Annotated in this window: 113 protein-coding genes, 2 tRNA genes and 2 pseudogenes (2 of these 117 cut by a window edge); 30 read left to right on the top strand and 87 right to left on the bottom strand. The window is 70.8% G+C overall.

The annotated features are described in order from the left end of the window. Window positions 1-327 carry the 3' end of a class I SAM-dependent methyltransferase gene (locus OG946_RS22735; protein ID WP_326797861.1) on the top strand. 882 nt of this gene lie to the left of the window's left edge, so the window shows 327 of its 1,209 coding nt (coding positions 883-1,209); its start codon lies beyond the left edge, outside the window; its stop codon occupies window positions 325-327. Here OG946_RS22735 and OG946_RS22730 read toward each other — a convergent pair. From OG946_RS22730 to tsaB, 4 genes are read right to left on the bottom strand one after another with little or no spacing between them, the layout of a single operon-like run. Beyond that, on the bottom strand, window positions 290-556 hold the full coding sequence (locus OG946_RS22730) for a hypothetical protein (protein WP_326800341.1): 267 nt from the start codon (window positions 554-556) through the stop codon (window positions 290-292). The genes OG946_RS22735 and OG946_RS22730 overlap by 38 nt on opposite strands. Window positions 557-570: 14 nt before the next feature. Continuing rightward, window positions 571-1,680, bottom strand: a complete 1,110-nt coding sequence (gene tsaD / locus OG946_RS22725) for a tRNA (adenosine(37)-N6)-threonylcarbamoyltransferase complex transferase subunit TsaD (protein WP_326797860.1) — start codon at window positions 1,678-1,680, stop codon at window positions 571-573. An 8-nt stretch (window positions 1,681-1,688) separates the two neighbouring features. Continuing rightward, window positions 1,689-2,159: a ribosomal protein S18-alanine N-acetyltransferase gene (gene rimI / locus OG946_RS22720; protein ID WP_326797859.1), complete on the bottom strand. Its 471-nt coding sequence runs from the start codon at window positions 2,157-2,159 to the stop codon at window positions 1,689-1,691. A gap of 31 nt (window positions 2,160-2,190) precedes the next feature. After that, window positions 2,191-2,862 carry a tRNA (adenosine(37)-N6)-threonylcarbamoyltransferase complex dimerization subunit type 1 TsaB gene (gene tsaB, locus OG946_RS22715; RefSeq protein WP_326800340.1) on the bottom strand — a complete coding sequence of 224 codons (672 nt, stop codon included), beginning with the start codon at window positions 2,860-2,862 and terminating at the stop codon, window positions 2,191-2,193. Between the two features lie 241 nt (window positions 2,863-3,103). On the opposite strand from tsaB, the gene OG946_RS22710 reads away from it, so the two are divergent. Continuing rightward, window positions 3,104-3,622, top strand: a complete 519-nt coding sequence (locus OG946_RS22710; RefSeq protein WP_326800339.1) for a hypothetical protein — start codon at window positions 3,104-3,106, stop codon at window positions 3,620-3,622. A 43-nt stretch (window positions 3,623-3,665) separates the two neighbouring features. Here the strand turns inward: OG946_RS22710 and OG946_RS22705 are convergent, their stop codons facing one another. The 7 genes from OG946_RS22705 to OG946_RS22675 form a co-directional block, all read right to left on the bottom strand. Beyond that, window positions 3,666-4,541, bottom strand: a complete 876-nt coding sequence (locus tag OG946_RS22705; RefSeq protein WP_326797858.1) for an LLM class flavin-dependent oxidoreductase — start codon at window positions 4,539-4,541, stop codon at window positions 3,666-3,668. Window positions 4,542-4,586: 45 nt separating this feature from the next. Then, window positions 4,587-4,769: a hypothetical protein gene (locus tag OG946_RS22700; protein WP_326797857.1), complete on the bottom strand. Its 183-nt coding sequence runs from the start codon at window positions 4,767-4,769 to the stop codon at window positions 4,587-4,589. A gap of 87 nt (window positions 4,770-4,856) precedes the next feature. Further along, window positions 4,857-5,414 carry a tRNA (adenosine(37)-N6)-threonylcarbamoyltransferase complex ATPase subunit type 1 TsaE gene (gene tsaE, locus OG946_RS22695; protein ID WP_326797856.1) on the bottom strand — a complete coding sequence of 186 codons (558 nt, stop codon included), beginning with the start codon at window positions 5,412-5,414 and terminating at the stop codon, window positions 4,857-4,859. Between the two features lie 11 nt (window positions 5,415-5,425). Further along, window positions 5,426-6,754, bottom strand: a complete 1,329-nt coding sequence (locus OG946_RS22690; protein WP_326797855.1) for an alpha/beta fold hydrolase — start codon at window positions 6,752-6,754, stop codon at window positions 5,426-5,428. After that, window positions 6,747-7,940 (bottom strand): alanine racemase, encoded by a 1,194-nt coding sequence (gene alr, locus OG946_RS22685; protein WP_326797854.1) that lies wholly within the window; start codon window positions 7,938-7,940, stop codon window positions 6,747-6,749. Before alr ends, OG946_RS22690 begins: the two co-directional genes overlap by 8 nt. A gap of 43 nt (window positions 7,941-7,983) precedes the next feature. After that, a complete protein-coding gene (locus OG946_RS22680; RefSeq protein WP_326797853.1) occupies window positions 7,984-9,468 on the bottom strand; it encodes an NAD(P)H-hydrate dehydratase in 1,485 nt (494 codons plus the stop codon). A 51-nt stretch (window positions 9,469-9,519) separates the two neighbouring features. Beyond that, window positions 9,520-9,705 (bottom strand): hypothetical protein, encoded by a 186-nt coding sequence (locus OG946_RS22675; RefSeq protein WP_326797852.1) that lies wholly within the window; start codon window positions 9,703-9,705, stop codon window positions 9,520-9,522. Between the two features lie 416 nt (window positions 9,706-10,121). On the opposite strand from OG946_RS22675, the gene OG946_RS22670 reads away from it, so the two are divergent. Beyond that, window positions 10,122-10,496: a holo-ACP synthase gene (locus OG946_RS22670; protein WP_326797851.1), complete on the top strand. Its 375-nt coding sequence runs from the start codon at window positions 10,122-10,124 to the stop codon at window positions 10,494-10,496. 18 nt (window positions 10,497-10,514) lie between these two features. On the opposite strand, the gene OG946_RS22665 is transcribed toward OG946_RS22670, so the two are convergent. Then, window positions 10,515-10,781: a hypothetical protein gene (locus tag OG946_RS22665; RefSeq protein ID WP_326797850.1), complete on the bottom strand. Its 267-nt coding sequence runs from the start codon at window positions 10,779-10,781 to the stop codon at window positions 10,515-10,517. Between the two features lie 116 nt (window positions 10,782-10,897). On the opposite strand from OG946_RS22665, the gene coaA reads away from it, so the two are divergent. Both coaA and OG946_RS22655 read left to right on the top strand, forming a co-directional pair. After that, window positions 10,898-11,872 (top strand): type I pantothenate kinase, encoded by a 975-nt coding sequence (coaA, locus tag OG946_RS22660; protein ID WP_326797849.1) that lies wholly within the window; start codon window positions 10,898-10,900, stop codon window positions 11,870-11,872. A 79-nt stretch (window positions 11,873-11,951) separates the two neighbouring features. Beyond that, window positions 11,952-12,938, top strand: a complete 987-nt coding sequence (locus OG946_RS22655) for a DUF389 domain-containing protein (protein ID WP_326797848.1) — start codon at window positions 11,952-11,954, stop codon at window positions 12,936-12,938. 99 nt (window positions 12,939-13,037) lie between these two features. Here the strand turns inward: OG946_RS22655 and glmM are convergent, their stop codons facing one another. The 4 genes from glmM to OG946_RS22635 all read right to left on the bottom strand — a co-directional run bounded on the left by glmM (window position 13,038) and on the right by OG946_RS22635 (window position 17,674). Beyond that, the gene (gene glmM, locus OG946_RS22650; RefSeq protein ID WP_326797847.1) at window positions 13,038-14,402 is read right to left on the bottom strand and encodes a phosphoglucosamine mutase; all 1,365 of its coding nucleotides are present in this window, start codon (window positions 14,400-14,402) and stop codon (window positions 13,038-13,040) included. A gap of 358 nt (window positions 14,403-14,760) precedes the next feature. Then, window positions 14,761-15,258 (bottom strand): 30S ribosomal protein S9, encoded by a 498-nt coding sequence (rpsI, locus tag OG946_RS22645; protein WP_326797846.1) that lies wholly within the window; start codon window positions 15,256-15,258, stop codon window positions 14,761-14,763. Between the two features lie 42 nt (window positions 15,259-15,300). After that, window positions 15,301-15,744: a 50S ribosomal protein L13 gene (gene rplM / locus OG946_RS22640; protein WP_027772201.1), complete on the bottom strand. Its 444-nt coding sequence runs from the start codon at window positions 15,742-15,744 to the stop codon at window positions 15,301-15,303. Between the two features lie 262 nt (window positions 15,745-16,006). After that, window positions 16,007-17,674: an ABC-F family ATP-binding cassette domain-containing protein gene (locus tag OG946_RS22635; protein WP_326797845.1), complete on the bottom strand. Its 1,668-nt coding sequence runs from the start codon at window positions 17,672-17,674 to the stop codon at window positions 16,007-16,009. 158 nt (window positions 17,675-17,832) lie between these two features. On the opposite strand from OG946_RS22635, the gene OG946_RS22630 reads away from it, so the two are divergent. Beyond that, window positions 17,833-18,702, top strand: coding sequence for a hypothetical protein (locus tag OG946_RS22630; RefSeq protein WP_326797844.1), 870 nt, complete (start codon window positions 17,833-17,835; stop codon window positions 18,700-18,702). An 85-nt stretch (window positions 18,703-18,787) separates the two neighbouring features. Next, complete coding sequence (locus OG946_RS22625) at window positions 18,788-19,750, top strand: NAD-dependent epimerase/dehydratase family protein (protein ID WP_326797843.1); 963 nt, start codon at window positions 18,788-18,790, stop codon at window positions 19,748-19,750. Between the two features lie 66 nt (window positions 19,751-19,816). Here OG946_RS22625 and OG946_RS22620 read toward each other — a convergent pair whose 3' ends face one another. From OG946_RS22620 to OG946_RS22455, 34 genes are all read right to left on the bottom strand, one after another. Further along, the gene (locus OG946_RS22620) at window positions 19,817-21,505 is read right to left on the bottom strand and encodes a glycoside hydrolase family 3 protein (protein ID WP_326797842.1); all 1,689 of its coding nucleotides are present in this window, start codon (window positions 21,503-21,505) and stop codon (window positions 19,817-19,819) included. Window positions 21,506-21,840: 335 nt separating this feature from the next. Next, window positions 21,841-22,695 carry a tRNA pseudouridine(38-40) synthase TruA gene (gene truA / locus OG946_RS22615; RefSeq protein ID WP_326797841.1) on the bottom strand — a complete coding sequence of 285 codons (855 nt, stop codon included), beginning with the start codon at window positions 22,693-22,695 and terminating at the stop codon, window positions 21,841-21,843. A 75-nt stretch (window positions 22,696-22,770) separates the two neighbouring features. Continuing rightward, a complete protein-coding gene (gene rplQ / locus OG946_RS22610) occupies window positions 22,771-23,331 on the bottom strand; it encodes a 50S ribosomal protein L17 (protein WP_326797840.1) in 561 nt (186 codons plus the stop codon). A 77-nt stretch (window positions 23,332-23,408) separates the two neighbouring features. Continuing rightward, window positions 23,409-24,431, bottom strand: coding sequence for a DNA-directed RNA polymerase subunit alpha (locus tag OG946_RS22605; protein WP_018834822.1), 1,023 nt, complete (start codon window positions 24,429-24,431; stop codon window positions 23,409-23,411). Between the two features lie 119 nt (window positions 24,432-24,550). Beyond that, window positions 24,551-25,177, bottom strand: a complete 627-nt coding sequence (gene rpsD, locus OG946_RS22600; protein WP_047017578.1) for a 30S ribosomal protein S4 — start codon at window positions 25,175-25,177, stop codon at window positions 24,551-24,553. Between the two features lie 27 nt (window positions 25,178-25,204). Then, window positions 25,205-25,609, bottom strand: a complete 405-nt coding sequence (gene rpsK, locus OG946_RS22595) for a 30S ribosomal protein S11 (protein ID WP_018834824.1) — start codon at window positions 25,607-25,609, stop codon at window positions 25,205-25,207. Between the two features lie 69 nt (window positions 25,610-25,678). Then, window positions 25,679-26,059, bottom strand: coding sequence for a 30S ribosomal protein S13 (gene rpsM, locus OG946_RS22590; RefSeq protein ID WP_027772208.1), 381 nt, complete (start codon window positions 26,057-26,059; stop codon window positions 25,679-25,681). A 196-nt stretch (window positions 26,060-26,255) separates the two neighbouring features. After that, window positions 26,256-26,369 carry a 50S ribosomal protein L36 gene (gene rpmJ, locus OG946_RS22585; RefSeq protein ID WP_009740505.1) on the bottom strand — a complete coding sequence of 38 codons (114 nt, stop codon included), beginning with the start codon at window positions 26,367-26,369 and terminating at the stop codon, window positions 26,256-26,258. Window positions 26,370-26,427: 58 nt separating this feature from the next. Continuing rightward, window positions 26,428-26,649 carry a translation initiation factor IF-1 gene (gene infA, locus OG946_RS22580; protein WP_003948620.1) on the bottom strand — a complete coding sequence of 74 codons (222 nt, stop codon included), beginning with the start codon at window positions 26,647-26,649 and terminating at the stop codon, window positions 26,428-26,430. A gap of 176 nt (window positions 26,650-26,825) precedes the next feature. Continuing rightward, window positions 26,826-27,662, bottom strand: a complete 837-nt coding sequence (gene map, locus OG946_RS22575; RefSeq protein WP_326797839.1) for a type I methionyl aminopeptidase — start codon at window positions 27,660-27,662, stop codon at window positions 26,826-26,828. 255 nt (window positions 27,663-27,917) lie between these two features. Further along, window positions 27,918-28,586: an adenylate kinase gene (locus tag OG946_RS22570; protein WP_326797838.1), complete on the bottom strand. Its 669-nt coding sequence runs from the start codon at window positions 28,584-28,586 to the stop codon at window positions 27,918-27,920. Then, the gene (gene secY / locus OG946_RS22565) at window positions 28,586-29,899 is read right to left on the bottom strand and encodes a preprotein translocase subunit SecY (protein WP_326797837.1); all 1,314 of its coding nucleotides are present in this window, start codon (window positions 29,897-29,899) and stop codon (window positions 28,586-28,588) included. Before secY ends, OG946_RS22570 begins: the two co-directional genes overlap by 1 nt. A gap of 196 nt (window positions 29,900-30,095) precedes the next feature. Then, window positions 30,096-30,566 (bottom strand): 50S ribosomal protein L15, encoded by a 471-nt coding sequence (rplO, locus tag OG946_RS22560; protein ID WP_018834829.1) that lies wholly within the window; start codon window positions 30,564-30,566, stop codon window positions 30,096-30,098. A gap of 1 nt (window position 30,567) precedes the next feature. Then, window positions 30,568-30,750, bottom strand: coding sequence for a 50S ribosomal protein L30 (gene rpmD / locus OG946_RS22555; protein ID WP_027746238.1), 183 nt, complete (start codon window positions 30,748-30,750; stop codon window positions 30,568-30,570). Beyond that, window positions 30,750-31,352, bottom strand: a complete 603-nt coding sequence (rpsE, locus tag OG946_RS22550) for a 30S ribosomal protein S5 (protein WP_018834831.1) — start codon at window positions 31,350-31,352, stop codon at window positions 30,750-30,752. The genes rpmD and rpsE overlap by 1 nt, the downstream gene beginning before the upstream one ends. A gap of 13 nt (window positions 31,353-31,365) precedes the next feature. Then, window positions 31,366-31,749: a 50S ribosomal protein L18 gene (gene rplR / locus OG946_RS22545; RefSeq protein ID WP_326797836.1), complete on the bottom strand. Its 384-nt coding sequence runs from the start codon at window positions 31,747-31,749 to the stop codon at window positions 31,366-31,368. 3 nt (window positions 31,750-31,752) lie between these two features. Further along, the gene (rplF, locus tag OG946_RS22540; protein WP_326797835.1) at window positions 31,753-32,292 is read right to left on the bottom strand and encodes a 50S ribosomal protein L6; all 540 of its coding nucleotides are present in this window, start codon (window positions 32,290-32,292) and stop codon (window positions 31,753-31,755) included. Between the two features lie 23 nt (window positions 32,293-32,315). After that, entirely contained in the window at window positions 32,316-32,714 is a 399-nt protein-coding gene (rpsH, locus tag OG946_RS22535; protein WP_018834834.1) for a 30S ribosomal protein S8, read from the bottom strand. Between the two features lie 129 nt (window positions 32,715-32,843). After that, on the bottom strand, window positions 32,844-33,029 hold the full coding sequence (locus OG946_RS22530) for a type Z 30S ribosomal protein S14 (protein WP_018834835.1): 186 nt from the start codon (window positions 33,027-33,029) through the stop codon (window positions 32,844-32,846). Window positions 33,030-33,032: 3 nt separating this feature from the next. Beyond that, window positions 33,033-33,593, bottom strand: a complete 561-nt coding sequence (gene rplE / locus OG946_RS22525; protein WP_018834836.1) for a 50S ribosomal protein L5 — start codon at window positions 33,591-33,593, stop codon at window positions 33,033-33,035. Continuing rightward, window positions 33,593-33,916, bottom strand: a complete 324-nt coding sequence (gene rplX / locus OG946_RS22520; RefSeq protein ID WP_027754750.1) for a 50S ribosomal protein L24 — start codon at window positions 33,914-33,916, stop codon at window positions 33,593-33,595. Before rplX ends, rplE begins: the two co-directional genes overlap by 1 nt. Window positions 33,917-33,919: 3 nt before the next feature. Continuing rightward, window positions 33,920-34,288 (bottom strand): 50S ribosomal protein L14, encoded by a 369-nt coding sequence (gene rplN / locus OG946_RS22515; RefSeq protein ID WP_018834838.1) that lies wholly within the window; start codon window positions 34,286-34,288, stop codon window positions 33,920-33,922. Window positions 34,289-34,387: 99 nt separating this feature from the next. Next, complete coding sequence (gene rpsQ, locus OG946_RS22510) at window positions 34,388-34,675, bottom strand: 30S ribosomal protein S17 (protein WP_101422272.1); 288 nt, start codon at window positions 34,673-34,675, stop codon at window positions 34,388-34,390. Continuing rightward, a complete protein-coding gene (gene rpmC / locus OG946_RS22505) occupies window positions 34,672-34,899 on the bottom strand; it encodes a 50S ribosomal protein L29 (protein WP_047017569.1) in 228 nt (75 codons plus the stop codon). The genes rpsQ and rpmC overlap by 4 nt, the downstream gene beginning before the upstream one ends. Further along, entirely contained in the window at window positions 34,899-35,318 is a 420-nt protein-coding gene (gene rplP, locus OG946_RS22500) for a 50S ribosomal protein L16 (protein ID WP_027754754.1), read from the bottom strand. The genes rpmC and rplP overlap by 1 nt, the downstream gene beginning before the upstream one ends. Window positions 35,319-35,322: 4 nt before the next feature. Then, entirely contained in the window at window positions 35,323-36,174 is an 852-nt protein-coding gene (gene rpsC, locus OG946_RS22495) for a 30S ribosomal protein S3 (RefSeq protein ID WP_326797834.1), read from the bottom strand. Further along, window positions 36,174-36,521, bottom strand: coding sequence for a 50S ribosomal protein L22 (gene rplV / locus OG946_RS22490; protein ID WP_326797833.1), 348 nt, complete (start codon window positions 36,519-36,521; stop codon window positions 36,174-36,176). The genes rpsC and rplV overlap by 1 nt, the downstream gene beginning before the upstream one ends. Window positions 36,522-36,564: 43 nt before the next feature. Beyond that, window positions 36,565-36,846, bottom strand: a complete 282-nt coding sequence (rpsS, locus tag OG946_RS22485; RefSeq protein ID WP_326797832.1) for a 30S ribosomal protein S19 — start codon at window positions 36,844-36,846, stop codon at window positions 36,565-36,567. 17 nt (window positions 36,847-36,863) lie between these two features. Continuing rightward, window positions 36,864-37,700, bottom strand: a complete 837-nt coding sequence (gene rplB / locus OG946_RS22480; RefSeq protein ID WP_326797831.1) for a 50S ribosomal protein L2 — start codon at window positions 37,698-37,700, stop codon at window positions 36,864-36,866. A gap of 43 nt (window positions 37,701-37,743) precedes the next feature. After that, window positions 37,744-38,112: a 50S ribosomal protein L23 gene (rplW, locus tag OG946_RS22475; protein ID WP_018834846.1), complete on the bottom strand. Its 369-nt coding sequence runs from the start codon at window positions 38,110-38,112 to the stop codon at window positions 37,744-37,746. Continuing rightward, the gene (rplD, locus tag OG946_RS22470) at window positions 38,112-38,804 is read right to left on the bottom strand and encodes a 50S ribosomal protein L4 (protein ID WP_326797830.1); all 693 of its coding nucleotides are present in this window, start codon (window positions 38,802-38,804) and stop codon (window positions 38,112-38,114) included. The genes rplW and rplD overlap by 1 nt, the downstream gene beginning before the upstream one ends. A 4-nt stretch (window positions 38,805-38,808) precedes the next feature. Further along, complete coding sequence (gene rplC / locus OG946_RS22465) at window positions 38,809-39,453, bottom strand: 50S ribosomal protein L3 (RefSeq protein WP_181785222.1); 645 nt, start codon at window positions 39,451-39,453, stop codon at window positions 38,809-38,811. 14 nt (window positions 39,454-39,467) lie between these two features. Then, window positions 39,468-39,776 (bottom strand): 30S ribosomal protein S10, encoded by a 309-nt coding sequence (gene rpsJ, locus OG946_RS22460; RefSeq protein ID WP_003948644.1) that lies wholly within the window; start codon window positions 39,774-39,776, stop codon window positions 39,468-39,470. Window positions 39,777-40,219: 443 nt separating this feature from the next. Next, window positions 40,220-40,645: a hypothetical protein gene (locus OG946_RS22455; RefSeq protein WP_326797829.1), complete on the bottom strand. Its 426-nt coding sequence runs from the start codon at window positions 40,643-40,645 to the stop codon at window positions 40,220-40,222. Between the two features lie 417 nt (window positions 40,646-41,062). Here OG946_RS22455 and OG946_RS22450 point away from each other — a divergent pair, with 417 nt between their 5' ends. Then, on the top strand, window positions 41,063-41,710 hold the full coding sequence (locus OG946_RS22450; protein WP_326797828.1) for a GAP family protein: 648 nt from the start codon (window positions 41,063-41,065) through the stop codon (window positions 41,708-41,710). A gap of 199 nt (window positions 41,711-41,909) precedes the next feature. On the opposite strand, the gene OG946_RS22445 is transcribed toward OG946_RS22450, so the two are convergent. Further along, window positions 41,910-42,794, bottom strand: coding sequence for an NAD-dependent epimerase/dehydratase family protein (locus OG946_RS22445; RefSeq protein ID WP_326797827.1), 885 nt, complete (start codon window positions 42,792-42,794; stop codon window positions 41,910-41,912). Here OG946_RS22445 and OG946_RS22440 point away from each other — a divergent pair. After that, window positions 42,787-43,158 (top strand): annotated as a pseudogene (locus OG946_RS22440) (helix-turn-helix domain-containing protein); the annotation flags it as partial. The gene OG946_RS22445 and the pseudogene OG946_RS22440 overlap by 8 nt on opposite strands. Before the next feature lie 54 nt (window positions 43,159-43,212). Here the strand turns inward: OG946_RS22440 and OG946_RS22435 are convergent. The 19 genes from OG946_RS22435 to OG946_RS22345 form a co-directional block, all read right to left on the bottom strand. Further along, the gene (locus OG946_RS22435) at window positions 43,213-43,935 is read right to left on the bottom strand and encodes an endonuclease V (protein ID WP_326797826.1); all 723 of its coding nucleotides are present in this window, start codon (window positions 43,933-43,935) and stop codon (window positions 43,213-43,215) included. A 624-nt stretch (window positions 43,936-44,559) separates the two neighbouring features. Then, a complete protein-coding gene (locus tag OG946_RS22430) occupies window positions 44,560-45,645 on the bottom strand; it encodes a hypothetical protein (protein ID WP_442814445.1) in 1,086 nt (361 codons plus the stop codon). Beyond that, entirely contained in the window at window positions 45,633-46,289 is a 657-nt protein-coding gene (locus OG946_RS22425; RefSeq protein WP_326797824.1) for a hypothetical protein, read from the bottom strand. Before OG946_RS22425 ends, OG946_RS22430 begins: the two co-directional genes overlap by 13 nt. Window positions 46,290-46,545: 256 nt before the next feature. Then, complete coding sequence (tuf, locus tag OG946_RS22420) at window positions 46,546-47,739, bottom strand: elongation factor Tu (RefSeq protein ID WP_018834867.1); 1,194 nt, start codon at window positions 47,737-47,739, stop codon at window positions 46,546-46,548. Window positions 47,740-47,937: 198 nt separating this feature from the next. Further along, a complete protein-coding gene (gene fusA / locus OG946_RS22415) occupies window positions 47,938-50,058 on the bottom strand; it encodes an elongation factor G (RefSeq protein WP_326797823.1) in 2,121 nt (706 codons plus the stop codon). Between the two features lie 39 nt (window positions 50,059-50,097). Continuing rightward, window positions 50,098-50,568 (bottom strand): 30S ribosomal protein S7, encoded by a 471-nt coding sequence (gene rpsG, locus OG946_RS22410; protein ID WP_027771073.1) that lies wholly within the window; start codon window positions 50,566-50,568, stop codon window positions 50,098-50,100. A 2-nt stretch (window positions 50,569-50,570) separates the two neighbouring features. After that, window positions 50,571-50,942 (bottom strand): 30S ribosomal protein S12, encoded by a 372-nt coding sequence (rpsL, locus tag OG946_RS22405; protein ID WP_003948652.1) that lies wholly within the window; start codon window positions 50,940-50,942, stop codon window positions 50,571-50,573. A gap of 290 nt (window positions 50,943-51,232) precedes the next feature. Next, window positions 51,233-51,706 (bottom strand): DUF1707 and DUF4190 domain-containing protein, encoded by a 474-nt coding sequence (locus OG946_RS22400; protein WP_326797822.1) that lies wholly within the window; start codon window positions 51,704-51,706, stop codon window positions 51,233-51,235. A gap of 340 nt (window positions 51,707-52,046) precedes the next feature. Next, window positions 52,047-55,955, bottom strand: coding sequence for a DNA-directed RNA polymerase subunit beta' (locus OG946_RS22395; protein ID WP_326797821.1), 3,909 nt, complete (start codon window positions 55,953-55,955; stop codon window positions 52,047-52,049). A gap of 127 nt (window positions 55,956-56,082) precedes the next feature. Next, window positions 56,083-59,568, bottom strand: coding sequence for a DNA-directed RNA polymerase subunit beta (rpoB, locus tag OG946_RS22390; protein ID WP_326797820.1), 3,486 nt, complete (start codon window positions 59,566-59,568; stop codon window positions 56,083-56,085). Window positions 59,569-60,181: 613 nt separating this feature from the next. Further along, on the bottom strand, window positions 60,182-60,568 hold the full coding sequence (rplL, locus tag OG946_RS22385; protein WP_047017548.1) for a 50S ribosomal protein L7/L12: 387 nt from the start codon (window positions 60,566-60,568) through the stop codon (window positions 60,182-60,184). A gap of 99 nt (window positions 60,569-60,667) precedes the next feature. Next, window positions 60,668-61,222 carry a 50S ribosomal protein L10 gene (gene rplJ, locus OG946_RS22380; protein ID WP_326797819.1) on the bottom strand — a complete coding sequence of 185 codons (555 nt, stop codon included), beginning with the start codon at window positions 61,220-61,222 and terminating at the stop codon, window positions 60,668-60,670. A 320-nt stretch (window positions 61,223-61,542) separates the two neighbouring features. Next, window positions 61,543-62,433, bottom strand: coding sequence for an LppX_LprAFG lipoprotein (locus OG946_RS22375; RefSeq protein WP_326797818.1), 891 nt, complete (start codon window positions 62,431-62,433; stop codon window positions 61,543-61,545). Window positions 62,434-62,508: 75 nt separating this feature from the next. Then, window positions 62,509-63,408 carry a hypothetical protein gene (locus OG946_RS22370; RefSeq protein ID WP_326797817.1) on the bottom strand — a complete coding sequence of 300 codons (900 nt, stop codon included), beginning with the start codon at window positions 63,406-63,408 and terminating at the stop codon, window positions 62,509-62,511. A gap of 170 nt (window positions 63,409-63,578) precedes the next feature. Beyond that, entirely contained in the window at window positions 63,579-64,295 is a 717-nt protein-coding gene (gene rplA / locus OG946_RS22365) for a 50S ribosomal protein L1 (protein ID WP_326797816.1), read from the bottom strand. 85 nt (window positions 64,296-64,380) lie between these two features. After that, a complete protein-coding gene (rplK, locus tag OG946_RS22360) occupies window positions 64,381-64,815 on the bottom strand; it encodes a 50S ribosomal protein L11 (RefSeq protein ID WP_018834878.1) in 435 nt (144 codons plus the stop codon). A 168-nt stretch (window positions 64,816-64,983) separates the two neighbouring features. After that, entirely contained in the window at window positions 64,984-65,916 is a 933-nt protein-coding gene (gene nusG / locus OG946_RS22355; protein WP_326797815.1) for a transcription termination/antitermination protein NusG, read from the bottom strand. Window positions 65,917-66,003: 87 nt separating this feature from the next. Beyond that, complete coding sequence (secE, locus tag OG946_RS22350) at window positions 66,004-66,276, bottom strand: preprotein translocase subunit SecE (RefSeq protein WP_027771083.1); 273 nt, start codon at window positions 66,274-66,276, stop codon at window positions 66,004-66,006. Window positions 66,277-66,382: 106 nt separating this feature from the next. Then, a tRNA-Trp gene (locus tag OG946_RS22345) sits at window positions 66,383-66,455 on the bottom strand. 190 nt (window positions 66,456-66,645) lie between these two features. On the opposite strand from OG946_RS22345, the gene OG946_RS22340 reads away from it, so the two are divergent. Both OG946_RS22340 and OG946_RS22335 read left to right on the top strand, forming a co-directional pair. Further along, window positions 66,646-67,881 (top strand): pyridoxal phosphate-dependent aminotransferase, encoded by a 1,236-nt coding sequence (locus OG946_RS22340; protein ID WP_326797814.1) that lies wholly within the window; start codon window positions 66,646-66,648, stop codon window positions 67,879-67,881. 104 nt (window positions 67,882-67,985) lie between these two features. Next, window positions 67,986-69,155 (top strand): adenosine deaminase, encoded by a 1,170-nt coding sequence (locus OG946_RS22335; RefSeq protein WP_326797813.1) that lies wholly within the window; start codon window positions 67,986-67,988, stop codon window positions 69,153-69,155. Window positions 69,156-69,544: 389 nt separating this feature from the next. Here OG946_RS22335 and OG946_RS36165 read toward each other — a convergent pair. Next, window positions 69,545-69,709 (bottom strand): annotated as a pseudogene (locus tag OG946_RS36165) (TetR/AcrR family transcriptional regulator); the annotation flags it as partial. Between the two features lie 49 nt (window positions 69,710-69,758). Here OG946_RS36165 and OG946_RS22325 point away from each other — a divergent pair. Further along, complete coding sequence (locus OG946_RS22325; protein WP_326797812.1) at window positions 69,759-70,496, top strand: NAD(P)-dependent oxidoreductase; 738 nt, start codon at window positions 69,759-69,761, stop codon at window positions 70,494-70,496. Window positions 70,497-70,592: 96 nt separating this feature from the next. Here the strand turns inward: OG946_RS22325 and OG946_RS22320 are convergent, their stop codons facing one another. Together OG946_RS22320 and OG946_RS22315 are read right to left on the bottom strand one after the other, a co-directional pair. After that, a complete protein-coding gene (locus tag OG946_RS22320) occupies window positions 70,593-71,648 on the bottom strand; it encodes a UDP-N-acetylmuramate dehydrogenase (RefSeq protein WP_326797811.1) in 1,056 nt (351 codons plus the stop codon). A gap of 10 nt (window positions 71,649-71,658) precedes the next feature. Next, window positions 71,659-72,627, bottom strand: a complete 969-nt coding sequence (locus tag OG946_RS22315; RefSeq protein WP_326797810.1) for a nitroreductase/quinone reductase family protein — start codon at window positions 72,625-72,627, stop codon at window positions 71,659-71,661. Between the two features lie 107 nt (window positions 72,628-72,734). Between OG946_RS22315 and OG946_RS22310 the strand changes: the two genes are divergently transcribed. Further along, complete coding sequence (locus OG946_RS22310; protein WP_326797809.1) at window positions 72,735-73,193, top strand: MarR family winged helix-turn-helix transcriptional regulator; 459 nt, start codon at window positions 72,735-72,737, stop codon at window positions 73,191-73,193. Between the two features lie 24 nt (window positions 73,194-73,217). Here OG946_RS22310 and OG946_RS22305 read toward each other — a convergent pair whose 3' ends face one another. Then, entirely contained in the window at window positions 73,218-73,820 is a 603-nt protein-coding gene (locus OG946_RS22305; RefSeq protein ID WP_326800338.1) for a DedA family protein, read from the bottom strand. A gap of 225 nt (window positions 73,821-74,045) precedes the next feature. On the opposite strand from OG946_RS22305, the gene OG946_RS22300 reads away from it, so the two are divergent. From OG946_RS22300 to OG946_RS22290, 3 genes are all read left to right on the top strand, one after another. After that, window positions 74,046-75,200 carry a sensor histidine kinase gene (locus tag OG946_RS22300; RefSeq protein WP_326797808.1) on the top strand — a complete coding sequence of 385 codons (1,155 nt, stop codon included), beginning with the start codon at window positions 74,046-74,048 and terminating at the stop codon, window positions 75,198-75,200. Further along, window positions 75,200-75,835 carry a response regulator transcription factor gene (locus OG946_RS22295; protein WP_326800337.1) on the top strand — a complete coding sequence of 212 codons (636 nt, stop codon included), beginning with the start codon at window positions 75,200-75,202 and terminating at the stop codon, window positions 75,833-75,835. The genes OG946_RS22300 and OG946_RS22295 overlap by 1 nt, the downstream gene beginning before the upstream one ends. Window positions 75,836-75,963: 128 nt before the next feature. Then, window positions 75,964-77,535, top strand: a complete 1,572-nt coding sequence (locus tag OG946_RS22290) for a N,N-dimethylformamidase beta subunit family domain-containing protein (protein ID WP_326797807.1) — start codon at window positions 75,964-75,966, stop codon at window positions 77,533-77,535. 61 nt (window positions 77,536-77,596) lie between these two features. Here OG946_RS22290 and OG946_RS22285 read toward each other — a convergent pair whose 3' ends face one another. Continuing rightward, complete coding sequence (locus OG946_RS22285) at window positions 77,597-77,779, bottom strand: hypothetical protein (RefSeq protein ID WP_326797806.1); 183 nt, start codon at window positions 77,777-77,779, stop codon at window positions 77,597-77,599. Window positions 77,780-78,047: 268 nt separating this feature from the next. Here OG946_RS22285 and OG946_RS22280 point away from each other — a divergent pair, with 268 nt between their 5' ends. Next, window positions 78,048-79,352, top strand: a complete 1,305-nt coding sequence (locus OG946_RS22280) for a hypothetical protein (RefSeq protein WP_326797805.1) — start codon at window positions 78,048-78,050, stop codon at window positions 79,350-79,352. 94 nt (window positions 79,353-79,446) lie between these two features. Here OG946_RS22280 and OG946_RS22275 read toward each other — a convergent pair whose 3' ends face one another. Together OG946_RS22275 and OG946_RS22270 are read right to left on the bottom strand one after the other, a co-directional pair. Further along, entirely contained in the window at window positions 79,447-80,439 is a 993-nt protein-coding gene (locus tag OG946_RS22275) for an IPT/TIG domain-containing protein (protein ID WP_326797804.1), read from the bottom strand. 102 nt (window positions 80,440-80,541) lie between these two features. Beyond that, entirely contained in the window at window positions 80,542-81,339 is a 798-nt protein-coding gene (locus OG946_RS22270; RefSeq protein WP_326797803.1) for an IPT/TIG domain-containing protein, read from the bottom strand. A gap of 527 nt (window positions 81,340-81,866) precedes the next feature. On the opposite strand from OG946_RS22270, the gene OG946_RS22265 reads away from it, so the two are divergent. Both OG946_RS22265 and OG946_RS22260 read left to right on the top strand, forming a co-directional pair. Then, window positions 81,867-82,349, top strand: a complete 483-nt coding sequence (locus OG946_RS22265) for an Ig-like domain-containing protein (RefSeq protein WP_326794252.1) — start codon at window positions 81,867-81,869, stop codon at window positions 82,347-82,349. A gap of 682 nt (window positions 82,350-83,031) precedes the next feature. Then, window positions 83,032-84,498 (top strand): transcriptional regulator, encoded by a 1,467-nt coding sequence (locus OG946_RS22260; RefSeq protein WP_326797802.1) that lies wholly within the window; start codon window positions 83,032-83,034, stop codon window positions 84,496-84,498. A gap of 191 nt (window positions 84,499-84,689) precedes the next feature. Here the strand turns inward: OG946_RS22260 and OG946_RS22255 are convergent, their stop codons facing one another. From OG946_RS22255 to OG946_RS22245, 3 genes are read right to left on the bottom strand one after another with little or no spacing between them, the layout of a single operon-like run. Continuing rightward, window positions 84,690-91,220 carry a type I polyketide synthase gene (locus OG946_RS22255; RefSeq protein WP_326797801.1) on the bottom strand — a complete coding sequence of 2,177 codons (6,531 nt, stop codon included), beginning with the start codon at window positions 91,218-91,220 and terminating at the stop codon, window positions 84,690-84,692. A 15-nt stretch (window positions 91,221-91,235) separates the two neighbouring features. Continuing rightward, window positions 91,236-92,549 (bottom strand): beta-ketoacyl synthase N-terminal-like domain-containing protein, encoded by a 1,314-nt coding sequence (locus OG946_RS22250; protein ID WP_326797800.1) that lies wholly within the window; start codon window positions 92,547-92,549, stop codon window positions 91,236-91,238. A 40-nt stretch (window positions 92,550-92,589) separates the two neighbouring features. After that, entirely contained in the window at window positions 92,590-92,799 is a 210-nt protein-coding gene (locus OG946_RS22245) for a DUF5988 family protein (RefSeq protein WP_326797799.1), read from the bottom strand. 919 nt (window positions 92,800-93,718) lie between these two features. Between OG946_RS22245 and OG946_RS22240 the strand changes: the two genes are divergently transcribed. After that, window positions 93,719-94,039, top strand: coding sequence for a hypothetical protein (locus OG946_RS22240; RefSeq protein WP_326797798.1), 321 nt, complete (start codon window positions 93,719-93,721; stop codon window positions 94,037-94,039). A gap of 610 nt (window positions 94,040-94,649) precedes the next feature. Further along, the gene (locus OG946_RS22235) at window positions 94,650-95,429 is read left to right on the top strand and encodes an aminotransferase class IV (protein ID WP_326797797.1); all 780 of its coding nucleotides are present in this window, start codon (window positions 94,650-94,652) and stop codon (window positions 95,427-95,429) included. Window positions 95,430-95,474: 45 nt separating this feature from the next. Here OG946_RS22235 and OG946_RS22230 read toward each other — a convergent pair whose 3' ends face one another. The 5 genes from OG946_RS22230 to OG946_RS22210 form a co-directional block, all read right to left on the bottom strand. Further along, complete coding sequence (locus OG946_RS22230) at window positions 95,475-96,443, bottom strand: UbiA family prenyltransferase (protein ID WP_326797796.1); 969 nt, start codon at window positions 96,441-96,443, stop codon at window positions 95,475-95,477. Then, window positions 96,428-97,654: a 4-hydroxybenzoate 3-monooxygenase gene (locus tag OG946_RS22225; RefSeq protein WP_326797795.1), complete on the bottom strand. Its 1,227-nt coding sequence runs from the start codon at window positions 97,652-97,654 to the stop codon at window positions 96,428-96,430. The genes OG946_RS22230 and OG946_RS22225 overlap by 16 nt, the downstream gene beginning before the upstream one ends. Window positions 97,655-97,858: 204 nt before the next feature. Beyond that, the gene (gene pabB, locus OG946_RS22220; protein WP_326797794.1) at window positions 97,859-99,988 is read right to left on the bottom strand and encodes an aminodeoxychorismate synthase component I; all 2,130 of its coding nucleotides are present in this window, start codon (window positions 99,986-99,988) and stop codon (window positions 97,859-97,861) included. Window positions 99,989-100,082: 94 nt separating this feature from the next. After that, entirely contained in the window at window positions 100,083-100,334 is a 252-nt protein-coding gene (locus tag OG946_RS22215) for a hypothetical protein (RefSeq protein WP_326800336.1), read from the bottom strand. 129 nt (window positions 100,335-100,463) lie between these two features. Beyond that, window positions 100,464-100,754, bottom strand: coding sequence for a hypothetical protein (locus OG946_RS22210; RefSeq protein ID WP_326797793.1), 291 nt, complete (start codon window positions 100,752-100,754; stop codon window positions 100,464-100,466). An 854-nt stretch (window positions 100,755-101,608) separates the two neighbouring features. Here OG946_RS22210 and OG946_RS22205 point away from each other — a divergent pair. The 3 genes from OG946_RS22205 (at window position 101,609) to OG946_RS22195 (ending at window position 106,492) form a co-directional block, all read left to right on the top strand. Then, window positions 101,609-103,186, top strand: coding sequence for a class I adenylate-forming enzyme family protein (locus tag OG946_RS22205; RefSeq protein WP_326797792.1), 1,578 nt, complete (start codon window positions 101,609-101,611; stop codon window positions 103,184-103,186). A gap of 91 nt (window positions 103,187-103,277) precedes the next feature. Then, window positions 103,278-103,976 carry an ABC transporter ATP-binding protein gene (locus OG946_RS22200; RefSeq protein ID WP_326797791.1) on the top strand — a complete coding sequence of 233 codons (699 nt, stop codon included), beginning with the start codon at window positions 103,278-103,280 and terminating at the stop codon, window positions 103,974-103,976. Then, window positions 103,976-106,492 carry an ABC transporter permease gene (locus OG946_RS22195; protein WP_326797790.1) on the top strand — a complete coding sequence of 839 codons (2,517 nt, stop codon included), beginning with the start codon at window positions 103,976-103,978 and terminating at the stop codon, window positions 106,490-106,492. Before OG946_RS22200 ends, OG946_RS22195 begins: the two co-directional genes overlap by 1 nt. 196 nt (window positions 106,493-106,688) lie before the next feature. Here the strand turns inward: OG946_RS22195 and OG946_RS22190 are convergent, their stop codons facing one another. Next, entirely contained in the window at window positions 106,689-106,850 is a 162-nt protein-coding gene (locus OG946_RS22190) for a hypothetical protein (RefSeq protein ID WP_326797789.1), read from the bottom strand. Between the two features lie 490 nt (window positions 106,851-107,340). On the opposite strand from OG946_RS22190, the gene OG946_RS22185 reads away from it, so the two are divergent. After that, complete coding sequence (locus OG946_RS22185; RefSeq protein WP_326797788.1) at window positions 107,341-107,478, top strand: hypothetical protein; 138 nt, start codon at window positions 107,341-107,343, stop codon at window positions 107,476-107,478. Window positions 107,479-107,608: 130 nt separating this feature from the next. Next, window positions 107,609-107,845 (top strand): tyrosine-type recombinase/integrase, encoded by a 237-nt coding sequence (locus OG946_RS22180; RefSeq protein ID WP_326797787.1) that lies wholly within the window; start codon window positions 107,609-107,611, stop codon window positions 107,843-107,845. A 1-nt stretch (window position 107,846) separates the two neighbouring features. On the opposite strand, the gene OG946_RS22175 is transcribed toward OG946_RS22180, so the two are convergent. Next, entirely contained in the window at window positions 107,847-108,335 is a 489-nt protein-coding gene (locus OG946_RS22175) for a YajQ family cyclic di-GMP-binding protein (protein WP_047017528.1), read from the bottom strand. Window positions 108,336-108,518: 183 nt separating this feature from the next. Between OG946_RS22175 and OG946_RS22170 the strand changes: the two genes are divergently transcribed. The 4 genes from OG946_RS22170 to OG946_RS22155 form a co-directional block, all read left to right on the top strand. Next, window positions 108,519-108,600, top strand: a tRNA-Tyr gene (locus OG946_RS22170). Between the two features lie 200 nt (window positions 108,601-108,800). Next, window positions 108,801-109,181 carry a DUF2255 family protein gene (locus tag OG946_RS22165; RefSeq protein WP_326797786.1) on the top strand — a complete coding sequence of 127 codons (381 nt, stop codon included), beginning with the start codon at window positions 108,801-108,803 and terminating at the stop codon, window positions 109,179-109,181. A gap of 54 nt (window positions 109,182-109,235) precedes the next feature. Next, entirely contained in the window at window positions 109,236-109,538 is a 303-nt protein-coding gene (locus OG946_RS22160) for an SAM-dependent methyltransferase (RefSeq protein WP_442814444.1), read from the top strand. Between the two features lie 93 nt (window positions 109,539-109,631). After that, window positions 109,632-112,474, top strand: the 5' portion of a protein-coding gene (locus OG946_RS22155; RefSeq protein WP_326797785.1) for an ATP-binding protein. It continues 391 nt past the right edge of the window; 2,843 of the gene's 3,234 nt are visible here — the first part of the coding sequence; the start codon lies at window positions 109,632-109,634; the stop codon falls past the right edge of the window.

Genomic DNA, 112,474 nt, shown 5'->3' with positions numbered 1-112,474 from the left:
GCCGAGGTGGCAGCGCAGGTCGGCGGGCGGCTGCTGGATCCCACCATCGCGTACGTCACGGCCGACGACCGGGTGCAGAGCCCGTACGCCACCGCGTACGAGATCACCGACACGCTCCCGTTCAACGTCAAGAAGCTCCGCGCCCTGCTGCGCGAACGCGGCGTCGGCAGCGTCACCGTCAAGAAGCGCGGCTCCGCCGTCGAGCCCGAGGAGCTGCGGCGCAAGCTGAAGCTCACCGGCCCGGCCGCGGTGTCCTGCACCGTTTTCCTTACCCGCGTCGCCGGCGCCCCTACGGTGCTTCTGGGCCGTCCGGCCCCAGCGACGTGAACCGCCAGCGGTGCACGGGCCGGGCCAGCAGGCCGGCGTCCGGGTCCCGGAGTTCCGGCATGTCGGCCTCGCGGTTGCCGCAGCCCGCGTCCCACCAGGTGATGACCAGCACCCGGTCCCCCGGCGCGCGGAACGTCTCGCGCCGCAGCGGCCGGGTGGGCAGCCGCTGCGCCCGCGCCCACGCCAGCAGCTCGTCGCCGCGTCCGGCCGCGGCCTTGGCCTCCCACATCAGCGCGATGACGGTCACGAGTACAGGTTGTCCTTCGCCAGTTCGTGCACGTGGTCGTGGCCGTGCCCGGGTGCGTGCTCGTGCCCCGGTACGTGCGTCTGGGTGACCGGCAGCGACGAGTCCGCCGACAGCTCCCAGTCCGACGCCGCCCGCCCGCGCGCCACCATCTCCGCGCCCAGCGCCGCGACCATCGCCCCGTTGTCCGTGCACAGCTTGGGCCGGGGTACCCGCAGCACGATCCCCGCGTCCTCGCAGCGCCGCTCGGCCATCGCCCGCAGCCGCGAGTTCGCCGCGACGCCGCCGCCGATCATCAGGTGCCCGACGCCGTTGTCCCGGCAGGCCCGTACCGCCTTGCGCGTCAGCACGTCCGCCACCGACTCCTGGAACGACGCCGCCACATCCGCCACCGGCACGTCCTCCCCCGCCGCGCGCCTGGCCTCCACCCAGCGGGCGACGGAGGTCTTCAGACCGGAGAAGGAGAAGTCGTACACCGGGTCGCGCGGGCCCGTCAGGCCGCGCGGGAAGCGGATCGCGGCCGCGTCACCCTCGCGCGCGGCCTTGTCGATGAACGGGCCGCCGGGGAAGCCGAGTCCGAGGACGCGGGCGACCTTGTCGAACGCCTCGCCCGCCGCGTCGTCGATGGTCGCGCCGAGGGGGCGGACGTCGGCGGTGATGTCGGCGGACATCAGCAGCGAGGAGTGCCCGCCGGAGACCAGCAGGGCCATCGTCGGCTCGGGCAGCGCGCCGTGTTCGAGCTGGTCGACGGCGATGTGCGAGGCGAGGTGGTTGACGCCGTAGAGCGGCTTGCCCAGCGCGTACGCGTACGCCTTGGCCGCCGACACCCCGACCAGCAGCGCCCCGGAGAGACCCGGGCCCGCCGTCACCGCGACCGCGTCCAGGTCGCGGGCCGCCACCCCGGCGTCGCGCAGCGCCCGCTCGATCGTCGGGACCATCGCCTCCAGGTGCGCCCGGCTCGCCACCTCGGGCACCACGCCGCCGAAGCGGGCGTGCGCGTCGACGCTGGAGGCGATGGCGTCGGCGAGCAGCGTGTGCCCGCGGACGATCCCGACACCGGTCTCGTCGCAGGACGTCTCGATGCCGAGCACCAGGGGTTCGTCTGCCATGGGGGGCGTCACTCTTTCTCGGTACGGCGCATGACGAGCGCGTCGACGTTTCCGGGCTGGTAGTAGCCGCGCCTGACGCCGATCACGGCGAAGCCGTGGCGCTCGTAGAGGCGCTGCGCGCGCTCGTTGTCGACGCGCACCTCCAGCAGCACCTCGCGGCAGCCGAAGCGGCGGGCGGCGGCGAGCAGCGCCTCCAGCAGGCGCGGGCCGAGGCCGGTGCCCCAGTGGCCGCGGGCGGCGGCGATGGTCTGGATGTCGCCGGTGCCGTCGAGCGCGGCGAGGCCGCCGTAGCCGACGACGCGGCCGGCCTCGTCCTCGGCGACGAGGTACGCGCGGGTGGCGCCGGGGCCGCGGGCGTGCGCCAGCTCGGACCAGAACATGGCGGGGGACCAGGCGTCCTCGGGGAAGGTGTCCCGTTCGAGGGCGAGCACGGGGTCGATGTCCCACCACCGCATCTCGCGCAAGGCGACGGCGGTCATGGGCTGCTCTCGTACGGGGCCTGGCACGCGGTCATCGCGGGGTGACCGCCTTGTACGCGGCGGGGACCTGCGCGTCGGGGCGGCGCAGGTACAGCGGGCGGGGCGGCAGCAGTTCGGCGCCCGCCGCGAGCCGCTCGGCGGCCAGCGCGGCGAGGGCGGCGGCATGCGGGTGCGCAGGGGGCCGGGCGTCGGGGAACGCCTCGGGGTACAGCTCGGCGCCCGCCCCGGCGGCGGGCAGGCCCGCGACCTGCTCGGCGAGGGCGGCGGGCCGGTCGACGGCGGGGTCCGTGACGCGGGTGCGGGCGTCGGCGTAGCGCGCCCAGTACACCTCTTTGCGCCGGGCGTCGGTGGCCACGACGAACGGGCCGTCGATGCCGCCGGCGACGCCGTCGTCGCGGCCGGCGGCGTAGGCGATGCCGTCCAGCGTGCAGACCCCGTACACGGGGATGCCGAGCGTCATGCCGAGGACCTCGGCGGTCACCAGCCCCACCCGCAGCCCGGTGTAAGGACCGGGGCCGACGCCGACGACGACGCCGGTCAGCTCCCCGGGCCCGCGGCCCGCCTCGGCGAGCACCCGGTCGACGGCGGGCAGCAGCAGCTCGCCGTGGCGCCGGGCGTCGACCTGGTGCGACGCGGCGAGCGCGGGCGACCCGGGGTCGCCGTCGTGGAGGGCGACGGTGACGGCGGGGGAGGCGGTATCCATGGCGAGCAGCACGCCCTTCAGGGTAGTCGCGCGGAAGGGGTGCCCGGAGCGCGTCCGCCGGGCCGGTGACTCCGGCTGCGGCCGCCCCGAGGAGCGCGGCGGCGGGTGCTACCGTCGGGCGGAGCAGGCGGGGGCGGACTGGCGCGTGAGAAGAGGGCGGGCCAGGGGCAGACTGCGGCAGAGCGGCCCTGCGGCCGCCGTACCGGAAGGGGCGTACCGCGTGGCAGGCAGCGGGAAATTCGTGGCCGGGCTGACGGCCGCCGCCCTGGGCGTGGTCGCCTTCCTCGCCTACCAGGCCAACGCCAACGCCCCCGACTCCCTGGCCCGCAGCCGCCCGGGCGTCGCCAGCCCCGAGCCGTCGAAGGCCAAGGAGAAGAAGCTCGAACTGCCCGCGCGCTCGGGCTCCGGGCTGCGGGTGGTGTACGCGCTGAAGGACAAGCGCGTGTGGCTCGTCGGCGAGGACAACTCGGTGCTGCGGACGTACAAGGTGACCCCGAGCACCGTCGACCCGCCGCCCGGCATGTACACCGTGACCTCGCGGTCGCGGCAGATCACGGGCTCGGACGGGGTGCTGGTGGAGCACGTGGTGCGGTTCGCGGAGGCGGAGGGCACGGTCATAGGCTTCAGCGCCGCCATAGACGGCTCCCGGCCGGACCCGGACGCGACGGAGAAGACGGGCGGCGTGCGCTCGTCGCGGGTGGACGGCAAGGCGCTGTGGCGCTTCGCGACCGTGGGCGTCCCGGTCGCGGTGGTGAAGTAGCGGGGACCCGCCGCCGGGCCCCCGCCCCTTCGTCCGTACGTCCCTACAGCCCGGCGGCCTCCGCGATCAGCGAGACCTGTGCCAGGTCCGGGTTGCAGGGGAACAGCACCAGCTCGCCGCAGCCCGCGTCCGCGAACGCCGCCTTCGCGGCGGCGACCGCCGCCGGCGAGGTCAGCGCCCCCTCGGCGACCTTCTCGGCGAACTCCCCCAGGAACCCGTAGTAGTCCAGCAGGTAGCGGCGGGCGTGCTCCTCGGCGTCCGGGCCGAGGCTCGCGTACGCCAGCGCCGCCACCCGCGGCTCGCCCTCCCGGCCCGCCTCGCGCCAGGCCGCCCTGGCCTTCTCGGCGCCTTGGGCCAGTTGCTCGGGGCTGCCGCCGCCGAGGATCCACCCGGCGCCGTACTCCGCGAGCCGCCGGAAGGCGGCGGGCGAGTTGCCGCCGAAGAGGATCGGCGGCCCGCCCGCCTGCACCGGCGCCGGGCCGACGGGGTGGGCGCGGCCGCGGGCGTCCTGCTGCCACACGGCGCGCATCTCGGCGAGCTGGTCGTCGAAGATCCGGCCGCGCTGGGTGAACGGCACGCCCGCCGCCTCGTAGTCGTCCTCCCGCCCGCCGACGGCGGCGCCGACGGTGAGCCGGCCGCCGGAGAGCACGTCGACGGAGGCGAGCTGCTTGGCGAGCAGGGCGCCGTTGCCGCGGAACGGGGCGATGAGGATGGTCGTCGTCAGGCCGATCCGCTCGGTGACGGCCGCGGCGGCGGCGAGGGTGGGGATCGTTTCGAGGTTGCCGTAGACGACGCGGTCGATGGTGCCCAGAGTCGAGAACCCCGCCCGCTCGGCCGCGGCGGCCCACTGGGGGATCAGCTTGCCGGGGATGCCGGAGATGGTGGAGATGGTGGAGGGAAGTCCGATGCCGATGTCCATGCAGCGCAGCCTAGATGTCCCGCAGTGGGGCAGGGCGCGCTCGGGCTACGCGGCGTGCTGCTCCGGCGCAGCAGGGCTCTCCGGGGCCCGCGGCCCGTCCGTCCCCGCCCTCTCGGCCGCCTCGGGTTCCGGCGCGGGCGGCGTCGAGATCGCCTCTGCCGCCGCGCAGGCGGCGAGCAGCTCGGCGACTCCCACGGCGGGGCGCTGCTCGTCTTGCTCAGGTGCCATACGCCCATGGGACCACGCCCGCCGACCTGGGGCAACGATTTACCGACAGCACGTCGGCATATTTGTCGGAACGTCCAGCACTGCTGTTCAGGTGCGGGCGAGCGCGGCCAGCGCGCCGTGCGCCCAGCGCTCGCCGACGCCGGTGACGGTCACGTGCCGTACGTCCGCCTCGCCGGCCCCTTCCGCGTCCGCCTCCCCGGCGTCCGCTGCCTGCTCGGGCGCACCGCCCCTGCTGCGCTCGATCACGACGTGCAGCCGGTCCTCGGCCAGCTCCTCGACCTTGCCCTCGCCCCACTCCACGACCACGACCGACTCCGGCAGCGACACGTCGAGGTCCAGGTCCTCCATCTCCTCCAGACCGCCGCCCAGCCGGTAGGCGTCGACGTGGACCAGCGGCGGCCCGCCCGAGACCGACGGGTGCACGCGCGCGATGACGAACGTCGGCGACGTCACCGCCCCCCGCACCCCGAGCCCCTCCCCCAGCCCCCGCGCGAGCGTCGTCTTGCCCGCGCCCAGCGCCCCGGTGAGCAGCACGAGGTCCCCGGCGCGCAGCACGGCGGCCAGCCGGCGGCCCAGTTCCTGCATCTGCTCGGGCGACTCGACGGTCAACTGGACGGCGGTGGTGGTGGTCGCGGCGGCGCTCATGGCACTGGATGTTAGAGGGTCCGGCGCGACGTGCCGCGCGGCCGCCGTACGGGTCCCGCTCCCGGCCTCGCCCCCGGCTGCGCCCCGGGCCCGGGGCGCAGCCGCACGCCCGCGCGGGCGAGCAGCGCGGCCAGCGCCTCGTTCACCCGCTCCGGGCGCTCCAGCAGGGCCAGGTGCCCGGCGTCCTCGATGACCTCGAACGCGGCGTCGGGCATCCGCGCGGCGATGCGCTCGCTGTGCTCCGGGGGCGTGACCATGTCGCGGTCGCCGACGAGGACGAGCCCGGGGAGGTCGCGGAAGGGCGCCAGCGCCTCGCCCTTCTCGTGCGCGGCGAACGCCGGGTAGAACTCGGCGACCACGTCTATCGGCGTGCTCTCCAGCAGCCGCTCGGCGAAGCGCGCGACGCCCGGGTCGACGCCCTCGGTGCCGAACGAGTAGTGCTTGATGATCCCGGCGAAGAGGTCGGCCGTCGCCTGCCGGCCGCGCTCGGCCAGCTCGGCGCGGCTGCCGAGGGCCCTCAGGACGCCGGGCACGAAGTGCCGTACGGCCCAGGCGCCGGCCGCGGGCAGGCCGAACGTCACCCGGCCGAGGTCGCCGGAGGAGGTGCCGAGGAACGCGGCGCCGGCCACCCGCTCCCGTACCGCGTCGGGGAACTGGTCGGCGAAGGCCATGATCGTCATGCCGCCCATCGAGTGCCCGACGAGCAGCAGCGGGCCCTCGCGGGCGGCGGCGTCGACGACGGCCTTGAGGTCGCGGCCGAGCTGCTCGATGGTGACCGGCTCGTCGGCGGCGAGCTGGGAGATGCCGCGGGCGGAGCGGCCGTGGCTGCGCTGGTCCCAGTAGACGGTGCGGACGCGGCCGCGGAGGGCGGCGCGCTGGAAGTGCCAGGAGTCCTGGGTGAGGCAGTAGCCGTGGCTGAAGACGACGGTGAGGGGCGCGGGGTCGCGGCGTCCCGCGAAGCGGCGGCGCCGGCGGCGGGGGGTGGTGGTGGTCTGCGGTTCTGGGAGTGTGCCGTCGGGGAGTGCGGCCGGGAAGTCGTCGGCCTCCTCTACCTCGTAGTACAGCTCGGTGCCGTCGTCCGCGACGGCCGTGCCGGGGGTGCCGCGGAGGGTGCCGTAAGGACCGGCCGCGTCGAGCGCCTGCCGGGCCCGGCGGCGTACGTCGCGGCCCATCGCCAGGCGCTCCACCGCCACACCCGCGGCCGCGCCGGCGGCGAGCACGCCGATGGCGACGCCGGCGATACCGGCGCGTCGGCCGGCCCTCGCCCAGCCGCCGGGGCCGAGGCCGAGGCCGGGGGCGGGGCCGAGGCCGGGGGCGGGGGTGGCGAGCGGGTCAGCCATGGCGGGGCCCGGGGCGGTCCGTGTCGGTGTCCATGGGGGTGGCATCCCCCGCCCCGCCCACGTACACGCGCGGTACGCGGGGTCCGATGCGGGTGACGATCTCGTACCCGATCGTGCCCGCCGCCCGCGCCCAGTCCTCCGCCGTCGGCTCGCCGTGGTCCCCGGCGCCGAAGAGCACCGCCTCGTCGCCCGCCGCCGCGGCGTCACCGCCCAGGTCCACGACGAACTGGTCCATCGCGACCCGCCCCGCGACCGTCCGCCACTTCCCTGCGACCAGCACGGGGCCCGTACCGGACGCGTGCCGCGGCACCCCGTCCGCGTAGCCGAGGGGCACGAGCGCGAGGGTGGTCCTGCCCGGGGTGACGTAGTGGTGCCCGTACGAGATGCCCAGGCCGGCCGGCGCCTCCTTGACCTGCGCCAGCGACGCCTTGACCGCCATCACGGGGCGCAGCCCGAAGTCCGCCGGACTGCCCACCTCGGGGCTCGGCGACAGCCCGTACGACGCGATCCCGGGCCGGACGAGGTCGAAGTGGGCCTCGGGGAGGGTGAGCATGGCGGGCGAGTTCGCCATGTGCCGCACCTCGGGGCGCAGTCCCGCGCGGTCGGCGACGGCGAGGGCGTCGTGGAAGGCGTCGAGCTGGCTGCGGACGGAGGGGTGTCCCGGCTCGTCGGCGCAGGCGAAGTGCGACCAGACGCCGGTGACCTCGATGGCGCCCTCGGCCTCGGCGGCGCGGGCGGCGGCGACGAGCTCCGGCCAGTCGGCGGCGAGGCAGCCGTTGCGGCCGAGGCCGGTGTCGGCCTTGAGCTGCACGCGCGCGGTGCGCCCGGCGGCGCGGGCGGCGGGCAGCAGTTCGCGCAGCGCCCACAGGCCGCTGACGGTGATGTCGAGGTCCGCCTCGACGGCCTCCCGCCACGGCCCGCCGGGCGTCCACAGCCAGCACAGGATCCGGCCCCGGTCGCCGGCGGCGCGCAGGCCGAGCGCCTCCTGCGGGGTGGCGGTCCCCACCCACTCGGCGCCCGCGGCGCGCGCGGCGCGGGCGCAGGGCAGCATCCCGTGGCCGTACGCGTCGGCCTTGACGACGGCCATGAGCTGCGCGCGCGGGGCGATGCCGCGGAGGGCGCGGATGTTCGCGCCGTACGCGGTGAGGTCGATCTCCGCGCGGGCGCGGAGGGGGGAGTCGGTCATCGGTAGCCAGTCTCGCATTCCGACTGATCAGGCTTCGCGTTCGTCACGGACGGTCACGGACGTCGCGGACGTCACGCCAGACGGCGGGGAGGGCGCCGGGGAGTTCGTGGGCGGTGATCGGGGCGCCGGCGGCGAGGGTGCGGGCGGCGAGGCCGTGGAGGTACGCGCCGGCGGAGCCGGCGTCGCGGGCGGCGAGGCCGGCGGCGAGGAGGGAGCCGGTGAGACCGGAGAGGACGTCGCCGCTGCCCGCGGTGGCGAGCCAGGAGGTGCCGGTGGGGTTCTGGCGCACGGGGTGCTCGCCGCCGGGGTCGGCGATCAGGGTGGTGGAGCCCTTGAGCAGGGTGGTCGCGCCGTACGCGTCGGCCAGCGACCGTACGGCGGCGAGCCTGCGGGACTCGACCTCGGCCCGGTCGACGCCGAGGAGCGCGGCGGCCTCGCCCGCGTGCGGGGTGAGCAGCGTCGGTGCGGACCGGCGCCGTACCCGTGCCCGGTCCAGCAGCCGGAGGCCGTCGGCGTCGACCAGCACCGGGACGTCGGTGGCGAGCACCTGCTCCAGCGCCTCCTCCGCACCCGGCCCGTCCCCCAGCCCGGGCCCGACGACCCACGCCTGGACCCGGCCCGCCTTCCCCGGCGGCCCGGGGTGGACCAGCGTCTCCGGATACCGCTCGATGACCGCCCGCGCCGCGGGCCCCACGTACCGCACGGCCCCCGCCCCGCCGCGCAGCGCCCCGCCGACGGCGAGCACGGCGGCGCCGGGGTAGCGCTCGGAGCCGGCGACGACGCCGACGACGCCGCGCCGGTACTTGTCGCTCTCGGCGGCCGGCTCCGGCAGCAGCGCGGCGACATCGGCGTGCTGCAGGGCCTCCAGGTCGGGCACCGCGGGCAGGTACGGGCCGAGCCCGATGTCCACGAGCCGCAGCGCGCCGGCCCGCTCGGCGGCGGGATCGACGAGCAGCCCGGGCTTGTACGTACCGAAGGTCACGGTGGCGTCGGCGGTCACGGCCTCGCCCCGTACCTCCCCGGAGTCGGCCTCCACGCCGCTGGGCAGGTCGACGGCGAGCACGGGGGCGCCGGTGTCGCGGACGACGCGCATGAGCGCGGCGGCGGCGGGGCGGAGGCCGCCGGAACCGCCGATGCCGACGATGCCGTCGACGACGAGGTCGACGCGGTCGAACACGCGGCACAGGGGCGAACCGAGGTCGCCACCCTCCTCCGCGGGCACGACGCACCCCCCGACGGCCCACAGGGCGGCGAGCCCGCCCTCGTGCGTACGCTCCGGGCGGAGCAGCACGGCCGTCACCCGCGCCCCGCGCCGCGCGAGCCGCGCCCCGGCGTACAACGCGTCCCCGCCGTTGTCCCCGCTCCCTACGAGCAGCACCACCCGCCGCCCGTACACCCGCCCCAGCAACCCGGCCGCGGCGGCGGCGAGCCCCGCGGCGGCGCGCTGCATAAGCGCCCCCTCGGGCAACCCGGCCATAAGCGCCGCCTCGGCCCGCCGCACCGTCTCCACCCCGTACGCACTCCTCATCCCCCCATCCTCCCCCGCCCCGCAAAGCCCCGCAGCCGGTCCCCACCGCCCTCACCGCCGGGCGACCGCCAGCAGGTGGGACGCGGCGGCCAGCAGGTCCGGATGGCCGTCGGCCAGCCGAGCCGCCCGCAGGGCTGCCTCGAACGCCGGGTGATTCTCGGCCAACGGCCGCCCCGCGTCCTGCTCGACGGCCTTGAGCTGCGCCCAGCCGGGGCCTTCGACCCCGTAAAGGGTCACCTCGCCCAACCCCGCGTCGCGCAGTTCACCCTCCAGTTCCGCCGCCGTGTGGAAGTACGCGGCGGTGAAGCCCTTGCGCCCGGGATCGTGGCGGCCGGTGGTCAGGATGTCGCGTACGGCGTCGTGGACACGGTCCTTGGCGAGCAGTGTGGGTCGCCGTGTGCTCGAAGACGGAGGCGTACCGGCCGATCGCCGCCGCCGCGACGAGACCCCCCGGCCGGGTGACCCGCCGCGCCTCGGCGAGGGCCCGCTCGCGGTCGTCGCGCTCCAGCAGGTGGTACAGCGGGCCAGGACGAGGGTCCCCGCCCACGTCGATCACGTCGGCCGGCGCGGTTCGCCGACGCGTGGGGCGTCACGCTACGGGTCGGGGCATCGGCAAACCCGGCGCTGGTGCGGTACCCGTTACTCTGCCGCGCATGAGTGGAATCGTCGGGGTCGGGATCGATGTCGCCGAGGTGGGGCGGTTCGGGGCGGCGTTGGAGCGGACGCCGGAGTTGGCGGATCGGCTGTTTCTCCCTGCCGAGCAGGTGCTGCCCGACGGGGGGCGACGGGGGGTCGCCTCGCTGGCGGTGCGGTTTGCGGCCAAGGAGGCGCTGGCCAAGGCGCTGGGGGGACCCCCCGGGCTGCACTGGCACGACGCCGAGGTGTGCGTGTACGACAACGGGCGGCCCCACCTCCGCGTCCGCGGCACCGTCGCCGCGCGCGCCGCCGAGCTGGGGGTGCGTACCTGGCACGTGTCGCTGAGCCACGACGCCGGCGTCGCCTCCGCCGTCGTCATCGCCGAGGGGTGATCGAGGGGTGACCGCGGGCTATCTGCCCCACGCCATCCGTTCCACCGCCTCCTGCACCAGGTCCAGGTACTCCACCTCCTCGCAGCGCGGCTTGCTGCCCATGCGGTACAGGTCGAGCGACTCGACCAGGTCCTCCCCCAGGTCCTCGTCCGGCAGCTCCGCCGCCAGGTCGCCCCTGACCCGGCCCGCGAACGCCTCGCGCGCGCCCCGGGCCCGCCGCCGCCGGGCGCCCGCCGCCGCGAACTGCCTGCGTCTCTCGTGCCAAACCGTCCGCATCGCTGACATCTCGCCCCCCTAGATTCGAATGCGCATCCGGACCTTAACCCTCCGCCCGGCCCCGGCCTAGGGGTAGGGCACGCCCCGCCCGCGCGTCCCGCCGCACGCCCGCGCACAATGGCCCCGTGGCCTCGCCGACGAGCACGCACAGCCCCTCCCCGTACGTCGACCTCTCCCGCGCCGAGTGGAGCGCCCTGCGGGACCGGACCCCGCTGCCGCTGTCCGCGGCGGAGGTCGAGCGGCTGCGCGGCCTCGGCGACGTGATCGACCTCGACGAGGTGCGGGACGTCTACCTGCCCCTCTCCCGCCTGCTCAACCTCTACGTCGGCGCCACCCACGGCCTGCGGGACGCCGTCAACACCTTCCTCGGCGACCCCGGCGAGACCGCGGGCCCCCAGGCCGGCACCCCGTTCGTCATCGGCGTCGCCGGCAGCGTGGCCGTCGGCAAGTCGACCGTCGCGCGGCTGCTCCAGGCGCTGCTCGCGCGCTGGCCCGAGCACCCGCGCGTGGAACTCGTCACCACCGACGGGTTCCTGCTGCCCAACTCCGAGCTCGAAGCCCGCGGGCTGATGTCGCGCAAGGGCTTCCCCGAGTCGTACGACCGCCGCGCGCTGACCCGCTTCGTCGCCGACGTGAAGTCCGGGAAAGACGAGGTCACCGCGCCGGTCTACGACCACCTCACGTACGACATCGTCCCCGGCGAGCGGCTGAAGGTGCAGCGCCCCGACATACTCATCGTCGAGGGCCTCAACGTCCTCCAGCCCGCGCTCCCCGGCCGCGACGGCCGCACCCGCGTCACGCTCGCCGACTTCTTCGACTTCAGCGTGTACGTGGACGCCCGTATCGAGGACATCGAGCGCTGGTACGTCGAGCGGTTCCGCAAGCTGCGCGAGACGGCCTTCCAGAACCCGCTGTCGTACTTCCGCCGCTACGCCGAGGTGCCGGAGGCCGAGGCGATGGCGTACGGGAAACGCAACTGGCGCACCATCAACGAGCCCAACCTGCGCCAGAACATCGCCCCCACCCGCGGCCGCGCCACCCTCATCCTGCGCAAGGGCCCGGACCACAAGGTCCAGCGCCTCTCCCTGCGCAAGCTCTAGCGCTCTGGCGCGCGCTACGCGTCCCGCCGTCGGACGGTTGTACGGAATCCCGCCTCCCGGCACCCGCTAACCTCGGCGCATGCTGCACCTGCGGATCCAGTGCCCCGCCGCCCGTACCGCAGAGGTCGTCGGGCTCCTGCACAAGACCGTCGGCACCGCCCACCTCGCCGTGCTCCGCGGCGCCTCCCTCGACCCCGAGGGCGACGTCGTGCTGTGCGACATCGCCCGTGAGGCCGCCGACAAGCTGCTCCAGGAACTGCGCCTGCGCGGGCTGTACGACGAGGGGGCGGTCTGCGTCGACCATGTCGACCTGACGCTCTCGCGCCGCGCCGACCAGGCCGAGGAGGCCGCGCCGGGCGAGGCGGCGGACGCGGTGGTGTGGGAGTCGCTGGTCGAGGAGACGCACGAGGAGTCGACGCTGTCGCTCACGTACCTCGCCATGCTCGGCGTCGCCACGCTGCTCGCCGCCTGCGGCGTGATGATCGACAGCGCGATCCTCATCGTCGGGGCGATGGCGGTGGGGCCGGAGTTCGGTCCGGTGGCGGGGCTGTGCGTGGCGCTGGTGCAGTGGCGGCCGCGGCTGGTGGGGCGGACGCTGGTGGCGCTGCTCGCGGGGTTCGCGGCGGCGATGGCGCTGACCGTGGCCTTCAGCGTGATGATGGACACCTTCGGGCTGTTCACGGAGACGGATCTGGAAGCCGTTCGTCCGCAGACGGGGTTCATCTTCGCGCCGGACTGGTTCTCGTTCATCGTCGCGCTGCTGGCGGGGACGGCGGGCACGCTGTCGCTGACGTCGTCGAAGTCCGGGGCGCTGGTGGGCGTCGCGATCTCGGTGACGACGGTGCCGGCGGCGGCCAACGCGGCGGTCGCGGTCAGCTACGGCGACTGGGGGCAGGCGCGCGGCTCGTCCGAGCAGTTGCTGCTCAACCTGCTGGGCATCGTCGTCGCCGGGACGCTGACGCTGCTGGCGCAGAAGCTGTACTGGGCCTGGCACACGGAACAGACGCTCGGCCAGCACCTCCAGCAGACCCGGGCCGCGGCGCAGCAGCCGCAGCGGCGGCTCTGACGTCCGTACGCCGTACGGGGCGGGAGCCCAGCACGGCGCACGGCACCGGCACCGGCACCGGCACCGGCACCGGCACCGGCACCGGCAGCAACAACCGCCTCAGCCCAGCGCCGACTTCACCACGTCCGCCAGCTTCCCCGCCACCGACCGCGCCTGGTCGATGTCGGCCGCCTCCACCATGACCCGCACCACCGGCTCCGTACCGGACGAGCGCAGCAGCACCCGCCCCGTGGCGCCCAGCTCGCGCTCCGCCTCCAGGACGGCCTGGCGCAGCTCCGGGGCGCTGGCGACCCGGGACTTGTCGACGTCCCGCACGTTGATCAGCACCTGCGGCAGCCGGTCCATCACCGCCGCCAGTTCCGCCAGCGGCCGGCCGCTGGCGGCCACCCGGGAGGCGAGCAGCAGGCCGGTGAGCGTGCCGTCGCCGGTGGTGGCGTGGTCGAGGACGATGACGTGGCCGGACTGCTCGCCGCCGAGGGCGTAGCCGCCGCGCTTCATCTCCTCCAGCACGTAGCGGTCGCCGACCGCGGTCTGGATCAGGCCCACGCCCTCGCGCTCCAGCGCGAGCTTGAAGCCGAGGTTGGACATGACGGTGGCGACGACGGTGTTCTTGCGCAGCCGGCCGGCCTCGCGCAGCCCGAGGGCGAGGACGGCGAGGATCTGGTCGCCGTCGATCTCCTTGCCGGCGGCGTCGACGGCGAGGCAGCGGTCGGCGTCGCCGTCGTGGGCGATGCCGAGGTCGGCGCCGTGCTCGACGACGGCGGCGCTGAGCTGGTCGAGGTGGGTGGAGCCGTAGCCGTCGTTGATGTTGAGGCCGGTGGGTTCCGTGCCGATGGAGATCACCTCGGCGCCGGCCCGCTGGAACGCCTCCGGGGAGACGCGGGCGGCGGCGCCGTGGGCGCCGTCGACGACGACCTTGAGCCCGTCGAGGCGGTGCGGCAGGACGCCCAGCAGATGGGCGACGTAGCGGTCGAAGCCCTGCTCGTAGCGCTGGACGCGGCCGACACCGGCGCCGGTCGGACGCTCCCAGGGCTCGCCGCGCTCGTGCTTGTGGTAGAGCTCCTCGATCTCGTCTTCCAGCTCGTCGGAGAGCTTGTGGCCGCCGCGGGCGATGAACTTCACGCCGTTGTCGGGCATCGGGTTGTGGCTGGCGGAGAGCATCACACCGAGGTCGGCGTCGAGCGCGCCGGTGAGGTACGCGACCGCGGGGGTCGGCAGCACGCCGACGCGCAGCACGTCGACGCCCGCGCTGGCCAGTCCGGCGACGACGGCCGCCTCCAGGAACTCTCCGGACGCCCGTGGATCGCGCCCGACCACCGCCTTCGGGCGCTGGCCGGCCGGCTGGGCGGCGTCGGCGATGGCGAGCACGTGTGCCGCCGCCACGGACAGCCCGAGGGCCATCTCCGCGGTGAGGTCCGCGTTGGCGACGCCGCGCACGCCATCGGTGCCGAAGAGTCGTCCCACTGATCTCCTCCGAGTGCTCCCGAGTGCTCAATTCTGAGCGAGTATGTTCGGCTACGGACCGTTAAAAGTCCTCACGTGACCATACCCGCGGACCGTATGCCGACCATACAAGCGCGCCCCGGCGCCCTCCCGGATCTGTCTCCGGGGGCCGCCGGGGCGAGAAGCCGTCCGCAAACCCCCGTCTGCGACGCGACGCCTGGCACCGCACCTCGCTGCGTTGTCAGGATCGCCCAAATACGCCCGGTATGAGGGCGACCCTCCGCCTTGCGATGCACGGCACCAGACGCCGCGTCGCCCGCCCTGCGGGCGGACGACGGGGGTTTACGGACGGCTTCTGCGCACAGTAGCAGTACGATGATCAGCGCTTGCTGTACTGCGTTCCCTTACGGGCCTTCTTCAGACCGGCCTTCTTCCGCTCGACCGCGCGGTCGTCACGGGTCAGGAAGCCGGCCTTCTTCAGCGGGCCGCGGTTGTTGTCCGCGTCCGCCTCGTTGAGCGCACGGGCCACACCCAGACGCAGCGCGCCGGCCTGGCCGGAGATGCCGCCGCCGGCGATGCGGGCGACGACGTCGTAACGGTCGTCCAGCTCCAGCACCTTGAAGGGCTCGTTGACTTCCTGCTGGTGCACCTTGTTGGGGAAGTACCCCTCCAGGGTGCGGCCGTTGATCTTCCACTTGCCGGAGCCCGGGACGATGCGCACCCGGGCGATGGCGTTCTTGCGGCGCCCGGTGCCCGCGGCCGGCTGCGGTTCGCCGAAGCGCGCCGCGACGGACTCGGTGGTGTAGTCCTCGGCGGGCGTCTCGGTGGTGTACTCCTCGACGTCCTCGACGGGCGCCTCAGCGGTGGTCTCAGCCACGATTCTCCTCAGCTTCTCTGTCTCTAGGGGGTGTGGCCGGGACTACTGCGCGACCTGGGTGATCTCGTACGGGACCGGCTGCTGAGCGGCGTGCGGGTGCTCGGCACCGCGGTACACCTTCAGCTTGCTGAGCATCTGACGGCCCAGGGTGTTCTTGGGCAGCATGCCGCGGACGGCCTTCTCGACGGCCTTCTCCGGGTTCTTGTCCATCAGCTCGTCGTAGCGGACGGAGCGGAGACCGCCGGGGTAGCCGGAGTGGCGGTAGGCCAGCTTCTGGGTCCGCTTGTTGCCGGAGAGGTGCACCTTGTCGGCGTTGATGATGATGACGAAGTCACCAGCGTCGACGTGAGGCGCGTACACCGGCTTGTGCTTGCCACGCAGCAACTGGGCGACCTGGGAGGCCAGGCGGCCCAGAACGACGTCGGTGGCGTCGATGACGTGCCACTGACGCTGGACGTCGCCGGGCTTGGGGCTGTACGTACGCACGGTCGTAGCCTTCGCTTCTTCAGTGGGTGTTCTCTGACAAGGTCACCCGGAGATCACGGCAGCAGTAGACCGCGCCGGCGACGCAAACCGACGGTGATCGCTGATCAATCGTCCTGGTGGACCAGGCGTAACGGCCTCACGCGTGAGAACGAGCAGCCAATACGCACAACAATCCAGCAGAATACCGGGGCCCGCGCCACCAGGTCAAAACACCCCTGCCGCTCCCCCGGGCGCCGGCCCGCCCCCGTCGGGCCCCGGAAGATCAACGCCGCCGGGCCACCCGGCCCTCGTCCCAGACGGCCTCCGGCGTCTCCCGGACCCGGCCGTCCGCGCCGAAGAGCAGGAACCGGTCGAAGCTGCGCGCGAACCAGCGGTCGTGCGTCACCGCCAGCACCGTCCCCTCGTACGCCTCAAGCCCCTCCTGGAGCGCCTCCGCGCTCTCCAGGTCGAGGTTGTCCGTCGGCTCGTCGAGCAGCAGCGCCGTCGACCCCTCCAGCTCCAGCAGCAGGATCTGGAAACGGGCCTGCTGGCCGCCGGAAAGCCGGTCGAAGGGCTGCTCCGCCGCCCGGTCCAGCTCGTACCGCCGCAGGGCCGACATCGACGCGCCCTTGTCCTTCGCGTGGTCCTTCCACAGGATGTCCAGCAGCGTGCGCCCCTGCAGCTCCGGGTGCGCATGGGTCTGCGCGAAGTGCCCAGGCACCACGCGGGCGCCCAGCTTCCACGCCCCGCTGTGCGCCACTGCCTCTCCCGCGGGGCCCCCCGCCAGCAGCCGCAGGAAGTGCGACTTGCCCGAGCCGTTCGAGCCGAGCACCGCGACCCGCTCGCCGTAGAAGACCTCCAGCGAGAACGGGCTCATCAGCCCGCTCAGCTCCAGCTCCTCGCACGTGATCGCCCGCACCCCGGTCCGCCCGCCGCGCAGCCGCATCCGGATGTCCTGCTCCCGCGGCGGCGCCATCGGCGGGCCGGCCTCCTCGAACTTCCGCAGCCGCGTCTGCGCGGCCCGGTAGCGCGAGGCCATGTCGGAGTTGAACGCGGCCTTCTGCTTGTACATGATGACCAGCCGCTTGAGCTTCGCGTGCTCCTCGTCCCAGCGCCTGCGCAGCTCCTCGAACCGCTCGAAGCGCTCCTTGCGCGCCTGGTGGTACGTGCCGAAGCCGCCCCCGTGCACCCACACGTCGCTGCCCGCGGGGCCCGGCTCGACGCTGACGATCTTCTCCGCGCTGCGCGCCAGCAGCTCCCGGTCGTGGCTGACGAACAGCACCGTCTTCGGCGTCTCGCGGAGCTGCTGCTCCAGCCACAACTTGCCCGGCACGTCCAGATAGTTGTCCGGCTCGTCGAGCAGCAGCACCTCGTCCGTACCGCGCAGCAGCGCCTCCAGCACCAGCCGCTTCTGCTCGCCGCCCGACAACGTACGCACCTCGCGCCACTGGGCCCGCTCGTACGGCACGCCCAGGGCGGCCGTCGTGCACTTGTCCCACAGCGTCTCCGCCTCGTACCCCCGGGCCTCCGCCCAGTCGCTCAGCGCCTGCGCGTACGCGAGCTGGGCGCGCTCGTCGTCGCGCTCCATACTGTGCCTTTCCGGGGGAGCAGCCCCCCGAACCCCCAGCACCAACTCGGCCTCGTCGACCGCCGCGGCGGCCGTCCGGATCCGCGGCTGGGCGACGGAGACCAGCAGGTCACGGACCGTACGCTCGTCCCGCACCGAGCCGACGAACTGCGGCATCACGCCCAGCCCGCCGCCGGTCGAGATGCTGCCGCCGTGCGGCTGCAGCTCCCCGGCGAGCAGCCGCAGCAGGGTCGTCTTCCCCGCCCCGTTGGCCCCCACCAGCGCCACGGCTGCGCCCTCGCCGACGCGGAACGAGACGTCGCCGAGCAGCGGCCGCCCGTCCGGCAGGTAGTACTCCAGGTGCGCGGCCTCCAGGTGTCCCATACACCCCATCCTCGCGGCCCGCGGCGCCCCGGCGAAACGGGTTTTCCGCGCCGTACAGAACCCACACCGTCTCCCGTACGCCCCCGGACCGCCCCCGCGGCGCCCAACGCCCCCACGCCGCCGTCCGGGTGACGGTGGGCCCGGTTAAGATGCCCGCCATGAGCTTCGGGCAGGGGGGCGGCTACGGCAGCCCCGGGGGGCAGGGGCAGGGATCGGGCTTCGGTCCGCCGGGATCCGGCGGGCCCGCGCCCGACTGGAGCGCGCTCGCCGACTCCGCGGCCGCCGAGCGGCGCCGCAAGCGGCGGCTGATGACGATCGTCGGCGGGGCGCTGGCCACGGTCGTGATAGCCGGCGCCGTCGCCGCGGCGGTCGTCACCACCTCAGGCGGCGACGACGATCCGTCGAGCAGCGCCTCGGAGGACCGGATATCCGGCGCGGGGAGCGAGAGCGGCAAGGGCGACCCGTCGTTCTCCTCGGTGGCCCCGCCGCCGGACCCCAAGGAGTTCATCGCCTCCGCGGACAAGGACACGGCCCCGCTGACCGTCGACAGCTTCTTCCCCAACGCGAAGATCACCGTCAGCGGCCACACGTACGAACGCAGGGCCACCCACAGCACCCGCGACTGCGCCTCCGGCGCCTCCAGCAAGCTCGGCAAGATCCTCACCGCCAACGGCTGCGACCGGCTGCTGCGCGCCACGTTCACCCGCGAGGGCACCGCGGTCACCGTCGGCGTCGCCGCCTTCGCCGACGAGGGCCCGGCCGCCCGCACCGCCGAGCAGGCGAAGGGCAACCTGGAGTCGCTGCCCGGCCAGGGCGTCCCCGAGTTCTGCCGCGCCACCGCCTGCCGGCTGACGAGCAACACCCTCGGCCGCTACGCCTACTTCACCATCGCCGGCTACGCCGACGGCAAGGCCGTCACCGCCGACGACGCCCCGACGAGCGAGGCCGTACGGGACACCGGCGCGTACGTCTACCGCCGCATCATGGACCGCGGCCGGGAGCAGGCCCTGAAGTCAACCGAGCAGTAGCCCGGCCCGCCTTTCGGGTGGCGGACAGCCCCCGAACGGGGCAACCAGCGTGGTACGAGGGCGTGCGCGGTGGTCCGCTGGACCCATGAAGATCCTGGTCACCGGCGCCACGGGCGCCCTCGGCAGCCGACTCGTACCCCTGCTCACCGCGGCCGGACACACCGTCACCGGCACCACCACCAGCGAGGCGAAGACGGAGCGGCTGCGCGCGGCGGGCGCGGAGCCGGTCGTACTCGACGTGCTCGACGCGGCGGCCGTACGGGAAGCGGTGGCGGACGCCGCCCCCGAGGTGATCGTGCACGAGGCCACCGCCCTCTCCCAGCAGACCGGCCTGAGCGCCCGCGAACTCCGCAACCTCGACACCGTCTTCGCCACCACCAACCGGCTGCGCAGCGAGGGCACCGACAACCTGCTGGCGGCGGCCGCCGAGACCGGCACCCGCCGGTTCATCGCGCAGAGCTTCGCCGGCTGGCCGTACAAGCGCGAGGGCGGCCGGATCAAGACCGAGGAGGACCCGCTCGACAGCACCCCGCCCCCCGGCACCGAGAAGAGCCTGGGCGCCATGAAGCACCTGGAGGAGGCGGTCACCACCGCCCCCGGCATCGAGGGCATCGTCCTGCGCTACGGCGGCTTCTACGGCCCCGGCACGACGATCTACCCGGGCGGCGAGCAGGCGGAGATGGTGCGCAAGCGCCTCCTGCCGGTGGTGGGCCGCGGCGAGGGAGTGCTGTCGCTGATCCACATCGAAGACGCGGCGGCGGCGACGGCCGCGGCGGTGGAACGGGGCGCACCGGGCATCTACAACATCACGGACGACGACCCCGCGGCACAGAGGGAGTGGCTGCCGCGGCTGGCGGCGGCGATGGGCGCGCGGCCCCCGCGGCGGGTGCCGGTGTGGCTGGCGCGGCTGGCTGCGGGGAAGTGGGTGACGATGGTGATGACGGAAGGCCGGGGGGCGTCGAACGACAAGGCGAAGAGCGAGTTGGCGTGGCAGCCGGGGCACCCGACGTGGCGGGAGGGGTTCACGGAGGTGTTCGCGGCGAGGTAGGGGCGACGGGGGCGGGGGAACCCGCCCCCGTAGAAGACGGGAAAGACACCGCGGGCACCCCTCACTTCAGTAGGGCCGAAGCCCGTGCCCGTACCGGAACAGGGGCTTCGCCCCCGCCTCCCGGGACACCGCCCCGTCCGCCGCCCGGCGCGGCCAGGTGACCGGCAGCCGCCCGCTGAACCCGGCCCCGAAGAGCGCGTCCGTGATCCCGCGCGCCTCCGTCCCCGGCAGCCACGCCGCCACGAAGGCGTCCGTGCGCGCCAGGGCCTTCCCCAGCACCAGCGGCCGCCCGGAGTACAGGACGCCCACGCAGGTCTTCGTGCGCCCGCACACGTCGGCGAGATCGGCCTCGTTCCGCGCCCCCAGCGCCAGGGTCTCGGAGTCGCCGAACCACTCCGCGTACGGATCCTCGCCACCGACCCAGATCCCGACATCGCCGCGGCCCTCGGTCGCCACCTCGATGCCGGTGCCGGCGGTGGCGGCCCGCAGCGCCTGGACGAAGGTCGTCCCCCGCGTCGTCCGGCCCGTACCGCCCTGCCAGCCGACCGACCAGCCGCCGAGCTGCCGCCCCAGGTCGTCGGCGCCGTTGCCGCCGACGACGATGCGGTACGGGCCGCGCCGCGGCAGCGGCAGGGCGCCGCGCTCGTTGCGGAGCAGCACCTGCGAGGCCCGTACGGCCTGCCGCGCGACGGCGCGGTGCCGGGGGGAGCCGACGGCGGCGGTACGGGCGGGGGCGGTGAAGGGGCGGTCGAAGAGCCCGAGGCGGTCCTTGGCCGCGAGGATGCGGCCTACGGCGTCGTCCACGCGCTGCCGGGGGATGTCCCCGCGGCGGACGCCGCCGACGAGGGCGCGGTGCACGCCGCGGTAGTCCCTGGAGACCATGACCATGTCGATTCCGGCGTTGACGGCGCGCGCGACCTGGGCGGCGAGGTCCTTGCCGGGGAGCTGCTGCACGGCGTCGTAGTCGCTGACGACGAAGCCGCGGAAGCCGAGTTCGCCCTTGAGCAAGCCGGTGAGGAGGCGCCGGTCGCCGTGGGTCTTCGTGCCGTGGACGCTGCTGTAGCTGGCCATGACGGAGCCGACGCCGGCGGCGATGGCGTCGCGGTACGGGGCGAGGTGGACGCGGCGCAGCTCCTTTTCTGTGACCCGTACGTCGCCCTGGTCGAGGAGCCGGCCTTCGCCGGTGGCGGTGCCGTAGGCGGTGGCGCCGTCGCCGAGGAAGTGCTTGGCGGTGGCGAGCACGGAACGGGGGCCGAGGGCGGCCCCCTGGAACCCGCGCACGGAGGCGGCGCCCAGCTTCCCCACGAGGGCGGGATCCTCGGCGTACCCCTCGTACGTACGCCCCCACCGCACGTCCTGCGGCACGCACACGCACGGCGTGAACGCCCACCGCACCCCGGCGCCGAGCGTCTCGTCCCGCGCGACGCGCTCGGTGCGGCGGACGAGGGCGGGGTCGCGGGTGGCGCCCATACCGATGTGGTGCGGGAAGATCACGGACCCGGTGGTACCGCTCATGCCGTGCACGGCGTCGGCCCCGTAGAGCAACGGAATGCGCAGCCTGCTGCGCAGGGCGGCCCGCTGATACCCGTCGACCATCCGGGCCCAGGCGGCGGCGTCGCTGCCCCCGCCGCGGGGCCCGCCGTCGTCACCGGCGCTGAGCATGGCGCCGATGCCGAGACGGGTGAGGTCGCGGGGGTCGCCGAGGAAGGCGTTCTGCACCTGGATCATCTGCCCGGCCTTCTCGGCGAGGGTCATGTGGCGCAGACAGTCGACACCGCGGCAGTGGGCACGGGGCCGGGCGTCAGGGGCGGGGTCGGGGGAGGAGGGGGCGGCACAGGCGGCGAGGAGAAGAAGGCAACAGAAACCGGCAAGAAAACGCATCCCCCCACCCAACCCATGCCGGGAGCACCCGAGGCCCAGGCACACGGGGCTGGGGGCGCGGGTCACCCGGCGGAGGGGCGGAGGGCGGGCTCAGGGATGGCGGCGGGGCTTGGGACGCCGTGGGCGCAGCCGGACGGGCGAGGGAGCACGCAGGGGCCCGGGGGCCGAGCCCTCGGGTTCGGGAAGGGGCGGGGTCGGGGAACAACCCCCTAGTCGGCGCCCAGGGTGCGGAGGCGGCGGGAGGCTGTGTTGCGGGCTGCCAGGGCCTCGTCCGGCGGATAGCCCACCTCCTCCAGCGTCAGCCCGTGCGGACGCACGACCTGCACCGCCGAGTCCCGTACCGCTGCCCCCAGCACCCGTCCCACCCACTCCGGCTCCCGGTGCCCGTCGCCGACGAAAAGCATCGCGCCGACCAGCGCCCGCACCATGTTGTGGCAGAAGGCGTCCGCCTTGACCGTCGCCTCCAGCACCCCGTCTGCCCGCCGCGACCACCGCAGGTCCAGCAGCCGCCGGATCGTCGTCGCCCCCTCCCGGCGCTTGCAGAAGGCCGCGAAGTCGTGTTCCCCGAGCAGCAGCTCCGCCGCCGCGTTCATCGCGGCCACGTCCAGCGGCCGGTTGTGCCACAGCACGTGGCCGCGCAGCAGCGGGTCGACGCCGCCGGGGTCGTCGCCGACGCGGTACGCGTAGCGGCGCCAGATCGCCGAGAACCGGGCGTTGAAGTGCGGCGGTGCGGCGGTCACCCGCCAGACCCGGACATCGTGCGGCAGCCGCCCCGCCAGCCGCCTCAGCAGCAGTTCTCCCCGCTCCCCCTGCCCCGCCCACACCGACTCCGGCAGGTCGACGTGCGCCACCTGCCCCCGCGCGTGCACCCCCGCGTCCGTACGGCCCGCCACCGTCAGCTCGTACGGCGCGGGCGCCCGCAGGACGACGCGCAGCGCCGTCTCCAGCTCCTCCTGCACGGTCCGCTGACCCTCGCGCTGCCGCGCCCAGCCGGAGAAGCCGCTCCCGTCGTACGACAGGTCCAGCCGCACCCGTACGAAGCCGGCCGCCACCTCGTCACTCACTGCCCTGTTCCTCTCAGCGCGACGGGCCCGCTCCCCCGGAGGGAAACGGGCCCGTCGTCATGCACGAAACGCGTGTCAGGCGTCCTTGGCGTCCTTGCCCTCAGCGGACTCGGCAGCCTCGCCGGCCTCGGCCTCAGCGGCCTCGGCCTCGGTGGCGTCCGCCGCCTCGGGGGCCTCCGCGTCCTTCTTCAGACCGGCCGCCGCCTCCTCGCCCGCCACGTCCTTCGCGGAGCGCTTCGTCGCCGCCTCGGCCTCGCCGACCGCCTCCTGCTGCACGGTCAGCGCCTCGACCAGCTCGATCACCGCCATCTTGGCGTTGTCGCCGCGACGGTTGCCGATCTTGGTGATCCGGGTGTAGCCGCCCGGGCGGTTGTCGTACCGCGGACCGATCTCGGTGAACAGCGTGTGCACCACGCTCTTGTCCGAGATGAGCTGCATGACCTGGCGGCGGTTGTGAAGGTCGCCCTTCTTCGCCTTGGTCACCAGCCGCTCGGCGTACGGACGCAGCCTGCGGGCCTTGGCCTCGGTCGTGGTGATGCGACCGTGCTCGAAGAGAGCGGTGGCCAGGTTCCGCAGCATGGCGCGCTCGTGCGCCGCGCCGCCGCCCAGTCGGGCGCCCTTGGTGGGCTTCGGCATGGTGTTTCTCCTTTACCGCACCGGCCGTGTCAGGTACCGGTGATCGGGGTCCGGGGGGCGTCGCGCCCCCCGGGACGTCAGTACTGCTCGGTCTCGACGAAGCCGGCGTCGGCGTCGTCGTCGGCGCCGAAGGTGTCGGCGGCCGAGGTGGGGTCGAATCCGGGCGGGCTGTCCTTCAGGGCCAGGCCCATGCCGGCCAGCTTCGCCTTGACCTCGTCGATCGACTTGGCGCCGAAGTTGCGGATGTCGAGGAGGTCCGCCTCGGAGCGGGCCACGAGCTCGCCCACCGAGTGGATGCCCTCGCGCTTGAGGCAGTTGTACGAGCGGACCGTGAGCTCCAGCTCCTCGATCGGCAGCGCCAGATCCGCGGCCAGGGCGGCGTCCGTGGGGGACGGGCCCATGTCGATGCCCTCGGCGTCGATGTTCAGCTCACGGGCCAGGCCGAAGAGCTCGACCAGGGTCTTGCCGGCGGAGGCCACCGCGTCGCGGGGGCGCATGCACGGCTTGGACTCGATGTCGACGATCAGCTTGTCGAAGTCCGTGCGCTGCTCGACACGGGTCGCCTCGACCTTGTAGCTGACCTTGAGGACCGGCGAGTAGATGGAGTCGACCGGGATCCGGCCGATCTCCTGGCCGACCTGCTTGTTCTGCACGGCGGAGACGTAGCCGCGGCCGCGCTCGACGGTCAGCTCCATCTCCAGCTTGCCCTTGCCGTTGAGCGTGGCCAGGACCAGGTCCGGGTTGTGCACCTCGACGCCGGCCGGCGGGGCGATGTCGGCGGCGGTCACCACGCCCGGGCCCTGCTTGCGCAGGTACATCACGACGGGCTCGTCGTGCTCGGAGGAGATGACGAGCTGCTTGATGTTGAGGATGAGGTCGGTGACGTCCTCCTTGACGCCCGGCACGGTGGTGAACTCGTGCAGAACGCCGTCGATCCGGATGTTGGTGACGGCGGCACCCGGGATCGAGGAGAGGAGCGTACGGCGGAGGGAGTTGCCGAGGGTGTAGCCGAAGCCGGGCTCCAGCGGCTCGATGACGAACCGGGAGCGGTACTCCTCGACGACCTCTTCGGTGAGAGAGGGACGCTGAGCGATCAGCATGTGTGTGTTCCTTCAGTCGTGGGCGCCCGCTATTTGACGCCCGCTGTACCGACCAGGGTACGGGCGGCACGACGCAAACGCGCCATACCGCCCGTACCTGCGAGCTTCCGCCCGAAGGGTTACTTCGAGTAGAGCTCGACGATGAGCTGCTCCTGCACCTGGGTGTCGATCACCTGGCGCTCGGGCAGGCTGTGCACGAGGATCCGCAGCTTCGACGGGATCGCCTCCAGCCAGGCCGGGACGGTCCTGTCGCCGGCCTCCGCCTGCGCCACCGCGAAGGGGGTCAGGTTCCTGGAGGACTCGCGGACCTCGATGATGTCGCTCGGCACGACGCGGGCCGACGGGATGTCGGTCTTGCGCCCGTTCACCGTGATGTGGCCGTGCCGGACGAGCTGGCGGGCGTGGTCGCGGGACTTGGCGAAGCCGGCCCGGTAGACCACGTTGTCCAGCCGCGTTTCGAGGATGCGCAGCAGGTTCTCACCGGTCTTGCCGGACTGCCGGTTGGCCTCGTTGTAGTAACCGCGGAACTGCTTCTCCAGCACCCCGTAGATGCGCGCGCACTTCTGCTTCTCGCGCTTCTGCAGCAGGTACTCGCTGTCCTTGGTGCGCCCGCGCCCGTGCTCACCCGGGGGGTAAGGACGGATCTCGATCGGGCACTTAGCGCTCTCGCACTTGGCTCCCTTGAGGAAGAGCTTCTGCTTCTCCCGACGGCAACGCTTGCAGTCGGCCCCGGTGTAACGCGCCATGTCTTGTCGTCTCCTACTTCGCTTTTCTCAGACCCGGCGGCGCTTCGGCGGGCGGCAGCCGTTGTGCGGGGTGGGGGTGACGTCCTGGATGGACCCGACCTCGAGGCCGGTGGCCTGGAGGGAGCGGATCGCGGTCTCACGGCCGGAGCCGGGACCCTTCACGAAGACGTCGACCTTGCGCATGCCGTGCTCCTGAGCACGACGGGCGGCGGACTCGGCGGCCATCTGGGCGGCGAAGGGCGTCGACTTGCGCGAGCCCTTGAAGCCGACATGGCCGGCGGAGGCCCACGAGATCACGTTCCCGGACGGGTCGGTGATCGAGATGATCGTGTTGTTGAACGTGCTCTTGATGTGAGCGTGGCCATGGGCCACGTTCTTCTTTTCCTTGCGGCGGACCTTCTTGGCCCCGGCCGCTCGGCTCTTCGGAGGCATTCGGTGTTATCTCCCGTGGAGGTGGTCGGTCCTGCAGCGATGCGGGCGCACGGAGCGGACCGCTGCGGACTACTTCTTGCCCGGCTTCTTCTTGCCGGCGATGGCGCGACGCGGGCCCTTGCGGGTGCGGGCGTTGGTGGAGGTGCGCTGACCGTGGACGGGCAGTCCGCGGCGGTGCCGCAGGCCCTGGTAGCAGCCGATCTCGACCTTGCGCCGGATGTCCGCCTGGATCTCCCGGCGGAGGTCACCCTCGGTCCTGAGGTTGTTGTCCACGAACTCGCGGATCTTGACGAGCTCTTCCTCGGTCAGATCACGGACGCGGGTGTCGGGGTTCACCCCGGTCGCGGCCAGCGTCTGCTGGGAGAGCGTCCGGCCGATGCCGAACACGTAGGTGAGGGCGACCTCCACGCGCTTCTCGCGCGGAATGTCGACACCTGCAACGCGTGCCATTGAAGGCTCCTGTGTCTGGTCGGAGGTCTTCCGCAGCACCGTTCCCGTATTTCGCTACGAGCCGGGTCCCCGGCCTCCGAGCCGGGGGTTTCGTCCCACACACATTCGTGGGGGTCGGGTGACTGCTTCTTTACTTGTTCGCTTGTTGCGTCGCGCGATGAGCTGCGAGCGGTGCGAGGCGATGGGTCGGTGTACGTCAGCCCTGGCGCTGCTTGTGGCGCAGGTTTTCGCAGATGACCATGACCCGGCCGTGGCGGCGGATCACCTTGCACTTGTCGCAGATCTTCTTGACGCTCGGCTTGACCTTCATGTGTCTGGAGGTTCTCCGGGTCGGTGCCCCGCCCCACGGGAGCGGGACGAAGCAAGATCTACTTGTAGCGGTAGACGATCCGTCCGCGCGTCAGGTCGTACGGAGACAGCTCCACCACGACCCTGTCGTCGGGAAGGATACGGATGTAGTGCATCCGCATCTTGCCGCTGATGTGCGCGAGGACCTGGTGCCCGTTCTGGAGCTCCACCTTGAACATCGCGTTCGGCAGAGACTCGACGACGGTGCCCTCGATCTCGATGGCCCCTTGTTTTTTGGCCATGCTTGAGCGCTTCACCTTCCGGATTCGGCTACCTGGATGGTCCTGGGCACACGGGTGCACGGGGACCGACGAGTCAGTCTACGCGACCGCACCAGAAAGGCGAAATCGGGAGTGTGCCCGCTCCGCAAGATCATTAAGCGCGTGGCGAACCGGGCGCCCCCGCGTGCGCCGCGGCCTCAGTCCAGCGGGTCCGGGGCCGCCGTGATCCCGTACGCCGCGAGCTTCTCGCGGCCGCCGTCCGGAGCCGTCAGCACCAGCGGGCCGGCCTCGGTGAGGGCCACGGAGTGCTCCCAGTGGCTCGACCAGCTTCCGTCGTCCGTCTTGACCGTCCACTCGTCGGCCAGCACGTGCGTGCGCGGGGTGCCGAGGCTGACCATCGGCTCGATCGCGATGCAGAAGCCCGGGACGAGCTTGGGGCCGCGGCCGCGGCGCCTGTCGACGTAGTTCAGCAGGTGCGGGTCCATGTGCATCTGCGAGCCGATGCCGTGGCCGCCGTAGTCCTCGACGATGCCGTACTTGCCGGCGGCCGGACGCGGCTGGCGGCGGATGTAGCCCTCGATGGCCGCGGAGATGTCCACCAGCCGGTTGCCCTTGCGGACGGCCGCGATGCCAGCCCACATGGACTCCTCGGTCACCCGGCTCAGCTCGTGCAGCTCCGCCTTGTGCCCGGAGCCGACGAAGGCGGTGATGGCGGCGTCCGCGTGCCAGCCGTCGACGATGGCGCCGGCGTCGATGGAGATCACGTCGCCCTCGCGGAGCACGGTCTCGCGGTCGGGGATGCCGTGGACGACGACGTCGTTGACCGAGGTGCAGATGTTGCCGGGGAAGCCCCCGTACCCCAGGAAGTTCGGCTTGGCGCCGTGGTCGGCGAGGACCTTGGCGGCGATCTCGTCGAGGTCCTTCGTGGTGGCCCCGGGAACGGCGGCGGCGGCGCACGCCTGGTGCATGGCCGCGACGACGAGGCCGGCGGCCCGCATCTTCGCGATCTGTTCCGGGGTCTTGATCTCCACCATGACGGCTGCTGCCTCCTGGGCCGGCGAGGGACGTCTCCCCCGTCCACGATACGTGCCCGCCGCGGGCCGCCGGTCGGGGCCCGGTGCGGTGGGCGTAGAAGGGTCGTACAGGGGTCGTACGGGCCCGTGGCGCAAGGATCGTACGCCCAGCCGGCCACGGGCCGTGCAGGGGCCCGTACGGCCGTGGAACCGCGTCAGCCGGCCCCCGCGGGCGGGCGGGGACCGGCTGGGTGTTCCGCGGCTGCTACAGGCGGCTCAGGACCGGTCTGCCGGCACCTCGCCCGGCAGCGCCTCCATCGCCCGCCGGGTGACCTCGGCGACCGAGCCGAGCGCCGAGATCGTCGTCACCAGGCCCTGGGCCTTGAAGTAGTCGATGATCGGCTCGGTCTCCTCGTGGTAGACCTCCAGCCGGCGCCGGACCGTGTCCTCGTTGTCGTCGTCGCGCTGGTACAGCTCGCCGCCGCAGATGTCGCACACGCCCTCGCGCTCCGGCGGGGAGTACGTGACGTGGAAGACGTGGCTGCTGTCGTTCCGGCAGATCCGCCGGCCGGCGATGCGCTTGACGACCTCGTCCTCCGGCACCTCCAGGTCGAGCACGGCGTCCAGCTCAAGACCGGCCTCCTTCAGCAGCCCGTCGAGCGACACCGCCTGCGCCACGTTCCGCGGGAAACCGTCCAGCAGGAAGCCGCCGGCAGCGTCGGGCTGCTCCATGCGGTCCCAGGCCATCCCCACGGTTACCTCGTCCGGAACCAGGTTGCCCGCCTCCATGTACGCCTTCGCCTGGCGGCCCAGCTCCGTGCCCTTGCTGATGTTGGCACGGAAGAGGTCACCGGTGGAGACGTGCGGAATGGACAGGTTCTTGGCGAGCAGGGCGGCCTGCGTGCCCTTGCCCGCACCGGGAGGCCCGACGAGGACGATTCGCATCAGCGGAGGAACCCTTCGTAGTGATGCTGCTGCAGCTTGCTCTCGATCTGCTTCACCGTCTCAAGCCCGACACCCACGATGATGAGGATGCTCGTGCCGCCGAAGGGGAAGTTCTGGTTCGCGTTGAACAGCACCAACGCCACTGTCGGTACCAGCGCGATCAGACCCAGATAGAGCGAGCCCGGCCAGGTGATCCTGTTGAGCACGTAACTCAGGTACTCCGCGGTGGGACGGCCGGCCCGGATGCCCGGGATGAAGCCACCGTACTTCTTCATGTTGTCGGCGACTTCCTCGGGGTTGAACGTGATGGCCACGTAGAAGAACGCGAAGAACACGATCATGAGGAAGTACGTGAGGATGTACACGGGGTGATCACCGGTGACGAAGTTCTTCTCGACCCATTGCGCCGCGCCCGAGTTGGAACCGGTGAACTGGACCACCAGGGCGGGGATGTAGAGCAGCGAGGACGCGAAGATCACCGGGATGACGCCCGCCTGGTTGACCTTCAGCGGGATGTACGTCGAGGTGCCGCCGTAGGAACGGCGCCCGATCATGCGCTTCGCGTACTGCACGGGGATGCGGCGCTGCGCCTGCTCGACGAAGACCACCAGGCCGACCATCGCCAGGCCGAGCGCGATGACGACGATGAACTCGCCCCAGCCGTCGATGATCTTGCCGGACTGCTTGATGTTCCACAGGGCGCCGGGGAAGCCGGCGGCGATCGAGATGAACATCAGCATCGACATGCCGTTGCCGATGCCGCGGTCGGTGATCAGCTCGCCGAGCCACATGACCATCGCCGTACCGGCGGTCATGCAGATCACCATCGTGATGATGATGAAGATCGAGTCGTCGGGAATGATCTGGTCGTTGACCTGACACTGCGGGAAGAGCGAGCCGCTGCGCGCCGTGGCGACCAGACCGGTGCCCTGCAGAATCGCGAGGGCGACGGTCAGGTAGCGCGTGTACTGTGTGATCTTCGCGGTGCCGGACTGGCCCTCCTTCTTCAGGGCCTCCAGCCGCGGGATCACCACCGTCAGCAGCTGCAGGATGATGCTCGCCGTGATGTACGGCATGATCCCCAGCGCGAAGATGGTGATCTGCAGGAGGGCCCCACCGCTGAACATGTTGACCAGGCCGAACAGGCCCTGGTTGGCGTTGGCCTCGTCCATGCATTGCTGCACGGCCTGGTAGTCGGTTCCGGGGACGGGAACCTGCGCACCGAGCCGGTAGATCACGATGATGCCCAGCACGAACAGCAGCTTCTTGCGCAGGTCGGGTGTCTTGAACGCCCGGGCGAACGCGGTGAGCACGGTGCCTCCTGCGGCCCCCATGCTTGATCACGGGGGCTGACGGGTCATTTGTTCAGCGGATGGTCGGTAGACGTCCCACGCAGGCGTACGCCCACATGGGTAGGGACAGTGCACGCCACCTTACCGGGGGGTGCGGCTGCCGTGGAACGACCAACCGGGGATGCCCATGCGGGACATCCCCGGTTGCTCGTCACACTCAGACGCGCTCGGTGACCGAGCCGCCGGCGGCGGTGATCTTCTCGCGGGCGGAGCCGGAGACCTTGTCGACGGCCACCTGCAGCGCCACGGAGACGTCCCCGTTGCCCAGCACCTTCACGAGCTCGTTCTTGCGCACCGCGCCCTTGGCGACCAGATCGGCCACCGTGACCTCGCCACCCTCGGGGTAGAGCTCGGCCAGCTTGTCCAGGTTCACCACCTGGTACACCTTGCGGGCGGGGTTCTTGAAGCCCTTGAGCTTCGGCAGCCGCATGTGCAGCGGCATCTGCCCGCCCTCGAAGCGCTCCGGCACCTGGTAGCGGGCCTTGGTGCCCTTGGTGCCGCGGCCCGCGGTCTTGCCCTTGGACGCCTCGCCTCGACCCACACGGGTCTTCGGCTTCTTGGCGCCCGGGGCCGGCCGCAGGTTGTGGATCTTCAGCGGCTTCTGCTCCGCCGCGTCCTGGACGGCCATGTCAGTCGACCTCCTCGACCGTCACCAGGTGGCGGACGGTGTGCACCATGCCGCGCACCTGGGGACTGTCATCGCGGACCACGCTGTCGTTCAGCCGGCGCAGGCCGAGCGTCCGCAGCGTGTCCCGGTGGTTCTGCTTGCTCCCGATGTAGGACTTGCTCTGGGTGATCTTCAGCTGTGCCATCAGCCGTTCACCCCAGCGCGGGCGCGCAGCATTGCGGCGGGCGCCACGTCCTCCAGCGGCAGGCCACGGCGGGCGGCGATCTCCTCGGGGCGCTGCAGGCCCTTCAGTGCGGCCGTCGTGGCGTGCACGATGTTGATCGGGTTGGACGAGCCGAGCGACTTGCTCAGCACGTCGTGGATGCCCGCGCACTCCAGCACGGCACGCACCGGGCCACCGGCGATCACACCGGTACCGGGCGACGCCGGCTTCAGCAGCACGACACCCGCGGCCTCCTCACCCTGGATCGGGTGCGGGATGGTGCCCTGGATCCGGGGGACCTTGAAGAAGTGCTTCTTGGCCTCCTCGACACCCTTGGCGATGGCGGCCGGCACCTCCTTGGCCTTCCCGTACCCGACACCCACGGTGCCGTCACCGTCGCCCACCACGACCAGCGCGGTGAAGCTGAAGCGACGACCACCCTTCACTACCTTGGCGACTCGGTTGATCGCGACAACGCGCTCAACATACGCGGTCTTGTCGGCGGCGTTGCCGCCGTCCCGGCCCTTCCGGTCCCGCCGCTCGCCGCCGCCGGCGCCGCCACCGCGGCGCTGGGGTCCAGCCATTGGACTTCCTCTCTCAGAACTTCAGCCCGGCATCGCGGGCGGCGTCGGCCAGAGCGGCGATGCGCCCGGCGTACTTGTTGCCACCGCGGTCGAACACCACGGCGTCGACTCCGGCGGCCCTCGCCCGCTCGGCGACCAGCGCGCCGACCTGCTTGGCCTGCGCCGTCTTGTCGCCCTCGGCGCCGCGGATGGACGTGTCCATCGAGGAGGCCGAGGCCACCGTGTGGCCGGCGATGTCGTCGACGACCTGCGCGACCATGTGGCGGTTCGAGCGGGTCACGACCAGGCGCGGGCGGTCCGGCGTACCGGAGATCTTCTTCCGCACGCGGATGTGCCGGCGCTTGACGGCGGCCGCCTTGCGGGCACTGCCCTTGGCGATCTTCACACCGTATGCCATGGCTTACTTACCCGCCTTTCCGACCTTGCGCTGGATGTACTCGCCCTCGTACTTGACGCCCTTGGCCTTGTACGGGTCGGGCTTGCGCAGCTTGCGGATCTTCGCGGCGACCTCGCCGACCTTCTGCTTGTCGATGCCCTCGACGCTGAAGTGCGTCGGGTTCTCGACCTTGAAGGTGATGCCCTCGGGGGCCTCGATGAGGATCGGGTGGCTGTAGCCCAGCGCGAACTCCAGGTTGGAGCCCTTCGCCTGGACGCGGTAGCCGACCCCGCTGATCTCCAGCTTCTTCATGTAGCCCTGGGTCACACCGGTGACCATGTTCGCCACCAGGGTGCGCGACAGGCCGTGCAGCGCCCGGCTCTTGCGCTCGTCGTTCGGGCGGCTGACGACGATCGTGCCGTCGTCGCCACGGGCGACGTCGATGGGCGCAGCGACGGTGTGCGAGAGGGAGCCCTTGGGGCCCTTCACGTTGACCGTACGGCCATCGATGGTGACGTCCACGCCGGCGGGAACCTGGATGGGCAGCTTGCCAATACGCGACATGGCTTTACCTCCGTTCCCTTCCGTTACCAGACGTAGGCGAGGACTTCCCCGCCCACGCCCTTCTTGCCTGCCTGCTTGTCGGTGAGCAGCCCGTGGGAGGTGGAGATGATCGCCACGCCCAGGCCGCCGAGCACCTTCGGCAGGTTGGTGGACTTTGCGTAGACCCGCAGACCCGGCTTCGAGATCCGCTTGATACCCGCGATCGAGCGCTCGCGGTTCGGGCCGTACTTCAGCTCCAGGACGAGGCTCTGGCCCACCCGGGCCTCCTCGGTCTTCCAGCCGCTGATGTAGCCCTCCTGCTGGAGGATCTCCGCGATGTGCGTCTTGATCTTGCTGTGCGGCATCGTCACGGTGTCGTGGTACGCCGAGTTCGCGTTCCGCAGACGGGTCAGCATGTCTGCGATCGGATCGGTCATGGTCATGTGATGGCCTTCGGCCTCTCTCGCCGCGGTTTCCTGTCTGCACCGTCCCTCTCCCTCGGTACGAGGACGGGTGTGGTGCGGGGACCTACGGCGTAGTAGTCGGTCAAAGCGTCCCGGTGATCCGGCGGATCACCAGGAGCTCTTGGTCACGCCCGGCAGCTCGCCCCGGTGCGCCATCTCACGCAGGCACACGCGGCACAGGCCGAACTTGCGGTACACGGAGTGCGGACGGCCGCAGCGCTGGCAGCGCGTGTAACCGCGCACCTTGAACTTCGGCTTACGGCCGGCCTTCGCGATCAGGGCCTTCTTTGCCACGGCTCATGCCTCCTTGAACGGGAAGCCGAGGAGACGAAGCAGGGCGCGGCCCTCGTCGTCGTTGCTCGCCGTGGTGACCACGGTGATGTCCATGCCCCGGACCCGGTCGATCTTGTCAGGGTCGATCTCGTGGAACATGACCTGCTCCGTGAGACCGAAGGTGTAGTTGCCCCGGCCGTCGAACTGCTTCGGCGACAGGCCGCGGAAGTCGCGGATGCGCGGCAGCGCGAGCGACAGCAGCCGGTCGAGGAACTCCCACATCCGGTCGCCGCGGAGCGTGACGTGGGCGCCGATCGGCATGCCCTCGCGCAGCTTGAACTGCGCGATGGACTTCCGGGCCTTGGTCACGGACGGCTTCTGGCCGGTGATCGTGGCGAGGTCCTTGATGGCACCCTCGATCAGCTTGGAGTCGCGGGCGGCATCGCCCACGCCCATGTTGACCACGATCTTGGTCAGGCCGGGGATCTGCATGACGTTCTCGTACGAGAACTCGTCCTTCAGCTTGGCCTGGATCTCGTCCCGGTAGCGCTGCTTGAGGCGCGGGACGGTGGTGGTGGCAGTCATCAGATGTCCTCACCCGTCCGCTTGGCAACGCGGATCTTGTTGCCCTCGTCGTCGAAGCGGTAGCCGACCCGGGTCACGACCTTCTGGCCGTCCTTCTCCACCACCAGCTGAACGTTGCTGACGTGAATCGGGGCCTCGGTCGTGATGATCCCGCCGGTCTTGGACCCGCGGGCCGTCTGGCCGGCCTTGGTGTGCTTCTTGACCCGGTTGACACCCTCGACCAGGACGCGGTCCTCGCGCGGGAAGGCCGCGATGACCTTGCCCTGCTTGCCCCTGTCCTTGCCGGTGATGACCTGAACCAGGTCGCCCTTCTTGATCTTCATGTGCTACAGCACCTCCGGCGCGAGCGAGATGATCTTCATGAACCTCTTCTCGCGCAGCTCACGGCCGACCGGGCCGAAGATACGGGTGCCGCGGGGGTCGCCGTCGGCCTTGAGGATGACGGCGGCGTTCTCGTCGAAGCGGATGTACGAACCGTCCGGCCGGCGGCGCTCCTTGACGGTGCGCACGACGACCGCCTTGACGACGTCGCCCTTCTTGACGTTGCCACCCGGGATCGCATCCTTGACGGTGGCGACGACCACGTCACCGATACCCGCGTAGCGGCGGCCCGATCCGCCGAGCACACGGATGCAAAGAATCTCCTTTGCACCCGTGTTGTCGGCGACCTTGAGTCGCGACTCCTGCTGGATCACGTCTATCTCCTGATCGTCTGCCGGTTCCCGGCGGGACCCGTGGTAGCGGGGACCCGCCGAGCCTGGCGGAACCGTCCTGGGGGCTCCCCCCAGGAATACTTACTTGGCCTTCTCGAGGATCTCGACGACGCGCCAGCGCTTGGTCGCCGACAGCGGCCGGGTCTCCATGAGGAGGACGCGGTCGCCGACGCCGCAGGCGTTCTGCTCGTCGTGCGCCTTGAGCTTGTTGGTACGGCGGATGACCTTGCCGTACAGCGCGTGCTTGACGCGGTCCTCGACGGCGACGACGACGGTCTTGTCCATCTTGTCGCTGACGACGAGACCCTCACGGGTCTTGCGGAAGCCGCGTTCGGTCTTGGTCTCTTCGGTCACATTCGTCTCGCTCATGAGGCGCTCTCCACCGTGTCGATGCCGAGCTCGCGCTCGCGCATCAGGGTGTAGATCCGGGCGATGTCCTTGCGGACGGCCTTCAGCCGGCCGTGGTTCTCGAGCTGTCCGGTCGCCGCCTGGAAGCGGAGGTTGAACAGCTCTTCCTTGGCCTCGCGCAGCTTCTCCACGAGGTCATCGTTGGAGAGCTCACGCAGCTCGGTCGCCTTGGTACCGGCGGCCATCACGACTCACCACCCTCGCGCCGGACGATCCGGCACTTCATCGGAAGCTTGTGAGCCGCGCGGGTCAGCGCCTCACGAGCGGTCTTCTCGTTCGGGTACGACAGCTCGAACATCACGCGCCCGGGCTTGACGTTCGCGACCCACCACTCCGGCGAGCCCTTGCCGGAGCCCATGCGGGTCTCGGCGGGCTTCTTCGTCAGCGGGCGGTCCGGGTAGATGTTGATCCACACCTTGCCGCCACGCTTGATGTGCCGCGTCATGGCGATACGCGCGGCCTCGATCTGCCGGTTGGTGACGTACGCGGCCGTGGCGGCCTGGATGCCGTAGTCGCCGAACGCCAGCTCGGTGCCGCCCTTGGCGAGACCGCGGCGCTTCGGGTGGTGCTGCTTGCGGTGCTTGACCCTGCGAGGGATGAGCATGGGGTCAGCCCTCCGTTCCAGTGCTTTCGGCAGCGGCGGGAGCGGCGGTGCTCGCGGCCTCGGCCCGGGGGGCCTCGGCAGCCGGAGCCTGCTGCTGCTCGCGCTGCGGACGACGGCCGCGGCCACCGCGCTCACCACCGCGACGCGGACGGTCGCCACCGCCGCCACCGCCACCGCGGGACGGGCGGTTGCCGGCGCGGGCCGCGGCGTTCTCGGCGCGGACCTCGGCGATGTTCTTCACGTCGCCCTTGTAGATCCAGACCTTCACGCCGATGCGGCCGAAGGTCGTACGGGCCTCGAAGAAGCCGTAGTCGACGTTGGCGCGCAGGGTGTGCAGGGGCACACGGCCCTCACGGTAGAACTCCGAGCGGGACATCTCGGCGCCGCCGAGCCGCCCGCCGCACTGGATCTTGATGCCCTTCGCGCCCGCCTTCATCGAGGACTGCATGCTCTTGCGCATGGCCCGGCGGAAGGAGACACGCGAGGAGAGCTGCTCGGCGACGGCCTGGGCCACGAGCTGCGCGTCGGTCTCGGGGTTCTTCACCTCAAGGATGTTGAGCTGCACCTGCTTGCCGGTGAGCTTCTCCAGCTCCCCGCGGATGCGGTCGGCCTCCGCGCCGCGGCGGCCGATGACGATGCCCGGCCGGGCGGTGTGGATGTCGACGCGGACGCGGTCACGGGTGCGCTCGATCTCCACCTTGGAGATGCCGGCGCGCTCCATGCCCTTCGTCATCATCCGGCGGATGGCGACGTCTTCCTTGATGTAGTCCTTGTACAGCTTGTCGGCATACCAGCGCGACTTGAAGTCGGTGGTGATGCCAAGCCGGAACCCGTGCGGGTTTACCTTCTGGCCCATTACCGGGTCCCTTCCTTGCTGCCGACGACCAGCGTGATGTGGCTGGTGCGCTTGCGGATCCGGTACGCCCGGCCCTGCGCGCGAGGCCGGAACCGCTTCCAGGTCGGGCCCTCGTCGACGTACGCCTCCTTGACGATGAGGCTGTCGGCGTCGGTGTGGTCGTAGTTGTGCGCCGCGTTGGCGATGGCGCTGTCCAGCACCTTGCCGACGGGCACGCTCGCGGCCTGCGGGGCGAAACGCAGGACCGCCTGAGCCTCCGTGGCATTCATGCCACGGATGAGGTCCACCACACGGCGGGCCTTCATGGGCGTGACGCGCACATAGCGCGCGGAGGCCCTGGCTTCCATGGTTGTCCCTTCGGTGTGAGTCATGGTCTTCGCACTCCGCCGGTCAGCGACGACGCGACTTGCGGTCGTCCTTGACGTGGCCCTTGAAGGTGCGGGTCGGCGCGAACTCGCCGAGCTTGTGCCCGACCATCGACTCGGTGATGAACACCGGGACGTGCTTACGGCCGTCGTGCACCGCGATCGTGTGGTTCAGCATTCCCGGGACGACCATCGAGCGGCGGGACCAGCTCTTCATGACTTGATGGGTGCCTGCTTCGTTCTGCGCGCGCACCTTCTTCATGAGGTGGTCGTCGACGAAGGGCCCTTTTTTCAGACTGCGCGGCATCTCTACTCCACCCGCTCCTAGCGCTTCTTGTTCGTCTTGCGGCGGCGGACGATGTACTTGCTGCTCGCCTTCTTCGGCGAGCGCGTACGGCCTTCCTTCTGGCCCCAGGGCGAGACCGGGTGGCGACCACCGGAGGTCCTGCCCTCGCCACCGCCGTGCGGGTGGTCGATCGGGTTCATCACGACACCGCGGACGGTCGGGCGCACGCCCTTCCAGCGCATGCGGCCGGCCTTGCCCCAGTTGATGTTCGACTGCTCGGCGTTGCCGACCTCGCCGATGGTGGCGCGGCAGCGGATGTCGACCAGCCGGATCTCGCCGGACGGCATCCGCAGGTGGGCCATACGGCCCTCCTTCGCCAGCAACTGCACGTGCGCACCGGCGGAGCGGGCGAACTTCGCGCCGCCGCCGGGCTTCAGCTCGATGGCGTGGATGACGGTACCGACCGGGATGTTACGCAGCGACATCGCGTTGCCCGGCTTGATGTCCGCGCCGGCGCCGTTCTCGATCCGGTCGCCCTGCTTCAGGCCGGCCGGCGCGAGGATGTAGCGCTTCTCGCCGTCGGCGTAGTGCAGCAGCGCGATGCGCGCGGTGCGGTTCGGGTCGTACTCGATGTGCGCGACCCGGGCGGGGACGCCGTCCTTGTCGTGCCGACGGAAGTCGATCACGCGGAAGGCGCGCTTGTGGCCACCGCCCTGGTGGCGGACGGTCACACGACCGGAATTGTTTCGGCCGCCCTTGCTGTGCAGCGGGCGGACCAGCGACTTCTCCGGCGTGGACCGCGTTACCTCGACGAAGTCGGCGACGCTGGCGCCACGACGGCCAGGAGTCGTCGGCTTGTACTTGCGGATACCCATTTCTTCAGTCCTCGTCCGTTACGGACAGCCCTGTCGGTCCCCGTCAGGAGACCGGGCCGCCGAAGATGTCGATGCGCTCGCCCTCGGCGACGGTCACGATGGCGCGCTTGGTGTCGGCGCGCTTGCCGTAGCCGGTGCGGGTGCGCTTGCGCTTGCCCTGGCGGTTGATCGTGTTGACCCCGATGACCTTGACCTGGAAGACCTTCTCCACGGCCTGCCGGATCTGCGTCTTGTTGGCCCGCGGGTCCACGATGAACGTGTACTTGTTCTCGTCGAGCAGCGCGTAGCTCTTCTCCGAGACGACGGGCTTGAGCAGCACGTCACGCGGGTCGTCGTAGGTCTTGCTGGTGACGGTGAACCCGGTCGCCGTCTCGTCCGCGGCCTCGGCCTCGGTCTTGTCCATGTCGACCATCAGGCGTCGCTCCCTTCAGCCTTCTGGAGCTCGACCTCGTCGACAGGAGACTGGCTCTTGCCGCCGCCCTTGACGGGGCCGGCCACGAACCGCTCGAAGGCGGCCTGCGTGAAGACCACGTCGTCGGAGACGAGCACGTCGTACGTGTTGAGCTGACCGGCGTCCAGGATGTGCACGTCGGGCAGGTTCCGGGCGGACAGCAGCGACAGGTCGTCGTCCCGCTCGATGACCAGCAGCACGTTCTTGCGCTCGCTGACCTTGCCGAGGAGGGTCTTGGCGGCCTTCGTCGAGACCTCGCCGTCGACCACGCCGGTGACGACGTGGATGCGGCCGAGGCGCGCCCGGTCGGAGAGGGCGCCGCGCAGCGCGGCGGCCTTCATCTTCTTCGGGGTCCGCTGCGAGTAGTCGCGCGGCACTGGGCCGTGCACGACGCCTCCGCCCGCGAACTGCGGGGCGCGGATCGAGCCCTGCCGGGCACGCCCGGTGCCCTTCTGGCGGTACGGCTTCTTGCCGCCGCCGCGGACCTCGCCGCGGGTCTTCACTTTGTGCGTGCCCTGACGGGCAGCGGCCAGCTGGGCGGTGACGACCTGGTGGATCAGCGGAATGCTGACCTGCGCGTCGAAGATCTCCGCGGGGAGTTCGACGGTCCCGGCCTTCTCGCCCGCCGGCGAAAGGATGTCAACGGTGCTCATTACCTCAGGCCCCCTTGGCCGCACTACGGACCAGGACGAGGCCGCCGTTCGGACCGGGGACGGCGCCCTTGATGAGCAGCAGCCCCTTCTCCGCGTCAACGGCGTGGACGGTCAGGTTCTGGGTGGTGACCCGCTGGTTGCCCATCCGGCCGGCCATCCGCATGCCCTTGAACACACGGCCCGGGGTGGCGCAGCCACCGATGGAGCCCGGCTTGCGGTGCACGCGGTGGGCGCCGTGGCTGGCCTTGCCGCCGGCGAAGCCGTGGCGCTTCATGACACCGGCGAAGCCCTTGCCCTTGCTCTTGCCGGTCACGTCGACCCTTACGCCGGCCTCGAAGGTCTCGGCGGTCACCTCCTGGCCGAGGGTGTACTCGGAGGCATCCGCGGTGCGGATCTCCACCAGGTGGCGGCGGGGAGTGACGTCGGCCTTGGCGAAGTGGCCCTTGAGGGGCTTGTTCACCTTGCGCGGGTCGATCTCGCCGAAGGCGATCTGGACGGCGTCGTAGCCGTCGGAGTCTGCGGTGTGGACCTGGGTGACGACACACGGGCCGGCCTTGACCACGGTCACGGGGACGACACGGTTGTTCTCGTCCCAGACCTGGGTCATGCCGAGCTTCTCGCCCAGGACACCCTTGATCTGCTTAGCCATCTCTTCGCGACCTCTCAGAGCTTGATCTCGATGTCGACGCCGGCCGGAAGGTCCAGGCGCATCAGCGAGTCAACGGTCTTGGGGGTCGGGTCGAGGATGTCGATCAGACGCTTGTGGGTGCGCATCTCGAAGTGCTCGCGCGAGTCCTTGTACTTGTGCGGCGACTTGATGACGCAGTACACGTTCTTCTCAGTGGGCAGCGGCACCGGGCCCGCGACCGACGCACCAGTGCGGGTCACCGTCTCGACGATCTTCTTCGCCGAGGAGTCGATGACCTCGTGGTCGTAGGCCTTGAGCCGGATGCGGATCTTCTGTCCCGCCATGGCTTCTCAGCAGTCCTGTTCTCGTAGCGCTCCGGCGCCCGGCGGTCTCGCTGCGTACCCGTTCCCCGACCCACGCGGTCGGGCGTGTCGCAACCCTCCCCGCAGTTCTCCCGCGAAAGCATTTCTCCTACGGACGTCCACGGAGGTCCGTGATCCGCAGGAGTTTTCCTTGCAGGAAGAGGGGGGAAGATCCCACCGAGTGCCCTGGCCTGCACCCCGCTGACGCTTCCCGGAAGATTCCCGTACTTCCGCCCCTGATGAGGGGCGACGAATACGTGGGACTCGCTTCCGGTCCTCCCGGCGGGAGGCGCGCAGCATCGACGCTCAGCCGAGCAACCCGGATAGTGTGCCATACGGCGCTCGGCTCGCGCCAATCGGCCCAAATACCACACGGCCCCGACGGCCGCCCCGGGACCGGGGGCCGTACCGGCGCTCGGGTGCTCCTACGGCCCGGCCGGGCCCCGGCCGCGTACCGGCGCGTGGTAGCACTCGACTTCCCAGTATGCGTCCTGCGGGGAGCGCCCGCGGGGCAGGATGCGGATGCCGGAGGCGAAGGTCACGTTCCGGTCGGCGGACAGGGCGAGGAGCACCGAGAGGTGCCGGTGGGTGAACTCGGTCTCCTCCTGGTAGTCCCAGTCGGAGACGACGCCGTGGGAGTCGCCGTGCAGGAAGGGGCGCTGGAGGAAGTCCTGTACGGCGGGGGGAAAGTTCCCGAGGACGGCGGTGGTCTCGGCGTCGAGCCCGAGGTCGACGGTGGGGAGGGGGCTGGCGCCGCGGGGCGGCACCGGGGGCGTACGGGTGCCGGCCGGGGGCGTACGGGTGTCGAAGGACTGGCGGCGCAGGGCGCGGGGCACGGGCGGACCGAGCACGCGGGACATCCATATCGCGGCCGAGGGCCGACCCTACCTCCTGAATTCACCGAACGCGGCGGCATGGTCTGGACGTTCAGCGACTTCGACAAGCCATTCCGGGCGAAGACCCCCGCGGAGCCGATCGACGAGGAAGACGTGGCAGGCCGGATCGCCGACCTTGCCCCCCTGACGCCGGCAAAGCGCCCCTCCCGTACGACTCCGCCCCGGGGACGAGAAGGCTCCCGTCCCTCACGCGCGGAGCCGCCCCCGCCTCACCCAGCGGAATCCGCAGCCCGGACGCGGACGGGTGGCAGCGAGCGAAAGGTGCATGGCGACCTGCAGAAAATGACATCAATATCGGATGCAATCGAGTCGGCCCGGGTGGAGCCGTCGCCGGTGGTAGGTTCTCGGCGAGATTTTCGTGCCCCCGAGGAGATGGCGATTGCCGTGAGCTTCAGCGAAATTCTTCCACTGTCTTTCGTGATGATCGCGGGACCACAGATCGTCACCTCGTTCTTCCTGGCGACGAGCGGCCGCTGGGCCGCGAATTCCCTTTCTTATGTCCTCGGCGCGGCGATCTCCGTCACCACGACGGTCACGGTCGCCTACTTCGTCGCCAAAGGCGTCAACAACTCGGGCAGCGGGCACAAGGCGGCCTTCGACCGCGGCATCGACGGGATCGTGCTCGTGCTGATGCTGTTCCTGATCGTGCGCGTATACCTCACCCGCGGAAAGTCCCAGCCGCCGAAGTGGATGGGCAAGCTGCAGACGGCAGAGCCGAAGTTCGCCCTTCTGATGGGCCTCGCGCTCATGGGCGTCTTCCCGACGGACATCGCCAGCTCGATCGCGGCCGGTTTCCATGTCGAACGCAGCGGCGACCCCTGGTGGCAGTGCCTTCCCTTCGTGGCGCTGACCCTGCTGCTCCTGGCGACGCCCGCGCTGTGCGTCGTGTTCCTCGGGCGACGGGCCGACGTCCTCCTGCCGAAGATCCGCGACTGGATGAACTCCCACTCCTGGGTGATCAGCGAGATCGTCCTCGTGTTCTTCGCCGCGATCGCGATCAACGGCCTCATCAAGGGCTAACCGGGCGGCGGACGGTCTCGACTCCGCCGCCGTAGAGCGCGGAACGACCGCCGCGGCGTGGGCCTCGGCCTCGGCGGCACCTCCTCCCAGCCGGCCGACAGGTCAGGGGGAACCGGAACGAACGCCCGGAACTCCCCCACCGGCACCACCGCATCGGCGCCTGCGGCAGTCCTCCACCGGCCGCGATCCGCGCGTTCCGCTACATCACCTCCCCCAGCACGTCGTCCACCGCCGTGGCGGTCACGCCGAGGACCTTTTCGGTCTCGGAGTAGTCGACGACGAATGGGTGGCCGGGCTTCACGAGCACCTCGTGCATTTCCGCCCAGAAGGGCTCCGTGAGCGCGAGCAATGAGATTTCCCGTTCCGTCATCTCCGCCAGCCGGGGTTCCGGGGCGCTGGCAAGCGCCGCCAGCCGCGTGGCCAGTTCCCGCACGGACAGGGTCGAGGCCGGCGCGTGCCAGGCGCGCCCGTACGCGCTCTCCTCGCGGCTTGCCGCGACCAGCGTGCGGGCGGTGTCGCCGATCGCCGAGTAGCTGTGCGGCACGTCGAGCGGCTGCGGTACCAGTACCGGCGTGCCTCCCAGGACCTGCCCCTGCACCATGAGACTGAACACCGAGTACGCCCCGGCGCCGTAGAACTGCCCCGCCCGCACCTCCGTCACCCGCACCCCCGAGGCCGCCGCCTCCGCCGCGGCCTCCTCCCAGACCCGGGCCCTGGCGCGGCCCTTGGGGCCGGTCGCGGCCAGCGGGAGGTCCGGCGTGATCGGGCCGACGACCGGCCCGTACGCGTAGAGGTTGCCGAGCATGACGTACGCCGCCCCCGTCCGTCGCACCGCGCCGAGCAGCGACGCCGAGAGGGCCGGGAACTGCTCCGGCCAGAGGTGGTAGGGCGGGGCGGCGGTGGTGAACAGCGTGTCCGCGCCCTCTGCCAGCCCGGTGAGGCGGTCGGTGTCGGTCGCGTCCGCGGCGATCCTCTCGACGAGCGGGTGGTCGGGACCGCCGCCGGTCCGGCTGATCATCCGTACCCGCTCGCCGTCCTCGGCCAGCAGCAGCACGGTCTTCGAGGCCGTCGCTCCCCAGTTCATCGAGACACCGCTGCCACCGGAACGCGGCACTTCGCTCGCCCCCACGCGCGCGTGGGCCCTCGAACGCCTCGATCTCCCGCTCACGCTCGCGGACCTGGCCCGCCACGCCGGGACCAGCGTGCGGACCCTGACCCGCCACTTCCGCGCGGAGACGGGGCTGAGCCCGCTGCAGTGGCTGCTCCAGCGACGTATCCACCGGGCGCGGGAGTTGCTGGAGACGACCGGGCTGCCGATGGACCTGGTGGCGGAGAAGAGCGGCCTGGGCAGCGCGGACTCGCTGCGCAAGCACATGGCCGCGCAGGTCGGGGTCACACCCACGGCGTACCGCGCAAGCTTCAACCAGGCCCGCACGGGCGCCCGCTGAGGCCGCCCGCCGTGCGGGGGGAGGCGGGGCCGAGGGCGGGGCGGAGGGCTGCGGTCAGGAGCCGGCTGCGCCTCGGAGGGGCTGCTGCTCGCCGGGGCCCGCGGCCGGCAGCGCCTGGCGGCAGAGCCTGTCCGCGGCCCGCGTCGTCTCGGGAAGCCGATAACGCCTCGCCAGACTGAGCGTGAGCGCACAGGCGTCGTCCACGCCGATCAGATGGCCGGCAGACACGTACACGGGTTTCACCCCGGCCTGTGTACGAAGCGCGCGCCCCACCGCCTCCGTACCGTCCAGAAGCGGGGTCGACGAACCCCGCTCGGCTCCCGGCACATCGCACCGGAAATACAGCGGATTCTTCGCCACGCCGAACGACGGAATCCCCGTCAGCGCCCCCAGGTGACTCGCCAGACCTACGCGACGGGGATGAGCGATGCCGTAACCGTCGCACACGAACACATCAGGCGGATCATCGAGTTTGCGCAGTGCCGCGGCAACCGCGGGAATCTCCCGAAAGGCCAGCAGACCGGAGACATACGGGAACTCGATCCGCGAAACAGCGGTCACGGATTCCAGAACGTCCAGACTCGCCACATCCAGCACGACGACCGCCGCCGCACACGCCCCCGAATCGTCGTCGTACGCCACGTCGACCCCGGCCGCCGTGCGCCACTGCGCTACGTCGTGCGCCGGCTCGACCCGTACCAGCCCTCGCAACCGCTCCTGCTCCGCCACCGCCTCCTCGACGGTCCGAGGATGGCGAAGCCCGCCGGCCAGTTCCACTCACACCCCTCCGCGGTTCTCCGGCGGTCGCGCGGTCACCGGCCGGAGTCGCACCTGCCGGGCCTGGTCCTCAAGGACGTGGACGACCACCCCGAACGGGCCACGGTACTCGCCCTTCCCTGGGCGGAGGCCACACCCGAACCGCCCCCGCGGCACCTCGGCCGCCCCACCCGACCCGGCACCGTACACCGCGCCGCTTCCCGCGACCGCCCCCGCCGCCCCCCGCACCGCCCGTTCGACCTCCCACCTGCCCGTGCCGGGCAGGTCGCCGCGGGAAGAGAAGCCAGCGCCCCCGCCTCGTCCCGCAGATCCTGCCGCTCGGCCCCGGCGCCGGCGACGCGGGTGGCGCGGGTGGCAGACGGCTCGGCCGCGGATGCGGGGAATGGCAATACGGCCAAGATACCCACCACGAACAACGCGGCCAGAATCTCTCGCAAACACCTCACGGCTGGCACGGTGCCATCAACTCCCGGGTAGAGCGACGATGCGCAAGGAGACTCGACGTTATAGGAGCCCCAACGGCACGCACCACCCCACAATCGAGGCCGTTGACAATGGCCCCGGGGTGGAATTCCATTCGGCACGTCGAATTCGGCTATGTGCCCGAACGAGCAGGTGCGAACGTCAGCGGACGATGGACTGGATCTCGTCGACTTCCACCTCGGTGGTCGTGCCGAAGGAGCCGTCAGGGAGGCGGCCGCCCGTGTTGCCCGAGCCCTGCCATTCGATGGACCACGTGATCGTCGCCCGGAGCGGGTAGGTCTCGCCGTCCGGCGTGGCACGCAGGTACGTGAGCCCGCACGGCGGGGTCTCCTCCGCCGACCCGGCGGTGAAAGGGGTGCCGATGGAGCCGTCGTCGTTGATGGGGCAGGCGCCCGAGGAGGGGTGCAACTCGGCGTCGCCGGTGCCGGGGTCGAGGGTGAGGGACACCGGGGTGGCGGTGGTTCTGGCCCATATCCCGAGCACCGGCACCCGGGCGGTGACCGAGACGGGTTCGAAGGTGGCGGCGTCCAGCCAGGCCCAGGTGGGGAGGTTCACCTTCTGCGCGTTCTCGGCGTCGGGCTTGAGGTTGATCTCCGTATCCGGCACCCGGATACGGTTGTAGGCGATCTCGGAGAGGATCTGCGGCGTCACGGCGTCCTGGTACTCCGCCGGCGGCGGATCGCCCTTGTCCAGCCAGAACGGCCCGTCGTCACAGTCCAACGCACCCGGGACACCCGCGCCGCCGTCCGGCACGTAGCCGTCCCACCAGTAGCCGTCGTCGGACTTCGCCATGTTGAAGTCCTCGTAGGTGCCGGGCTTTGCGCCGCCCTCGGAGTACTTCGCGCGCTGCTCGGCGTCCCACTGGTAGCCGGTGGACTCCAGGGACCAGGTGTGCTCCATCTCTTTCCTCAGTTGCTTGGGCGTATAGAGCGGCGCGTACCAACAAGGCGGCGGCGCCCAGTCCCCCACGGGCTCCAACGCCCCAGCGCCCCCGGAGCCGTCCCCGCCCCCGCCCCCGTTCTCAGAGTCATCGAACACCACCCCACCGGCCTCAGCGTTGAGGTTCTGCCCTTCGGCACCGCCATCGACCCCGGGCGGTGGCGCGTCAGAGCCACCATCAGAGCCTCCATCACCAGGGGTGATGTCGGCTTGGGCGGAAGGTGCAGCAAGCGCGAACAGAAATAAGCTTGCCAGCATCCCCCTCATGGCGGTCTTCACGGTTGGCACTCGTCCGCACCCCTTTCCGAGAAGATGCTGGTGGTCTGCCAGACTCCCTGATCGTTCTTTTGCAGTTTGGTGTTGTAAACGAGGTAGCTGTCCTTCGTGATCGGCGTGACGTTCACCTTCCCCGTCTCAAGGCTCTTGCTGTAGCCCTTACTCTCGTCAGCGCAGAAAGTGACCGTGGCGGTGCTGTCGTCGTTTATCGTCACTTGCCGGTCGAGGTAGCGGACAGCTCCGGTCACCGTGAGCTTCTCTTCCTTGAACTGCTCGACCCACTCGGCCGACTCGGCCAGCGCCTCATCGGTGTTGTAGTAGTTGAGCGCCTCATACTTCGGGTCCAAGCTGGCGATGGCGGACTGGATAGCCTTCATACGCTCGGCGTTGTCACGCAGCACTGCATCCTTGACGGGGTCGCCCGTCTCCTCCGGACTGAAGGTGATCTTGAGGTCCTTCGGCAGCTTGATCTCCGGTCTGCCCGCCGCCTCCTCCTCCGCGCTCGGTGACGGGGACTTCTCCGGCTTGTCCGCGCCCTGGATCTTGTCGTCCGGCTTGGTGTCGCCGTCCTCCCCGTCGCTGCCGCAGGCGGTCAGCAGGAGGCTCAGGGCGGCGGTGGCCGCCAGGGCGGCAGCGGAAAGGGCGCGGGGGGACACGATCAACTCCCGGTCACGGTGACGATACGTTAGGAAGCCGACGCTATAGGAGTCCCGGCTGCGTTCACCACCCCCGCTTTCGGGGCTGTGGATAACTCCGCCCGTTGACGCATTTCGCACCGCTCTCATCAGGCAATTGGAATTCCATTACCTCTCCCCCAAAGGCAACTTGCCTGAACAGGCACACCCCCACCCACGCCAAAGGCCCCGGTCCGCCGTAAGGCGGGCCGGGGCCCCGGGTGCGTGTACCGTCAGGTCACTTGAGGATCTTCGTGACCTGGCCGGCGCCCACCGTCCGGCCACCCTCGCGGATGGCGAACTTCAGGCCCTCCTCCATGGCGATGGGCTGGATCAGCTCCACCTTCATGTCGGTGTTGTCGCCCGGCATGACCATCTCCGTGCCCTCGGGGAGGTGCACGACGCCGGTCACGTCGGTGGTGCGGAAGTAGAACTGCGGGCGGTAGTTGTTGAAGAACGGGGTGTGCCGACCACCCTCGTCCTTCGACAGGATGTACGCCGTCGCCTCGAACTCGGTGTGCGGGGTGACGGTGCCCGGCTTGATGATGACCTGGCCGCGCTCGACGTCCTCGCGCTTGATGCCGCGGAGGAGGAGACCGACGTTCTCACCGGCCTGGCCCTCGTCCAGCAGCTTGCGGAACATCTCGATGCCCGTGACCGTGGTCTTGGTCGTCTCTTCCTTGATGCCGATGATCGCGACTTCCTCGTTCACCTTGAGGATGCCGCGCTCGATGCGGCCGGTGACGACAGTGCCACGACCGGTGATCGTGAAAACGTCCTCGATCGGCATCAGGAACGGCTTGTCGATCTCGCGGACCGGCTCCGGGATGGACTCGTCGACGGCCTTCATCAGGTCGAGGACGGTCTTGCCCCACTCGGCGTCGCCCTCCAGCGCCTTCAGCGCGGAGACCTTGACGACCGGGACGTCGTCGCCCGGGAACTCGTACTCGGAGAGAAGCTCACGGACCTCGAGCTCGACGAGCTCCATGATCTCCTCGTCGTCCACCATGTCGGCCTTGTTCAGCGCGACGACGATGTACGGCACGCCGACCTGGCGGGCGAGCAGCACGTGCTCCTTGGTCTGCGGCATCGGACCATCGGTAGCGGCGACCACGAGGATCGCGCCGTCCATCTGGGCGGCACCGGTGATCATGTTCTTGATGTAGTCCGCGTGACCGGGGCAGTCGACGTGCGCGTAGTGCCGCGACTCGGTCTGGTATTCGACGTGCGCGATGGAGATCGTGATACCGCGCTGCTTCTCTTCCGGAGCCTTGTCGATCTGGTCGAAGGCCGAGGCCTCGTTCAGGTCCGGGTAAGCGTCGTGCAGCACCTTGGTGATCGCCGCGGTAAGAGTGGTCTTGCCGTGGTCGATGTGACCGATGGTGCCGATGTTGACGTGCGGCTTAGTCCGCTCGAACTTCGCCTTCGCCACTGGGGTCCTCCTGTGGACTGGTGCTGTACGCCCCCCGCCTTCTACGGAGGGGTTCAGGTGGTCGTTCCGAACCGGTCAGGACCCCTAGGGGGATGCCCTTGACCAGTCCGCCTGTGGTCGGCGGCCGGGGCACCCGCCGCAGCTCCCGGAGGATCTGCGGCGGTATGACCCGTATGCCGTTTGCTACAGCCTACGGCTTCACTCGCCCTTGGCCTTCGCGATGATCTCCTCGGCGACGTTCTTGGGAACCTCGGCGTAGGAGTCGAACTGCATGGAGTAGCTCGCCCGGCCGGACGTCTTGCTGCGCAAGTCGCCGACGTAGCCGAACATCTCCGACAGCGGGACCAGACCGGTGACCAGCTTGGCACCACTCCGGTCCTCCATGGACTGGATCTGTCCACGGCGCGAGTTGATGTCGCCGATCACGTCGCCCATGTAGTCCTCGGGCGTCGTGACCTCGACCTTCATCATCGGCTCCAGCAGGACCGGAGCGGCCTTGCGGGCGGCCTCCTTGAAGGCCATCGAGCCGGCGATCTTGAAGGCCATCTCGGACGAGTCCACCTCGTGGTAGGCACCGTCCAGCAGGCGCACACGCACGCCCGTCAGCGGGTATCCGGCGAGGATGCCGAATTCCATGGCCTCCTGGCTGCCCGCGTCCACCGAGGGGATGTACTCCTTGGGGATGCGGCCGCCGGTGACCTCGTTGACGAACTCGTAGCCGTCGCCCTCCAACGGTTCGAGCGCGATGATGACGCGCGCGAACTGGCCGGAGCCGCCGGTCTGCTTCTTGTGCGTGTACTCGTGCTTCGCCACCGGCCGGCGCACCGTCTCGCGGTACGCCACCTGCGGCTTACCGACGTTCGCCTCGACCTTGAACTCGCGCTTCATGCGGTCGACCAGCACGTCCAAGTGCAGCTCGCCCATGCCCGAGATGATGGTCTGGCCGGTCTCCTCGTCCGTCTTGACCCGGAACGATGGGTCTTCCTCGGCGAGGCGCTGGATCGCGACACCCAGCTTCTCCTGGTCGCCCTTGGACTTCGGCTCGATGGCGACCTCGATCACCGGGGCCGGGAAGTCCATGGACTCCAGGATGACCGGATTCGCCGGGTCGCTCAGGGTCTCGCCGGTGGTGGTCTGCTTCAGACCCATGACGGCGACGATGTCGCCGGCACCCACCGAGTCGATCTCTTCGCGCTTGTTGGCGTGCATCCGGTAGATCTTGCCGATGCGCTCCTTGCGGCCCTTGACCGAGTTCTGCACCTGCGAGCCGGAGTTCAGCCGGCCCGAGTAGACCCGGATGAAGGTCAGCTTGCCCAGGTGCGGGTCGCTGGCGATCTTGAAGGCGAGCGCGGAGAGCGGCTCCTCCTCCGAGGGCCGGCGGACGATGACCTCGTCGGGGTCGCCCACGGCGTGGCCCTCGATGGCCTCGACGTCCAGCGGCGACGGCAGGTACCGCACGATCGCGTCCAGCAGGGGCTGTACGCCCTTGTTCTTGAACGCGGTGCCGCAGAACACCGGGGTGACGGTGGTGCCCTCGCCCTTGCCGGAGTTGATGGTGATACGGCGCACGGCCGCGTGGAGCTGCACCTCGGTGGGCTCCTCGCCCTCCAGGTACAGCTCCATCATCTCCTCGTCGTTCTCGGCGACGGCTTCGAGCAGCTTGCCCCGCCACTCGTCGGCCGCCTCCAGGTGCGTCTCCGGGATGTCGACGACGTCGTACGCCTCGCCGAGCTTGGCCTCGGGCGACCAGACGAACGCCTTCATCCGGACCAGGTCGACGACGCCCTTGAAGTCGGCCTCGGTACCGATCGGGAGCTGCATCACCAGCGGGGTCGCGCCCAGCCGGTCGGTGATCATGTCGACACAGCGGTGGAACTCGGCGCCCGTGCGGTCCAGCTTGTTGACGAAGCAGATACGCGGGACGCCGTACCGGTCGGCCTGGCGCCACACGGTCTCGGACTGCGGCTCGACACCGGCCACACCGTCGAACACCGTCACCGCACCGTCGAGCACGCGCAGCGAGCGCTCCACCTCGACGGTGAAGTCGACGTGGCCCGGGGTGTCGATGATGTTGATGGTGTGGTCGACGTCGTCGAGCGGCCAGTGGCAGGTCGTCGCGGCGGACGTGATCGTGATGCCGCGCTCCTGCTCCTGCGCCATCCAGTCCATCGTGGCTGCGCCGTCGTGGACCTCACCGATCTTGTACGAGACACCGGTGTAGTACAGGATCCGCTCGGTGGTCGTCGTCTTGCCCGCGTCGATGTGCGCCATGATCCCGATGTTGCGGACCTTGGCCAGGTCAAGTGAAGTGGTGGCCATGTTGGCTCAGTCTTCTCTCTCGTAATACGGGGTTCTCGACTACCAGCGGTAGTGCGCGAAGGCCTTGTTGGCGTCGGCCATCTTGTGCGTGTCCTCGCGGCGCTTGACGGAGGCGCCCAGGCCGTTGCTGGCGTCCAGCAGCTCGTTCATGAGCCGCTCGGTCATCGTCTTCTCGCGGCGGGCGCGGGAGTAGCCCACGATCCAGCGCAGCGCGAGCGTGGCGGACCGGCCGGGCTTGACCTCGACCGGGACCTGGTACGTCGCGCCGCCGACGCGGCGGGACTTGACCTCGATGGCCGGCTTGACGTTCTCCAGGGCGCGCTTCAGCGTGATGACCGGGTCGTTGCCGGTCTTGTCGCGCAGGCCCTCCATGGCGCCGTACACGATGCGCTCGGCGGTGGAGCGCTTGCCGTGCAGCAGCACCTTGTTGATCAGGGAGGTCACCAGAGGAGAGTTGTAGACCGGGTCGATGTGCACCGGTCGCTTCGGGGCGGGGCCCTTACGAGGCATGCTTACTTCTCCTTCTTGGCGCCGTAGCGGCTGCGGGCCTGCTTGCGGTTCTTGACACCCTGGGTGTCGAGCGAACCACGGATGATCTTGTAGCGAACGCCCGGCAGGTCCTTCACACGGCCACCGCGCACGAGCACGATCGAGTGCTCCTGCAGGTTGTGCCCCTCACCCGGGATGTAAGCGGTGACCTCGATCCCGCTGGTCAGACGCACACGCGCGACCTTACGCAGGGCCGAGTTCGGCTTCTTGGGGGTGGTGGTGAACACACGCGTGCACACGCCACGGCGCTGGGGCGAACCCTCGAGCGCGGGCGTCTTGTTCTTCTCGACCTTGTCCTGCCGGCCCTTGCGGACCAGCTGCTGGATCGTAGGCACCGTTTCTCCGGTTTCTGTGTGCCGATCTCGATACTTCTAACCTGGGGTTTTGTCCGTGAAGACCGGCTGGCCCCCGACCCACGCGGTCGGGTGTGTCGCAAGCCCCGTACGTCCCCGCCAGTCTCACGGGGAAGTGCAGCTCTTCGGTGTCACAGCCTCGGCGCCTTCGCGGGAGCGCCCCCGCGCACGCGAAGACCCGGGGACACCCCAGGCACAAGGTCAGAGGGTACCTACAGCCACCCGCTCCGGTCAAAACAAAGAGACATAAGGGACGGGAGCTCTGGGTACAGTTATCCCCCGCTGCTGGCCACGGCGGCCACGATGAGGGCGATGAACGCCACGAAACTGAGTGCCAGATAGCCGATGACCAGGCCCGCGAGCGCCATACCGTCGCCCTGCTCGCCGGTCCTGCGGATCTCTGCGCGCGCCTTGTGGCCCAGGATGATCGCCGGGATGAACGTCACGCCGACCACCGGCACCAGCGCCCCGCACACCATCGCGCCGACCGCCGAGCTGTTGGTGCGCTGCGGGGGCGGCAGGACGGGTACGGGCTGGAACGTATGCGGCACCACGGCCGGCATGGTCGGAATACCGATGGGGCCCTGCGGCAGGTCGGAGATGAGCAGGTGCAACTCGCCGTAGGTCTGCGCCTCGTACGCCTGCGACATGCGCTGCTCGTACTCCGGCTGGGTGAGCCTGCCCTCGGCGAACCCCGCCTTGATCACATCGACGGTCCGCTCCCGGTCGGCGTGCGAGGCACGCATGGACGGAGGCCGGCTTTGGTCCCACGGCTGCATGGACACTCAGGAACCTCCCCACCCGCGGTCTCCGCGTACCGCGTGGTTTCTATTGTGCTCGACGCACGGGGCGCCGGGGGAGTTCCGGTGCCGCGCCGCGAAGTTCGCGCCGCCGCCGTGCGCCCCCTGCACACCTCGTCGTCCGGTTCGCGCGCCGTCTCAGCGTAGCCCCGTACCGTACGGGCATCAGCCCCCGGGCCCCGCCGGGCGGCCGGGACCCGCGCGGCCGTCCAGGGGCCCCTGGAACGCCGCAGGGCGGCTCTCCCGGGGGAGAGCCGCCCTGCGGGGCGTGCGGTGACCGTGGCCGTTACTGGTTGTACGGGCCGTAGTCGTAGTCCTCCAGCGGGACCGCCTGTCCGGAGCCGGTGCCGAAGGGCGAGTAGTCGATGTCGTCGTAGCCGACGGTCGAGTACATCGCGGCCTTCGCCTCCTCGGTGGGCTCCACCCGGATGTTGCGGTAGCGGGACAGGCCCGTACCGGCCGGGATCAGCTTGCCGATGATCACGTTCTCCTTGAGGCCGATCAGGGAGTCCGACTTGGCGTTGATCGCCGCGTCGGTCAGCACCCGGGTCGTCTCCTGGAACGACGCCGCCGACAGCCACGACTCGGTGGCCAGCGACGCCTTCGTGATGCCCATGAGCTGCGGCCGGCCGGAGGCGGGCTGACCGCCCTCGGCCACCACGCGCCGGTTCTCCTGCTCGAACTTCGAGCGCTCGACCAGCTCGCCCGGCAGCAGCTCCGCGTCGCCGGACTCGATGATCGTCACCCGGCGCAGCATCTGCCGGATGATGATCTCGATGTGCTTGTCGTGGATGGACACGCCCTGGCTGTTGTAGACCTTCTGCACCTCGCCGACCAGGTGGACCTGCACGGCCCGCTGGCCGAGGATGCGCAGCACGTCGTGCGGGTTCTCCGTACCGACGGTCAGCTTCTGGCCGACCTCGACGTGATCGCCCTCGCCGGCGGTGAGACGGGCCCGCTTGGACACGCCGTACGCGACCTCGTCGGAACCGTCGTCGGGGGTGACGACGACCTTCTTGGTCTTCTCCGTCTCCTCGATCCGCACCCGGCCCGCGGCCTCCGAGATCGGCGCCACGCCCTTGGGCGTACGGGCCTCGAAGAGCTCGACGACACGCGGCAGACCCTGGGTGATGTCCTCACCCGCCACACCACCGGTGTGGAAGGTGCGCATCGTGAGCTGGGTGCCGGGCTCGCCGATGGACTGGGCGGCGATGATGCCCACGGCCTCGCCGATGTCCACCAGCTTGCCGGTGGCCAGCGAACGGCCGTAGCACATGGCGCAGGTGCCGACGGCGGACTCGCAGGTGAGCACCGAGCGGGTCTTGACCGTCGCCACGCCGTGGCGGATCAGCTCGTCGATGAGCACGTCGCCCAGGTCGGTGCCGGCCGGGGCCAGCACCTTGCCGTCGACGACGATGTCCTCGGCGAGGCAGCGCGCGTACACCGAGGTCTCGACGTCCTCGGCCTTGCGCAGCACGCCGTCGGCGCCGACCGACGCGATCTCCAGCTTCAGGCCGCGGTCGGTGCCGCAGTCCTCCTCGCGGATGATCACATCCTGCGAGACGTCCACCAGACGACGGGTCAGGTAACCCGAGTCGGCGGTGCGCAGCGCGGTGTCGGCGAGACCCTTGCGGGCGCCGTGCGTGGAGATGAAGTACTCCAGCACGGACAGGCCCTCGCGGAACGAGGACTTGATCGGCCGCGGGATGGTCTCGTTCTTGGCGTTGGACACCAGGCCGCGCATACCCGCGATCTGGCGCATCTGCATCATGTTTCCGCGCGCACCCGAGTTGACCATCATGAAGATCGGGTTGGTCTTCGGGAAGTTCTCGTTCATGGCCTCGGCGACCTCGTTGGTCGCCTTGGTCCAGATCGCGATGAGTTCCTGGGTGCGCTCGTCCTTGGTGATCAGGCCGCGCTCGTACTGCTTCTGGACCTTCTCGTCCTGGGCCTCGTACCCGGCGATGATCTCCTTCTTCGCCTCCGGCACGACCACGTCCGAGATGGCGATGGTGACGCCGGAGTGGGTGGCCCAGTAGAAGCCCGAGGACTTCAGGTTGTCCAGGGTCTGCGCGACGAGGACCTTCGGGTAGCGCTCGGCGAGGTCGTTGACGATCTCGGAGAGCTGCTTCTTGCCGACGGTGTAGTGGATGAACGGGTAGTCCTCGGGCAGCAGCTCGTTGAAGAGCGCGCGGCCCAGGGTGGTACGGAGCCGGAACGGGTCGCCCGGCTGCCAGTCCGAGTCGGCCGCGGCCTCGCCCTCGGGCACCGGCGGCGTCCAGCCGCGCGGCGGCACGGAGCCGACGGGGAACCGGATGTCGACGTTCGCCTGGAGCGACAGCTCGCCGGCGTCGAAAGCCATGATCGCCTCGGCGACCGAGGCGAACGAGCGGTCCTCGCCCTTCTTCTCACCCTCGATCTCGTCGGTGGTGAGGAAGAACAGCCCGAGCACCATGTCCTGGGTGGGCATGGTCACCGGACGGCCGTCGGCCGGCTTGAGGATGTTGTTCGAGGACAGCATGAGGATGCGGGCCTCGGCCTGGGCCTCCGCGGAGAGCGGCAGGTGCACGGCCATCTGGTCGCCGTCGAAGTCCGCGTTGAACGCGGTGCAGACGAGCGGGTGGATCTGGATGGCCTTGCCCTCGACGAGCTGCGGCTCGAAGGCCTGGATGCCGAGGCGGTGCAGCGTCGGCGCCCGGTTCAGCAGCACCGGGTGCTCGGCGATGACCTCTTCCAGCACGTCGTACACGACCGTGCGGCCGCGCTCGACCATGCGCTTGGCGCTCTTGATGTTCTGCGCGTGGTTCAGGTCCACCAGGCGCTTCATCACGAACGGCTTGAAGAGCTCCAGCGCCATGGCCTTGGGCAGACCGCACTGGTGCAGCTTGAGCTGCGGGCCGACGACGATGACGGAACGGGCCGAGTAGTCGACGCGCTTGCCGAGCAGGTTCTGCCGGAAGCGGCCCTGCTTGCCCTTGAGCATGTCGGACAGCGACTTGAGCGGGCGGTTGCCGGGCCCGGTCACCGGCCGGCCGCGGCGGCCGTTGTCGAACAGCGCGTCGACGGCCTCCTGCAGCATGCGCTTCTCGTTGTTGACGATGATCTCGGGCGCGCCGAGGTCGAGCAGCCGCTTCAGCCGGTTGTTGCGGTTGATGACGCGGCGGTACAGGTCGTTCAGGTCGGAGGTCGCGAAGCGGCCACCGTCGAGCTGCACCATCGGACGCAGGTCCGGCGGGATCACCGGGACGCAGTCCAGCACCATGCCGTTGGGGCTGTTGCGGGTGTGCTGGAACGCGGAGACGACCTTCAGCCGCTTCAGGGCACGGGTCTTCTTCTGGCCCTTGCCGGTACGGATGATCTCGCGGAGCTTCTCCGCCTCCTCGTCCAGGTCGAAGGACTCCAGGCGCTTCTGCAGCGCCGCGGCGCCCATGCCGCCCTGGAAGTACGTGCCGAAGCGGTCGCGCAGCTCGCGGTAGAGCAGCTCGTCGCCCTCCAGGTCCTGGACCTTGAGGTTCTTGAAGCGGTTCCACACCTCGTCCAGGCGGTCCAGCTCGCGCTGGGCCCGGTCGCGGAGCTGCTTCATCTCGCGCTCGCCGCCCTCGCGCACCTTGCGGCGCACGTCGGCCTTGGCGCCTTCGGCCTCCAGCTCGGCCAGGTCGGCTTCCTGCTTCTTGGCGCGGGCCTCCAGGTCGCCGTCGCGGCGCTGCTCGATCTGCTGGCGCTCGACGGAGATCTGCGCCTCCAGCGACGACAGGTCGCGCTGGCGGCGCTCGTCGTCCACCCACGTGATCATGTAGGCGGCGAAGTAGATGACCTTCTCCAGGTCCTTCGGCGCCAGGTCGAGCAGGTAGCCGAGGCGCGACGGGACGCCCTTGAAGTACCAGATGTGCGTGACGGGCGCGGCCAGCTCAATGTGGCCCATCCGCTCACGGCGCACCTTGGCGCGGGTCACCTCGACACCGCAGCGCTCACAGATGATGCCCTTGAAGCGGACGCGCTTGTACTTGCCGCAGTAGCACTCCCAGTCCCGGGTGGGGCCGAAGATCTTCTCGCAGAAGAGGCCGTCCTTCTCGGGCTTGAGGGTGCGGTAGTTGATGGTCTCGGGCTTCTTGACCTCGCCGTGGGACCAGGTCCGGATGTCGTCCGCGGTCGCCAGGCCGATCCGCAGCTCGTCGAAGAAGTTGACGTCGAGCACTCTCGTCAATCCCTCTCAGGGTCGTGTGTCAATGGTCTGATCGCGGGTCGCGGGGAGGGGGTGCCTCCCGGGCCCGCTAGGGCCGAGGGGGTGGCGGGAGCTTCGAAGGAAGCCCTCGCCGGACCCGTCAGACCTCTTCGACGCTGCTCGGCTCGCGCCGGGACAGGTCGATGCCAAGCTCTTCCGCGGCACGGAAGACGTCCTCGTCCGTGTCGCGCATCTCGATGGACATGCCGTCGGAGGAGAGCACCTCCACGTTCAGGCACAGGGACTGCATCTCCTTGATGAGCACCTTGAAGGACTCGGGGATGCCCGGCTCGGGGATGTTCTCGCCCTTGACGATGGCCTCGTAGACCTTCACGCGGCCGGTCACGTCGTCCGACTTGATGGTGAGCAGTTCCTGCAGTGCGTAGGCGGCGCCGTACGCCTCCAGGGCCCACACCTCCATCTCGCCGAACCGCTGGCCGCCGAACTGCGCCTTGCCGCCCAGCGGCTGCTGGGTGATCATCGAGTACGGGCCGGTGGACCGGGCGTGGAGCTTGTCGTCCACGAGGTGGTGCAGCTTGAGGATGTACATGTAGCCGACGGAGATCGGCTCCGGGAACGGCTCGCCGGAGCGGCCGTCGAAGAGCTGCGCCTTGCCGGACGGCTGCACCATGCGGTCGCCGTCGCGGTTGGGCAGCGTGTTCTGGATCAGGCCGGCCAGCTCGTCCTCGCGGGCGCCGTCGAAGACCGGCGTCGCCACGTTCGTACCGGACGCGACCTGGTCGGCGCCGATGCCCTGCAGGCGCTCGGCCCACTCCTCCTTGATGCCGGAGACGTCCCAGCCCTGGGCGGCGAGCCAGCCCAGGTGGATCTCCAGCACCTGACCCGGGTTCATCCGGGAGGGCACGCCGAGCGGGTTGAGGATGATGTCGACCGGGTGGCCGTCCTCCATGAACGGCATGTCCTCGATCGGCAGGATCTTGGCGATGACGCCCTTGTTGCCGTGCCGGCCGGCGAGCTTGTCGCCGTCGGTGATCTTGCGCTTCTGGGCGACGTAGACGCGGACGAGCTGGTTCACGCCGGGCGGCAGTTCGTCGCCCTCCTCGCGGTCGAAGACGCGGACGCCGATGACGCGGCCGGTCTCGCCGTGCGGGACCTTCAGGGACGTGTCACGGACCTCGCGGGCCTTCTCGCCGAAGATCGCGCGCAGCAGCCGCTCCTCCGGGGTCAGCTCCGTCTCGCCCTTGGGCGTGACCTTGCCGACCAGGATGTCGCCGGCGACGACCTCGGCACCGATGCGGATGATGCCGCGCTCGTCGAGGTCGGCCAGGACCTCCTCGGAGACGTTCGGGATGTCCCGGGTGATCTCCTCGGGGCCCAGCTTGGTGTCGCGGGCGTCGACCTCGTGCTCCTCGATGTGGATCGAGGACAGGACGTCGTCCTGCACGAGGCGCTGGCTGAGGATGATGGCGTCCTCGTAGTTGTGGCCCTCCCACGGCATGAACGCCACCAGGAGGTTCTTGCCGAGCGCCATCTCCCCCTCGTCGGTCGAGGGGCCGTCGGCGAGCACCTGGCCCTCGATGACGCGGGAGCCCTCGTCCACGAGCACCTTCTGGTTGAAGGAGGTGCCCTGGTTGGAGCGGTGGAACTTGTTGACGCGGTACGTGGTGTACGTGCCGTCGTCGTTGGCGACGGTGACGTAGTCCGCGGAGACCTCCTGGACCACGCCGTCCTTCTCGGCCTTGATGACGTCGCCGGCGTCGACCGCACAGCGGTACTCCATGCCGGTGCCGACGAGCGGGGCCTCGGCCCGGATCAGCGGCACGGCCTGGCGCATCATGTTGGATCCCATGAGCGCGCGGTTGGCGTCGTCGTGCTCCAGGAAGGGGATCATCGCGGTCGCGACCGACACCATCTGGCGCGGCGAGACGTCCATGTAGTCGACGTCGTCGCCGGGGATGTAGTCGACCTCGCCGCCGCGGCGGCGGACCAGGACGCGGTTCTCGGCGAAGTGCAGGTCGTTCGTCAGCGGCGCGTTGGCCTGCGCGATGACGAAGCGGTCTTCCTCGTCGGCCGTCAGGTAGTCCACGTCGTCGGTGACGACGCCGCCGACGACCTTGCGGTACGGGGTCTCGATGAAGCCGAAGGCGTTGACCCGGCCGTACGAGGCGAGCGAGCCGATGAGGCCGATGTTCGGGCCTTCCGGCGTCTCGATCGGACACATGCGGCCGTAGTGCGACGGGTGCACGTCGCGGACCTCGAAGCCAGCCCGCTCACGGGACAGACCGCCGGGGCCCAGCGCGTTGAGCCGGCGCTTGTGGGTGAGCCCGGACAGCGGGTTCGTCTGGTCCATGAACTGCGACAACTGGCTGGTGCCGAAGAACTCCTTGATGGAGGCGACGACCGGCCGGATGTTGATCAGGGTCTGCGGCGTGATCGCCTCGACGTCCTGGGTCGTCATGCGCTCGCGCACGACGCGCTCCATACGGGCGAGGCCCGTACGCACCTGGTTCTGGATCAGCTCGCCAACGTTGCGGATGCGGCGGTTGCCGAAGTGGTCGATGTCGTCGGTCTCGACGACCACGGACTGGCCGTTGTCCCCGACGGTCTCGACCTCACCGGCGTGCAGCTTCACCAGGTACTTGATCGAGGCGATGATGTCCTCGACCGTCAGCGTGCCGGCGTCGAGCGGCGCGGCGGCGCCCAGCTTCTTGTTGATCTTGTAGCGGCCGACCTTGGCGAGGTCGTAGCGCTTGGGGTTGAAGTACAGGTTCTCCAGTAGCGTCTGCGCGGCCTCCTTGGTCGGCGGCTCGCCCGGACGCAGCTTGCGGTAGATGTCGAGCAGCGCGTCGTCCTGGCCCTGGGTGTGGTCCTTCTCCAGGGTGGCGCGCATGGACTCGTACTCGCCGAACTCCTCGAGGATCTGCTCGTTCGTCCAGCCGAGGGCCTTGAGCAGCACGGTGATCGACTGCTTGCGCTTGCGGTCGATGCGGACACCGACCATGTCACGCTTGTCGATCTCCATCTCCAGCCAGGCGCCCCGGGAGGGGATGACCTTGACGGAGAAGATGTCCTTGTCGGAGGTCTTGTCGATGGAGGAGTCGAAGTAGACGCCCGGGGACCGGACGAGCTGCGAGACCACGACACGCTCGGTGCCGTTGATCACGAAGGTGCCCTTGTCCGTCATGAGCGGGAAGTCGCCCATGAAGACCGTCTGGGACTTGATCTCCCCGGTCTCGTTGTTGGTGAACTCGGCGGTGACGAAGAGCGGCGCGGCGTACGTGAAGTCGCGCTCCTTGCACTCGTCGATGGAGTTCTTCGGGGGCTCGAAGCGGTGGTCGCGGAAGGTCAGCGACATCGACCCGGAGAAGTCCTCGATCGGGGAGATCTCCTCGAAGATCTCCTCGAGGCCGGACTTGGTGGGGACGTCCTGTCCATGATCCAGGGCCTCCTCGACACGAGCCTTCCAGGCGTCGTTCCCGAGGAGCCAGTCGAAGCTCTCGGTCTGGAGCGCAAGGAGGTTCGGAACCTCGAGGGGTTCCTTGATCTTCGCGAAAGAGATGCGCAGCGGGGCGGTGCTGGCGCCGTTGTTCGTACTAGCGGTCGAGGCGGTGCGCGAGGCGGCCAAGAGGGGTCCTTCCGAGGGCTCGGACTCACTACGCGCGTACCGGTCCCAAAACCCACACGGGGAGGAGAACGCCCAGGTCAAAGCGTGTCTCTCAAGATCGTACGAGCTCTGGACAGACCCCTGGTGACGGGCAGGGGGCAGTTAACAGGCAGCGCAAAGGGTCAGTGTAGCGACTCGCCACACTGATGTCCAGCGGGGGCTGGAGACCAGCAAATCTTCGATCTCTCCCTGCCTGAGGAGCGCCCGCCTCGCGTGGGGCCTCCCCTGAAGTTATGCCGAATACCGGATGCCTTCGCGCTTGAAGCCATTCCCACTCAGTCACCGATCCATGCCTCGGAGTACGGACCGATGTGACGACCTGAGATGTGACGACCTGAGAATCGCGCGCCGCTGGCCGTTCGTCAAGGCCCCCCTGCCCCAGGGAGATCATGTCGGCCGCCCCGGCCGGTGAAGATCACCATACCCGCCGGTGCGCGCGGGGCAAGCGCTCCGGCCGGGGGCCCGGCAACGCAGCGAGGGCGACCACCCGGATGGGTGATCGCCCTCGGTTGCGGCACGGGGCCGTCAGCCCCGGCGGGCCGGGCTCACAGCGCCCCGACCGGCCGGGACGAGGTCACTTGACCTCGACAGAGGCGCCGGCGCCCTCGAGGGACTCCTTGGCCTTGTCCGCGGCCTCCTTGTTGACCTTCTCCAGAACCGGCTTCGGCGTGCCGTCGACCAGCTCCTTGGCCTCCTTCAGACCGAGCGAGGTCAGCTCGCGCACGACCTTGATGACCTGGATCTTCTTCTCGCCGGCGCCGAGCAGGACGACGTCGAACTCATCCTGCTCCGGGGCGGCCTCGGCGGCGGCGGCGCCACCGCCCGGGGCGGCGACGACGGCGGCCGGCGCGGCGGCCTCGACGTCGAACTTCTCCTCGAACTTCTTGACGAAGTCGGAGAGCTCAAGGAGGGTCATCTCCTCGAACTGCGCGAGCAGGTCTTCCTGGCTGAGCTTCGCCATGGTGGCGGTCCTTCCACTAAGTCGGCTGGTGCCGGTTGTGCTGATGCATCGGTACGGCGGGCGTTCGCGGTGCCCGCTGAGCCACAGGGAGCGCTTCTGCTACTCCGCGGCGTCGGCGGGAGCCGGCGTACCGGCACCGCCCTGCTCGACCTTGTCGCGCAGCGCGTCCGCGGTGCGGACGAACTTCGTGAGCGGGGCCTGGAAGGTCGCCGCGGCCTTCGCCATGGACGCCTTCATGCCACCGGCCAGCTTGGCGAGCAGCACCTCGCGGGACTCGAGGTCCGCGAGCTTGTTGATCTCGGCGGCGCTCAGAGCCTTGCCGTCGAGCACACCGCCCTTGATGACGAGCGCGGGGTTGTCCTTGGCGAAGTTACGCAGCCCCTTGGCCGCCTCGACCGGGTCACCGGTCACGAAGGCGACAGCGGTCGAGCCCTGGAGGTGCTCGTCGAGCTGGTCGAGCCCGGCCTCCTTCGCCGCGATCTTGGTCAGCGTGTTCTTCACCACTCGGTACTGCGCGTTCTCGCCGAGAGAACGGCGCAGCTCCTTGAGCTGCGCCACGCTCAGTCCGGTGTACGCGGTCACGACGGCCGCGTTGGAGCCGCGGAGCTTGTCCGCGATCTCCTTGACGGCCTCGACCTTGTCCGGCGTCGCCATGAGCCTCAGCCTCCTTCCGGGTGATGGGACCGCCCTTCGGATGCACGAGGCCCTCGCACACGGCAAACGCCCCGGCGCAGGCGCTCGGGGCGTGACTCGACCGCACGGGCCCGGGGCCCGGCGGGAGGTCTTCCTCGTTCACCTGCGCGGGCCGTCCGCTGTACGCGGAGCCTTCGGCCACCGCACTCCCCTGCGGGCGTACGGCGGCGGCCAGCGGTCTTTGGCTACGAAGGGAAACAATATGGCCTAGGCCGTCCCGCGGGCAAATCGTCCCCGGGACGGCTGGCCGTACGCGACGTGACGTGACGTGAAGGCCGGTGCTACGCGCCGCCCTCCGACTCCTGCGTCGCGCCGCTCACGTCCGTCGTCTCGGACGCCGGCGGGGCCTCCACCGTGACGGGCTCGTTGTAGCTGAGGAAGGTCATGGTGGTGTCCAGCGGACCCTCCTTCGTCTCGGCCTGCATGCGGAACTGCTTGGTGCGGTCCTCGCCGTCGATCCACATGTCCATGGTGAAATCGTCGACACCGAGCTCCGCCATCTCGTCGATCTTCTCCTGGCGGTCCTTCTTCGTCTCCGCGTCCTCGTCCTTCAGCTCCGCGCGGAGGTCGTCGAGGGTGACCGTGCCGGTGTATCGGGTGGTCCCGACCCCCGCGATCTCCTCCTCGCCGACCTCCTTCAGGTCCTCGGCCGCGGTCATCATCTGGGCGTCGCCGGTCGGGTTCTCCACCGCCGGATCCAGCTCCAGCAGCGGGTCCTCGCCGCGGGCCGCCGCGCCGGCCATGCCGAGCTTGATCCAGGTCTTGCCGCCCATCCCGGCGGCGGCCTCTTCGCCGGGTTTCATGTACGCGGCGTCGTCGACGAGACGTATCTCCATCTCACCGCTGTCCGCGGCGGTCGCCCCCTTCACCGTCATCTTCATCTCCATGGCGGGCGGGTCCGTGCTCATGGACCCGGTGCCCGACATGACGCCTTCGCCGGGGACCTTGCTGTCCATCCGGTATGTCAGGGAGGTGAGCTTCTCCGCGTTGTCCGTGGCCTTGCGGACGGCGGCGGCGGGCGTGACGTCCACCGGCTGGCCGGCGTTCCCGCCCTTCCTGCCGTCCGCCTTGCCGTCTCCCCCGTCGTCGGAGCAGGCCGTGAAGGCGGTCAGGGCGAGGGCTGCCGCGCCGAGCGCGACACCGCCCCGCACGAACGTCGAGTGCATCGTCATCCTTCCCTCCGGGTACGCGTGTCCACGGAACCGTGGAAGGGGACACGCTAACGGATCGAGCAACTCCGCCCGCCGCTACTGGACTTCGGTGAAGTCGATGCTCTCCGCCGCCGAGGGCTCCTCGACGTTCACGTCGACGCCGTAGTCCGAGTAGTAGACGGTGGTGCTGAACTCGCCGCCCGTCATCTTCCCGGACTCCTCGCGCTTGATCATCAGGTCGTTCTCGTCCACCCAGATGTCGACGGTCTGCGTGGTGACGCCGGAGGCCTCAAGCTGGTCCTCCAGGTCCGAAAGCTGCTGCTCGCTCAGCGTCTTGGAGGACGCGCGCGCCAGGTCGGAGACGTCCACGGTGCCGGAGTAGTGCGTGGTCTGGACGCCGCGCACCTCCTCCTGGCCGACCTCCTCGACGTCCTCGGAGGCCAGCAGGAGCTTCACGGCCTGCCCCGGGGTGCTGTTCTGCATCTGGTCCTTCATGTAGTCCCCGGACGGGCCCATGAACTCCGACAGGTCGTCGTAGTCGTAGCGGATCCACTTCTTGTCCGGGTACTGGGTCTGGAACGCGCCCTCGACGCCCGCGTAGTAGGCGTCCGGCAGGTAGCGGGCGTCCAGCGTGCCGTCGTCGTCCATCATCTGGATCGAGGAGGCCATCTGGCCGTCGGTGTACTTGACGGTGGCGGTGCCGATCGCCCCGTCCGCCCAGTCGAGTTCGCCCTCGTTCTCGGTGGTCATCGCCTCGCCCATGACCATGGTGCTCTCGAACTTCGACGACTCCGCACCCGTGGTCTTCTCGTCGATCGCCTGAAGCGCGGCCTGGGCGCCCCGTATCGTCCCGCTGCCGCCGTTGCCACCGCCGTCGCCGCCCCCGTTGCCGGAACCGCCGTCACCGCCGCCCGAGTCGGACCCGCAGGCCGCCGCGAATGCGAGCAGCAGCGCCGCTCCCAGAGAGACACCTGCGCGCTTCACGGTCGTGTGCATGGGAATCCCCGCCCCCTCGTGGTGGTCGTTCTCGTACGGGCAGGCGTTCTGCCCGTACGGGTCAGTGAACACCAGAAACGGGCCGGACCCGGTGCCCCATGGGCGTTCCGGATCCGACCCGTTGCAGGGCCGTGACAGATGATGCGCGCTTGTCGAACGGGCGGCGCCCGTCAGACCGCGGGCTCCTCCGACAGGAGGTTGCGCACCCGCGCGGGGTCCACCGGGATGCCGGGGCCCATCGTCGTGGTGATCGTGGCCTTCTTGATGTAACGGCCCTTGGCGGCCGACGGCTTGAGCCGCAGCACCTCCTCCAGCGCCGCACCGTAGTTCTCCACCAGCTTCTGCTCGTCGAACGAGGTCTTGCCGATGATGAAGTGCAGGTTGGAGTGCTTGTCGGTGCGGAACTCGATCTTGCCGCCCTTGATCTCGGTGACGGCCTTCGCCACGTCGGGCGTGACCGTGCCGGTCTTCGGGTTCGGCATCAGACCGCGCGGGCCGAGGAACCGGCCGAGGCGGCCGACCTTGCCCATGAGGTCCGGGGTGGCGACGACCGCGTCGAAGTCGAGGCGGCCCTTCTGCACCTCCTCGATCAGCTCGTCGGCGCCGACGATGTCGGCGCCCGCGGCCTCCGCGGCCGCTGCACGGTCACCGGTCGCGAAGACCAGGACCCGGGCGGTCTTGCCGGTGCCGTGCGGGAGGTTCACGGTGCCGCGGACCATCTGGTCGGCCTTGCGCGGGTCGATGCCCAGCCGCATGGCGACCTCGACGGTGCCGTCGAACTTCGTCGTGGACGTCTCCTTGGCGAGGCGGACGGCCTCAAGGGGTGCGTACTGCCGCGTGCGGTCGACCTTGGCGTCGCCGCCGCGGAGTGCCTTGCTGCGCTTCACTGCTGCTCCTGATGTGTCGGTACGGAGTCGTGGTCCGGGCCGGCGCACGGCCCTGCCACAGGGTGCTGCGGGTGGCGTGGGCCGCTCAGCCCTCGACCGTGACGCCCATGGAGCGGGCAGTGCCGGCGATGATCTTCTCGGCGGCGTCCAGGTCGTTGGCGTTGAGGTCGGCCATCTTGGTGGTGGCGATCTCGCGGACCTGGTCGCGGGTGATCTTCGCGACCTTGGTCTTGTGCGGCTCGCCGGAGCCCTTCTCGACGCCCGCGGCCTTGAGGATCATCTTCGCGGCCGGCGGCGTCTTGGTGATGAAGGTGAACGAGCGGTCCTCGTAGACCGTGATCTCCACCGGGATGACCCAGCCGCGCTGCGACTCGGTCGCGGCGTTGTACGCCTTGCAGAACTCCATGATGTTCACGCCGTGCTGGCCCAGCGCGGGGCCGACCGGCGGGGCCGGGTTCGCGGCACCGGCCTGGATCTGGAGCTTGATCAGCCCCGTGACCTTCTTCTTCTTGGGAGGCATGTCTCTCCGGGTCCTTGAATGAGAGGTTTGCGCCTCGATCCGGCCGATCATCCGGATGGAGGCATACCGCGCCACGATAGCCGTATCGGGCACGGGTCCTGAAACCGAGCAGGTCAGAGCGGCTGTGAAGCCCTCTGACCTGGTCGAAGCGTGGCGGGCGGTGCGCCCTCAGTCGTTCTTCTGGATCTGGTCGAAGCTCAGCTCGACCGGGGTCTCCCGGCCGAAGATCTCCACCAGGCCCTTGACCTTCTTCGAGTCGGCGTTGATCTCGTTGATCGTCGCCTGGAGCGTCGCGAAGGGGCCGTCGGTGACGGTGACCGAGTCGCCCACGGCGAAGTCGAGCACCTGCACCTCGACCTTGCGGGACGGCGCCGGCTTGCCCTCGGCCTCCGCGGCCTCGCGGGCGGCCTTCTCCTCGGCCTCCGGGGCGAGCATGCGGACGATCTCGTCGAGCGTCAGCGGGTACGGGTCGTAGGCGTTGCCGACGAAGCCGGTGACGCCCGGGGTGTTGCGCACGACGCCCCACGACTCGTTCGTCAGGTCCATCCGCACCAGGACGTAGCCCGGGAGCTTGTTCTGGCGGACGTTCCTGCGCTCGCCGTTCTTGATCTGGACGACCTCTTCCTCGGGCACCTCGGCCTGGTAGATGAAGTCCTCGACGTTCAGGGAGACGGCGCGCTGTTCGAGGTTGGCCTTGACCCGCTTCTCGTAGCCCGCGTAGGTGTGGATCACGTACCACTCGCCGGGCAGGCCGCGCAGGTCCTGGCGCAGCGCCTCGACGGGGTCGACGGCCTCCTCGGCCGGCTCGGCGGCTTCGTCGGTCTCGTCGGGCTTCTCGTCCGCGTCCACGGCGGCCTCGTCGCCGGCCGTCTCGTCACCGGTCTCGGCGTCGTCCGCCTCGCCGGCCGCGCTCTCGGCGCCGTCCTCGGCCTTCTCGGCGTCGCCGGCCTGCTCGGCCGCGGCCTCGGCTTCCCCGGCGTCTTCGCGTCCGGCCTCCACCGCCGCCGTCTCGGCCGCCTCCACCTGCTCGGCAGGCTCAGCCTGCGCAGCGCCGGCGACCTCGTCGGTCGCGACTGCGTCGTTCAGGTTCGGGTCAGACACGGTAGCTGCTTCTTCCTGGCTCAAAAGGGGATGTGCACATGCAGTCGCCTACCTTACGTACCTTACGGGGCGGCGTACGCGAATCGGTCAGCCGAAGACGTACTGCATGAGTTCGGTGAACCCGAAGTCGATCACCGTCACGATGCCGATCATGACCACCACGAAGATGATCACGACGGTCGTGTACGTCGTGAGCTGGTTCCGCGTCGGCCAGACGACCTTGCGCAGCTCCGCGACGATCTGGCGGTAGAAGAGCGCCAGGCGGGCGAACGGGCCCTTCCGGCCGCGCTTGCCGCCGCGGCGAGCGGGTCGCGCGTCGCCTTCGGGGCGGTCAGGCGTCGCGGTGGAGGCTTCCGTCACTCGTCCCTCACCTGGATCCCGGTTCGTTGACCTGCCGCGCCCGGTGGTGCAGCACGGCGGGGCTGCTGTGAACTGCGTACGCACCCCCTGAAGGAGATGCGCGTAGCAGGGCCGGAGGGACTTGAACCCCCAACCGCTGGTTTTGGAGACCAGTGCTCTACCAATTGAGCTACGACCCTTTGTGTCATCCCAACCTAACGCATTCTTGCAGGGGCTTCACGAGCGCGTGCAAGATCTGCACCAGGGCTGGCACGGTGGTTGAGTGTACGGGTTTCACGCCCCGCCGTCGAACGAGTACGCCGCGCGCCCCGCGTACGAGCCGTGCAACCCACGTGCCCGGCCGCCCGCCCGTCTGGAACGATGGGCGTCATGACCGCTGCAAACACCGCGTCCCAGTCCCCGACCGAACGACGGGTGTCGGCCCGCGTCGGCGCCATCTCCGAGTCCGCGACGCTCGCCGTGGACGCCAAGGCCAAGGCCCTGAAGGCGGCCGGCCGGCCGGTGATCGGCTTCGGCGCAGGCGAGCCCGACTTCCCGACGCCCGACTACATCGTCGAGGCCGCGATCGCAGCGTGCACCAACCCGACGTACCACCGCTACACGCCCGCCGGCGGGCTGCCCGAGCTGAAGGCCGCCATCGCCGCGAAGACCGCGCGCGACTCGGGGTACGAGGTGGAGCCGGCCCAGGTGCTCGTCACCAACGGCGGGAAGCAGGCGATCTACGAGTCGTTCGCCGCCCTGCTCGACCCGGGCGACGAGGTCATCGTCCCGACGCCGTACTGGACCACCTACCCCGAGTCGATCCAGCTCGCCGGCGGCGTGCCCGTCGACGTCATCGCCGACGAGACCACGGGCTACCGGGTCTCCGTCGAGCAGCTCGAAGCCGCGCGCACCCCGCGCACGAAGGTGCTGCTCTTCGTCTCCCCGTCCAACCCGACCGGCGCGGTCTACTCCCGCGAGCAGGTCGAGGCGATCGGCCGCTGGGCCGCGGAGCACGGGCTGTGGGTGCTGACCGACGAGATCTACGAGCACCTGGTGTACGGGACCGCCGAGTTCCACTCGCTGCCGGTGGTGGTGCCGGAGCTGCGCGACAAGTGCGTCGTCGTCAACGGCGTGGCCAAGACGTACGCGATGACCGGCTGGCGGGTCGGCTGGGCCATCGGCCCGAAGGACGTGATCAAGGCCGCGGCGAACCTGCAGTCGCATGCCACGTCCAACGTCTCCAACGTCGCCCAGGCCGCCGCGCTGGCGGCCGTCTCCGGCGACCTGGACGCGGTGGCGAAGATGCGCGAGGCGTTCGACCGGCGGCGCAAGACGATCGTGCGGATGCTGAACGAGATCGAGGGCGTGGAGTGCCCGGAGCCGGAGGGTGCGTTCTACGCGTACCCGTCGGTGAAGGGGCTGCTCGGCAAGGAGATCCGCGGCAGGCGGCCGGCGAACTCGGTGGAGCTTGCCGAGGTGATCCTGGAGGAGGCCGAGGTCGCCGTGGTCCCGGGTGAGGCGTTCGGGACGCCGGGTTACCTGCGGCTCTCGTACGCGCTGGGGGACGAGGACCTGGTCGAGGGCGTCTCGCGGATGCAGAAGCTGCTGGCGGAGGCGCAGTAGCCGGGCACGTGAGCAGGCGGGGCTTGTCCGGACAACCGTCCGGGCAAGCCCTCGTTCGTAGATGCCGGTGTCGCCACCCCCCGCGGATACGGCAAGATCTCTCCATGGAGCACGACCACCGCCCCGCCGCGCGAGACGTACGCCGCCTGCCGAAGGCGCATTTGCACCTGCACTTCACCGGCTCCATGCGCTCCGCCACGCTCATCGAGCTGGCCGGGAAGTACGGCGTGCACCTGCCCGAGGCGCTGAGCAGCGGCGAGCCGCCCAAGCTGCGCGCGACCGACGAGCGCGGCTGGTTCCGCTTCCAGCGTCTTTACGACCTGGCCCGCTCCTGTCTGCGTACGCCCGAGGACATCCAGCGGCTGGTGCGCGAGGCCGCGGAAGAGGACCTCGCGGACGGCTCGGGGTGGCTGGAGATCCAGGTCGACCCCACCTCGTACGCGCCGCGCCTCGGCGGGCTGATCCCGGCGCTGGAGATCATCCTCGACGCGGTCGAGACCACGGCCAGGGACACCGGCCTCGGGATGCGCGTGCTGGTCGCCGCGAACCGGATGAAGCACCCGCTCGACGCCCGTACCCTCGCCCGCCTCGCCGTGCGCTACGCGGACCGCGGCGTCGTCGGCTTCGGGCTCTCCAACGACGAGCGCCGCGGCTTCGCCCGCGACTTCGACCGCGCCTTCGCCATCGCCCGCGACGGCGGCCTGCTGGCCGCCCCGCACGGCGGCGAGCTGGCGGGCCCGACGAGCGTCCGCGACTGCCTGGACGACCTGGACGCGAGCCGCATCGGGCACGGCATCCGCGCCGCCGAGGACCCGCGGCTGCTGTCGCGGCTCGCGGCGGCGGGGGTGACGTGCGAGGTGTGCCCGTCGTCGAACGTCGCCCTGGGGGTGTACGAACGGCCGGAGGACGTGCCGCTGCGGGCGCTGTGGGACGCGGGGGTGCCGATGGCGCTGGGGGCGGACGACCCGCTGCTCTTCGGGTCGCGGCTGGCGGCGCAGTACGAGCTGGCGCGGACGTACCACGGGTTCACGGACGAGGAGTTGGCGGAGCTGGCGCGGCAGTCCGTACGGGCCTCGGTGGCTCCTGAAGCCGTGCGGCGGGGGCTGCTGGCGCGGGTGGACGACTGGCTGTCGGGGGAGCCGGAGGCCGGCCGTCAGGCGGCCGGCGGGGGCGCCGCGGGCGGGTCTGCGGGCGGCGAGGCTTCCGCGGGCGGCGGGGCGAGCGCGGCCCAGAGCGTACCGGACAGCGCCGCGGCGAAGTCGTCCGCCGGCTGAGCCGCCGCGGGCCCGCCGAAGGCCACGAAGAACGCCCGCTGGAAGCACGCGCCGATCAGCATTCCCGCCGCGGCCCGCGGGTCCGCGTCGGCGCGGATCCGGCCGCGCTCGCGCTCCCGGACCAGGTAGTCGGTGAGCGCGTCGCCCGCCTCGTACGGTCCCTTGCGCCCGACCGCGGCGAGCCCTTCCGCGAACCGCGTGAGCAGCCCCGGCTCGGCGAGCAGCGCGCCCACCATGGGCAGCATCTCCTCGTAGAAGTCCGCGGCCTTGCGGGCGACGGCCGTCAGGCACTCCTCGACGCCGCGGGCGCGGGGGTCGTCCCCGTCGTCGGTCAGCTCGGTGCACAGCGCGGTCAGGCGGGGCAGCCGCTCGATGAGGACGCGGAGGAAGATGTCCTCCTTGTTGACGAAGTGCTTGTAGAGCAGCGCCTCCGAGCAACCCGCCTCGCGCGCGATCTCCTTGGTGGTCGCGTGCACGAACCCGGCGGTGCGGATGAGCCGCTCCGCGGCGTCGACGATGCGCTCGGGAGCCGGCCTTGACGGGGAGGTGGGCATTCACTCACCCTAACAGGGGGTGGGTGAGCACCCACTTACGGGAGGGACCATGAAGCTCACGGTCTTGGGCGCGTCCGGCGGGACCGGCCGGGAGGTCGTCCGGCAGGCGCTGGCCGCCGGGCACGAGGTGACGGCAGTGGTGCGCAAGGGGGCGCGGAGCCTGGCCGCGGTGGCGGGCGCGGACCCCGGGGGCGGCGCATCGGGTGGGAAGGGCCGTAGCGCGGAGGGAAGCTCGCACCGGGGCGGACAGGGCGGCGGGCGCGGGCGGTTGACGGTGATGACCGTCGAGGACCTGACGAACCCCGCGGCCCTCGGCCCCGTCGTCAAGGGCCGCGACGCGCTGCTGTTCTGCCCCGGGCTGCCGGGGGGCGGCCGGCCCACGGGCCGCCTCGGCGCCGCCGCGCACGCGCTGGTACGGGCCGCGCGGGCGGCGGGCGTACGGCGGCTGCTGGTCGTCAGCACGGCGCCGGTCGGGCCGCTGCCGCCGGACGAGGGGGTGCTGGGGCGGGCGGTGTCCCCGGTGCTGCGGACGGTGTTCAAGGACGTGTACGCGGAGGCCGCCGCGATGGAGTCGGAGCTGGCGCACAGCGGTCTCGACTGGACGGTGCTGCGGCCGGGCAAGCTGACGAACCGGCGCGGCAAGGGGCGCTACCGGCGCCGGGTCGGCGGCAATGTGCCCGGTACGGGGACGCTGGCGCGGGCGGACCTGGCGCGGGCGGTGCTCGACCTGATGGACGACCCCGCGGTGCGGGGGCGGACGGTGGGGCTGGGGTCGGCGCGGGGATGAGGGCCCGTACGGCCGCCGTCCGCCGCAGGCTGACGCCGAACCGTCGGCTGCGGGGTGACGCCGATCACCGGCCCCAGGGCGACCCTCGACCGCCGGCTACAGGCTGACGCCGATCGTCACCGGCTCGTTGACCAGCGTGACGCCGAAGGCGTCCCGTACGCCGTCCCGCACCTCGCGGGCGAGCGTGAGCAGGTCCTCCGTGGTCGCAGAGCCGCGGTTGGTCAGGGCCAGGGTGTGCTTGCTGGAGATGCGGGCCGGACCCGTCCCGTAGCCGCGGGTGAAGCCGGCGTGGTCGATGAGCCAGGCCGCGGACGTCTTCGTGCGCCCCTCCCCCGCCGGGAACGCCGGCGGGCGCGCGTCGGGGCCGAGGCGGTCGGCGACGCGGGCGAGGAAGGCGGCGTGCGCCTGCTCGTCGAGGATCGGGTTGGTGAAGAAGGAGCCGGCCGACCACGTGTCGTGGTCCTCCGGGTCGAGCACCATGCCCTTGCCCGCGCGCAGCTTCAGCACGGCATCGCGCGCCTGGGCGGCCGGCACCCGCTCGCCGGGCGCGACGCCGAGCATGCGCGCCGTCTCCCCGTACCGGATGGGCGCCGAGAGCCCGCCCTCGTCGCCGAGCCGGAAGCGGACGCGCAGCACGACGAAGCGGTCGGGGTCGGCCTTGAAGCGGCTGTGCCGGTACGAGAAGCCGCAGTCGGCGCCGGGGACGGTGACGGTCTCGCCGGTGGTGCGGTCGTACGCGACGACCTCGGTGATCGTCTCCGCGACCTCCTGGCCGTACGCCCCGACGTTCTGGATCGGCGTCGCCCCGGCCGAGCCGGGGATGCCGGCGAGGCACTCGACGCCGGCGAGTCCCGCGTCGACGGTGCGGGCGACGGCGTCGGACCAGTTCTCCCCCGCGGCCAGTTCGAGCGCGGTGCCGTCGAGGGCGAAGCCGGCGGTGGCGATGCGCAGCGCGGTGCCGGGGAAGCCGGCGTCGGAGACGACGAGGTTGCTGCCGCCGCCGACGATCAGCAGCGGCGTCCCGGCGGCGTCGGCCGCGCGCACGGCCTCGACCACCTCGGCGTCGGTCGTGGCGGTGACGAGCCGGGCGGCGGGACCGCCGAGGCGGAGGGTGGTCAGCGGGGCGAGGGGGGCGTCGTGGCGTACCTGCACGGGGCCAAGGTTACGGGCCGGGGGTGACAGCGCGCGTAGGCGGTGCCGGGAGGCCGAGGGCGGGGAGCAGCTCGCGCTCCTCGTACGCGAAGTGGGCGTCGAGGCGGGCGGCGAGGGCGTGCAGCTCGGCGAGGACGGCGGCGGCAGCGGGGGCGGCGGCCGGGTCGGCGGCGGCTTGCGGCGCTGCGGCGGCCAGGTCGCGTACGCGCTCCAGCATCGCGGTGACGTCGCGGTGCTCCTCGCGGATGCGGGCGACGGCGGGGGCGAGGTGGGGGAACTGCCGCTCCATGGCGCCGAGGGCGCCGTCTTCCGCGCCGTGGTGCTCTTCGAGGGAGCCGCAGTAGGCGAGGCAGTGGCGGCGGAGGTCCCGGAGGGCGGGTTCCCGGGCGGTGTCCGCGGGAGCGCCTTCGGCGGCGGCCAGCACGCCTGCCAGCTCGCGGCGCAGCTCCTCGTGCGCCTTGAGCAGTTGCTCCCCGGCGGCCAGGCGGCGCCGCGGGTCGGCGAAGGGGTTGGGGGCGGCGGCGGGGTCGGGGGCGGGGTGCAGGGCGATGACGGGGATGGTGCGGGCGGTGCCGCGCTCGTACGCGGCGAAGGCGGGGTCGAGTCCGGCCTGCACCGCGTACATCCGGTCGCGCTCCGCGGCGGGCAGCGGGACCGCGTCGGCCTCGTACGCCGTGGTGCCGCCGGGGGCGTCGGCGTCGCGGATCTCGACGGTGACGCGGGGGTGGGCGAGGAGGTTGTGATACCAGGCGGGGTGGTGGTCGGCGCCGCCGTTGGAGCCGAAGACGAGCAGGCGGGCGCCGTCGCGGAGGTAGACGACGGGGTTGGTGCGGCGGGTGCCGCTGCGGGAGCCGGTGGTGGTGAGCAGCACGAGGGGTGCGCCCTCGAACATGCCGCCGACGCGGCCGCCGTTCGCCCGGAACTCCTCGATGACCCGCCGGTTGAACTCCGCAGGGCTCGGCTGCTGCTCGGTCGTCACGGGGACCGCCTCTCGCGCTCGCGGGTAGCATCGCGCTCACGCCGCAGGAGATTTTGCTTTGAAAGCAAAGAAGCTTTGAGCACAAAGCTAAAGAAGGGAGCGCCGCGGTGTCAACCGCCGGTCCTGACGTCGACGACGCCATCCGTACGCTGCTGCTGCTCATGCCGCGCATGGTCGGGCGCGCGAAACGGCTGCCGGTCCCCGCGGAGCTGCACTCCCTCGCCCTCGCCCCGCGGCACCTGTCGCTCCTCGCCTACCTGCTCTTCGACGGCGAGTCGAGCGTCAACGAGCTGGCCGAGCGGCTGGAGGTGGCCCCGACGACCGTGAGCCTCATGGTCGGCGAGCTGAGCCGCAAAGGTGTCCTGGAGCGCCGCGAGGACCCGGCGGACCGGCGGCGGAAGCTGGTCAGCATCACGGCGGAGCGCCGCCCGGCGATCGACGGGTGGCTGGGGCGGAGCGCGGCGGCGTGGCGGGTGGCGCTGGGGCCGCTGACGGCGGCCGAGCGGCGGACGTTCGTGGAGACGCTGACGGCGTACGAGCGGCACCTGGGCGGCGACCCGTCGTAGGGCCGGACGCCGGGGCGGTACGGGCTACGCGCCCCCGCGCGGCGCCCGGTGGCGGCCGCGTCCTGCGGTCACGGCCCGTACGGCGAAGAACAGGACCACCGCGAGAGCGACGACGCCCAGGACCACCTTGGAGTACACGCCGACCAGGTCGCTGATCTCGTGCCAGCGCGAGCCCAGCCAGTAGCCGGCGAGCACGAACACCGTGTTCCACAGGGCGCTGCCGGCGGCGGTGAGGCCGAGGAAGACCGGCACCCGCATCCGTTCGACGCCCGCGGGCACCGATATGAGGCTGCGGAAGATCGGGATCATGCGGCCGAAGAAGACCGCCTTCGTGCCGTGCCGGAGGAACCACGCCTCCGTACGCTCGATGTCGCGCACCTTGAGCAGCGGCAGCTTCGCCGCCAGCGCGACGGTCCGCTCGCGGCCGAGGAGCGCGCCCACCCAGTACAGCGCGAGGGCGCCGACGACCGAGCCGACGGTGGTCCAGACGAGGACCGCCGCCAGGTTCAACCCGCCCTGGCTGGCCGTGAATCCGGCGAGCGGGAGGATGACCTCGCTGGGCAGGGGCGGGAAGAGGTTCTCCAGCGCGATGGCCAGCCCGGCCCCCGGCGCCCCGAGATCCTCCATGAGCCCGGCGGCCCACCCCGCGACGCCACCGCTGGGCGCCTCTCCCGCAGCGATTCCGATCATGGTGATGACGTTACGTGGCCGGTCCGACAACCGGAATCCGGGGTCCCACCCAGGCCCGTACGGAAAACCACACCCCCCCGGCTGTGCCGGACCGCACCCCGGACCATCGTGCGGAAAGCCGCAGTGCGCCTCTCCCCCGCCCGCGGTTAGCGTGACCGCATCATGCGTCCGATCCTGCTCCGCCGCCTGCGTACCGCGGCCGGGGTCCTCACCGGCGGCCTCACCGCCCTCGTCGAGCTGCCGCTGGTCGCCCTGTGCGGGCTGTGGCTCCTGGCCGCCTGGCCGTGGCAGGCCGCCGCCGGCGGCGCCCCGCGCGCGACGCGCCTGCCGTACGCGGCCGCCGCCCGCCTGGCGACGGCGGAGCGCACGCGCATGACGTACTTCTACGGCAGCGAACTCGCCCCGCCCCGCGCCACCCCCCGCGCGCTGCAGTACCTCGCGCTGCGCTGGGGCGTCGGCGCGCTCGGGGGCGCGGTGCTCTGCACCGCCCTCATCGGCGCGGCGTACGGCTCGACGCTGCTGTGGATCTGGTACGTCGCCCACGGCGTCGACCACTGGACCCTCATCGCCTCCGCCCTCGGCGGCCTGTTTCTCCTCTTCCTCTCCATCCAGGGCGTCGACGGTGTCGCCGCCCTGGACAACCACCTCGCCCACCGCTTCCTCGGCCCCAGCCCCGCCGACCTCCTCCAGCGCCGCATCGGCGAACTCGCCGCCACCCGCGCCGGGATCGTGGCCGCCGTACACGACGAGCGCCGCCGCATCGAACGCGACCTCCACGACGGCGTACAGCAGCGCCTCATCGTCCTCGGCCTGCTCCTGGGCCGCGCCCGGCGCACCGGAGCCGCCGACCCGGACAAGGCGCGGGAACTGCTCCGCCAGGCACACGAACAGTCCCAACTGGCGCTCACCGACCTGCGCGAGGTCGCCTGGCACGTCTACCCGGCGGCGCTGGACGACGCGGGCCTGCGCGCCGCGCTGGAGGCGCTGGCGGAGCGCTCGGAGCTGCCCGTACGGATCGACTACGCGCTCGCGGAGCCGCTGCCGGAAGCGGTGCGTACGGTCGCGTACTTCACCGTCTCCGAGGCCGTCACGAACGCGATCAAGCACTCGTCCGCCACGCTCGTGACCGTACGGCTGACGCGGGATGCGACCATGGCGCGGGTGAGCATCGAGGACGACGGCACGGGCGGCGCGGACCCCGCCGGCGGCGGCCTGCTGGGCCTCGCCCGCCGCGTCGCCGCCCTCGACGGCCGGCTCGCCGTCTCCAGCCCGCCCGGCGGGCCCACCACCGTCACCGCGGAGCTGCCGTGCGCGTAGTGCTGGCCGACGACTCGACACTCCTCCGCGAGGGCCTCGCCCGCCTCCTCGCCGACGAGGGCCACGAGGTCACCGCCGCCGTCGGCGACGCCCCGGCCCTGGTCGCGGCCGTCGCCGCCGACCCGCCCGACGTCGCGGTCGTCGACGTCCGCATGCCCCCCGGCCACTCCGACGACGGCCTGCGCGCGGCGCTGGAGATCCGCGAACGGTGGCCGGAGACGGGGGTGCTGGTGCTGTCGCAGTACGTGGAGCGGCGCTACGCGGCCGAGTTGGTCACCGGCAGCACGGGCGGCGTCGGCTACCTGCTGAAGGACCGCGTGGTCCAGGTCGACGAGTTCCTCGACGCCCTCGACCGCGTGGCAGCGGGCGGCACGGCCCTCGACCCCGAGGTCGTACGCCGCCTCCTGACCCACAGCACCCGCACGGACCCCCTGGACCGCCTGACCCCGCGCGAACGCGAGGTCCTGGACCGCATGGCCCAGGGCCACACCAACGCCACGATCGCCACCCGGCTGCACGTCTCGCAGAGCGCGGTGGAGAAGCACGTCAACGCGATCTTCGACAAGCTCGACCTGGGCCACACGCAGGGCTACAGCCGCCGGGTCCTGGCCATCCTGCGCTATCTGGAGCCGTGAGCCCCCGCCCCGGGGGGCGCGGACGCAGTCCCCTCCGTACGGACCGGGCACGCCGGGCGGAACACGGGCCGCCGTGCGACGCTGCCGCTGGGAGGTGGCGAGAGACGGGCCGGACGTACGGAGGCGACATGGGCCCTGGCGGACAGGAGACACCGCGGCACAGCGTGGAAGACGGGCCTGTGCTGCGCCGCAGGACCCTGCTGAAGGCGGGTGCCGGGCTCGTCCCCGCGATCGCCGGCGCCTGCGACGCCCCCGCCGCCGGCGAGGGGGACGCGTCGGCCGCACACCGGCCCGAGGAGGAACGGGACCGGTCCGGGACCTCCGACTGGCGTATCCGCTCGAAGGGTCCCGAGGCGGCCGTCGCCGCGTATGCCGACCGGGTGAGCGTGCGGCCGGGCGAGGAGTGCGGCCTGTACGTGTCGACGACCGCCCCGTCCTTCACGGTGTCGGCCTTCCGCATCGGCTGGTACGGGGGGGCGGGGGCGCGGCTGGTGTGGTCGTCCGGGCGGGTACGGGGCCGGGCACAGTCCGGGCCCCGGCTGGTGTCCGACACCCGTACGATCCGGGCCGAGTGGCGGCGCACGATGAGCCTCGACACGGAGGGCTGGCCGGAGGGCGCGTACCTGCTGCGGCTCGACACCCGGGACGGCCACCAGCGCTACGTCCCGCTGGTCCTGCGCTCGGAGCAGGGCGAGGGCCGGACGGTGCTGATGCACGCGCCCGCGACCTGGCAGGCGTACAACCGGTGGGGCGGCTACAACCTCTACGAGGGCGCCTCCGGTTCGTACGAGAAGCGGTCGCTGGCCGTGAGCTACGACCGGCCCTACGACCGTGACGGCGCGGAGAAGTTCATGGTGTACGAGCGGCCGGCGGTGGTCCTCGCCGAACGGCTCGGCATCCCCTTGGCGTACACGACCGGGAACGACGTGCACCGCGACCCGCGGGTGCTGCGCGGGGCCGCCGCGGTCATCTCCCTGGGCCACGACGAATACTGGACCCCGCGGCAGCGCCGGCACCTCACCGAGGCCCGCGACGCCGGCACCAACGTGGCCTTCCTGGGCGCCAACACCTGCTACCGCCGCATCCGCCTCGAAGGGAACAGGGTGGTCTGCTACAAGTCCTCCTTCAAGGACGACCCCTGCTACACCAGCCGCCCGGCCGCGGTGACGGCGGCCTTCCGCCAGGACCCGGAGCCCGACCCCGAGTCCTCACTGACGGGCGTGCTCTACGAGGGCTACCCGACGGACGCCCCCTACGTCGTCCACACCGCGGGCCACTGGCTGTACGAGGGAACGGGCGTACGCCGCGGCGACCGCTTCGACCACCTGGTCGGCGTCGAGTACGACCGGGTCACCCCGGAGTCGCCGCACCCGGGGTCCATCGAGATCACCGCCCACTCCCCGCTGGTGTGCAACGGCCGCCGCAGCAGCAGCGATTCGGCGTACTACACCGTGCCGGGCGGCGCGGGCGTCTTCGCGACCGGCACCATGCGCTGGGTGGAGGCCCTGACGGCCAAGACGCCCCACGCGGGCCGCGTCCACGGCATGGACGCCCGTACCCGCGCCTTCGTCACCCGTACCACGGAGAACCTCCTGCACGCCTTCGCCGAAGGCCCCGCCGCCCGCCACCGGCCGAAGCCGAACCCGAACGTGAAGGAGATGTACGAGAAGGAAGACTGCGGGACCCCCGCAAACTGCTGAGGCCCGGGTTCCGGGGGTAACAGTGCGGGACGCCCGTACCTGACGGCACGGGAGGGAGTCGTCAGATCCCGGAAGCCACCAGGTCCGGCTCGCCCGCCACCGCCAGCCGCCGGTGCCCGCCCTCGCCGAACAGTTCGCCGATCACCATCCCGGGAAACCCGATCGGCTCGGTGCGCCCCTGCAGCGCCACCCGCACCCGCCCACTGCTCCCGGCGATGCTCCACGAGCACGTCCGCCCATTCACGCGAGGGAACCACCACTCCGCGGAGCACCGGGCCGCCCTCGGGGCCGTACTCCCTGAACGTATGGACGAACGGAAGCTCAGCGAGCAGCCACGCCAGATGCGCCCACTACCCACCCTCCCCCTTCGTCCGGGTCGATTCTGCCGGAGGGCGGCGGTCCGCCGGTGGCCGGCGAACCTCCCTGCCGCGCAGGCATGGACGAGGATTGCGGCGCGTCAGCCGCAGTGACATTGTGGTGCGCTCAGTCGAGTACGGGGTGGGGGGGCGCTGATGCGTGCGACGAGGTGGATCGCCTGCGCGGCGGTGGTGGTGGCGTTACTGGCGGGCTGCTCGGACTCCGGAGAGGACGAGGAGAACCCCGGGGCGAAGGACGGCAAGCGCACCGGCCCGTCGCCGAGTGCCGAGGCGACGCCGCCCGGCACTCAGTTGGAGGTGCCGGCGCTGTACGACACGGGGCGCGGCTGGGAGTCGACGGAGGAGGGCACGCAGTTGCCGCTCCCGCGGACCGGCGCGGTGGCGGTGTACTGGGAGCGGCCGGGCGAGGGGGGAGCCGACGAGTACGGCTTCACGGTCCTGGACGCCGAAACGGGCGAGAAGCGGTGGAGCAGCGTCCCCGTCAGCCCGCTGGAGAGTACGAATCTTCCGTACATCAGGGCGACCGTGGACGGTAAGGAGTATCTGGCCCTCTGGTCGTCCGGCACCACGGACGACGATGCCATCAACCGCGGCAAGGAGATCGTCGCCATCGACATCTTCCCGGCCGATTCGTCCGGTGACGGCGTACGACCGGTCCACGTCGAGGTGGACGGTGAGGGCAAGGTCCGCGACGGAGGCGCCGGCCTGCTGGTGCAGAGCGGCGACGACACCGTGGTGGCCGTCGACCCGGCGACCGGCGACACCACCGAGTACCGCGTCAACGACCAGGATCCGCCGGCCGACTGCCCCGAATGTGACAGCAGTTGGCAGGTCAAGGGGCTCACGGACGACGGTCTGCTGATCGGCACCAGCATCGACATCGACTACAACGGTTTCTGGGTCCCCGGCGGCTTGACCGCCGCCGACCTCCGGCCGAAGGGAGTCGACCCGGAAGAGCCGTCCCGCGTCCAGGTCATCTCGGACGACCTCCTCGTCGTCGACTGGGGCCAGGAGCGGAACTCCGACGCGATCGTGTGGAGCGCCGTCGACAGTTCCTCCGGCAAGACGCTCGCCACGGTCCGCTGCGAGGGAGACACGACCACCGGCGACCACCACCTGTCGGCCAACGGCCGCTACCTCGCCCACGGGGGCCGCGTGTTCGACCTGGAGGAGGGCACAGGCGTCTGCTTCGAGCGCACCGACAGCACCAACGCGGTCGAGTTCCAGCTCGCCACCGACGAGGGCGTGGTGTACGGGAACGCCATCGGCTCCGGGGGGTTCATCTCCTCGGAGCAGCCGGTGCAACTCGACATGAGGACCGGCAAGATCGAGGAGTTCGACGACGTCACCATCGACTTCCCCTTCGGCGACACCGCCGGCTTCGGCCTGTTCTGGGACGAAGCGTCGCGCACGATGGTCGCGTACCCGCACGCGAGCTGAACCCCCGCACACGGCCCGCCCCGCGGCGCTGGACGAGCCCCTGTCTCCCGGGGCAGCGGTGCCGGAGGACGGCGCCGGGTGCGGTGTGGCTGGGTCACTGGTAGGTGAAGGCGAGGGGGTTGCTGGTGCCGCCGGGGGTGTGGACGGTGACGGGGACGCTTCCGGCGCCGGGCGGTGCGGTGGCGAGGACGATGGTGTCGGAGATGGCCGCGAAGTTGGCGAGGGTGGCGCCGAAGAGGACTTTGTCGGTGTAGGTGAGGGCGGTGCCGTTGATGGTGACGTTGGTGCCGCCGGTGGCGGGGCCGGTGTTGGGGGCGAGGCTGGTGAGGGCGGGCTGCGGTACGTAGGTGTAGTACGGGTTGCCGATGCCGGTGCTGCTGGTGCCTCCGGGTGTGGTGACGGTGACCACCACGGTGCCGGTGCCGGCCGGCGCGGTCGCCGTGATCTGGCTGTCGCCCACGACCACGAAGCCGGCGGTCTGGGCGCCGAAGTGGACGGCGGTGGCGCCGGTCAGGCCGGCCCCGAGGATGGTGACGGTGTTGCCGCCGGCGGTGGGCCCGAAGTGGGAGTCGAGGTCGATGACGACGGGCACCGCCGCTGTGACGTAGGTGTAGGTGAGGCTGTTGCTGGTGCCGCCGGGTGTCGTCACCGTCACGGCGACGGAGCCCGAGCCGGCGGGTGCGGTGGCGGTGATCTGCGTGCTGTTGTTGACGGTGAAGACGGCGGAGGCGGCGCCGAAGTGGACCGCGCTGGCGCCGGTGAAGCCGGTGCCGGTGAGGATCACCTGGTTCCCGCCGGTTGTCGGCCCCTGGCCGGGTGCGAGGCTGCTGAGCACCGGTGCGGGGACGTAGGTGTAGGTGAGGCCGTTGCTCGTTCCGCTCGGCGAGGTCACCCGGACGGTCACGGCCCCGGAGCCCGGGGGCGGGACGGCTGTGATCTGGGAGTTGGTGACCACCTCGAAAGCGGCTGAGTTGGTGCCGAAGCGGACGGCGGTGGCGCCGATGAAGGCGCTGCCGGAGATGGTGACCTGGTTGCCACCGGCGGCGGGGCCCTGGGTGGGATTGAGAGCGCTGATCACCGGTGCCATGGAAGGGGACCTTTCTCGCTTGTCTCTCGCTCGGGCGGGGGGCGTGGGGGCGTGTGTGCCGTGGTTGCCCATGGCACACACGCGCGCGTGGTGTTGCAGGGGTCAGGTGGTGAAGACCAGTGCGGGGGTGGTGGTGCCGCCGGGGTTGGTGACGGTCACGTTGAGTGCCGTTCCCGTGGGGGCGCCGGAGGGGACCGTCACGATCAGCTGGATGTCGCTGGAAGCGGCGAAGCTGGCCGGGTAGGCGGTGGGGCCTGCGGGGTCGGTGAAGGTCACCGCGCTGACGTCGTAGAAGCCGGTGCCGGTGATGAGGACACCGGTGTCTCCCGGCGATCCGGTGCTGGGGCTGATGCCGGTGGCCGTCGGCTGGTCGTAGTAGGTGTACTGGTCGGCGGCCCCGGTGATGGGGCTGGTCCCGCCGGGGTTGGTCACCGTGACGTTGACGGTGACCGGGACGCCGGTGACGGCGAAGGAGGGCGGGGTGGCGGAGCGCTGGGAGTCGCTGACGACGGTGCCGAGGGTGCCGGCGCCGGCGGCGCCGAAGGTGACCGCCGTGGCGGCAGCTAATCCGCTGCCGTAGAGGGTGCTGGCCGGCGGGGAGGTGTCGGGGCCGGCGTTGGCGCTGACGGCCCCGATCGTGGGGGCGGCGACGTAGAAGAACGCCTTGCTGTTGCTGGTCGAACTGCCCACGGTCACACTGACGTTGACCTGCCCGGCGCAGCCGCCGGGGGCGGTGACGCTGATCTGGGTGTTGGCGACCGTGACCGTGCCGTTCACGGACGTGTTGCCGAAGTGGACGACCGGCGTGCTGGCCAGGGCGCCGAACCCGGTCCCGGTGATGGTCACCGAGGTACCGGCCGTGCCCTGGGTGGGGCTGATGGACGTGATGAAGGGGGCCATGGAGTCCTCCTTTGAGGAATGAGTTGGGCCGCCGCATCCGGACCGGTGCCGCGTGCGGAAGCAGAGACGCAGAGGGGGGATCGGATCACTACGCCCGGTACGCCCGTGACCGGGCTGCCGAGCCGAGGTGTGAGGGGAATCGCGGTACTGCCGCGCCGATGCCCCCACGGAGAGATGAACGGTCCACCTGTGGCGGATATAGCCAGTGAGCCACTCGGGTGAAACGAGTGCAAGAATATGAACGACACATCACCCAAACGAGTTACATCCGCGTGACTGTTGGGACATATGGATACATCTGAGCTGATCAATATCCTCGTCCGGCTGCATCCGGGCGTTCCGGGCGAAGGCAGGTGGAACCGGAAGCACCGCGCGAAGGGGGGCGTTCCTCCGGTGGGGTATTCCGTGTGATCCAAGTGGACCGACTCCCGAGCGCCTTCCGCACCGTCACCGAAGCGGCGACTACGGTCCTCGGCTGTCCGGCGGGTGAACAAGCCCGCAAAACCCTCAGCTCAAGGAGCCCACCAGTGAGTCGTTGGCAGCGATGGACATTCTGGAAGGCAGCGCTCTTCTGCGCACTGGCCGCAGTCATCGGCCTGGCTTCCCCGGCCGCAGCCCTGGAGCCCTCCACCACCTCGGTCACCGCAACACCCTCAACCGCGGCCGTCGGCGCACCGGTGGAACTGGCCGCCACGGTCGGCTGCCCGGACGACCCCAGCGGCGGACTGGGCGTCTCCTTCTTCGACGGCCCCGACCTCCTCGCCACCGTCCCCGTCGCCCCCGACGGCACCGCAACCTACGACACGAACTTCGCCACCACAGGCACCCACACCATCACCGCCGCCTACAACGGCAACGACAACTGCGCCGCCTCCAACGACGAAACCACCGTCGTGATCTCCTCCTCCCCCACTCCCCCCACACCGCCCTACGGCTTCTGCGCCCTCGCCTGCGGCAGCCTGATCAACTTCACCGCCGGCAACATCGACAACGACGTCACCGTCTACTGAACACCCCCCAGCTGACCGGGCGCCGCTCACCATGACCGAATAACAGAGCGGCGCCCACAGCCAACCCACACCACCGCCACCACAACACCGCCCTGCACCAACCCACCTGGCAACGCGACCGGATCAGCAATCCTGCCGGGCAGCGCACAGCCGCCGGCCCTCGGACGAATCGCCGGCGGAAGCAGGGCTTGCGGCCGCCAGTGCGGCGCGGTGCCGGGCGAGGTCGGCCCGCGGCCCTTCGGCGTTTGCGGTCAGCGCGTAGCGTCGAAGGTCGCGGCTGGCACGCCGCAGGGATCGGCCTGAACTGCAGGTTCATCTCTCTTGCGCTTGCCGGGACGGTGCCGATGGGGCTGAGCCGACCGTCTCTTGGACTCGCGCGAGCACGTCGCGTTGATCATACCGTGCGCCACCTCCTCCCACTGTCACTGTATTTAAAAAGAACAACCAATGAGAAGGTGAAAACTGGTGCACGAGGGAACGTTTCTTTCTCAAACGCTACTTACGCGCCGGTGGGTGCGACTTCGATGCCGGTTCATCACTTAGCGCACTTGCCACGGGCAAACGGAAACACGAGAATGATTGCAGGGGGAGTCTGGGGTTCTCGCACGGGGCTGCTTGGTCAAATTTCCTCGTTGAGTGGCGGCACGGCCGTTCTGCTCAGAGGTTCTTTGAAAGGATTAAGATGGCTGCCCGTAAGCTCGTTTCTCGTCAGCCGAATCAGAGACTTGAGGCCCTGCTACACGAGGCCGGGATCTCGAATGCCGGACTCGCTCGGCGAGTGAACCTCCGAGGCAGCCAGCGCGGTCTCAACCTGCGTCACGACAAGACCTCCGTGAGTCGGTGGGTGCGGGGTCAGCGTCCTCGAATCCGCACGGCAGTGATTATTGCCGAAGTACTCAGCGAGAAACTCGACCGTACCGTATCGCTGGACGAGATCGGAATGGCGTACGGGAAAAGCCTGGCCAGCAACGTAGGTCTGGAATTTGCACCAGGTCTGGCCGAGGCCATCCAGACGACATGCGAACTCTGGTCCTGCGACGCCGACCCCCGGGGCCTGGTGTTCGGCCCTACGGTGGCGGTCTCCACTCTGATCGGCCCCAGCCGCGACTGGCTCATCACGGCATGCGACGCGGAGGTCTCCCGCGAGGGCGGCTCACAGGTGCACCTCGCCGACGTGGAGGCGGTGCGGGAGACGGCCCTGGCGCTGTCCGGGCTGGACCGCAGCTTCGGCGGCGGCCACACTCGTTCTGTCGCGGTGCACTACCTCAACGTATTCGTCTCAGGACTGCTCTCAGGCACATACACGGAGACGATCGGCCGCAGTCTCTTCGCCGCCGTTGCCCAACTCACCAAGCACACCGGCCTCATGACGGTGGACACCGGCAGGCCCGGGCTGGCGCAGCGTTACTACATCCAGGCGCTCAGGCTGGCTCAAGCGGCCGGCGACCGCGCGCTCGGTGGATTCGTGCTGGCCGATGGTATGGCCACTATCGCACCGCTTCTCGGTCACCCACGAGAAGTGGTGCCACTCGCCCTCGCCGCCCGTGGCGGCACCGGCAGCCTCACAACGCCGTCCGTGGAAGCGCTGTTTCACCTGGCGGAGGCACGCGGGCACGCTTTGCTTGGTGACGCATTTTCCTGTGAGCGGAGCGCAGACCTCGCACTCGAGATGTTGGACGAAACGTCCTCGGACGGCGAACCCGAGTGGATCGCGGACTTCACCGCTGCGCACTTGGCCGACGGGCTGGCCCATTGCTACCGCGATCTGGGCCGTCCGGCCGAGTCGGCCCGTTGGGCTCAGACGGCGCTTGACGGCCTGCCCCGGAGAGACGTACGCCGTCGCGCCATCGATCTGCTGTTACTCGCCACTGCACGAGCCGAGGCCGGTGAGGTGACGGAGGGGTGTCACCACGCCTTGCGCGCACTGGAGTTACTCGGCGGATTGCGCTCGCACCTCGGCATGGAGTATCTGAGCGATTTCCGCGGACGCCTGCAACGCAACCGGGACAGCGAAGCGCGGCGGGCGTTCGAGGACCAGATGGCCGACAGCGCACCCACGTTGGGCAGGCAGCGAGGAGGGGAGGCCCGGACCGTGCGCTGGCACGTTGGCGACGCCGGCCCCGTGCCTCAGACACCGGCTACAAGGTAGCGGCCGGCGACGTTCGAGGCCGGCACTGCGACGGGGGGCTGATGCGGCAGAGCCTTGCCGGAGCGGCGGTAGATGACGGGGGCCGGGTGACGCCGAATCAATCGACGATCTGCTGGACAGGTGCACTCGCGGGCGACGGGCTCCGGGAACGGTTTGCTCACGCCCCGGAGCCCGTCAGGAATGCAGCGCGCTCAGGAGGGAATCAGTCCCAGACGTTCGGACAGCCCTTCGGCGAGTGCCGCGAGGGTACGGTGCCGCCACACGAAGTCGCCGGCCAGGCGCACGCCAAGGACCGGTTCGATGCGCGCCCGCACCTCGGTGGCCAGCAGCGAGTCGAAGCCCAGGCTGCGCAGCGGGGTCTGCGGGTCGATCCTCGTGGCGCCGATCCGAAGCACCGCGCGGATGTGCTCGGCCAGAAACGTCTCCAGCGCCCGCCGCTGGGCGGTACCCGTCGGCATGGAGCGCAGCCGCTCCACCAGTTCCCCCGGGCTTTCCTCACTCCCGCTCGCCCCGGCGTCGCCGTCCGGCCTGACCAGGCTGAAGAAATCCCTGCCCCACCCGACTCCGGGAATCCACGTCCCAGCGTCTCCGGGAATGACCCCGGCCTGGACACTTCCCTGCACCAGCAGTTCCTGCAGCGCCCGGAATCCCATCTCCGTGGGGATGGTCTGGTATCCGCGTCGGGCGAAATCAGTAGCTGCCCCGATTTCACCCCAAGGGCCCCAGTTGACCGCCAGCGTGGGCAGCCCGAGAGCCGTTCGCCAGGCCGCGAAGGCATCCAGCCAAGCGTTGGCCGCCGCGTACCCGGCCTGGCCGGGATTCCCCAGCAGTGACGCCATGGAGGAGTGGACCACGAACCAGTCGAGCCGGTGCGCGGCGGTCGCCCGATGGAGGTGCCATGCGCCGTCGGTCTTCGGTTTCCACGCCTTATCGAGCCTCTCCTCGTCCAGTGTGGTGACGGCGGCGTCCGCCAGCACCATTGCACCGTGCACGACACCCCGCAGCGGCCACGGCTGTTTCCCGGCCGCGGCCACCAGGCGCTCCGCGGTCTGCTGCTCGGCGATGTCGCCCAGCACGACCGTGATCTTGGTGCCCTGGGCGTCGAGGTCGCGCAGCGTTGCCGTGGCCTGGGGGGTGGGCGTGGTACGCCCGTTCAGCACCAGATGACCGGCGCCCTGCCGGGCCAGCCACTGCGCGGTGGCCAGTCCCACGCCGCGCAGGCCGCCGGTGATGATGTACGCCCCGTCTCGTCGCGCGGTCACTGGCCCGGCAGGCAGCACGGCGACGGTCTCGCCCTGCGCGGGCGTGGTCAGCACCAGCTTGCCCAGGTGGCGTGCTCCCGCCATGAGCCGGAACGCCTGAGAGGCGGCAGTGAGCGGAAACGTCGTGGAGTGCAACGGCGCGAGCTCGCCCGCCGTGAACTGGCCGAGCACCTCCCGTAGCACCTGGTCGAACACCTCCGGCTGTGATCGCTGAAGTTCGATCAGGTCGACGGTACGGAACGTGATGTTGTGCCGCAGCGGCGAGAGCCCGAGCAGCCCGTCGGAGAGGATGTCGCGCACACCCAGCTCGATGAAGCGTCCGAAGGGGCGGAGTGTTTCCAGCCCGGCTCTGATGGCCGCTCCCGAGAGTGAGTTCAGCACCACGTCGACGCCCTCGCCGCCCGTTGCCTCGCGGGTTCGGTCCCGGAAGTCCAGCGTCCGGGAATCCATCACCTCGGTGATTCCCATAGCCCGCAGATGGCTGCGTTTCTCTTCACTGCCCGCAGTGGCCAGCACCTCCGCCCCCAGATGCCGGGCGACGGCGATGGCCGCGAGTCCCGTACCACCGGTTGCCGAGTGGATCAGCACGCGTTCCCCCGGGGCAAGCCGCGCGACATGGCGCAGCGCGTACCACGCGGTGAGAAACGCGATCGGCAGCCCGGCGGCGGCGACGGCGCCGAGACCCGGGGGGATCGAGGCGACGGCTCTGGCCGGCAGTGTGACGAAGGAGGCGAAGGCGCCCCCCTCCAGATTCACCGCGAGTACGTCGTCCCCCACGCAGAAACGCTCGACGCCGGGGCCGACGGCCGTGACGACACCCGCGCACTCGAAACCGATCCCGTCGAAGGCACCGGTCGCTCCGGCACCGGCGCTGGCGCTGGCGTCAGGGAGCATGCCGAGGGCGATCAGGACGTCGCGGAAGTTCAGCCCGGTGGCGGTCACACGCACCTCGACCTCGCCGGCGCCGGGCGCGATCCGAGGCGACTCGGCTAGCTGCAAGCTCGTCAGATCGCCGGGGCGGCGCACCAGCAGCCGGAATCCGTCTTCGCCGCTGCGCACCATGCGCGCGGCCAGGACTCGCTCGCCCTTCGTCAGTGGCGTCCGCTCCAGTCTGGCGACATGCCGCGCCCCGCCGCGCAACGCCACCTCGTCCTCAAGGTCCTCGGTGTCGGGCACCTGATAGGACATCAGCTCACGGGCCAGCTCCCGCAGTGCGGCGCGGTCGTCGCCCTTGCCCGTGTCCGGGCCGGAGCGGGCGTCCGCGTCGACCAGAGTGGCCTGCAACTCGGGGTGCTCCAGCGCCAGCACACGCACCACGCCGCGCAGCGCTCCCTGGGCGGGATCGGCCGTATCGCCGGGGCGCACCGGGCGGGCGCCCCTCGTCACGGCGTAGAGGCGCACCGGCCCGGCCGCCACGCCCGTGATCGCCTGTGCGGCGGCAAGCAGGAGCCTGACCTGCCGCAGGCCCACCGCCGCAGGGCCCTGCCCCGCCTCTCCGGCCCCGTCCCCGTCCCCGTCCTGCCGGCACAGCACCGCTACCACGCGGGGCGGCTCCTTGGATGCCTCCAGCCGCGCGACGAGTGAGGCCGTCAGCCCCTGAAGTCCTTCGTGAGCGGGAGGCGGCTTCCACACCTCTGCCTTCCCGCCCGCCGACTCGATGGCGCGGGCCAGCGCACGGGAACTCCCGGCATCCTGCCCGCTTTCGCTGATGATCAGCGTCGTGGGCGCCGATACGTCCCGCGACGAGGTGCGGCGCGGGGACTCGTACCATCTGATGCCGCTGAACCAACTGTCCACCGCCTTGGAGTTCGTGGCGGCGCGCCGTGTGAACTTCAGGCCGTCGATGGACAGCACGGGGCTGCCCGCCTGGTCCAGCAGCCGCACGTTGCCGGTGAGGGCATCGTCGCTCGTCTCGGCGATGTGTGCGTGGCAGTACACCGTGGTGGCGATATCGCCCAGGACACGCAGGTCCCGCATCCCCACCGGGAGCAACGTCCCCGAATCGGCCTCCTCGATCAGCCGTGCAGCAACGAGTTGGGCGCACAGGTCGATGAGCACGGGATGAATACGCAGAGACGTGTGCCCGGACCGCCGGGCCTCCTGGGGGACCTCGACCTGTGCCCAGTAGCTCTCGCCGTCCTCGGCTCCGCGCAGCCCCGTCACCCCTGCGAAGGCCGGCCCGTGCGTGAGTCCACGGGCCCGCAGGCTCTCGTAGAGGGTGCGCGGGTCGAGGCGCCGGGGATGCCCGGAGGCGAGGGAGCCGACCGATGAGAGCGAGGAACGCGGCACCGGAGCGCGGCGGCGCAGCACCGCCGTGGCCTGCAGTACCCAGGTGTCCTTCTCGCCGCGTGCGTAGATCTCACACTGCGCGTGGTCGGCGTCCGTCAGAGTCACGGTGGTGCTGACGGGGGTTCGCTCGGTGAGACGCAGGAGTTCCAGGAAGCGCACGTCGGCGACTTCCACCTCGTGCGGTCCGGCGTTGAACACGTCGCAGGCGCAGCTCAGCGCGATGGCGCAGTGGACGGCGCCCGGCAGCGCCGCCGAGCCGTACACCTGGTGATCCGCCAGCCAGGGGAGGCGGGAGATGCCGGTGTCCCCGTGCCAGCACAGGCGGTGCGGCGTTCCGGGAATCTCCGTACGCCTGCCGGGTAGCGAGTCGGCATCGGCGCCGCCCGGGCTTGCCTCCGAGCGAGGTCGGGGGATCTCCGGACGGGTGAAATGGCGCGTGCGGTCGAACGCGATGGTGGGCACTTCCGCGAGCTGCGCGTCCGCGTAGAGCACGGACCAGTCCACGGTGCCCCCGGCGCAGTGCAGCGCTGCCAACTGGACTCGCAGCGTGGCAAGTTCGTCTTCGTCTCGGAGCAGCGTGGGCAGCACCACCGGCTCGGTCGCCTGATCGTTGGGCACGGCGAGGCTGCGGGTGAGGGCCCGGCTCACGACGGGGTGGGGCGAGATCTCCACATAGAGCGTGTGGCGGTCGGCGGCAGCGGCGGCCACGGCGGCGGCGAACCGCACCGGGCGGCGCAGGTTCTCGCACCAGTAGCCGGAGTCGAAGGCCGGCCGGCCATGGGGGTCGTCGAGCACCGTCGAGTAGAAGGGCAGATGCGGTGACCTGGGTGTCAGATCGTCGAGCGCGGCACGGAGATCATCGAGCAGTGGGTCCACCTGCGGCGAGTGCGAGGCCACGTCCACCGCAACGGTGGACGCCGGGACGCCACGCGCCTGCCAGTCCTCCACCATCCGGTGCACGCGGGCCGTCTCCCCCGCCACCACGGTGGACCCGGGGGCACCGAGCACCGCCACCGAGACCTGCCCGACGGGGGTGTCCGGGTCCGCGCCGGCTGCGGCGATCTCCGCCTCGACCGTCTCCGCGTCCAGTTCCACGCTCGCCATGGCGCCGTTACCGGCGATGCGCTCCAGCAGTGCGGAGCGGCGGCAGATCACCCGTACTCCGTCCGGCAGCGACAATGCTCCGGCGACCACGGCGGCGGCCACCTCGCCCATCGAGTGCCCGATGACCCCGGCCGGCTCCACGCCGTGGCCGCGCCAAGCGGCGGCAAGCGCGATCTGCAGTGCGAAGAGCACCGGCTGCACCCGTCCGCAGCCGCTGACCGGCCGGCCCCGGCGCACCACGTCCAGCACCGAGAATCCGGCCTCTGCAGTGATGAGTTCGTCCACCTCCGCCAGCGCCGAGGCGAAGGCCGGCACGGTTCCCAGCAACCCGCTGCCCATTCCCGGCCATTGGGAGCCCTGCCCGGAGAAGACCCACACGGGCCGACGGGAGATGCCCGAACCGACCGAGCCCGTCACCACATGGGGCTCCGCCTGTCCGGCGGCGTACATCCGCAGCGACTCCGCGAGCCGGCCGTGTGAATCGGCCACCACGCCCAGCCGGCCGCGGCCGGGGCTGCGCCGCATCGCAAGGGTGTGGGCGACGTCCCGCAGCGGCACGCTCGCACCGCCGTCCTCCAGCCACTCGGCCAGGCGGAGCGCGGCGTCCGGCAGCACAGCGGTCGAACTGGCCGGGACCAGGAAGACCTCGGGCGCGGGCGAGGGCAGGGGCACCGCCGGCTTCGGCCTGCCCCGGCCGCCGCGTGACCTGCTGGTGGGCGGCTGCTCAAGCACCGCGTGGGCGTTGGTCCCGGCGAATCCGAAGGAAGAGACGGAAGCCAGCCGCGGTCCGGAGCGGACCGGCCATTCGACGAGCCCGGTGGGCACGAACAGCCGCGTGCCCTCGGGCCGGCACGCCGGATTCCAGTCGGTGAAGTGGAGGTTGGGGGGGATCAGGCCCCGGCCGAGACTGCCGATGACCTTGATCAGCCCGGTGATACCGGCGGCCGGCTCCAGGTGGCCGAGGTTGGTCTTCACGGACGTCAGCGCGCACCGGCCGCCATCGGCTCGGCGCTCGCCGTACACCGCGGCCAGACTGGCGAACTCCGCCGGGTCGCCGACCGGCGTGCCGGTGCCGTGTGTCTCGACCATGCCGACGTCGCACGGGTCGACGCCCGCCGCGGACAGTGCACGGATGTACAAGGCCCGCTGAGCGTCGGAGGAAGGCGCTGCCAGTCCTTCCGAGGCGCCGTCCTGGTTGACCGCCGAGCCGCGTAGCACGGCCAGCACCCTGTCGCCCGCCCGCACCGCATCGGCGAGTCGTTTCAGCACGACCACACCGCAGCCCTCCCCCCGCACGAAGCCGTCGGCGGCGGCGTCGAAGGCGTGGCAGTGCCCAGCGGCCGAAAGCATGCCCATCCGCGCGAACGACTGCGTGGTCCGGGGCTGGAGGATAAGCGACACGCCCCCGGCCAGAGCGAGTTCGCACTCGCCCGCGTTGAGGGACTGGGCAGCCAGGTGGAGCGCCACGAGGGAGGAGGAACAGGCCGTGTCCAGGGACAGCGATGGCCCTCGCAGGCCGAGGAGGTAGGAGATCCGGCCCGGGGCGACACAATGGCCGTTGGTCAGGACAGAGCCTTCCAGTTCGCGCGGGTGGCCCGTGAGTCCGTCCATGTAGTCGTGGTAGCTCATGCCGGTGAAGACGCCCACAGGCATCCCGTTGAGCGACTCGGGGCGGAATCCGGCGTGCTCAAAAGCCTCCCACGCCACCTCAAGCAGCAACCGGTGCTGCGGGTCGAGAACTTCTGCCTCGCGGCCCGAGACACCGAAGAAGTCGGCATCGAAGCCTGAGACGTTGCGCAGGAAGCCGCCCCAGGGGCGGAACTGGGAGTCCGCACCTGCACTCAGCTCCGCCCGGTCCGGGGGCAGCTCGCCGACGGCGTCACGTCCGTCCGCCAGGAGCTGCCAGAGAGCCGCGGGAGAATCGGCGTCGCCGGGCAGCCGGCACCCCGCGCCGAGCACGGCGATCTCCGCGCCACGCCCCCTCCGCGCGGCGTCGGGGAATCCCCCGCCTGCCTGCCCGGCGGTCTCGTCGTACGCGCGGTCCGGCGCGTCTGGGTTGTCGTCCATGACTGGCCTCTCTCCCTACGCCGCGTCCGCGCTGCCCAGGAGCATGGCGTGTTTCACGCCGCCGACCTGGTAGTTGAAGCTGAACGCGTGGTCGAAGTCGAGTGGGCGGGTCCTCGTGCCCGGCACGGGATCGAAGGGGAGTCCGTCGGCGGGCTGCTCGCAGTTGGCCGTCGGGCACACCTCGCCGTGCTCCATCATCAACAGCGTCAGCGCGGCGCCCAGACAGCCGGCCGCGGAGCCGTTGTGGCCGAAGATGCCTTCCTGCGACGTCATCAGCACGTCGGAGGAGTCGCCGTACAGCTCCCTGACCGCCGCGGACTCGAAAGCGGTCACCACGGAGTTGCCGTCGCTGCCGCCGTGCACGTAGCCGATCTGCGACAGGCCCCAGGTCTCCCCGAGGCAGGCACGGACGGCCCTGACCAGCTCGGCACCCGTTTCGTCGCAGGCCAGCGGATTCGCCAGCCCGTCGCGGGTCATCGCCGTGGCGAGGATCTGGCCGTAGACATGCGCGCCGCGCCGCTCGGCGTGGCCACGGCTCTCCACGATGAGCGTGGCGGAGCCTGCACCGTGGTTGATGCTGCGGGCGCGACGGTCGTAGGGGCGCATCAGGTCCTCGAAGGACGGGACGAGCTCCGGCATCCCGTCAGTGCGCAGAGCGTCGTACGTGCGCTGGGCACCGCGCAGCAGCCGCTGGATCTTTTCGATCAAGTCGATGCTGAAGACATCGACACCCGTCACGGCGGCGACCTCCACCTCGTTCTGGGCGATGAGCCGCCGCGCCTGGCCGAGTTGCACGGCAGAGGAAGCGCAGCCGCACGAGATCGTGAAGCACGGGCCGGTGGAACAGGTCAGCGCCGCCTGGACGAGGGACACGTCGGAAGGCGTCATGGCCTGCTCGGCCGCCACGAAGAGCTCCATCGCCTCCTGCGGACTGGTGCCCGCCGGATCGGCGCCCAGCACCGACATGTAGCTGTCGATGTTGGCATCGATACCACCGCGCCCCGCCAGGATGGCCGCCTCGGCGAGCGCAGGGGAGCGGAACTCCAGCCCGGCGTCCGCGCATGCCTCGGCGAAGGAGACCAGGCCGAAGCGGTGGGCCGCGGTGTAGTGCCTGGAGAAGAACTCGGGAACGTCGGGGAGGCGTTCGGTGAACATCTCGGGGGTGAGTTCCACGGACCCGTAGTACATGGGCGCGGCTTTCAGGAAGGTGCCGCCGCGTGACGCGACCTGCCAGAGATCGTCGGCAGTGAAGGTGGGTGCGGGGTCGCCTGGCAAGCAGAATCCCATGCCGGTGACGACAACGTCCTGGGCGCTCCTGGATCGATTCATCGGCGTTCCTTGTCTGAGGCGTGCGTCTGGCGGCGCAGAGTCATTCCGCGATGAAGGTGCGATTGCGCCATCGATAGACAGGCGTGAGAATTCCGCTCACCTCGATGTACTCGCCGAGGAATTCGAAGTGCTCATAGCCGTTCCCCTGCATGATCTTGACCTTGTTCTCGTGATCCACCCTGGCCGCGGCGGGCAGGAGTGGAATCACGAACGGGCAATCGGCAAGAATGACGATCTTCGAATGCGGCACTGGACTGTCCTTCCGGTACACCCGGTCATGAAGAATACGTAACCGAACTCCTACCTTCGCCGGCTGACCTGCAGAGGGGTTTCAATGTCTGAGATGACCGCGTGGACCGATCTCGGTGCCGAACCGAAAACGCGCGGGCCGGCCTCCGCGTCCGGGCACCGCCCGACGCGACCGCGTTTCCGCCGGGCCGGCGACCGTCACCGTCGCCACCGGCCGTGGCGACGGTGACGGTCACGGGCTCGGCCTCGGAACTCGCGGCCACAGCGGCGGCGAACCGCGGTCGATCCCTCATCGGGTGAGATCGGCACGATCACTCCTTGGCTCAGGATTCGATTTCGCTTCTCATTGCGCATCCGGAACTCCCCGATTCGGGAGGTGCAATACGCATGGCGCCGCACGGGGTCGAGAGATCGACCGATGGGTCACACGTCGAACCGGCCGGCACCTTAAGCCGACACCACATGACAGATCCATATCCTCGTCAGGAACGCGGATACGGCACGTGACAACGCCAATTGACGTTCCCTGGCGATGGTGAATCTCCCACCAGACGCCCGATTTCAATACTCCACGCGAGGAACTCAGGCGCAACAAAAAATGCGCGGACTCACCCGAAAGATGGAGCGCGTAACTCCCAGAAGTACCACCGGCGCGACCAGGGTGTCAGAACAATTCACTTCGTGAGCACCGCCCCGGAAAGGAGACGGAAAGGTCGCTGACTGAACACCAGACATGGGAATCGCAACTCCCGCTTCCCAAAACGCCTCTTCGAGCCCGCCGCGCGCCCTGCCGAGGTCATCCGGATCGGTTCAGGCTGATCCTACTGAATGCCGAGCGCTGAGCCGGCATCCCGGCAGGAAACCCTCTCTCGCGCATTCGGTGGGCAACGGTGATCTCACACAGTCAGGAGCACAGAGTGATGAACAGGATGCGCATGGGCCGGCGTTCCGCGCGGGCCATGGCGGTCGGTGCTGTAGCCGCACTGGGGCTGGCGGCCTCGGCCACCGGCACGGCGGTCGCCGCACAGCCGACACAGCAAGCGGTACCGACGTACACCTGCGGCGGAGGCGTGACGGCGGGCCAGCTCGTCACCGGCTTCGACTGCACCGCGTCGGCCGGCGCGCCGAAGATCGGCCTGCTCAACGGCCCCTTCGTCGTCACCATTCCGGCCGGCAGCTACACCTGTAACTCCGGGGTGGCGGCCGTGCCATTGACGGTGGTCGGGTTCGGCTGCCAGTGAGACTGCCCCGGGTCCGGCTTGCCCGAGCACCGGCGGGGAGTCACGGTGCCCGGGTTCGGCGGTAGGTGACGCTGCCGAGTTGCCGACCCGGTGCATAGGCGGGGGCGGTCGCGAATCGCGGCCGCCCCCGCCGAGCAACTCGGCCGGACCGGTGCGACCGGATGAGGTACCAGACGACTCGGCGACGTCTAACGGTAGTTGACGAACTGCCCGCCTACCGTGCACGACTTGCGGTCTCCGCTGGAAAGCGCCGCTGATCAGCGAAAACAGCCTTCACTGGTTTCCGCTGATCAGCGGCGCTTTCGGGATCCATGTGCCCTGAGTGGGCCCCCGAGTGGCCTGCGGCGCTCCGCGATTCACACCCTGTGCAGGGGGGCACGCATTGACCTGGCTTGCTGAGAGGCGGCCTGGAAGGATGTCGCGGTGCCCAAGCCGTATCCCAAGGACTTCGTGGCGATAGCCGAGCGACGACAGAGCTAGTCAGGCAGCAGCGCTGGCCAGGCGCAAGCGCTGGTCAGGTCAGTTCGCACGCCCGGGGTCGCCTTCCGGACGGTCGACGCCCACGCCGACCGTCCGGAAGGCGACCCCGGCCAGCAGATTGGTCACTTCCATGGAAACGAGTAGGGCCTCGGAAACCGAGGCCCGCCAGCTCACGACGCTGGCTATGACCAACTACGGTCACTTCACCACCATGCGCGTGGAGAGCCGACGGGTGCGCGGGCTCTCCCTCCACCTGGAGCGCCTGCGGCGTGATTGCCGCGCCGTCTTCGGCACGGAGCTGGAGACGGACCGGGTACGGGCCGCCGTCCTGGACGCCCTCGTCGACGCCCCGGACCCGGTCACCGTGCGGGTGACCGTGCTCGACCCCGGGGTGCGGCTAGAGCGACCGGGAGCCGAGGCACACCCGCAGTTCCTGGTGACCTGCCGGCCGGCGGCCGTGGAGCCGCCGCCCCTGCGCGTGGGCACCAGGCAACACTGCCGGGAGGTGCCGACGGTCAAACACACCGGCCTGTTCGGCGCGCTGCACGAGCGGCGGCTGTCCCAGGGCGCCGGATTCGACGACGCCCTGTTCCTCGACGGCCGGTCCGCCGTGTCGGAGGGCCCGACGTGGAACGTCGGCTTCTTCGACGGCGCCAGCCTCGTGTGGCCGACCGCCGACGTCCTCCCCGGCGTCACCATGGCCCTGCTCCGGCAGCACCACACCGGCGCGCAGCGCGCGGAGCTGATCGACACCGCACGCCTCGGCGGGATGGAGGCGGCCTTCGCCACCAACGCCGCGGTCGGCGTCCGCCCCATCGCCTCGATCGACGGGGTCACGTACGACCCGGAACACCCCGTCCTGCACACGCTGCGCAAGGAGTACGAGTCCGTCAGCCCTGAGCCCCTGTGACGCCGCCCCGGAGGAGGACCTTCCCCCGGGGACGACGAGCGGCCGCTAGAGGACGACGAGCAGCACGGGGACGAGCAGTCCGACGAAGCCGAGGTCGAAGGCGTACAGCCCCAGCCTGCGGGCGGTCAGCCACTCCTCCCGCAGCGGGCCTTCGCGCAGTTGCCTCCCGTGGAGCCCGAGAGCCGGCAGCAGCGTCAGCAGGGTCCACCACGGCCAGCGCTCCGTCGCGGCGAGGAGGCAACTGCTCCCCGCCGACAGGACGAAGAAGGCGACCATCGCCGACTTGTAGACCTGCTTCGGGGCGGTGGCCGCCAGAGTCCGGCGGTTGACGGACCGGTCCCCCTCCACGTCGTTGACGTTGGAGTAGCTGCTCACCATGACCAGCCACAGCCCGAGCAGGGCCGCCACCAGCACGGCGTCGGCCGACCACTCGTGCTGCGCGGCGGTGTACGGCGCGAGGAGCCCGGACATCGTGCCCAGGAACAGGGCCGCCTCTCCCCCGCCCGGGTAGTAGCTCAGCCGCATCCCGCCGGAGTACTGGATGCAGCAGAGCATGACCCCGTACAGGACGTACGACTCCAGAGGCGCCTGCCAGTCGAGCGCCCAGAACGCGCCCAGCCCCGCCAGGATCGCGACCGTGGCCGCCGCGCTGACGAAGCCCACGGCCTCCCGCTCCGTCACCCGCCCGCTCAGAAGCGGCTTCATGGAGAAGTTGCGTTTCGTCTCGCCGCTGTTGTAGTTCCTGGCGTCGCTGCCGTTGCGGAAGCCCACCACGTCGTCGAGCGAGCACGTGCAGGCGACGACACCCATGGTGCCGACCAGGAACAGCAGCATCGCCAGCGTGGTTCCCGGACGTTCGCGGGCCTCGGGCGTCAGCAGCAGCCACGCCATGCCCCACCCGTAGTAGTGCTGGTAGACGAAGAGCTTCGACAGCCGGAAGAGGCCGCGCAGCAGCTCCCCCGTAGAGCGTGGCGATGCGTCGGTGGTGCGCTGCGGGGCTATGCCTGGTTCCACGACCACGCCCCTCCCTCGCGACCCGAGGTCTGTCGTGACAGGCCCACGTACCGCTCCGCGAGCTGCCGTGCCGCGGTGTGGGAGTTGACGACCGCGTCCAGCCGCGCCTGTTGCAGCCGCGTCGCGTACGGGTCGTCGTCCGGCGGCCGGTGCAGCAGGTCCGCCATCCAGTCGGAGAACTCCTCGGCCTCCCAGACGGCCGGCAGGCGCGTGGCGGAGTAGCCGTCCAGCGCGGCGCGGTCGCCGGTGGCGTACCAGGAGCGGAACGCCTCGTTCAGCACGTGGACGTCCTCGACCGCGAGGTTCAGCCCCTTGGCGGCCGTGGGCGGCACGATGTGCGCGGCGTCCCCGGCGAGGAACAGCGGCCCGTGCTGCATCGGGTCGGCGACGTAACTGCGCAGCTCCACCAGGGACCGCTCCAGCACCCGTCCCTCGGTGAGGGACGTCTCGCCGTCGACGGCCAGGCGGGCGCGCAGCTCCTTCCAGATCCGCTCGTCGGGCCAGTCGTCCAGGGACTCCCCGGGCCCCACCTGGAGGTAGAGCCGGCTGATCTCGGGCGTGCGCATGCTGGCTAACGCGAAGCCCCGCTCGTGCACGGCGTAGACCAGTTCTCTGGAGGTGGGTGGCGCGGCGGCGAGGATGCCCAGCCAGGCGCTTGGGTAGCGGCGCTCGTGCGCCGTCAGCAGCGCTGGCGGAAGGGACTGGCGCGAGATCCCGTGGAACCCGTCACAACCGGCGACGAAGTCGCAGGTGATCTCGGTCGGACGGCCGGCCATCGAGCACCGCACCGTGGACGGGCCCTCGTCCTCGGCGAGGTCCAGGGCGACGTCCCCGACGCTGAAGCGGACCTGACCGTCCGCCTCCTCCCGGACCCTGATCATGTCCTTGACCAGCTCCTGCTGGCCGTAGACGTAGGTGCTGTGGCCGGTCAGTGCGGCGGTGTCGAGCCGGTGCCGGTGGCCGGCGACGCGCAGTTCGAACCCGCCGTGCCGCATCCCCTCCCGGTCGAGCCGGTCGGCCAGCCCGCACTGCCTCAGCAGGTCGACCGTGGTGTGCTCCAGCAGCCCGGCGCGTACCCGCCTCTCTACGTACTCCCTGGTCCGGCGCTCCAGAACGACGGACTCCACGCCCTGACGGTGCAGCAGGTGCGACAGCAGCAGTCCGGCGGGACCCGCGCCGACGATGGCCACCTGTGTCTTGAGCTGTTTCACGGCCTACTCCCTGATCCTCTCTCGCTGACGTTCGCGGCCGGTGGGCGCGTTCGCTGTGGCATCAGCGGGCGTCCTTCCTTTCCTGTCCTGGGAGGGTTCCTGGTCCCGGGGGCGGGATCCGGCCGGGCGGCTGCACCAGCCCGGCGTCCCTGCCCCACGTTCGTGTCCCCCGGTGCCCTCTTCCCGGTGTCCCGGTCCCGGTGCTCAGCGCCCCGTCCTGATGAGGTCCACCGGCAGCCGCCCGGGGAACTCCGCCCGCAGCAGCCGCAGCAGCGGCGTCGCCTTCACCGCGATCTCCTCGAACTCCTCGTCCGGCTCGGACAGCGCGACGATCGCACCGCCCACCCCGTACTTCACCCGGGACGGGGTGACGACCAGGGTGCGGATGACGATGCTCAGGTCGCATGCGCCAGACAGTGAGAAGTAGCCGATGGCTCCGGAGTACACACCACGCGGACCGGCCTCCAGCGAGTCGATGATCTTCATCGTGCGGATCTTCGGTGCCCCGGTCATGGACCCACCCGGGAAGGCCGCACGCACGCACGCCACCGCCGAAATCGACGGGCTGAGCCGGGAGGTGACCGTGCTGACCAACTGGTGCGTGGTCGGGTGGGTCTCCACGTCGTAGATCCTGGGCACGCGGACAGACCCGACCTCGGCGGTGCGGCCGAGGTCGTTGCGCACCAGGTCGACGATCATCAGGTTCTCGGAGCGGTCCTTCTCGCTGGCCGCCAGGTCCTTGCGCAGCAGCCTGTCCTCGCTCTCCGAGTCGCCGCGCGGCCGGGTGCCCTTGATCGGCTTGGATTCGGCCGTGCCGTCCGCCGAGATGCGCAGGAAACGCTCGGGGGACGTGCTCAACACCGATATCTCCCCGAAGCGCAGCAGCGAGGCGAACGGCGCCGGCGTCAGGCGCCGCAGGAACTGGTAGCTCTGCCACGGCGGCACCGCGACGTCGGCCTGAAGCAGGTTGGTGAGGCAGACCTCGTACGTCTCGCCCGCCGCGATCTGCTCCTGGCAGTGCGCGATGAGCTCCAGGTACCGGTCCCGGTCGTGACGCAGCCGCAGCGTCGCGTCCTTCGCAGGTGGCGGAACGTAGTGCGGCTCCTGCCCGGCTATCTCCCCCAGCCGCTCCGCGGTGTCGGCGAGCCACGCCCGGCCCGGGCCCTCATCGCCGTCCTCGGCGAGCGCGAGGAGGTGGGTGGTGGACGTCGCGTGGTCGAACACCAGGGCCCGGTCCGCGAAGATCATCGCGGCGTCCGGCTCGTCCGACCGATAGCTGGCGGCACCGCCGCACTCCGCCTTCAGCTCGTAGCCGAGATAGCCGACCCAGCCGAGCACGAAGTCGCAGGGCAGCTCGGGGAGTTCCACGCTGAGGGAGTGCAGGTCCTCCTCCAGCCAGGTGAATAACTCACCCCGCACGGTCTCGACGCCGGTGGACTGCTCCACCGTGACGCTCCCGTCCCAGGTGTCCGCCCGGGCGACCCGGGCCAGCGGACCCGAGGCGTCACCCATGATCGAGAAGCGGCCGTGCTCGCTGGCCGCCGCACTGCTGTCCAGCCAGAACGCGTGCTCGTGCGCCCCGAAGAGACGGTCGAAGGCGACCTCATCGGACCAGCGGGTGGGCAGAGCGGTCGTCAACACGCGCAGACGCCGCGGACTCCGAGGGCGGGGAGCCACGGGCCGGGAGGGCACCCTGGACGTCCCGGCGGCCGCCGGCGTCGGCGCAGCCACGACGGCCGTGCCCCTACCCGCGCCGCCGAACTCCTCAGCCAGCTCCCGGAAGTTGCGCAGCAGTCGGTGGCCGTGGGCGGTCGAGATCGACTCGGGGTGGAACTGCACCCCCCACAGCGGGCGGTCCCGGTGCTCGATCCCCATCAGCACGCCGTCGTCGGTCCACGCCGTGGGCCGCAGCTCCCAGGGCAGGTCGGTCACTGCGAGGGAGTGGTAGCGCACCACGTCGAACGGCTCGGGAAGCCCGGCGAACAGCCGATTGCCCTCGTGGAACACCGGTGAGACCCGACCGTGTCGGGGTTCGGGCGCCCGCGTCACCCGGGCGCCGAACGCGTGGGCGATGCCCTGGTGGCCGAGGCACACGCCCAGGATCGGCAGCGAGCCATTGTCGATGATCTCCTGGCATATGCCGAAGTCCTCCGGGCGCTCCGGCCTCCCCGGGCCAGGGGAGATGAGGACGCTGTCGAACTCCGCCAGCATGCCGGGGTCCCAACCCGCGTCGTCGTTACGGAGCACCACAGGCTCCCGGCCGTTCACCTCGGCCAGATAGTGAAACAGGTTGTAGGTGAATGAGTCGTAGTTGTCCACTAGTAATGTGCGCATTGCAACCTCGAAATCCTTATGGTCCGGCTGCTGAGAGCCGACTATCTCCGATTTCCTCTGCGGCCGGTCGTGCGAGCACATACCGGGGCTCTGTTCACCTGCCATAGCAGATGGACGGTGGAGGCGTGAGAACGTGTGAGAGCCGCGCCCTTTTGCCACTATTCGACGAGGGCGAGCCCCACCGGCACGCCGCGGCCGAAACCGGCGACGAGGACGAGTTCGCCCGGGTGCAGTGTGCCGCTCTGGCGGCGGTGTCGAGGATGACGGGTATCGAGACGGTTACGGTGTTGCCGTACTCAGTGAGGGTGAGGTGCAGGGGGGCGTCGGGCAGGCCGAATTCCGCCATCACCTCGTTGAGTCTGACGCCGTCGGCCTGGTGGGGAACCACGCGGCTGACGCCGACGGGCACGACATCGGACCCGTGGAGGAACTGCTCGACGAGTTGCGGCCGGTCCCCCTGGACGAAGCGGCGCACTCAGCCGCCCATGGTGAAGTGGTACAGCCGACGGGTCACGGGGAGGCGGCTGCAGCCCGCCGGGACGGAGATGAGGTCGGCGAGCTTCCCGGAGGTCTGTGACGCGAGGTTGCGCAGTCCGGTGCCGTCCCGGCGCGGCGGACCGACAAGGGCTCTGGCGCCGGCTCCGAAGAGCACCACGGTGCGACGGTCGCGGGCGTTCGGTATGCGCGAGTAAGTGTCGGCGCCGACGACCAGGGCGGGGCCCCCGGTCCGGGCGAGGAACGCCTCGGCGGTGGCGAGGGCGAACACCTTGCCGGAGCGGACGGCGTTGACGTCGAGGTGGCGACGACGACGGCCGAGAGGTCACCGGAGGCGATGTCGGCCGAGTCAAGGGCGCGACGGGCCGCCGCGGTGGCCAGGTCCGGGGTCGCCTCCTCGGGAGCGGCCCGGCGAGGCCCACGGATGGCGGTCCTGCGGGCGATCCAGGCATCGCCGACGCCCTCGGCGGCGCCCACCTCGTCGTTGGTGACGACTTGGCCGGGAAGGCAGGGGAGCCGGTGCCGCGTATCGCGACGTCGGGCATGCGACTGTCCCAATCTCTAGAGCGGACGTGGGCGAGGGACCTCGTGGCCGAGGGCGCCAGCGTGAGCGCCGGGGGGCGGACGCTACCCGCGGAACCCGCGCCCGGGCCAGACGGCGGACACACCCGATTCGAGGCTGAACAGGCCATATCTCGGCCGCGGCAGTTTTTTGCCATAGGAGATGTGCCCTAGGCGTGACACCCCAGCGCCGCCAAACAGCAGGCCCGTCAGTCGCGATTGAGGACATCCGGAGCCATCTGTCCGACGTGTTCTGGTTTTTGACGGCATGACGCACAGTGAAAGGCGGAACGAACCGACGGAACCTGACCACAATCCCCCTTGCATACGGGAGTGCGGTCTGCAACCATGTTGCGCTGTCAAGAGTCAATTGATCATGAATCCGGGCTTGCCGGATGCTGATAAGCAAGAGGTGTTCTTCACGCGTTCCGACATGCGAACTCCTTTCAGTTGAGCCGGTCGACAGCATGAATTCCTCGATCTCACCGAATCCCACCTCCCGCTCCCCTCTGCATTGGGCTTCCCAGACTCTCCTCAGGGCCTAACGGAAGAAAGTAGTAAGTCATGCGTTTACCGCAGTCAGCCGATCTGCTCTACGGTCAGCTCGTCGCTCTGTCCGGCAAGGCGAAGCGCACCTGGGCAGCGGACCACACCTCGGCGGCGGTGGCCGTCCGGGACGGCGAGGTCGACGTCGGCGAACTCGCCGAGGCGACACGGCGCTTCGCCCGCGGGGTGCAGGCCGCGGGCATCGCGGCGGAGGACTGGTGCGTCGTGCGCCTGGAGAAGCCGCTCGACGTCCTGGTCGCGGTCTGCGGCCTGACCGCCGTCGGCGCCGTGCCCGTGCTCCTCAGTCCGGGGCTGGAGGCCGATGCCGCCCACACGGCGTTGAAGACCGTGCCGCACTCCATGCACCTGCTGGTCGCCCGGGCACGCGCGGAGGAGTTCCCCGAGGCCCTGGCCGTGGATGCCGCCCGGCTGGTCTGGGAGGACGTCTGGGAGCAGGACGGGGACGGCGAGGCTGACACGGCCACGGCCACGGACACGGACGCCCTCCCGCAGCATGGCGTGGAGCGCTCACCCGACAGCCCGTACCTGGTGACGCACACCTCGGGCACCACGGGTGTGCCGAAGCTCGCCGTCCACACGCGTGCCAGCTTCTACCAGCAGTCGGTCATCCAGACGCGCATGCTGCGCCTGCTGCGGCTGCGCGGCTACGCGGCGTTCGCGACCTCGCCCGTCCACATCCGCACCCTCTCCGCCCTCCTCACCGGGATCACGGCGGGGGTGTCCCTGCTGATACTGGGCTCGGAGCAGCGCGACAGCGTGCGTGAGCAACTCGAGCGCTGGCGGCCCGAGTACCTGGAGACCCACCCGAACACGTTCGTCACCTGGGAGGACCTGGCCGACGCGGGCGTGATGTCCTCGGTGCGGGTCTTCCTCGCGACGTTCGACGCCACGCACCCGCGCACGGTCGACCGCCTGCTCGCGGGCTCCCGCCGCCGGTTGGCGGTGTTCATGGAGGTGTACGCCCAGTCCGAGGTCGGCCCCATAGCCTTCCACGTGCGCACCCGCCGCCGACGGCGCGGCGGCGTGGAGACTGAGCTGGCCGGCCACCGCGTAGGCCACGCCATCCCCGGGTACGCCGCCATCCGCGTCGTCGACGAGAACGGGGCCGCGGTGCCGCGCGGTCAGGCCGGCAGGATCCAGGTGCGCGCGAAGGGCCGGTTCGCCGGATACCTCAACTTCCCCGAGAAGTTCACGCAGAACCTGTTCGAGGAGCACTGGTGGGACACCGGTGACTGGGGTTCCCTGGGGCGCGGCGGCACGCTGCGGCTGCTGGACCGTCAGGTGGAGCGCCTGGAGGGCGCGCCCAGCGGGATCGCCCTGGAGGACGTGCTGCTCTCCCGGATCCCGGACCTCGCCGAGGTGGTGGTGCTGGAGACGGAGGACGGACTGCTGCCCGTCATCGCCGGCCGGCCCGGTGCCGAGCCCGTCGGACCCGAGGAGTGGTCCGCCGCGACCGGGGACATGCCCGCGCTGGCCGCGCCCCTCAGCGTCGCCTGGGAGGAGATTCCCAGAACGGCCACCGGCAAGGTGCGGCGCGAGGTGCTGCGAGGACGCCTCGCCGACATGGAGAGGTGAACACGGTGAGTCGCCACGGATCGCTCACAGTAGGATTTCAACGACAACACACCGTAGCAATACACGAGAATCCACAGGGACGGTCCGTCGAGTGACAGCGAACGACATAGTTTTGCGCGGCGAGCTGCTGCGCAAGGAATTCCTCAGCGGTGACACCACCGTGGCGGCGCTCAAGGACTGCACCATAGAGGTCCTGGCGAGCGAGTTCGTTGCCATCGTCGGCAAGAGTGGTAGCGGTAAGTCCACGTTGGCGAACGTACTTTCCGGCCTCGACCGACCCACCTCGGGCACGGTCACCCTGCTCGGCAGGGACATCTCCTCGCTGGGCGAGGCCGAGATGGCCACTTTACGAGCACGCAAGATCGGGTTCGTGCTCCAGAAGGACAACCTCATCCCCTCACTCACCCTTGCGGAGAACGTGGCCGCCCCCCTCGTCATGAGCGGTGTGAAGCTCTCGCAGGCTCTCAGGAGCGCCCGCGACATGCTGGGCGAGGTCGGCCTCGACCACCGCGCCGCGCAGTGGCCGAGTCAGGTCTCGGGTGGCGAGGCGCAGCGCGCCGCGGTCGCCCGTGCCTGCGTCGTGGAGCCCGCTGTCGTGTTCGCCGACGAGCCGACGGGCGCGCTCGACGAGGAGAACGGCAGTCGAGTCCAGGAGTTGCTGCACAAGCTCGTGAGCACGCTCGGCGCCGCCGGGTTGATCATCACTCACGACATGGACCTCGCGACCGGCGCCGATGTCGTCGTCACCATGGCCAACGGTGCGATCGTCAACACGAAGCGGAAGGCGTGATGGCCGGCCTCGATTCCGCGCGCCTCGTCGCGCGTGCCCTCGGGAGGAGTTGGCGGCAACGGCCGGCCCGGATGGCCTCGGCGATAGCCGCCGGCATCGGCGGCGTGCTGCTGACCACCGCGATGCTGCTGGTCTCCGTCTCCGTGCTCGATGCCATCAAGGGCGCGTCCATCAGCGGGATCCGGCCCGATGTCGTCGCCGTCGAGGCCCGCGCCCCGGGCGGCATGGACAGCAGCCTGATGGACCGGGCGGAGCAGCAGACGGGCGCGGAGGGCTCCCGCTCCGTGGTCCTCAGCACCACCGCGCAGACGTCCGCCGGCTCCGACAACGAGCCGGTCGTCCTCTTCGGTGTCGACGAGTCCCTCGCCGGCTTCGTCGACGACCAGCTCGCCGAGGAGGTCGGGGGCACCCCGCTCGGCGCCGACGAGGTCTTCCTCTCCGAGACGTGGGCCGGCGACCACGGCGTCCGCGAGGGCGACACGGTCCGCATCAGCTCGCCGCAGGGCGTCCAGACGTGGCGGGTGGCGGGCCTGCTCAGCGGGGACGTCGCCAACCGCGGCTCGGTCGTCATCGCCCCCCTGCCCACCGTCGCAGCCGCGTTCGACCGCGGTGACACCGCCGACGTGCTGCTCCTCGACCCCGGGAACGGCGACCGGGACACGGTCGCCGCCGAGGCCGAGGCGGCGGTCGACGGCGCCGCCGACGTCAAGCACCCCGAGGACCTGCTTTCCGGCTACAGCAAGACCTTCCAGACATCGGTCACCATCCTTGCGCTGTTCGCGGTGATCGCCGTGCTGACCGCCGCCGTGGTGCTGTTCCTCACCTGGCGGCTCGCCCTCGACGACGCCCGCTCCACGCTCGCCCGGATGCGGCTGTTCGGCGTCCGCACCCGTCACCTCATGCTGGGCTCGGCCGCCGTCATGGTGCCGCTGCTGCTCGGCACGTACGTCGTCGGTGCGGCCCTCGGCGTCTGGGTGGGCACACTGCTCAGCTCGTTCACCGAGCAGATCACCAACCTCACGGGGCAGGCCGTGACCCCGGGCGTGCCCTGGCAGGTGCCGGTGGCGGGGGCGTTCGCCGCCGCCGTGGTGATGTTCGCCGTCGCCTGGCTGTCGGGTGTACGCCGTTTCACGGCGATCACCGCGATCGAGGCAGTCACCGGTCGCGACCGGATCGCGCTGATGCCGGGCGGCACACGCCGGCCGCTCGTGGCCGGCCTGGTCACGATCGCCATCGGGGTGCTGCTGGTCGCGTTCGGCGGCGAGATGGTCAGGTCCGCCAGCCTGCTGTTCCTGCTCGGCGGAGCGGCACTGCTCTGCGTAGTGCTGCCCGTGGTCGTGGGCGCGTTGCTGCGGCGGGGCGAGCCGGGGCCGATGCGTCTCGGTGCCGGCCGGCAGCTCCAACTGAGCTGGCGGCGGAACGCGGTGCTCAGCATCACGTTCACCATCGCCGTGGTGACCTCCATCGCCATGGCAGGGGTGTCCAGCAGCATCAAGGACGACGTGGGCGCGTCGGTGGACCGCTGGACCCAGAGCGAGCTGGTGGTCCAGGCCGCCGGGGTCGGGGAGAACCTCCAGAACGAGAAGTTCCCGCTGTCCCTCGGCCAAGAGCTGGGCGCCGTGGACGGCGTCGACGGCGTGACCCCGTTCACGTACGCCTACGTCACCCTGGACGGCAAGAAGACGCAGGTCTGGAACTGGCCCTCCGACCACAAGCTGTCCACGGACCTGGAGGTGGCCGAGGGCGAGGAGGACTTCCTCACCGCTCTCGGACCCGACGAGATCGCCATCTCCTCAAACTTCGCCCGCACCCAGGACATGGAGGTCGGCGACACATTCGACATGCCGCTGCCCAGTGGCCAACGAGCCTTGCGGGTGAGGACGATCGTCGAGGACTCCGCCTCCGACGGCGGCATGCTGATCGCGAGCACCGCGCTCTACCGGGAACTCGCCGCCACGGACGGGGTGTACGAGTACTTCGTCGGCGTACGCGAGGGCGCGAACGTCTCCGAGGTCGCGGCAGCCCTGGAGGACACGGTCGCCGAGCGCTACCCGCGGGCCAAGGTGCGCACCCAGGAGGATGTGCGGGACGCCTTCGGCGGCATCACCGCGCGCCTGGTAAGTGCCTTCGAGGCGTTCGCCTGGGTGATGTTCCTCCTCGCGGTCATGGTCGGCGGCGCCACGCTGGCATCCGGGCTGGTCGAGCGGCAGCGTGGCCTCGCACTGACCCGGCTCGTGGGCGCGACGCGCAAGAGCGTCAGCCGCCAGCTCACCGCCGAGACGCTGCTGATCGCGGTGAGTTCGTGGGTCGTGGCGCTGCCGGTCGGCCTCCTCGCCATCCCGGCGATGCTCGACGCGCAGGCGGGGCAGAGCGGGCTGTTGCCGCCGGTGACGGTGCCCCTGCTGCTCACCGTGGCCAGCCTGCCGCTGGTGGCGTTGTGCATGCTGCTGGCGCTGTGGGTCGCCGGCCCACGCCGGGCGAACCCGCCGCTGCGGGAGCTACTCGCCCAGGAGTGACTCCTCGCGCGTAGGTGACCCCGCCGGGGAGAGACACGTTGTCGTGTCGGCGCCGGGGCGATCGCAGGATCGCCCCGGCGGTCTCCGCCCATTTCGCGGAGGGCCGCTCCCGGCGCGGAGCGCCGCCGCGTTCGACGTCCTGCCGCCCCTTGTTGCGCGGCATCCTCTGCGCGGTGGTTGGGATCCCGCCGGCCAGTCAGGAAAGCCCCCGGTGTACCCGCGCCCGGGCTCGCGTCGCCACCGTTTCCCGCCGGCCGTAGCCGAGGGAGCGCCAGTCGTCCAGGGGCCTCTCGCCGATGTGGACCTCGCACTGCGTCTCCAAGTCGAACCCCACGACCAGCAGATCATCGTCCAGCACCGGGCGTCTCCTCCCGTCCAAGCCGTATTCAGAGCTTCGCAGCGGACACTGACATTCACCTCACCCCTTCTCGGGCACACATGGCGGCAGTTGGACGGAGACGGCAGCGCGGTCAGCGCTGCCCCCGGGAGCGATCCGGATAGAGACGCGGCGCCGGCATGGGACGGCTGCTGAGGGCCCGCACGGGCTGCTGGCCGGTGCGGCTGCGGGGAGCGGTGCGGGTCTGTGCGCCTTCGGCCGGTCGGGACTCCCTTCCGGCGATGTTCCACTGCCGAGCGCGCGGAGCGGTCTCTGCGCCTGCACATCTACGCCAGGGCGAACTCTTCGGCCTAGAGGTCGAGCACGTGGACTTCCGCAAAGGCGTCGTGCTCGTGCAGCAGCAGGTCATCACCCCAGACAGGGGTGCCCCCTACCTCGGCGAGCCGAAGACGCACGAGAGCTACCGGGAGGTCCCAGCGGCCAAGCGGCGATGGAGGCTCTCGCCGAGCACTTGGAGCGTTACCCCGCCAAGTGGATCGAGATCGAGGACCGAACGGACACCCACCGCCCGAAGATTCGCAAGGCCCAGTTCGTCTTCCTCAACGAACTAGGCGGCGTCGTCGGCCGGGCTAGCTGGTCGCACATGTGACAGAAGCCGCGCAAGGTCGCCAACAAGTCTCTGGACGAGCAGCACGCCAAGCGCCATGCCCGCTGGCGCAAGCGCGGCTGCCCCGAGGGGGGAAGAACCCGCCCCGCAGCGGGTGCCGGAGGACGCGACCATGCACGACCTCCGGCACTTCTACGCCTCAGTGCTGATCAAGCACCGGGAGAGCGTGAAGACCGTCCAGAAGCGGCTCGGCCACGCCAAGCCGTCGATCACACTCGGCATCTACACCAACCTCTGGCCGCACGACCAGGACACGATCCGCGCGGCGGTGGAGTCCACGCTCGCCCAAGTGCCCTCAATGTGCCCCAAGAGCCACGCGAAGCAGAATCTTCGCAGGTCAGCCGCTTAGCCTAGCGGTAGTTCACGAACTGGACGGCGAAGTCGAGGTCCTTGCCCTTGATGAGGTTGATGACCTCCTGGAGCGAGTCCCGGCTCTTGGAGGTCACCCGCAGCTCGTCCCCCTGCACCTGCGCCTTGACCCCCTTGGGCCCCTCGTCGCGGACGATCTTCGCGAGCTTCTTCGCGTCGTCCTGGGAGATGCCCTCCTTGACGGTGGAGTACAGCTTGTACTCCTTCCCGGACGCCTGCGGCTCCCCCGACTCCAGCGCCTTCAGCGAGATCCCCCGCTTGACCAGCTTGGACTGGAAGATGTCCAGCACGGCCTTGGCCCGCTCCTCGGCGTTGGCCCGGATCTCGATCCGCTCCCCGGACCAGGCGATGGCGGCGCCGACGCCCTTGAAGTCGTAGCGCTGCGAGATCTCCTTGGCCGCCTGGTTGAGAGCGTTGTCGACCTCCTGCCGATCGACCTTCGAGACGATGTCGAAACTGGAGTCGGCCATCTTCGGTGCGCTCCTCGTGCACTGGTTCCCTGGTACCGCACCCCGGTCCGGGGCCGTAGCCCAGCCTAGCCACCCCACCCGACCCACGAGCCCCACAACCGAGTGGCGAACCACCCCCGGCCATCGGGTATGGTTTACGACGTTGCCAGGCGGCCCCAGCGGCCGGACCAGGCGACATCCCCAGGCGGTGTGCCCGAGTGGCCAAAGGGAGCAGACTGTAAATCTGCCGGCTCAGCCTTCCCAGGTTCGAATCCTGGCGCCGCCACACACGAAGAAGGGCCCGTGACCAGCTTGCATGCTGGGCGGGCCCTTTCGCATTCCCCGTCTCCGCGCTAAGTGCCGCGTTCCGGCCAGCCGTTGTGCAGGAGTGCCCGATTGGCTCTTGCGGGGGTGCGGGGGGTGGGTGGTTTGTTTAGGTTTTGGGCTGTATGGGGCTTGCTCGGGGTACGGAGCGGAGGAACCTCTATGGCCGGCTGGACGGATGACGAGCTTGAGCGGATCGAGAGTGCCGAGGAGTTGAATCTGCAGTCGTTGCGGAGCGACGGCAGTCTGCGGGACCCCGTGACCATGTGGGTCGTACGGGACGGGGAGGACGTCTACGTGCGGTCCGTGAAGGGGGCGCAGGGGCCGTGGTTCCGGGGGACCCGGTCGCGGCTGGAGGGGCGGATCCGGGCGGGGGGTGTCGACAAGGACGTCGCCTTCGTGGATGTGGGGGACGGGGGCGAGACCACGCCGCGGCTGGATGCCGCGTACCGGGCGAAGTACGGGCGCTATCCCGCCGACATCTTCGGCAGTGTCGTGACGCCGCAGGCGCAGGCCGCCACCATCCGGCTCGTGCCGCGCTGACCCGGGCCCCGGCCCTGGCTCCGGCCCCGGCGCCACCGCCGGGCGTCTCGTCGGGTGGCCTCGGCGGGGATACCTTGTGCGCACTGCTCGCGTGTCGGACAGGGGTGGCTGCTGTGCGACGACACCGAGGTGCTCAGGCCCGCCGGGATGCGGGAGATGATCCGGCAGTGGAACGAGGCCGGGGAGAACCCCCGGATCAACCGCAGTCCCGCCCAGCTCGCCCGGTTCTTCGACGGGCTGGAGATGCTGGAGCCGGGGCTGGTGTCCGTGTCGCTGTGGCGTCCCGACGCCGCCGAGGTCGGCGCCCCCGCCGCCGTCGACGATTTCGGTGCGGTGGCCCGTAAGCCCTCGCTATAGGCTGCCCGCACACCTGTTCCTCGCGGAGGGAGCCGCCGTGATCGACACCACCGAGCCGCCGCCCCCCGCGTTCCGCGCAGCCGGTCGCAGGCCGTGACCGGCCGCGTCGAGCTGACCTTTCTGTCGCGCGTCGCCTTCCGGGGGCGGGAGATCACCGCGCCGCGCGTACGCGGCCTGCTCGCCCTGCTCGCCGGGGAGCTGCGGGGCGGGTGCAGCGTGGGGCGGCTGGTCGACGGGCTGTGGGGCGAGGAGCTGCCGGCGGATCCGGCGAACGCGCTGCGCATCCTGGTCTCGCGCGCCCGCGCCCAGGTCGGGGCGGACGTCGTCGTCAGCACGCCGACCGGCTACCGGCTGGCGCTGGCTGCGGGGCAGGTCGACACCGCGGCCGTCGAGCGGTGTGCCGAGGACGCGGCGCGCGCCGTACGGGCCGGGGACCACGCCGCGGCGCTCGCCGCCGCCGAGGAGGGGCTCGGGTACTGGGACGCGCCGCCGGAGGCGGAGGGACTGCCCGGGGATCCGGTGGCGGAGCTGCTGGCCGAGCGGGCGGGGGTGTACGCCGATCTCGTACGGGCCAGGGCCCTCGCCCTCGCGCGGACCGGCCGGCGCGCGGAGGCCGCCGCGCCGCTGGCCCGGCTCCACGGTGACTCGCCCCGCGACGAGGAGGTGCTCGCGGAGCTGCTCCGCGCCGAGGCCGCGTCCGCCGGGTCCCCGGCGGCGCTCGCCCGCTACGACACGTACCGGCGCGAGCTCCGCGACGACCTCGGCACCGACCCGGGCGCCGCGCTCAAGGCGGTCCACCAGGAGCTGCTACGGGCCGAGGCCCCCGCCGTCCGGCACGGCGTGCCGCACGACCCCAACCCGCTGCTCGGCCGCGACGCCGACCTCGCCGCGGTCGACGCCCTGCTGCACTCCTCCCGGCTCACCTCGATCGTCGGGCCCGGCGGCCTCGGCAAGACGCGGCTCGCGTACACCGTCAGCCGGCGCGCGGAGCAGCAGCTCGTGCACTTCGTCTCGCTGGCCGGCGTCCGCGCCGACGAGGACGTGGCCGGCGACGTGGCCTCCGCCGTGGGCGGGGGCAGCGGCACCCCCGGCGCCGACGTCCACGCCACCCTCGTCGCCGCCCTCGGCGGGCAGCCCGCGCTGCTCGTGCTCGACAACTGCGAGCAGGTCGTCCACGGCGCCGCCGATCTCGTCCGGGACCTGCTGACCAGCGCCGCCGACCTGCGCGTGCTCGTCACCAGCCGCGCGCCCCTCGGGCTCAGCTCCGAGGCCGTCTACCACCTCCCCCAGCTCACCCCCGCGACCTCCGCCGAACTCTTCGCCCAGCGCGCCCGCGCCGCCCGCCCCGACGCCGAACTCCCGCCCGCCGCCGTCGCGGAGCTGTGCCGGCACCTCGACGGGCTGCCGCTGGCCGTGGAGCTGGCGGCGGCGCGGGTGCGGGTGCTGTCCGTACCGGAGATCGCGCGGCGGCTGGGCGACCGGTTCGCGCTGCTGCGCGGCGGGTCGCGGGACGCGCCCGAGCGGCACCGCACGCTGCACGCCGTCGTGGAGTGGAGCTGGAACCTGCTGGAGGAGGACGCCCGGGCCGCGCTGCGGGCGCTGTCGGTCTTCCCCGGCGGCTTCACCGCGGAGGCCGCGGAGCAGTTGCTGACCAGCGGGGACGCGCTGGAGCTGCTGGAGCAGTCGGTGGACCAGTCGCTGCTGAAGGCCGCGGACACCGCCGCCGGTATCCGCTTCCATATGCTGGAGACGGTGCGGGAGTTCAGCGCCGCCCGGCGCGCGGCGGCCGGCGAGGACGAGGCGGTCACGGCCCGCTTCCTGGGCTGGGCGCGCGACTTCGGGGTCGCCCACCACGACGCGCTCTTCGGCCCGGAGCCGCTACGCCACTGGGCCCGCCTCCGCGCCGAGCAGGACAACCTCGTCCTCGCCCTGCGCTACGCCCTCGCCCGCGGCGACCACGCCGCCACCGCCGCGGCCGGCGCCGTCCTCGCCGGCGTCTGGATCACCGACTCGGCGAGCTTCCACCGCACCTTCGCCCTGGCCGCCGACACCGCCCACCCGCTGTCGCACTACCGCCCGGACCCCCGCCACACCGAGGTCACCCGCACCCTGTGCGCCCTGTGCACCGCCGCCCCCTTCATGGGCTACGGGCCGCTCCACCCGCGCCACCTCGCCACCCTGCGCCGCCTCCCGCCCGCCGAGCCGGACACCCTGCTGCGGGCGCTGGCCGTGGTGCTGTGCGCCGTACCGGACGTGCGCCCGCCCCGCTTCGAGGCGCTGGACGAACTCCGCGCGAGCGACGCCCCGTTGCTCGCCGGGATCGCCGAGTGCGTCGTCAGCTACCTGCTGGAGCACGCGCACGAGCCGGAGCGCGCGCTGGCCGCCGCGCGCCGGATGCTCGCCGCGGTCGACGCCGTGCCCAACCCGTCTCTCAGCCTCCTCGCCCACTCCCGCTGCAGCGAGCTGTGCCTGGAGGGCGGCCTGGGCGAGGAGGCGTACGGGCATCTGCTGGCGGCGCTGGACGCGATGGCGCACCTGAGCGACCAGTCGCCGACGACGGGGCTGCGGCGCGGGCTGGTGCTGGCGTGCCTCCAGCGCGGGAAGCCGGACGAGGCGGAGGAGTGGCTGCGGCTGGTCGAGGAGGCGCGGTCGGCGGCGGAACAGCCGGAGTTGCTGGCGGCGGAGATGGCGGGGTGGGGCGAGATCGCGCTGTCGCGCGGGCTGACGGAGCTGGGGCTGAAGCGGTGGCGTACGGCGGTGGAGAGGCTGCGGTCCGGGCGGCAGGCGGAGACGCCGTACCCGCCGGTCGCGGCGCCCGGGTCGGCGGCAGCGCCTCCCGCGTCACCGTCGGCCACGCCTGCCGCGGCGCCGCCCGACCCCCTCGACGACTCCTGGGGCCTGCACCTCGCCGCCACGGCCGTCGCCGCGCACGCGTA

This window comes from Streptomyces sp. NBC_01808 (genome assembly GCF_035917395.1).
Lineage (GTDB): Bacteria > Actinomycetota > Actinomycetes > Streptomycetales > Streptomycetaceae > Streptomyces.
Note: the sequence above shows the minus strand (reverse complement) of the source record. Positions and strands in the feature narration are given on the sequence as shown.

Coding starts and splice junctions, on each gene's coding strand:
- OG946_RS22270 (WP_326797803.1), bottom strand. CDS start 81,339: ATGGCCCCCTTCATCACGTCCATCAGCCCCACCCAGGGCACGGCCGGT.
- rpmJ (WP_009740505.1), bottom strand. CDS start 26,369: ATGAAGGTCAAGCCGAGCGTCAAGAAGATCTGCGACAAGTGCAAGGTG.
- OG946_RS22655 (WP_326797848.1), top strand. CDS start 11,952: ATGCTGCACCTGCGGATCCAGTGCCCCGCCGCCCGTACCGCAGAGGTC.
- rpsG (WP_027771073.1), bottom strand. CDS start 50,568: ATGCCTCGTAAGGGCCCCGCCCCGAAGCGACCGGTGCACATCGACCCG.
- OG946_RS22335 (WP_326797813.1), top strand. CDS start 67,986: ATGGAGCACGACCACCGCCCCGCCGCGCGAGACGTACGCCGCCTGCCG.
- alr (WP_326797854.1), bottom strand. CDS start 7,940: ATGACCGACTCCCCCCTCCGCGCCCGCGCGGAGATCGACCTCACCGCG.
- rplB (WP_326797831.1), bottom strand. CDS start 37,700: ATGGGTATCCGCAAGTACAAGCCGACGACTCCTGGCCGTCGTGGCGCC.
- OG946_RS22235 (WP_326797797.1), top strand. CDS start 94,650: ATGGAAACGAGTAGGGCCTCGGAAACCGAGGCCCGCCAGCTCACGACG.
- infA (WP_003948620.1), bottom strand. CDS start 26,649: ATGGCCAAAAAACAAGGGGCCATCGAGATCGAGGGCACCGTCGTCGAG.
- OG946_RS22280 (WP_326797805.1), top strand. CDS start 78,048: ATGCGTGCGACGAGGTGGATCGCCTGCGCGGCGGTGGTGGTGGCGTTA.
- fusA (WP_326797823.1), bottom strand. CDS start 50,058: ATGGCCACCACTTCACTTGACCTGGCCAAGGTCCGCAACATCGGGATC.
- rplL (WP_047017548.1), bottom strand. CDS start 60,568: ATGGCGAAGCTCAGCCAGGAAGACCTGCTCGCGCAGTTCGAGGAGATG.
- rplW (WP_018834846.1), bottom strand. CDS start 38,112: ATGGTCGACATGGACAAGACCGAGGCCGAGGCCGCGGACGAGACGGCG.
- OG946_RS22670 (WP_326797851.1), top strand. CDS start 10,122: ATGAGTGGAATCGTCGGGGTCGGGATCGATGTCGCCGAGGTGGGGCGG.
- OG946_RS22180 (WP_326797787.1), top strand. CDS start 107,609: ATGCACGACCTCCGGCACTTCTACGCCTCAGTGCTGATCAAGCACCGG.
- rpmC (WP_047017569.1), bottom strand. CDS start 34,899: ATGGCCGCCGGTACCAAGGCGACCGAGCTGCGTGAGCTCTCCAACGAT.
- tsaE (WP_326797856.1), bottom strand. CDS start 5,414: ATGAGCGCCGCCGCGACCACCACCACCGCCGTCCAGTTGACCGTCGAG.
- OG946_RS22450 (WP_326797828.1), top strand. CDS start 41,063: ATGGCGATTGCCGTGAGCTTCAGCGAAATTCTTCCACTGTCTTTCGTG.
- OG946_RS22690 (WP_326797855.1), bottom strand. CDS start 6,754: ATGGCTGACCCGCTCGCCACCCCCGCCCCCGGCCTCGGCCCCGCCCCC.
- rpmD (WP_027746238.1), bottom strand. CDS start 30,750: ATGGCACAGCTGAAGATCACCCAGAGCAAGTCCTACATCGGGAGCAAG.
- rpsH (WP_018834834.1), bottom strand. CDS start 32,714: ATGACCATGACCGATCCGATCGCAGACATGCTGACCCGTCTGCGGAAC.
- OG946_RS22400 (WP_326797822.1), bottom strand. CDS start 51,706: ATGCGTGCCTCGCACGCCGACCGGGAGCGGACCGTCGATGTGATCAAG.
- OG946_RS22215 (WP_326800336.1), bottom strand. CDS start 100,334: ATGGCGGAATTCGGCCTGCCCGACGCCCCCCTGCACCTCACCCTCACT.
- rpsE (WP_018834831.1), bottom strand. CDS start 31,352: ATGGCTGGACCCCAGCGCCGCGGTGGCGGCGCCGGCGGCGGCGAGCGG.
- OG946_RS22325 (WP_326797812.1), top strand. CDS start 69,759: ATGAAGCTCACGGTCTTGGGCGCGTCCGGCGGGACCGGCCGGGAGGTC.
- OG946_RS22665 (WP_326797850.1), bottom strand. CDS start 10,781: ATGTCAGCGATGCGGACGGTTTGGCACGAGAGACGCAGGCAGTTCGCG.
- OG946_RS22375 (WP_326797818.1), bottom strand. CDS start 62,433: ATGACGATGCACTCGACGTTCGTGCGGGGCGGTGTCGCGCTCGGCGCG.
- rpsQ (WP_101422272.1), bottom strand. CDS start 34,675: ATGAGCGAGACGAATGTGACCGAAGAGACCAAGACCGAACGCGGCTTC.
- OG946_RS22700 (WP_326797857.1), bottom strand. CDS start 4,769: ATGGCACCTGAGCAAGACGAGCAGCGCCCCGCCGTGGGAGTCGCCGAG.
- rplK (WP_018834878.1), bottom strand. CDS start 64,815: ATGCCTCCCAAGAAGAAGAAGGTCACGGGGCTGATCAAGCTCCAGATC.
- OG946_RS22250 (WP_326797800.1), bottom strand. CDS start 92,549: ATGAATCGATCCAGGAGCGCCCAGGACGTTGTCGTCACCGGCATGGGA.
- rplJ (WP_326797819.1), bottom strand. CDS start 61,222: ATGGCGACGCCGGACAAGGTCGAGGCCGTCAAGGAGATCGCGGACAAG.
- OG946_RS22305 (WP_326800338.1), bottom strand. CDS start 73,820: ATGGAGGATCTCGGGGCGCCGGGGGCCGGGCTGGCCATCGCGCTGGAG.
- rpsJ (WP_003948644.1), bottom strand. CDS start 39,776: ATGGCGGGACAGAAGATCCGCATCCGGCTCAAGGCCTACGACCACGAG.
- OG946_RS22255 (WP_326797801.1), bottom strand. CDS start 91,220: ATGGACGACAACCCAGACGCGCCGGACCGCGCGTACGACGAGACCGCC.
- rplV (WP_326797833.1), bottom strand. CDS start 36,521: ATGGAAGCCAGGGCCTCCGCGCGCTATGTGCGCGTCACGCCCATGAAG.
- OG946_RS22290 (WP_326797807.1), top strand. CDS start 75,964: ATGGGCCCTGGCGGACAGGAGACACCGCGGCACAGCGTGGAAGACGGG.
- OG946_RS22605 (WP_018834822.1), bottom strand. CDS start 24,431: ATGCTGATCGCTCAGCGTCCCTCTCTCACCGAAGAGGTCGTCGAGGAG.
- OG946_RS22445 (WP_326797827.1), bottom strand. CDS start 42,794: ATGAACTGGGGAGCGACGGCCTCGAAGACCGTGCTGCTGCTGGCCGAG.
- rpsS (WP_326797832.1), bottom strand. CDS start 36,846: ATGCCGCGCAGTCTGAAAAAAGGGCCCTTCGTCGACGACCACCTCATG.
- rplC (WP_181785222.1), bottom strand. CDS start 39,453: ATGGCTAAGCAGATCAAGGGTGTCCTGGGCGAGAAGCTCGGCATGACC.
- OG946_RS22705 (WP_326797858.1), bottom strand. CDS start 4,541: ATGGACATCGGCATCGGACTTCCCTCCACCATCTCCACCATCTCCGGC.
- rpsK (WP_018834824.1), bottom strand. CDS start 25,609: ATGCCTCCGAAGAGCCGAGCGGCCGGGGCCAAGAAGGTCCGCCGCAAG.
- OG946_RS22680 (WP_326797853.1), bottom strand. CDS start 9,468: ATGAGGAGTGCGTACGGGGTGGAGACGGTGCGGCGGGCCGAGGCGGCG.
- rplP (WP_027754754.1), bottom strand. CDS start 35,318: ATGCTCATCCCTCGCAGGGTCAAGCACCGCAAGCAGCACCACCCGAAG.
- OG946_RS22300 (WP_326797808.1), top strand. CDS start 74,046: ATGCGTCCGATCCTGCTCCGCCGCCTGCGTACCGCGGCCGGGGTCCTC.
- OG946_RS22260 (WP_326797802.1), top strand. CDS start 83,032: ATGGCTGCCCGTAAGCTCGTTTCTCGTCAGCCGAATCAGAGACTTGAG.
- pabB (WP_326797794.1), bottom strand. CDS start 99,988: ATGCGCACATTACTAGTGGACAACTACGACTCATTCACCTACAACCTG.
- tsaB (WP_326800340.1), bottom strand. CDS start 2,862: ATGGATACCGCCTCCCCCGCCGTCACCGTCGCCCTCCACGACGGCGAC.
- rplX (WP_027754750.1), bottom strand. CDS start 33,916: ATGAAGATCAAGAAGGGCGACCTGGTTCAGGTCATCACCGGCAAGGAC.
- OG946_RS22240 (WP_326797798.1), top strand. CDS start 93,719: ATGAACAGGATGCGCATGGGCCGGCGTTCCGCGCGGGCCATGGCGGTC.
- rpsM (WP_027772208.1), bottom strand. CDS start 26,059: ATGGCACGCGTTGCAGGTGTCGACATTCCGCGCGAGAAGCGCGTGGAG.
- map (WP_326797839.1), bottom strand. CDS start 27,662: ATGGTGGAGATCAAGACCCCGGAACAGATCGCGAAGATGCGGGCCGCC.
- OG946_RS22620 (WP_326797842.1), bottom strand. CDS start 21,505: ATGACCCTCGCCGAGAAGGCCGGGCAGATGATCCAGGTGCAGAACGCC.
- OG946_RS22340 (WP_326797814.1), top strand. CDS start 66,646: ATGACCGCTGCAAACACCGCGTCCCAGTCCCCGACCGAACGACGGGTG.
- OG946_RS22730 (WP_326800341.1), bottom strand. CDS start 556: ATGTGGGAGGCCAAGGCCGCGGCCGGACGCGGCGACGAGCTGCTGGCG.
- rplD (WP_326797830.1), bottom strand. CDS start 38,804: ATGAGCACCGTTGACATCCTTTCGCCGGCGGGCGAGAAGGCCGGGACC.
- rpsD (WP_047017578.1), bottom strand. CDS start 25,177: ATGGCGCGTTACACCGGGGCCGACTGCAAGCGTTGCCGTCGGGAGAAG.
- OG946_RS22275 (WP_326797804.1), bottom strand. CDS start 80,439: ATGGCACCGGTGATCAGCGCTCTCAATCCCACCCAGGGCCCCGCCGCC.
- OG946_RS22175 (WP_047017528.1), bottom strand. CDS start 108,335: ATGGCCGACTCCAGTTTCGACATCGTCTCGAAGGTCGATCGGCAGGAG.
- rpsC (WP_326797834.1), bottom strand. CDS start 36,174: ATGGGCCAGAAGGTAAACCCGCACGGGTTCCGGCTTGGCATCACCACC.
- rimI (WP_326797859.1), bottom strand. CDS start 2,159: ATGACCGCCGTCGCCTTGCGCGAGATGCGGTGGTGGGACATCGACCCC.
- rplE (WP_018834836.1), bottom strand. CDS start 33,593: ATGACTGCCACCACCACCGTCCCGCGCCTCAAGCAGCGCTACCGGGAC.
- OG946_RS22370 (WP_326797817.1), bottom strand. CDS start 63,408: ATGCACACGACCGTGAAGCGCGCAGGTGTCTCTCTGGGAGCGGCGCTG.
- rplQ (WP_326797840.1), bottom strand. CDS start 23,331: ATGCCGAAGCCCACCAAGGGCGCCCGACTGGGCGGCGGCGCGGCGCAC.
- OG946_RS22205 (WP_326797792.1), top strand. CDS start 101,609: ATGCGTTTACCGCAGTCAGCCGATCTGCTCTACGGTCAGCTCGTCGCT.
- rplO (WP_018834829.1), bottom strand. CDS start 30,566: ATGGCCGTCCAGGACGCGGCGGAGCAGAAGCCGCTGAAGATCCACAAC.
- rplF (WP_326797835.1), bottom strand. CDS start 32,292: ATGTCGCGTATTGGCAAGCTGCCCATCCAGGTTCCCGCCGGCGTGGAC.
- OG946_RS22570 (WP_326797838.1), bottom strand. CDS start 28,586: ATGCGAATCGTCCTCGTCGGGCCTCCCGGTGCGGGCAAGGGCACGCAG.
- OG946_RS22630 (WP_326797844.1), top strand. CDS start 17,833: ATGAGCTTCGGGCAGGGGGGCGGCTACGGCAGCCCCGGGGGGCAGGGG.
- OG946_RS22195 (WP_326797790.1), top strand. CDS start 103,976: ATGGCCGGCCTCGATTCCGCGCGCCTCGTCGCGCGTGCCCTCGGGAGG.
- OG946_RS22625 (WP_326797843.1), top strand. CDS start 18,788: ATGAAGATCCTGGTCACCGGCGCCACGGGCGCCCTCGGCAGCCGACTC.
- OG946_RS22165 (WP_326797786.1), top strand. CDS start 108,801: ATGGCCGGCTGGACGGATGACGAGCTTGAGCGGATCGAGAGTGCCGAG.
- OG946_RS22635 (WP_326797845.1), bottom strand. CDS start 17,674: ATGGGACACCTGGAGGCCGCGCACCTGGAGTACTACCTGCCGGACGGG.
- rplR (WP_326797836.1), bottom strand. CDS start 31,749: ATGGCATACGGTGTGAAGATCGCCAAGGGCAGTGCCCGCAAGGCGGCC.
- tsaD (WP_326797860.1), bottom strand. CDS start 1,680: ATGGCAGACGAACCCCTGGTGCTCGGCATCGAGACGTCCTGCGACGAG.